The sequence below is a fragment of the Plantibacter sp. M259 genome (assembly GCF_006065115.1).
Taxonomy (GTDB): domain Bacteria; phylum Actinomycetota; class Actinomycetes; order Actinomycetales; family Microbacteriaceae; genus Plantibacter; species Plantibacter auratus.
Map to the genome: position 1 here is coordinate 340,992 of NZ_CP040750.1, position 113,989 is coordinate 454,980.

Genomic DNA, 113,989 nt, shown 5'->3' on the forward strand with positions numbered 1-113,989 from the left:
GCAGTGGCAGCGGTACGGCATGCTCTTCCCACTGATGTACGCGATCGCCGGTCGTGATCCGCTCCGGAACCGGTTCGAGATCGAAGCCGGTCTCGAAGCGGGAGGCTACCTGCCGAAACGCCGCTGACGAGCGTCGCGGCGTCTGTGCGATGCCGTGCCGGTGCGAGGTCGTGTCAGTGCGATGCGCGCTCGACCGAGCTCGAGCGCTGACGCGCGCCGATGCTCGCCAGGGTCATCCTGAGGTCGTTCCGGAGGCCCGTGAGGTGCTCCGTCTCGCCGCCGATCCACACGTGGTAGTCGGCCGCGTCGTGTCCGTCGACGTCGAGCATCTCGCTCGCCCAGGCCCGGGTCGCTCGCGCGACGGCCTGACCGCGTGCGCACCGGCTGCCCGTTCCTGGTTCCCCCGAACGCGCTGCGCGGACGAGCCACGTCACGACGACGCGTCCCGGCGAATCGAGCGTGGCGATGGATGCGGCGTCGTCGACCTCGACGAACACCTGGCCGCGGGCGCAGATGGGGAGCAGCGCGAGGACCTCGGCCAGCTCGCCGATCGACGACTCGTCGCCCGCGAGCAGCACATGGCGTGCGTCCGCGACGGCGAACTCCGCCGGATCCTCGAAATAGCTCACGCGATCAGTATAGGCGAGCCTAAGCTCACCTCGATCCCCTGCGCAGGGTCTTCCAAGGCGACGGAGCACATCACGATCCGATCACTCTGTGACGCCCCCTGACACCGTGGCTGGCACCACACACGTCGACTGGGTACGCTCGCTGGAGCCCCAGCGATGCGGCTTTCCGGACGCGGTCCAGTATTCACGCGGCCCAGGCGGGAATGCCCGCTGCCCGGAACCGGTTGTGCGTCTCCAGATGCCGGCCACTCCAGCATCCCCGAAAGGACCTCCATGCGTCATCGTCAGCTGCGTCGTCAACTCCTCACCGCCGCGATCGCGGTCACCGGCGCCGCCCTCGTCCTCACCGGCTGCGCAGGCCCGGCCGCGACGCCGACGCCCGACGCCGACGCGACCCTGCGGGTCGGTCTCGTCCTGGAGCCCTCCGACCTCAACATCCGCACCACCTCCGGCGCCGCGCTCGACCAGATCCTCATCGACAACGTCTACCAGGGCCTCGTGTCCCGTACCGAGGACAACCAGATCGTCGACACGCTCGCGAAGAGCCACGACATCAGCGCCGACGGTCTCACGTACACTTTCGTCCTCCGCGACGGCGTGACCTTCCACGACGGCGCCGCCCTGACCGCGGCCGACGTCGTCGACTCCATCACGCAGGTGCAGCAGGACCCGACCTTCGTCGACAACGTGGCCCTTCAGAAGGTCGCCTCGGTCACCGCCGTCGACGACTCGACCGTGCAGTTGCAGCTCACCTCCCCCGACTCCAACCTGTTGTGGACCCTGACCGGACGCGCAGGACTCGTGCTGGAGTCGGGCGCCACCAACGACCTGTCGACGACCGCCAACGGCACCGGGCCGTTCACCCTGAAGACCTGGAAGCAGGGCGACAGCATCACCTTCGACCGGAACGCGAAGTACTGGGGCGACGCTCCGAAGGTCAAGGAGGTCGTCTTCAGCTACATCCCCGACGCTTCCTCCGCCGTCAACGCCACCCTCGCAGGCGAACTCGACGTGCAGACGGCGCTCGACGCGAACCTCAAGGACCAGATCACCCGCGCCGACGGGTTCAGCATCACCGAAGGCAAGACGACCGACAAGTACACCCTCGCCTTCAACAACCAGCGCGCTCCCCTGAACGACCCCCTCGTCCGGCAGGCGCTCCGCTCCGCCATCGACCACGCCGCGATCGTCGAGGCCGTCGGCGGCGCCGCGGTCGAGCAGTACGGACCGATCCCCGAGCTCGACCCGGGCTACGAGAACCTCAGCGAGCTCGTGAAGTACGACCCGGACCAGGCGAAGGCGCTCCTCGCCCAGGCCGGCCAGGAGAACCTGTCCCTGACGCTCACGATCCCGAGCTTCTACGGCACCTCGGTGGCCAACGTCCTGGTGTCCGAGTTCAAGGCCATCGGCGTCACCCTCACGGTGAAGAGCGTCGAGTTCCCGACCTGGCTGAACGACGTCTACACGAACAAGGACTACGACCTCAGCTACGTGAACCACGTCGAGGCACGCGACTTCCAGAACTGGGCGAACCCGAACTACTACTTCGGCTACGACAACGCGCAGGTCCAGTCGCTCTATGCTGAATCCGTAGCGGCGACCGATCCGGCCGTCGCAGCCCAGAAGCTCAAGGAGGCGGCGTACCTCGTGTCGAAGGACAACGCCGCCGACTGGCTCTACACCGCGATCACCCTCACGGTGGTGCGCGACGGCGTGACCGGCTTCCCCGTGGACTCGGTCAACTCGCGCATCAACCTGGCGAAGGTCGCCGTGACCGGGTGACCCGGTTCATCCTGACGAGGCTGGTACTCCTCCTCGTCGGGCTCCTCGCCGCGAGCGCCCTGATCTTCTTCACCATCAGGGTGCTCCCGGGCGACGTCGCCCAGGTCATCGCAGGAACGGACGCGACGCCCGAAGCGGTCGCCGCGATCCGTGAACAATTGGGACTCGGCCAGCCCGTCCTCCTGCAGTACCTCGACTGGATCGGCGGGTTGCTCCGCGGCGATCTCGGGAACTCGCTCATCACGGGCACCCCCGTCGCCAGCGAACTCGCCCAGAAGGCGCAGGTGACCGTCCCGCTCGGCATCATGGCCCTCGTGATCGCCCTCGCGTTCAGTGTGCCGCTCGGGGTGCTGGCGGCCGTCCGGCGCACGCGCGCGACGGGCGTCGTCATCTCCTTCGCGTCGCAGGGGCTCGCGGCCGTCCCGGTCGTCTGGGCCGGCATGATGCTCGTGCTCCTCTTCGCCGTCGTGCTCGGTTGGCTCCCGGCGCAGGGCTTCCCGCGCGCGGGCTGGAACGATCCGCTGGCGGCGATCCGCGCCCTCCTCCTCCCCGCACTCACGATCGGTGTCGTCGAGGGCGCGGTCCTGCTGCGCTTCGTCCGTTCCGCCGCCCTCGACGCGATCGGCCAGGACTACGTCCGGACGGCGGCGGCGAAGGGGCTGACCCGTTCGCAGGCACTCATCCGCCATGGCCTGCCGAACGTGGCGCTCTCGGTCGTCACCGTGCTCGGGCTCCAGATCGCCGGGCTCATCGTCGGCAGCGTCATCATCGAACAGCTCTTCACGCTGCCCGGCATCGGGCGCATGCTCGTCGCCGACGTCGGCAACCGCGACCTCGTGAAGGTGCAGGGCGAGCTCCTCGTCCTGACCGGGGTGGTCCTCGTGATCGGTGCCATCGTGGACGTCGTCCACCGTCTCACAGACCCGCGACTCCGAGAACGGGAGCGGACCACATGACCGCCCGCCAGGATCACCCGCGTCGGCGCCCGGCATCAGGCGGACTCCGCACCCTCGTGTCCAGCCCGGCCGGCGTGTTCGGGCTCGTCGTCGTCGCCCTCCTCCTCCTGAGCGCCGGCGTCTCCTTCCTCTGGACGCCCTACGACCCCCAACTCACCGATCCGTTCGCGAAGTGGCTGGCTCCGTCGCCGGCCCATCTGCTCGGCACGGACGAGGTCGGACGCGACATCTTCAGTCTGCTGCTCGTCGGTGCGCGGGTGACCGTGGCCGTCGCGATCGGTTCCGCAGTCGTCTCGACGGTCATCGGGGTCGCCCTCGCCGCCCTCGGTTCACTCACGCGGCGCTGGGTCCGGGAGACGGTCGCGGTGCTGATCGACATCCTCATCGCGTTCCCGACCCTCCTCATCGCCATGATGATCGCCTCCGTCTTCGGCGGCTCGCTGTGGGTCGTCATCTGGGCGGTGGGCATCAGCTTCGGCGTGAACATCGCCCGGGTGACCCGCCCCGAGATCCGCCGGGTCTCGCACAGCGAGTACGTGCTCGCCGGCAAGGCCGCCGGTCTCGGACCGGTGAGGAACCTGACGCGGCATCTGCTGCCGAACGTCGCACCGGTGTTCATCGTCCAGCTGTCGTGGTCGATGGCGGTCGCGGTGCTCGCTGAGGCGGGACTGTCGTACCTCGGCTACGGCGCCCCCTCCAGTGTCCCGTCCTGGGGTCGGATGCTCAGTGAGCTGCAGACCTACCTCGCCGTGCACCCGCTGTCGGTGCTGTGGCCGGGGCTCGCCATCACCATCACCGTCCTCGCCCTGAACCTGCTGGGCGACGCCCTCCGGGACGCGACCGATCCGACCCTCGGTCGCCGAGGACCCACCTCGACCCCCACCTCGCCCCAGGGGGTGACCGCATGAGTCTCGACGTCCAGGACCTCGTCGTCACGCTCGGTGGCCGCCGGGTCGTCGACGGCGTGAGCTTCAGCGTGCCGGCGGGCGCACGGTTCGGCCTCATCGGCGAGTCCGGATCCGGGAAGTCGCTGACGGCGCTGGCGATCCTCGGACTGCTCCCGGACGGCGCCTCGGTGAGCGGCAGCATCCGCTGGCAGGGCGAGGAACTCCTCGGCCGCGACGACCGCGAACTCGCGCGGATCCGCGGGCGTGAAATCGGGATCGTGTTCCAGGAGCCTCGGACGGCGCTCAACCCGATCCGCACCATCGGACGTCAGATCGGCGAGCCACTGCGCATCCACGAGGGGCTGTCGAAACGGGAGGCGCTCGATCGGGCCGTCGAACTCGCCGCGCGGGTCCGTCTGCCCGACCCCGAGCGCATCGTCCGGCGGTACCCGCACCAGCTGTCGGGCGGGCAACGTCAGCGGGTCGCGGCCGCCATCGCCCTCGCCTGCGGCCCCTCCCTGCTCATCGCGGACGAGCCGACCACGGCGCTCGACGTCACCATCCAGTCGGAGATCCTCGGCCTCTTCGAGCGTCTCGTGAGCGAGACCGGAGCGTCCCTCGTCTTCATCACCCACGACCTCGCGGTCCTCTCCCGGATCGCCAGCGACGCCGTGGTGCTCGCGCAGGGGAAGGTCGTCGAGGCCGGGCCCGTCGCACAGTTGCTGTCGACGCCGGTGTCGCCCGTGACGCAGCGGCTGTTGGCCGCTGCGAAGACCATGAGCTGGAAGGGCGAGGACGATGACTGAGCCGCTGCTCCACGCCCAGGGGCTCGGACGGGTCTACACCAACCCGCGGGAGTCGCTCTTCCAGCGCCCGAGCCGCACCGTCGCGCTCCACCCGAGCGACCTCGTCGTCGCCCCCGGTGAGGCCGTCGGCATCATCGGTGAGTCGGGGTCGGGCAAGTCGACGCTCGTCCGCCTCCTGCTCGCGCTCGACACCCCGAGCTCCGGGTCCGTGGCGTTCGACGGCCGTCCCGTCAGCGCCGCGGCGAGCGCCAGGAGTCTGCACTGGTTCCGTCGACAGACGGGCGTGGTGTTCCAGGACCCGTACGCGTCGCTCGACCCGCGCATGAGCGTCGGTCGGATCGTCGCCGAGCCACTCTCGGCGCTCGGAATCGAGGGCGACCACCGTTCCAAGGTCCGCGCGGTCCTCCGGCTCGTCGGGCTCGACGCCGACGCGGCCGACCGCTTCCCGCACGAATTCTCGGGTGGTCAGCGCCAGCGCATCGCCCTCTCGCGCGCGATCGTCCACCGCCCGCGCCTCCTCGTCGGCGACGAACCGCTCAGCGCGCTCGACGTCACCGTCCGCGCACAGATCCTCGAGTTGCTCGGCGGGCTGCGGCAGGAGCTCGGGCTGGCGATCGTGCTCGTCTCGCACGACATCGGCGTGGTGCAGCATCTCTGCGACCGGGTCGTCGTCATGCGCGACGGGGCGATCGTCGAAGAGGGTCCGGTCGCCAAGGTCCTCAGTCGGCCCTCGCATCCGTACACGACCCAGTTGCTCGCCTCGGTCCCCCGCCTCTGACACCGTCCTGGTCTCTGCGCCCCGAACCGCTCCCTGACCCACTATCCGGTCCCTGAGCCTGTCGAAGGGCGAAGTACGGAACACGGAGCACAGCCCTTCGACAAGCTCAGGGACCGGGGACGACAAGCTCAGGGACCGGGGACGACAAGCTCAGGGGCCGGAGACGGCCGGCGGGTCCGCCAGGCGCCGGTGCCGGCGCAGCGCCGCGCGCTGGCTCGGTGACTCACCGCGCAGGACGAGCCCCACGATCCACAGGACGACCCGGGTCGCCGTCACGACCGGCAGCGGGATCGGTCCGAGATGGGCGGTGCGGAGCCCGAGGATGCGGCGGTACTCGGGTGGGATCGTCGCGACGGCTCCCGCGAAGAGGATCCCGTAGGCGGGGAGCAGCGAGCGGTCGAGCGGCGGTCGGCGGAGGAACGCCAGGGTCTCGTCCACCCGTGGGCCGCCGGTCAGCTCGCCGGCGTCGAGGTACCCGCGCAGCTGCCTGGCCAGTTCCGCCTCCGAGCGGGGCGGGTCGACGACGCCCATGAGCTCGCCCGCGAGCGCCCAGTCGGCCACATAGGCGTCCGCACCACCGGGGATCCGGCCACCCCAGGTCTGTCGCACGCTCAGGAAGGCGTCGGTGAACGCCAGGTGCACCCAGCGCAGGAGGTCCGGGTCGTTGGCCGCGTACGGACGCATGACGCCGTGGGCGTCGAGGTACTCCCCGACGACGCGTTCGTGGAGCTTGAGCACGTAGTCGCTCGTCCGACGGGCCGTGTCGCGGTCGCCGTAGGTGACGGTGAAGATCCAGCGGATGGTGCCGTCGAGCCGTCCGAGCGGGTCCTCCCGGTACCGGGACCAGTCGTGCACGCCGGCGAGCGCCCCGGGGTGGGCCGCCTGCAGGAGGAGCGCCCGGATGCCGGCGACCATGGTCTCGACACCGCCGTGCACCGTCCAGGCCGCGGAGTCGGGCGTGAAGAACCCCGCGTCGGTGCCGTCCTCGAGATCGAGCGTCCACTGCGGCGGGCGGTCCTGCTCCACCGCGAAGACCGCGAGGATACGTGAGCGGAGCCTGGCGAGCAGTCGGGTGCGCAGGCGGGAGACCGGTCGCCGTCCGGTGCCGACATCCACCACTCGATCGTCCTCCACTCGCCGTCACGACGAGCCTACGTCGGGATGCCGGTGGCCCCACCCGTAGGGGGATCATCTCCTCCATCCCGGTCCCTGAGCCTGTATCCCGGTCCCTGAGCCTGTCGAAGGGCGCCTCGGCCGGGCCCCGGTCACCGGGCGGGCTTGCGCGCTTCGATGAGGGTTCGCGACGAGTGCGCGACGAACGGGCCGTCCTCCTGCAGGGAACGGTGCAGCTCCTGCAGGCGGTCGAGGTACCGCGCGGAGGTGAATCCGGGGACCATCCAGATCACCTTGCGCAGGAACCAGACGATCGCACCGACGTCGTGGAACTCGATGCGCAGCCGTTCGGTCCGCAGCTCCGCGATCTCGAGTCCGGCGGCGCGGGCGCCATCGGCCTCGTCGTCAGGGTGACGTGCTCGACGGACGGCTTCGGGCTGCGGGCCGAGGAAGGCCTCGACGAGTTCGAACACGCTCGCCGGTCCGACGTGCTGGGCGAGGTAGCCTCCTCCCGGCGCGATCACCCGAGCCACGTCGGTCCAGTCCACGGCGACGGGATGCCGGCTCGACACGACCGCGAACGAGTCGTCCGCGAACGGCAGTGGAGCACCCTCCTCCGTGCGAACGACGACGACCCCGCGCGGGTGCAGGCGGGCGGCGGCTCGGGCGAGGTTCGGCGGCCAGGACTCGGTGGCGGCGGCGAGCGGTGGAAGCACCGGCGCCGTGTCGAGCACCTCTCCCCCGCCGGTCTCGAGGTCGAGCGACGACGGGACGTCGGCCAGACGTCTCCCGAGCAGCTCCGAGAACCGCCAGGAGGGGCGCTCCTCACTGGCCCGGCCGTCGAGCCAGGAGAAGTCCCATCCGTCGACCGAGGCGGCGTCGGCCTCGGCGACGAGGTCGTCGAACGATCGTGACATGGTCTCCTCCGTGCGTGGCTCCGTGGTCGGTGCGCTCATCCGACGGCCTCGAACCGGCTCGGATCGAGCCGCTCGACGTCGAACCGCGGCACCGCGTCGAGCAGCTCCCGAGTGTACGCGTGCTGCGGATGCCCGAGGACGGCCGAGGCCGGGCCCGACTCGACGACGCGCCCGGTCGACAGCACCGTCACCTCGTCGGCGATCTGCCGGACGAGACCGAGGTCGTGCGAGATGAACAGGTAGCTGAGCGCGTGCTCGTCCCGGAGGTCGAGGAGCAGTTCGACGATCTGCGCCTGCACCGAGACGTCGAGCGCCGAGGTGGGCTCGTCGAGGACGAGTACCGACGGCGCGAGGACGAGCGTCCTCGCGAGTGCGACCCGCTGGCGCTGACCGCCCGACACCTCCAGTGCACGACGCCCCAGCGCACTCGCGGGGAGGGCGACCTGGTCGAGGATGGTCGCGACGCGGCGCCGGCGTTCGTCGGCGCTCCGCACCCCATGGATCCGCAGGGGCTCCTCGATGATCTGTCCGACGGTGTACCGCGGATCGACCGCCGAGAGCGGGTTCTGGTAGACCAGCTGGAGGTCGCGCGCGAAGGGGTTGGCGACGGCCTTGTCCCGGGGAGTTCCCGGCCGGCGACCCGCACCGAGCCGTCGTCGAAGGAGGTGAGCCCGGCGACGATGCGCGCGAGCGTCGATTTGCCCGACCCGGACTCGCCGACGAGCGCGTGGATCGAACGCGGACGGAGGACGAGCGACGCCTCGTCGAGTGCGGGCGGCGTCTGGTGATCGCGCCCGTACCGTTTGGACACGTGCGACACCTCGACCACCGCGGGCGCCGCGTTCGTCTCGCCGCGCTGCTCCGCCTGCACCTGCTCGGCCGCAGCGCGGATGCGTTCCCGGTAGCGCAAGGGCGAGGACGCGGGCGAGTCCGAGAGCAGCCCCACCGTGTAGGGGTGCCGCGGCGCGAGCAACACCTTCTCGGCCGGGCCCGACTCGCGGACGTTCCCGTCCTGCAGGACCACGATCGCGTCACTGCGCTCCTGCGCCAGCGCCAGGTCGTGGGTGATGAAGAGGATCCCGAGCCCGAGCTCCTGCCGGAGGCCGTCGAGGAGGTCGAGGATGCGCCGCTGGACGGTCACGTCGAGCGCGGACGTCGGCTCGTCGGCGATGAGCAGCTTGGGCCTCGCCGCGATGGCGATCGCGATGAGCACCCGCTGCAACTGCCCGCCCGAGAGCTCGTGCGGGTAGGACCGCACCCGGGCCGAAGCCTGACGGATGCCCACGTGCTCGAGCAACTCGATCACGCGCGCGGGGACCTCCGAGCGCGGGGTGTCGCCCGCCACCTGGACCGCCTGGGCGATCTGCACGCCGATCCGCTGCAGCGGGTCGAGTGAACTCAGCGGATCCTGCGGGATGAAACCGAGCGTCGAGCCGCGCAGGGGGCTCCACTGCTTCCGGGAGAAGTCGGCCACCTCGTGTCCGGCGACCGCGACCCGACCGGCGGTGACCGAGCCGTTGCCCGGAAGGAGCCCCGCGACCGCCCGGGCGATCGTGCTCTTCCCCGAACCGGACTGACCCACGAGCGACACTGTCTCGCCGCGCCCGACCTGGAACGACACGTCGCGCACCGTGTCGGTCGGCCCCCTCGAACCGCGCGTCCGGTACCCGACGGCGAGTCCGTCGACGAGCAACGGCACCGGAGCCGCGTCGACGACGTGGAGTGCGCTGTGCTGCAGGGCTGCCTGGTTCATGCGGTGGTCCTTTCGCGGGTGAGTTGGCTGAGACGGCTGATGGCGAGCACGGTGACGGCGATCACGAGGCCCGGGACGACGACGAGCCACGGCGAGGACACGACGTACTGACGACCCTCGGAGACGAGCAGGCCCCACTCCGGGTCGGGCGGCGGAGCTCCGTACCCGAGGAAGCTGAGCGAGGAGATCCAGATGATCGCGAGGCCGAACTGGAGGGCCGTGAGCGACAGCACCGCGGAGTACGAGTTCGGGAAGACGTGCTTCGCGAGGACGTACGCCCGCGAACCGCCGAGATGGTGACTCGCCTCGACGAACGGCAGGTCCTTCACCGTCAGCACCTCGGAGCGCATGATCCTGGTGAACGCCGCGATCGAGGATATCCCCACGGCGACGGCCGCGTTCAGGGTGCCGAAGCCGAGCGCCACGACGACGACCATCGCGAGGAGCAGCCCGGGGATCGAGAGCAGCACGTCGACGATCCGGCTGATGACGGCGTCGACGAGACCGCCGAACGACGCGGCGACGAGCCCGAGGACCGTGCCGGCGCCGAGACCGATGAGGACGGCGACCGCCGAGCCGAGCAGGGTCCGACCGGTGCCGTGGATCACCCGCGACAGCAGGTCGCGACCGAGCGAGTCGGTCCCGAACCAGTGCGCGACCGATGGAGCGGCGAGCGCGTTGGCGTCGTCGGGCTCGAGCGGGTCGTACGGTGTGAGGAGGCCGGGCGCGACGACGGACACGAGGACGAGACCGACCACGATGATCGCCAGGACGTCAGCGACCCCGAGGCGGCCGAGGAGTCGACGGAACGCGTCAGGTCCGTCGTCGGCCGCGGTGACGTCGCGGCCGGGTTGGAGTCGGAGGCTCATGCGTCCACGCTCGCTTTCATCGGGATACCGTCGGGCACCGCCGTCCCCGTCCCCGTCGCCGCCGCTGTCGCTACAGCGGGCCTGGCGAGGCGGGAGCGTCGGGACCGCCCATGCCCCGGGCGGACGATGCGCGGGTCGAGGACGGGGTAGACGAGGTCGGTCACGAGATTGATGCCGACGTAGATGGAGGAGATGAGGATGACGACGGCCAGGATCACCGGGGTGTCCTGATCGCGCACGCTCTCGAAGGTGATGAACCCGAGGCCGGTGCGGGTGAACACGGCCTCGACGACGACGGCACCGGCCAGCAGCTCTCCGACGACGAGGGCGAGCATCGTGATCGACGGGATCGCACCGTTCTTCAGGACGTGGCCGAGGGCGATCCGGACCTCGCTCGTCCCCTTCGCGCGGAGCACGGTGACGAAGGGTTCGTCCGCAGCCTTCCGGAGTCCCTGGATCAACACCTGCGTCAACGGACCGTTGACGGCGAGCGCCAGCGTCAGCGCCGGAAGCAGGTAGGAGACGAAGCCCTGATCGCGCACCGACGACACCCAGCCGAGTTGGAAGGAGAAGACCGCGAGGAGCACGAAGCCGATGAGGAAGCTCGGTGCGGAGATCGAGGCGATGGGCGCCGAGGCCGCGATGCTCCTGATCGCCCGGACGGGGGCGTACACGGCGGTGAGCGCGATCGCGAGCGACAGCACGATCGTCATGACGAACGCCACGCCCGCGAGCACGATCGTGTCCGAGAAGCCCTGCGCGACGAGGTCCGACACGGCACGACCGCTCACGAGCGAGTAGCCGAGGTCACCGTGGAGGAGCCGACCGACCGTCAGCGTGAACTGTTCGAGCGGCGACAGGTCGAAGTGGTAGTACGCCCGCAGTGCTTCGCCGGCGGACGGGGGCAGTGGGTTGAGCGGGCTCGTCAGCTTGTTCTCGATGGGGTCGCCGGGCAGGACGAAGAGGGTGAAGAAGACGAGCGTGTAGACGAGGGCGATCACGAGGAGCGCCTGGGCGACGCGCCTGATCACGTACTCGCGGTACTGCCGGCGTCGCGTGTCCGCCGCGCTGGCGTTCGGATGCTGGTTGGACATGTGGGGCCTCCTCTCGGAAGGGACGGGACCGGACACGGGAGGGCCGGCCGATCGACCGCCCTCCCGCTCGCTCAGTCCTCGATCGAGGTGTTGTAGAACTCCGGCAGGGCGCCGTCGGTGAGGGAGAAGCCCTTCACCCGCTGCTGGGTGACGAACACCTGGCTGTCGTTGAGGATCGGGACGACGTAGGCCTGGTCGATCAGGTGGTCCTGGATCTGTCCGAGGATCGCCGCACGGGCGTCGTCGTCGGTCGCGGCGTTCTGCGCGTCGAGCAGCGACTGCAGGGTCGTGTCGGAGCCGGCGAGACCGAGGAGGTCTGAACCGTCCTTGCTGTAGTACTCGCTGAGGCCCTTCGAGGGGTCCGGGTGCGGCCAACCGACTCGGAGCGCCCCGACCTCCGGGTCCGCGAACGCGGTCGCCCAGTAGGTGGAGTAGTCGAGCTCGTTGAGCGACAGCTCGATCCCGACGTCTTTGAACTGGTTCTGGATCTGCTGGAACAGGCTCTTCGCCGTGTTGTCGTAGACGTCGATGTAGGTCTTCACCGTGAGCCGCTCGCCGCCCTTCGTGCGGTAGCCGTCCGCGTCGCGCTCGGTCCAGCCGGCTCCGTCGAGCAGGCTGTTCGCCGCATCCGGGTCGTAGGCGAACTTCGCCGATTCGTCGACGTAGCCGAAGGTCCCCGGCGACAGGACCGACGTCGCGGGCGTCCAGCTGTCGGTGTACTGCGTCTCGATGATCTGCTCACGGTCGATCGCGTGCAGCAGCGCCTTGCGGACGTCGACGTCGTCGAGGAACGGCGCCTGGCTGCGGAGGAACCACTGGTTGCTGAGACCGACACCCGTCTTGGACACGATGTCGTAGCCGGCGTCGACGAGCCCCTGCTCCTCGCTCGGCTGGACGTAGCGGATGACGTCCGCCTCACCCGACTTCAGGGTGCCGAGCCGGACGCTGTCCTCCTGAACCGGGATGACCGTGACCGAGGCGAGGTGCGCCTCGCCCTGGTTCGGGGAGGACGGCGGGGCCCACGCGTACCCCTCACGACGGTCGAGCACGATCTCCTTGCCGTAGGTCTCGGAGGCGACGACGAAAGGACCGGAGCCGATGAGGTTCACGAACTTCGACTGCTCCTCCTTGCTCGCGTCGATCGTGGCGTCGGCGACGAGCCCGGATCCCCACCCGGTGAGCACGTTGAGGAAGGGCGCGTAGGGTGCGGCGAGGACGACGGTGACGGTGCTGGTCGCGTCGTCCGGCGTCGCGACGAGACCGGGCGGGAACTGCGCGTTCGGGGTCGTGCCCTTCGCCTCGTCGCCGGTCGACTGCCAGTTCAGATTCTTCGCGACGCTCGTGGCGTCGACGGCGGTGCCGTCGCTGTAGGTGACGCCGTCGCGGATCACGAAGGTGTACGTGAGACCGTCGGGGCTGACGGTCCAGGAGTCGGCGATCCACGGTTCGAGTTCGCCCGTCTCCGCGTTGCGGTACAGCAGTCGGTCGGTGATGTTCTGCTGGAGCGCGCGGGTCTGCCACGTGCCCGCCTCCTGCACCTGCGCCGAGGTGGGGATCTCCGCGTCGAGGTAGGTGAGGCTGCCACCGTCCGCGTCGGACGAGGCCGACGCCGCCGAGCAGCCGGTCAGCGCGATGCTCACGGCGACGAGGGCTGCGGCGGCGAGTCGTGCTCGCCGTCTGGTGGTTCGGGTCATGACGGGTACTCCTGTGGGTCGGGGTGGTCCGGTGCTGTGCCGGTGTGGTTGCCCATCCTGGACGGCGCACCGGGCCACCCCGCCGCTCTGTTACGACAGGTTTCCCGCGGGTTCCCTCGATGACGCCGTGTGACCGTCGACGGTCCCCTCGTGCTGGTCGCCGAGGTTCCGTCCTCCGCGGTATCGTGCAGCCGGGTGGTCGTCGGGGAGCCGGGCCGCCCCGCCGGTCAGGCGCTCGCGGAGCGTCTCCCCCGGTCGATATGCGTCGCGCAGCCGCCCTCGGCGACGCAGCTCCGGCACGACGAGTTCGACGAAATCGGTGAGCGTGTCGAGGCTGTGGTACTGCCGCAGGTTGATGCCGTCGATACCGACCTCGTCCAACCATCGCTCGATCTCGTCGGCGACGACCTCGGGGTGCCGACGGCGAAGAAGTCCCGCTCGAGGTCGCTGCCGACCCGGCTGACGAAGTCGCCGACGGTGCCGGCCGTCACCTGGGGCGGGAGGGCGTCCACCGGGACCCCCTCTGCGGCGAGCGCCTCGGCGACGGTCCGGTCCTCCGGGTGCGCCAGCGGGTCGAACGGCAGCCCGGCGTGCACGAACCGGCCGACGATACTCGCGTGCTCCCGGTACTGCGCGGCCTTGGCCTCGGCCTCCTCCTGCGTCGGCGCGACGATGACGGCGGCCTGGACGACGATCTTCAGCGCGGCCCCGTCGCGTCCGTTGTCGGCCGCTGCCGCACGGAACCGCTCCAGGAGGGGCCCTGCACCACCAGGACCCCGCACGCCCGTGAACACGGCTTCGGCGTGCCGTCCGGCGAACGCGATGCCGGCCGGCGAGGCGGTCGCGGTGTAGAGCAGCGGTGTCCGCTGCGCGCTCGGCTCGGACAGGTGCGGTCCGGCGACCTGGAAGTAGCGTCCGACGTGATCGATGTACCGCACCTTGTCGGGGTCGGAGTAGACGCCGGCCTCCCGGTCGCGGATGACGGCGTCGTCGTCCCAGGAGCCCTCCCAGAGCTTGTAGAGGACGTCCAGGTACTCCTCGGCGATCGCGAACCGTTCGTCGTGCGGGATCTCCTCGGCGAGGCCGAAGTTCCGTGCGGCGTTGGGCAGGTAGGAGGTGACGATGTTCCACGCGACGCGGCCGTTCGTCAGGTGGTCGAGGGTGCTCATGCGACGGGCGAAGGCGAAGGGCGGCTCGTAGCTCGTCGAGAAGGTGATGCCGAAACCGAGGTGCTCGGTCACGGCGGCCATCGCGGGGACGACGAGCAGCGGGTCGTTGTTCGGGATCTGCAGCCCCTCGCGCAGGGCGTCGGCCGGGCCGCCACGGAACACGTCGTAGGTGCCGACCACGTCCGCGATGAAGATGGCGTCGAACCCGCCCACCTCCGCTGTCCGGGCAAGTGTCGTCCAGTACCGGATGTCGGTGTACTGGTCGCGTCGGTTGTCCGGCAGGCGCCAGAGGCCGTGGGTGATGTGGCTCACGCAGTTCATCTCGAACAGGTTGAGGATGAGCTGCTTGGGGCTGGACGGCGTTGGGCTGGACTGTGCGCTGATGATCGACTCCTCCGGTGGAGCGGCGATCGGTCCGTCCGGACCGGGCCGCCTGAGCACCCTAGGCGCAGCGGGAGGGGCGAGGTCCGGCCGCCGTGTCACATCCCGTCATACGCCAGCCGGCGATGCGAGGGAGACGATCGGTCAGCGGGCGACGGACGGGACGCGGTCCTGCCAGCGCAGTCGGCGCTCCAGTTGCGCACCGAGGGCGAGCAGGGTGGCCTCGCCTCCGGGACGTCCGATCAGCTGGACGCCCATCGGGAGGCCCTCGGACGTCTCGTGCACCGGGAGCGTGATGGCCGGCAAGCCGGTCGCGTTCACGAAGGAGGTGTGCGGCGCGTAGCGCACCTGCTGCTCGAAGTTCAGCTCGGGCGAGTCCTGGTCGTACCACCCGATCGGCCGTGGTGTCTGGGCGAGCGCCGGCGTGATGATCGCGTCGAACGGCGCGAACTGCGCGAGGACGCTGCGTTCGAACCGGTGGAGACTGGCGAGCGTCTCCATGAGCCGGGTCGCCGGCAGCGCCCGACCGCGCTCGACGAGGGACCTCGTGATGGGTTCGAGGAGCGCCAACTCCGCCTCCGAGGACGCCGGGACACCGGCCGCCGAGGCCTGCCAGATCGTCGTGAAGTCGGCCGGGTACCGTTCGGCGTCGCGGAGGGTGAGCTCCTCCAGGCCGTGCCCCATCGCGGTGAACGCCCTGGTGGCGACGTCGACGGCGGCGCGGGCCTCCGGGTCGACCGTCAGCTCGAAGGCGCTGTCCCAGGGTGAGCCGTCGAGGACCGCCAACTGGAACCGCCCCTCGCCGCGCACGGCGTGCCCGAGCAGTGGTCCGTCGTCGGCGTCGGGTGCTCGCAGCGTGAAGTGATGGTCGATGCGGCCATGGACGCGCTCGATCATCGCGTCGAGCAGGAGCGCCGCGTCGGCGACGGTCCGGGCGATCGGCCCGGGGACGACGAGGCCGGCGAGTCGGTCGACACCGGAGCGCGCGGGGACGAGGCCCCTCGTGGGCTTCAGGCCGACGAGCCCGCAGGCGGCCGCCGGGATACGGACGGAGCCGCCGCCGTCGGAGCCGGGGGCGAACGGGAGGAGCCGCGCGGCGACGGCGGCTGCGGCCCCGCCACTCGACCCGGCCGCCCCACGGTCGAGGGCCCACGGGTTCCGCGTCGGCACCCCGTCGAGCGGCTCCGTGTAGCCGTAGAGCCCGAACTCCGGGGTCGCGGTCTTCCCGAGGCTCACCGTACCGGCCCGGTCGAGGACGCCGACCAGCTCGTCGTCGGTCGTCGCCACGAGATCCGCGGTGAGCCGCGACCCGAAGCGGACGGGCTGACCGGCACGGGACACGAGGTCCTTGTCGCCGATCGGGAGTCCCCAGAGCGGTGCGGTCCGAGGAAGCGCCTCGACCGCTTCCACGCGTTCGGCGAGCGATCCGGCGGCGACCGAGGTGAAGGCGCCGATCGCGTCGTCGAGGCGCTCGATGCGGTCGAGGTAGTGCCGGGCGAGCTCCGTCGGTGAGACCTCGTCCCGCTGCAACGCCTGCCACTGCTCGAGCGCCGTCAGCTCGTGGAGTTCCGCCATGCGACCAGCCTAGAGGCGGCGCTCTCCGGTGGTCCCCGTTCCCTGTCCGTTCCGGTCCCTGTTCCCTGTCCGTTCCGGTCCCTGTTCCCTGTCCGTTCCGGTCCCTGAGCCTGTCGAAGGGCGTCGACCGGCTCAGCGCTTCAAAGACTTCTGCAGCAGGACCGTGCCGATCCAGCGGCCGAACTTGAACCCGACACGGCCCATGCGGCCCACCTCGGTGAACCCGAACTTCTCGTGCAGGGCGATCGACGACTCGGCGCCCTTGTCGGCGATGACGGCCAGCATCTCCTTGAGTCCGGCGGCCTTCGAGCGCTCGATGAGCTCACCGAGCAGATCGGTGCCGAGGCCCTTGCCGGTCGCCGCGGCTCCGAGGTAGATCGAGCTCTCCACCGTGAAGCGGTAGGCGCGCTTCTGCTTCCACGGCGCACACAGTGCGTACCCGAGGATCTGTCCGGTCGGGTTGACGGCGACGATGAACGGGAGCTGGAGCCGCTGCAAGTAGGCGAACTTGGAGCGCCACTCGGCGAGGGTCATCGCGTCCTCGTCGAAGGTGACCATGCTGTTGGCGACGTAGTGGTTGTAGATCGCCCGGATGTCGGGCAGGTCGGCCGCCGTGGCGTCGCGCATCGTGAAGGCGAACGGCGTCTCGGGCGTCGGCGGCTTGCGCAGGTGCGGCGGCAGCCGTCGCCTCGGCTCGTACTCCTCTTCCAGCATCCCCCAAGCCTAACGAGGGGGTGGGTCGGCGGACAGCCCTTGCGGCCGACGCCACGACCCGGTCGTCAGTCGAGGGACCAGTCGATCGGGTCCACGCCGCGGGAGACGAGGAAGTCGTTCGTGCGGCTGAACGGCTTCGACCCGAAGAAGCCCCGCGAGGCGGAGAGCGGGCTCGGGTGCGCCGAGACGATGACGTGGCGGTCGGGGTCGCTCGACGATTCGAGCAGCGGCGCCAGTCGTTCGGCGTCCTTGCCCCAGAGGATCGACACGAGCGGTGCGGGGCGTGCGGCGAGCGCGCGGATCGCCTGTTCCGTGACCGCCTCCCAGCCGTGTCGGCGGTGCGATCCGGCGGAACCCGCCTCGACCGTGAGGACACGGTTGAGGAGCAGCACGCCCTGTCGGGTCCACGAACTGAGATCGCCGTGCTCCGGCGTCGGGACGCCGAGGTCCTCGCGGAGTTCCCGGTGGATGTTCGCGAGGCTGCGTGGCAGCGGGCGCACCTCCCGGTCCGCGGCGAACGATAGACCGATCGGATGACCGGGGGTCGGGTACGGATCCTGCCCGACGATGAGGACCCGGACCGCGCTGAACGGCGTGCGGAAGGCCCGCAGGACGAGCTCGGGTGCCGGCAACCATCGGGCACCGGCCGCCGCTTGCGCCGCGAGCCAGTGGTCGATCGTCGCGAGGCGGTCGGCGACAGGCGCGAGCGCGTCGGCCCAGCCCGCGTCCATCGACCCCGCTGCGGCGAGCTGTGCCGGGCTGCCGCCGAGGATCCCGTCCGTCATGGACTACTGCTGCTGCGGCTGCTCGGCGCCGATCGTGCGGACGACGACCCCGTGCTCGGCGGTGAACACCTGCCAGACACTGCCGCCACCGAGGACGGAGAGCGCCCCCTGCCCGACGACGAGCGCCGTGTTCTCGTCGATCGCGACACCGCCGTCGATGACCCCGGCCTCCGTCGCGGCGACGAGCCGCCCGAGGGTGCCCCACTGTGCGGCATGCGCCTCGACCGCGATGTCGACGAGCCCGAGACCGTCGCCGATCGTGACCTCGTCGAGTTCCTCGGACGCCGCCTCGGGGCTCACGGGGACCTCGCCGACACGCCATCCGCCGATGATCGCGTGCTCGGCGGCGATCATCGCGCCGGCCGAGATGCCGAGGTAGGGCAGACCGGACGCGACGAGGCGTCGGATGTCGGTGGCGACCGGCGCGACCGCCTCCGCGTAGGCCGAGGGCAGCCCACCGCCGACGACGATCCCGTCGACCTCGGCCAGCTGAGCCTGCGCGACCACGCCGCCCTCGCGGACGACCACGCGGATCGCCTCGATCTCACCGGAGCGTGCCACGGCGCGTTCCAGGGCGGCGGACTGCTCGAGCCCGTCGCCGTCGTGCACGACGACGATCGCGATGCGCGGGGCCAACCGACCGGCGACGACCGCGAGCGCGGCCGCCTCGGCGATGAACGCTGCGTAGACGGTCGACTCGGTCTCTGGGGCGGCCGGACCGCCGAGGAGGAAAACACTCACCCTGAGACCCTACCCGGCACCCCGGATCAGGCGGGGACGATCAGGCCGTGATCGTCGGCAGCGTCGACCAGGGGAAGGAGATCCAGCGGTCGACGCGCTTCCACACGTAGTCGGGACGGAGCACCGTCTGCGGCTTCTCGTACAGCGTCACCGTGCGGACCTCCGCACCGCTCGCCTGCATGAGTTCCAGCACCATCGCGAGCGTACGGCCGGAGTCGGACACGTCGTCGACGAGCAGCACCCGGCTCCCCGGCAACCCGGCCACGTCGAGCAGCGGCGGGAGCACGACGGGCTCGGGGAGACGCGCGTCGACCCCGGTGTAGAACTCGACGTTCAGCGCGCCGCACGCCTTCACGTCGAGGGCGTAGGCGATGGCACCGGCGAGCAGGAGCCCGCCGCGCGCGATCGCGACGACGGAGTCGGGCCGGAACCCGCTCGCGACGATCGCACTGGACAGTTCGCGGGCCGCGTCGCCGAACGTGGGCCAGTCGAGGACCTCTCGCTCCGGGGACGCTGCGCTGGGGTTCTCGGTCGACATCCTCCAACGCTATCCTGCCGGCCGGGCCGCCTGTACCATCCCCACATGGCGCGAGACAGCACGACCACCGGTGGCGCTTCGGCGACCGGATGGCGCACGTCGATCCGTGGGTCGGCAGCGGGGATCACCGCTGGGCTCATCGGCTGGCTGTTCCTCGTCGAGATCACGAGCGGTGTCCTGCAGGGCTACTACGTCCCGCTCATCCCCGACCTCGTCGAGCACCTGGGCATCCACGACGCGGACTTCAACTGGTTCGAGGCCGCGCAGCTGCTGTTGTCGGCGCTCGTCGTCCCCATCCTCGCGAAGCTCGGCGACATGTTCGGGCACAAGCGGGTCCTCCTCGTCTCGACCGTGTTGACAGCCGGCGCCAGCTGGTGGCTCGTCGTCGCCGGGGACTTCTGGTCGTTCCTCGCGGCCTGGGCGCTGCAGGGCTTCTACGTCGTGTGGCTGCCGCTCGAGATCGCACTCATCTTCGAGCGGGGCCGTCGCTCCGGTACCGGGGCCTCGCAGACCCGCCGGGCCGCCGGACTCCTCGTCGTGGCGCTCGAGGCCGGCGCCATCATCGGTGCACTGTCGAGTGGACGCATCCTCACCGCCCTCGGCGGCGACATCCCACTCACGATGATGCTGCCGGCCGTCGCGGTGACCCTCGTCTTCTTCGCCATCCTGTTCGGCGTCCCCGAGTCCGAACCCCTGCCGGGCAGGACCCTGGACCTCACGGGCTTCGTACTCCTCAGCCTCGCGCTCCTCCTCATCACCTCTGGGCTCACCTTCCTGCGACTCAACGGTCCGCAGACGTGGTGGGTGTGGGGGCTCATCGCGATCGGCGTGCTCGCGTTCCTGCCGTTCGGGCGACATGAACTGCGGCAGCCCGACCCGGCGATCGACCTCCGGGTGCTCCGGCAACCCAACATGTGGCCGGTGCAACTGACCGCCGGGCTCATCGGGATCAGCCTGCTCGGCGCCCAGGCCCCGCTCAGCACCTATGCGGGGACACCCCGGGAGAACGGGTACGGACTCGGGCTCGACGCCGGCGACATCTCCACGCTCATCGGCGCCTACCTGATCTCGATGATCGTCGGTGCGCTCCTGTTCCCGCTCGTGTCGCGCTGGGCGACGCCTCGGATCGCGCTCATCATCGCCGCCTCACTCGTCGCGGTCGGATACCTGCTCTTCCTCCCGTTCCACCTCGAGACGTGGCAGGTCTTCCTGAACATGGCGATCGCGGGGCTCGGCTCCGGTGCGCTCGTCGGAGCCATGCCGGCCGCGGCCGCGGCCGCCGCACCTCGCGGGCAGACGGGTGTCGCGTCGGCGCTGACCAACACGACGAAGACGATCGGCGGCTCCTTCGCCTCGGCCGTCTTCGGCGTGGTGCTGTTCGCCGGCGCCGCGCAGGCCGTCACGGCCGGGGCGTCGAGCCTGTCCGGATACCTCACGGTCTGGGCGATCTGCGGGGCGGGGGCGCTCGTCGCCGCCGTCTTGCTCTGCTTCGTCCCGAAACTCGCCTTCGCGGATGCGGCCCCGGTCGACGTGGAACCCGAGCCACGCATCGATCCCGCTGCTGAACACCCGGCCGGCCCCTGAGCTCCCGACCCGTACCTGACTGCAACCGGTCCTTACGTTCCCAACCGGCCCCTGAGCTCCCAACCGGCCCCTGAGCTCCCAACCGGCCCCTGAGCTCCCAACCGGTCCCTGAGCTCCCAACCGGTCCCTGAGCTTGTCGAAGGGGGTCTACTCCGCGACGCGCAACGGTCCCTTCGCCAGGCGGTACGGGGCGGCCTGGGCGACCGGCTTGATCGTGATGAGGTCGAGGTTGACATGCGGTGGCAGCGAGGTCGCGTGGACGATGGCCTCGGCGACGTCGTCGGCCGAGAGCGGATCCGGTACGTCCTCGTAGACGGCGTCGGCGCGGTCCTGGTCGCCACCGAAGCGCACGAGCGAGAACTCCTCCGTGTGCACCATGCCCGGCGCCACCTCGATCACCCTGATGGGTTCGCCGTTGAGCTCGAGCCGCAGCACCTCGAACAGGGCGCGCTCGGCGAACTTCGCCGCGTTGTACCCGCCGCCACCCACGTAGGCGACGTGGCCCGCGATCGAGGTGACACCGACGATGGTGGCGGCACCACCCTCCGGGATGCTCCGACGGAGGATCGGCAGGAGCGCCTGGACCACGCGCTTCGTGCCGAGGACGTTGATGTCGAACATGCGCCGCCAGTCCTCCGCGTCGCCGTCCTCGACGGACGCGAGGCCGAAGGCACCGCCCGCGTTGTTGACGAGCGCCTGGGCGCCGCCGAGCTCCTCCACCCGGGCGGCGAGCGCGTCGACGTCCGCCTGCACGGTCAGGTCGGCGACGACCGCAGTGCCGCCGATGTCCGCGACGAGCGCATCGAGCCGCTCCGCACGGCGGGCCACCGCCACGACGTCCCAGCCGTCGGCGGCGAATCGCCTCGCGGTCGCCTCCCCGATCCCTGAACTCGCACCGGTCACCACCACACGTCTCGTCGTCATGCCTCCAGGGTAGCCACCGGGCCGAGGCGTTACGCCGTGTTTCCGCGTGGTTGGCGCGTGCAGGTGGGGCCGGTAGCCTCGGGGTCACGACGGAGCACCACCCGGAGCCACGCCCGGCGACATCGCTGTCGGACCGAGCGGCCACACCGGCGACACCCATTCACCCGAGCAGCACCGACCACCCGAGCAGAGGGGACCATCCACCATGAGCGATGCCACGAACGACTGGAAGTTCGAGACGAAGCAGATCCACTCCGGAGCTGCGCCCGACCCGGTCACGAAGGCTCGGGCCACGCCGATCTACCAGACGACGAGCTACGTGTTCGACAACGCCGACCACGCCAAGAACCTCTTCGCCCTCGCGGAGTTCGGCAACATCTACACGCGCATCCAGAACCCGACGCAGGCCGTCGTCGAGGAGCGCCTGACCGCGCTCGAGGGTGGCAGCGGCGCCCTCCTCCTCGCCTCCGGGCAGGCGGCGGAGGCCTCGGCGGTCCTCAACATCGCGCAGGCGGGCGACCACATCGTGTCGTCCTCGTCGATCTACGGCGGCACGTACAACCTCTTCAAGTACACGCTCGCGAAGCTCGGCATCGAGACCACCTTCGTGGAGAACCAGGACGACGCCGAGGAGTGGCGGCGTGCGGTCCGCCCGAACACGAAGCTGTTCTTCGCCGAGACCATCGGCAACCCGAAGATCAACATCCTCGACATCCGCCTCGTCGCCGACGTCGCGCACGAGGCCGGCGTCCCGCTGATCGTCGACAACACGATCGCCACGCCGTACCTCATCCGCCCGTTCGAGCACGGCGCCGACATCATCGTCCACTCGGCGACGAAGTTCCTCGGCGGCCACGGCACGGTCATCGGCGGGGTCATCGTCGACGGCGGCACCTTCTCCTGGACCGGGCACGCGGACAAGTTCCCGGGCCTCACGACGCCGGACCCCTCGTACCACGGCGCGGTCTACACGGACGCCGTGGGTGACGCGCTCGCCTACATCATCAAGGCGCGCGTGCAGCTCCTGCGCGACCTGGGTGCGGCCATCGCCCCGGCGAGCGCCTGGCAGCTCATCCAGGGCATCGAGACGCTCAGCCTCCGCATCGAGCGCCACGTGCAGAACGCCCAGCAGGTCGCCGAGTGGCTCGACGCCCACCCCGACATCGCGAGCGTCAACTACTCGGGTCTGCCGTCGAGCCCCTGGTACGCGGCGGCCAACCAGTACGCCCCGAAGGGCGTCGGAGCGGTCCTGTCGTTCGAGCTGAAGGGCGGGGTCGACGCGGGCCGCGCCTTCGTGAACTCGCTGCAGTTGTTCTCGCATCTCGCGAACATCGGCGACGTCCGTTCGCTCGTCATCCACCCGGCGTCGACGACGCACTCGCAGCTCACCCCGGAGCAGCAGCTCACGGCCGGCGTCACGCCCGGGCTCGTGCGGCTCTCGGTGGGACTCGAGAACATCGACGACATCACGGCCGACCTCCAGGCCGGTCTGACCGCCGCGAAGCAGGTCGTCGAGGCCGCCCGGGTCTGATTCCGTCCCGAGGCGCCTCCCTCCCGGTTGCGCCAGCGCGGTGCGCTGACGCGAGCGCACCCCGCAACCGCGAGCGCGGGTCTCCAGAGACCCGCGCTCGCGTCGTTCGTCGCGCGCTCGGGCCCGTTTCGCGTCACTCGAGCCCGTTCCCGTCGCTCGAGCCCGTTCCGGCGCGCTGAGGCCGACGGGAGCGTACTCGCGTCAGCGCACCGCGCCGACCTCGACCGATCGGGTGACGTAACACGGCCGGTCGACGCCTCAGGGCACGCCACAATGGAGACCTATGGACTGGCAGACCCCGGAAGACAGCGTGCCCTCCCGCTTCGTGACCGAAGCCGAGGTCGGCGCCCTCCTCGCGAACCCGCCCTCGAGCGGCGCCTGGCGCGACGGCGACCGGCCAGGCGACCGGCTCTTCGCCCCGCTCGGCCGACTCGACTTCGAGCACGGCGGAAGCATCCCGCACGCCAGACTCGCCTACGAGACCTGGGGCACGCTCGACGACGACGGCGGCAACGCGGTCCTCATCCTCCACGCGCTCACCGGCGACAGCCACGTCCTCGGTGGCGCCGGCAACGGGCACGCGACCGCCGGGTGGTGGGCCGGCATCGTCGGTCCGGGACTCGCCGTCGACACGGACCGCTGGTTCGTCGTCGCGCCGAACATGATCGGCGGCTGCCAGGGCAGCACCGGCCCCTCCTCCTTCGCGCCCGACGGCGTCGAGTGGGGTTCGCGGTTCCCGTACACCTCGATCCGCGACCAGGTCGAGGCCCAGTACCGATTGCTCGGGCACCTCGGACTCGACCGCTGGGCCGCGGTCATCGGCGGGTCGATGGGCGGCATGCACGCCCTCGAGTGGGCGGCCACCCACCCCGAACTCGTCGACCGATTGGCCGTGATCGCCGCGCCCCCGGTCACGACGGCCGACCAGATCTCACTGAACTTCGTGCAGCTCGAAGCGGTCCGCACGGACCCGCACTTCCAGGGCGGCGACTACTACGACGCCCCCGACGGTGAGGGCCCGCACCGCGGCCTCGCGCTCGCCCGCCGGATGGCCCTGCTCAACTACCGCAGCCCGGGTGAGTTGAACGCCCGGTTCGAGCGCAGCTGGCAGTCGAGCGTGAGCCCGCTCGGGCACGGCGGACGCTTCGCCGTCGAGTCCTACCTCGACTTCCACGGCAACAAGTTCACCCGACGCTTCGACGCCGGGAGCTACGTGACCCTCGTCGAGGCGATGAACTCGCACGACGTGGGACGCGATCGCGGTGGCGTCGGTGCGGCGCTGCGGGCCTACGCCGGTCCGTCGCTCGTGCTCGGGATCGACAGCGACCGGCTCTTCCCGGTCAGTGGGCAGGAGGAGATCGCACTCCATCTCCCCGGCAACCTCGACGGCACCCGACCGTCGGTCCTCCGGTCCGACTTCGGGCACGACGGCTTCCTCATCGAGAACGCGCTGGTCGCGCCGCATCTCGGCCGACTCCTCGCCGTCTGACGGCCGCGCCCCGTCTGTCCGACATCCGTTCCGCGGCGGTCGTGTCACCCGATAAGGTGACTCCTCAGAGGAGCGTGAGCATGGAACGGGTGGCGAGGACCCAGCGACGGCTGCTGCTGCGTACGACGCGTCTCTTCGGGCTCTCAGGGTGCGTCACGGCCGCGATGATCCTCAGCGTCCCGGGCGTCGTCTCGGGAGGTCGGTACACCGTCCTCCTCCTCCTCGTCGCCGTCCTCGCGCTCACGCACGTGGCCGCCGAGCAGTACGACGGCCGTCGGTGGGTGGTCCTGGTGTTCCTGGTCGGTGTCGGGGTCGTCGTCGTCATCGGGATGTCCGACGGGAACACCGGGCAGGTCGGCTCCGCGAGCGCGATCGCCGCGATCACCTCCCTCGGAATGGGAGCCGTCGCGGCCAGACTCGTGCCGCTCCGGCGCACCTGGCCGCTGCTCCTGACCGCGTTCGTCGTCACGACGGTCACGATCACTGTCGTCACCGGGCCGACCGCGCTCACGGTCCCGACCATCGGCCTGACCGCGGTCGTGTGGATCGCGATCGGCGCGTTCGGTGGCTGGCTCGACACGAGCATCCCCCGACTCATCCGTCGGGTCGACACCATCGGCAGCGCCTACAACGCCGAGCGACTCGCGAGTCAGGCTGAGTCGCAACGTCGGCAGGACGCACGATTGCTGCACGACACCGCGCTCGCGACCCTCACGATGCTCGCCCACTCCGGACGAGGCGTCGATGCCACCGCCCTCCGTTCGCAGGCGGGGAACGACGCGCACCTCCTCCGCAGCCTCCGCCTCGGCGAGGAGCTCAGCCCGGTCTCCTCCGGCTCGTACATCCTGCAGCGCGGCGCCGACTTCACCCTCGACGAGGGCATCGAGGCCGTGACCGACCGGTTCGCCGGGCTCGGCCTCACGGTCAACGTCTACGGCGGCGGACAGGCGAACCTCGACCCGCGCGTGCGTGAGGCGTTCCTCCTCGCCCTCGGGGAGTGTCTGGAGAACGTCCGTCGCCACTCCGGGGTCGACTCGGCCGACGTCACCGTCTCGATCGACGAGGTGACCGCCCGACTCCTCATCACCGACACCGGCACCGGGTTCGACCCGTCGGCGGTGCCGGACGGCCATCTCGGCGTCGCGGAGTCGGTCGTCGCGCGGATCCAGGAGGTCGGCGGCCAGGCACGCGTCTTCTCCGCCCCCGGGGCCGGGACGACCGTCATCCTGGAGGTCCCGCAAGCATGAGTGTCGACGCCCTCGAGGAGGCCACCGGGCCGACCCGACGCTACCGTCATCGGCGCGCCATCGACCGGCAGCGCTCATCACTCGGCACGACGCAGCTCGGTATCGGCCTCTCGGTCTCCGGCCTCGTCCTCGTCGTCTACGCCGCGATCCGCTTCGTCGAGTCGGTCCACCACTACCCGCGGCCGCTCCTCAGCGTCGTCGCCTGGCTGCTGCTCGCCGTGGCGATCGCGTCGACGTTCCTGCTGCTCCGCCGGTCCGCGTTCCACCTCTCCGACCGGCTGTTCGTCGCGCTCCTGATCCAGCTGGTGGTGGTCGCCGCGCTGGACCTGGCGAGCGTCTGGAGTCGCGACGCCGTGGGGGTCTATCCGACGGCGGCCGCGGCGGTCGGCGGCGTCCTGCTCGCGGTCGTCACCCTCCGGCCGGTCCGCGACACCGCCGCCGCGACGGTGGTGCTCGGGCTGATGCTCGTGGGGTCGATCCTCACCGTCACGCGCACCCAGAGCCCGACCCTCGGGGCGGAGCTGTTGTTCGCCGCGATCGCCGTGGTGCCGCCGCTCATCGCCTGCGCGATCGTCTCGCAGTACCGGCGGATCGTCCGGCTCGAACTCGACCGGGTGATGGTCGCCTCCACCGTGGCCAGTGTCCGCGACGCGCTCGGGTTCTTCGACTCGGAGGAGCTCGTGACCCTCGACCTCGAAGCGGAGGAGTTGTTCGTCGGTGTCGCCGACGGCTCGGTCGACCTCCCGCTCAGCCCTGAGCTGGCCGCGCGCGCCTCGCGCCTCGCCACCGAGCTCCGCCGTCATCTCATGTCCGACGGCAAGGAGTCCTGGCTCGAGCACGCGTTCCAGGAGTCGTCCGTGCTGTCGGACCGCGCGACCCTGCGCGACCCCGAGCGACTCGCGACGTATCTCGCAACGGATCAGCGGGATGGACTGCTCTCTGCAGTATGGTTGCTCCTCGGGGAAGCAGATGCGCAGAGTGCCAGAGCTGTGCTGACGCTCGGACCGGTCGACCGCTCCGAACGACCGGGCCGATCAGGTGCGCTCGTCATCCCGATTGTCCTCGAAGCGGCCGGAGTGCAACGCGCCAAGGTGGATCCCGCGGTGTGGGAAGCGCTCGGACGAGTGGGCAGCTCTACGGACACGTACCAGAAATCCCGGATCAGGATCGAGATCGACAGCACCGTCGACAATCCTGCTGCGGGCCAGCGGAAAGGGGAACGCCAATGACGTCACAGGAGTCTCGCATCAGGGTCGGCATCGTCGATGACCACCGCATGCTGCTCGGTGCGCTCACCGAATGGATCAGGAGCGTCGCCGACGACATCGAACTCGTCGTCGTCACCCCGTCCTGGCCGGAGCTGCTGACGCACCCCGCCTTCCCCGTCGACGTCCTACTGCTCGACGTCGACCTCAAGGACAACGTCCCGGTCGCCGTCAAGCTCGCGACGCTGAAGACCACCGGCGTCACGACCGTCCTCATGAGCACCTACAGCGACCCGGCGGTCGTCCGCGAGGCCCTGGCCGCCGGCGCCCTGGGGTACCTCGCGAAGAGCGAGGACGCCGAGACCATCGTGCACGCCCTCCGTGCGGCATCACGCGGTGAGTCGTACATCTCCCCCGAGCTCGACCTCGCCCTCGCGAGCGGCGCCTCCGGCACCGGTCCTCGCCTCAGCGCGCAGGAGCGTCGGGTCATGGCGTTGTACGCCGCCGGTGAGCCCGTGAAGATGGTCGCCGAGAGCCTCGGCATCTCCGACGAGACCGCGAAGAGCTACCTCAAGCGCATCCGCGAGAAGTACCGCAACGCCGGCATCGACGTCGGCACGAAGGTCGCGCTGCGCAAGCGGGCGATCCTCGACGGCATCATCGTCGACTAGCAGCGCGGTGCGCCGACGCGAGCGCGCGGGTATCGGTTCCAGCGCGGTGCGCTGACGCGAGACCGCATTGTTCGGCGTGAGCGCTACCCGGAGACGTCGGCGCGGGTCTCCGGAGACCCGCGCTCACGCGTGCGGGGCGCGCTCGCGCGAGCGCACCGCGCTGGCACCCCACCCCACGGGCCGGGACGGGCGCCGGGTATCGGTCAGACGGGGATCGGTCAGACGGGGATCGGCGCCGTCGGCGGGTTGCGGTCCGCGATCCTGCGCTCCTCGGCGTCGTTCGCCCGCAGGAGTTCGCGCCGGAGCTGCCGACGTTCGACCGTGAAGCTCGTGATGACGATCCCGAGACCGGTCACGGTCAGCGCCACACCGGTCCAGACCGGGGCGAGGTAGCCGAGTCCACCGGCGATGACCACACCGCCGAGGAACGCCCCGAGCGCGTTGCCGATGTTCAGCGCCGAGTGGTTGAGCGCGGCGGCGAGCGACTGGCTGTCACCCGCGACGTCCATGAGCCTCGTCTGGATCGCCGGACCGAGGCCCTGCGACGCGAAGCCGACCGCGAAGACGAAGAGGAACATGGTCGGGGTCCACGTCGCGGTGAGTGCCAGGGCGGTCAGGACCACGATCATGAGCGCGAAGAAGACGATCAGGGCTCGCTTCACCCCACGGTCCGCGAGATGCCCACCGACCAGGTTGCCGATCGTCATGCCGACCCCCATGGTCGCGAGCGCCCAGGGGACGAGCGTCGCCGACTCCCCCGCGACCTCGGTCACGAGGGGCGCGAGATAGCTGTAGACGGCGAAGAGGCCGCCGAACCCGATCGACCCGAACCCGAGCACGAACCACACCTGGCCTCGTCGGAAGACGCGGAGCTCCCGACGCATCGTCTGCTGCGGGTTGCCCGCCTGCACCGGCACGGCGAACCAGATGGTCACGGTCGCGAGCGCGAAGATGCCGGTGACGATGAGGTAGGCGGAGCGCCACCCGAACTCCTGACCCACCCAGGTCGCGAACGGGACGCCCACGACGTTGGCGATCGTCAGCCCGGTCATGACGAGCGCGACGCCCTTGCCGCGCTTCCCCGGGCCCATGAGACTCGCGGCCACGAGGGCGGCCATGCCGAAGTAGGCGCCGTGTGGCAGGGCCGCGACGAACCGGGCGAGGAGGACGAGGCCGAAGCTCGGCAGGACCGCAGACGCGAGCGTGCCGACGGTGAACGCGACGCCCAGCCAGAGCAGGACGGTCTTGCGCCGGTATCGCGCGACGAGCGCGGCGATCGTCGGCGCACCGACGACGACGCCGAGCGCGTACGCCGTGATCAACCAGGCGGCCTGCGCGTTCGCCTGCTCCTGGCTGCGCGCGGCCAGCTCGGGCAGGAGGTCGGTCGCGATGTTCGGCAGCAGACCCATCGCCACGAACTCGGTCGTGCCGATGCCGAAGGCCCCGACGGCGAGCGCGAGGATGGCAAGACGAACACGGGTCGGCGACAGCTGCGTCGACCCGTCCAGGATGGTGGGCATGGATCGAGTGTACGGGAATCCTCGAATCGATTCGAGTCCCCGACCGACGAAACCGGACGACCGCTGCCCGATGGGCTCAGCCGTCGTTCTCGAGCGCGGCGTCGAGGCGGTCGAGCTTGGCGGTCAGCTCACCCGTGTAGCCGGGACGGATGTCGGCCTTGAGGACGAGCGAGACCCGGCTGCCGTAGGCGCCGACCGCCTCGGTGGCGTCCTTGATGACCGCGAACACCTCGTCCCACTCCCCCTCGATGGTCGTGAACATGGAGTCGGTCCGGTTCGGCAGGCCGGACTCGCGGACGATCCGCACGGCCGCGGCGACCGCGTCGTGGACGGAACCGTCCGAGTTGCCGGAGCCGCTGGGGGCGACGGAGAAGGCGACGAGCATGGTCACTCCTTGTGGGTTCGAGCGGGGACGGGGATGGACGCCGAGGAGACGTCCTCGTCATGGTGAGACGGCGCGAACAGCGCGTGGACGGCCCAGCCGGCGAGGACCAGGTAGGCGAGGTTGCGGACCGTCAGCACGGTCACGAGGACCGGGTCGACGTTGAGCAACCACAGGTACAGGTAGGGGTAGACGAGCTGCGTGAGCGCGGCGACCATCAGCGCGAGCACGGCCGGCGCGAGGAAGCGCCGACGCTGCAGGACGATCCCGAGGATCACCGGTGCCGCCAACCACATCGCGAACTGCGGCGACCCGACCTTGTTGAAGATGATGAGCGTGAGGACGAAGAGGAGCGACAACGGCGCGAGCACCTGCACGAGTGGGCGTCCGGACCGCACCGCGAGCACCCCGAGGAGCACCGCACCGGCGACGGCGAGGCCGAGGAGCGGCGTCATGACGGCGATCGCCGTGTCGACGCCCGGGCCGGTCACCTGGAAGGTCAGGATGTCGCGGTCGTAGTAGACGAAGCTCTGCGGGACACCCAGGACGGCGAGCCACAGGTAGGCGTTGCCGATGGGCGACTCGATCTGGAGACCACGTCCGGTCTGCTCCGTCACGAAGCTGACCGCGTTCGCACCGCCGAGCACGAGGCCGACCCCGAGGACCACGACCGACGTCGCCGCCGCCGCGACCAGGACCTGTCCGCGATGGCGGTGCGCCAGGACGATCGCGCCGATCAGGGCCGCCGGCCAGATCTTCATCCAGGCGGCGAGCGTCAGGAGGATCGCAGCGACCCGCGGGCGGCCGGCGACCCAGAGGAGCCCGACGATCGCGATGGGGACGGTCACGGAGTCGATCCGGGCGAGCGCGATCGGTCCGAGCAGGAGGAGGAACGCGAGCCACCACCATGCCGCGATCAGCCGTGGACGCGAGTGGCCGTTGCCGAGGAGGACCGCGAAGGCGCCGGCGTTCATCGCGGTCACCAGCAGGAGCCAGCCGACGCCGTACCCGGCGCTGCCGAGGAGCAGCGGGATCAGCATGGGCACGATCGCGAGGATCGGGTAGACCCAGGGCTCGTCGATGGCGGGGATCGGGCCGCCGGACGTCGCCTGTTCGACCCACGGCCGGTACACGAGGACCACGTCGCCGAGCGGGAGGCCCTCCGCCACGAGGCACAGCCACCCGACGAGGAGGTGCACGAGGCCGAACCCGCACCAGAGGAGCCAACGCCGCATCACGTGGACCATCCTAGGCTCGCGCCGCCGGTGGAACCGGTCCGCCACTCGCTCCACGCCCGCGCGGGTCGGGTCCGCGAGCCCGCTGATCAATACCCGCTGAAGGCGTCGGTGCGGACGTGTCCGACGCCGATCCCGCGCAGGGCTGGCTTCAGGGCCTCGATCATCGCGGGCGGACCGGAGATGAAGACCTCACGCTCAGCAAGGTCGGGGACGGCCTCGGCGAGGCGCTCGTGGTCGAGGCGCCCAGGCCCGAGGCCACGCCAGCCGTCCGGCAGCCGGACGTCGTCCGTCGGTCCCACGACGAGCACCGGTGTCGCCCAGGTCTCGAGCTCGGCCGCGTAGGCGAGCTCCTGCGGGTCGGACACGACGTAGACGAGGACGACGTCGCGCTGGTCGGCACGGAGGTGCAGCCGGGAGAGCTGGCTGACGAACGGGGTGATCCCGATCCCGGCGGCGATGAGCAGGATCGGCTTGTTCGTGTCCTTCGGCAGGACGAAGTCGCCCCACACGCCGGTCGCCGAGAGGCTCGCACCGACCGGCAGCGCGCTCAGCGCCCGCTTGAAGCTGCTGGCCCGCTCGGGCACACGCATGGCCACGCGGATCGTACGGTCGTCGTCGGGAGGCGAGGAGATGCTGAAGACGCGCCTCGAACCGCGGACGTCGGCCCCGCGGTGCGGCAACGACAGCTCGAGGTACTGGCCGGCCGCGAACGAGATCGGCCGCTTCGAGCTGAACCGGTACTCGACCGCCGTCGGGGTGAGGGCGCGGGTGCCTTCGAGCGTCAGTCGCATCCCCCGACGACGGGCGACGGCGAACGCGAGCACGTTGCCCACGATCAGCGCGAGCTCGGGGGTCGACGCCACCTGGCCGAGCATGAACGGGATGGAGAACAGCACCGCGACGATCGCCGCCTCGGCGAACTGCTGCCAGCGCCGCGGTGGAAGCGTGAGCGGCTCGGTGAGCATGAACGCGGCGAGGAAGAGGATCGGGTACGACGTGAGTGGGGCCAGCAGTGCCGGTCCCAGCTCTTGACCACCGGTGACGAGCCGGACGGTGACGAGCGCCCAGGAGAGCACGATGAAGACGAGTGCCATCGTGAGTCGCTTCGTCCGGATGAGGACGAGGCCGCCGAGGATGACGACACCGGGCAGCAGCCACGGGTTGGCGACCCACCAGACCGACGGTGACACGCCGGGGAGGGTGACGTAGCTCGCCAGCACGCTCATCACGAGCGCGGCGATGGCCGCGGGGTTGAGGACGTGTCGGCCCCGGATCGCGAGCAGGTATTTCGACGCCGAGGCGACCGTGGCGGCGAGGGCGATCCAGGCCAGCGCGGTGGGCTCGCTCGTCGGCCACAGGATGAAGAACAGCAGGAGGGAGGTGATGACGGACGACTCGCTGTGCGGCTGCACCTGGAACAGCGCACCGAACAGGCGGTTCGTCAGGTAGCCGACGACGAGCAGCGTGGCCAGGGTGGCGAGGAGCTCGAGCGGCTTGTAGAACACCTGCCCGAACAGCGACAGCACGAAGGCGTAGATCGCGAGGGTGCCGAGTGACAGCGTCACGAGGCGGTACATGGTGACCCGCCCGAGGACGGTGCCGAAGAAGGAGCCGGTGCGGCCGTTCATGTGCGGTCTGCTTTCTGGGAGATGGTGCCGTCCGGGCTCAGGCCCTGTGGCGCGTGACTCAGGTGAAGAGTTCGCCGGGGAACCCGACGGACCGGTCGGTGAGACCGGTCGTGAACATACGGACGCTCTCGAAGGTGAACGCCTCTGCCAGGGTCTCGTGGTCGGTGAAGAACAGCGCGGTGGCCAGTCCGTCGGCGACCATCGCGTCCCGAGCGGTGACCCAGGTCGCCGCGACGGTCCTCGTCGGTTCGCCGGTCCGGCCGTCGATGACATGGTGGAGCCCGTCGCCCCAGGCACGACGATTGGTCGCGGAGGCGCACAGGGCTCCGTCGTCGATCGTCGCGACCCCGATGGCCTTGCTGGGATCGTACGGATGCTCGAGCGCGATGCGGAGCGGGTCCGCCGCGCGGGACCCGTGCTCGTGACGCAGGTCGCCCGAGGCGTCGACCGTGAAGGACTCGTGGCCGTGGCTGCGGAGGAGGTCCGCGACGAGGTCCACGAGCCGCCCCTTGCCGGCCGCACCGATGTCGATCACGAGCGGGAGGCTCGTCTCGAGCACCTCGCCGTCCCACCGGGCCACGTCGTCCCAGTGCGGGGCGGCGACCGCCGGGCCCCGAGGGACGAGCGAGTAGGAGGCGTCGTAGCCGAGCCGTTCGAGCGAGGTACCGATGAACGGCGTCACGGCCCCGGCGGTGGCATCGTGCAGACGCCGGTACGTGTCGAGCAGCGCGACCGCATCCTCGCGCGCGCCATCGGGGAAGGCGGTCGAGACCGGGCCGGCGGCGAACCGCGCGACGAACGCGTCGTCCCGGAACCTCGACCAGGTCCGGTCGAACCGGTCGATGCACGCGGCGACGGCCTCAGCGGTCTCGGGCTCGAGCGGCAGAGCCGTGTCGAGCTCCCATCCGGTGCCGATCGCCTCGAAGCGCAGTGTCGTCTCGCTCATCGTCGGTCCGGCCCCGCGGCTCAGCCCTTCGCTTCGGTCTTGATCGTGTCGATGGCCGCGTTGAAGCCGCCGCTCGTGAGCGAGGAACCGGCGACCTTGGAGACCTTGAGGCTGTCGATGTCCTTGCCGACGACCTCGGCTGCGATCCCGGAGATGAACTCCGCCTGGTAGCGCTTGCTGTTCGCGCTCTCGGCGTGCGAGACGACGTCGACCGCCGTGACCTTGTCCTCGGCGAGCGTGACGGTCACCGTGATCGACTCGGTGCCGTTCGGCGACTGGTAGCTGCCGTCCGCGGTGTAGGAACCGTCCTGGTAGTCGGTGGCGCCGGAGCCCGCCGCGGCGTCGGTCGACGTGGTCGCCTCCGGGGCCGCCGTGCTCTTCGTCTCGGGCGACGTGGTCGTGGTCGAACCGCCGGCGTCGGCCGCCGAGCAACCGGCCAGGCTGCCGACGAGGGTGAGGCCGGTCAGGGCCGCGAAGGTCGTCTTCTTCGCCGCCACGGACAGGCGTGGTGTGCGGACGGGAGGCTGGGTGGTGGTGGGGTTGCGCATCGTTCAATCTCCTCGGGCGATGTGTGGGCCGCGGTGCGGCGGCCGCCGCGGCGAGGTCTCTGCCGCGGTGGCACCAGTGTCCTGAGCTTCCCTATGGGCGAGCTATGAGCGTTCTGGGAGTTGTCCTTCGTCCGCCGATGAACGATCGTTCAGCGCAGGAGACCACCGACGACACCGCGCACCGCTTCGGCGACGTCGAGCGCGGCCAGCGGGCCCTCGGCTGCCGCGGCATCCCCTGCAGCCGCATGCAGGAGCACCCCGCTGGCGGCCACGCTCGCCAGGCAGCCGGGGTCGGCGAGCACGCGCTCGGCGTTCGTCGCGACGAGCGCGCCGATGATCCCGGCGAGGGCGTCACCGGTGCCGGCGGTCGCGAGCCACGGCGATCCGCCGGAGACCGTGATGGCGTCACCGTCCGGCGCGACCACGTGGGTCGTGCCGCCCTTCAGCACCACGACGATGCCGAGGCGGGCGGCGACGTCGGCCGCGTACGACACCGGGTCGGCACGGATGGCCCCGACCTCGGCCGGGCTCCCCAGGCCGCTCAACATGGTCGCCAGTTCACCGACGTGGGGTGTGGCCACGATGCGCCACGACTCGTCGACACCGAACGCCCGCTGGTGGGCACCCGCGGCGACGCGACGGAGCGACCCGGCATCGGCGACGACCGGCTCGCCTCCATGCAGAGCGGCGTCGAGCAGGGAGCTCTCCTCGCGGGTCAGCTTGCCGGGGTCCATGCCGGAGCCGATGAGCCAGGCCTGCACACGTCCCTCCGCCGTCACGATCTCGGGGCGGCGCTGCAGCACGAGGTTCGCCGGTCGGTCCGCGCCGAGGTAGCGGACCATGCCGACACCGGTGCGGATCGCCGCCTCGACACCGATGACGGCGGCACCCGGGTAGCGGTCGGACCCGGTCACGACCCCGAGGACGCCTCGGGAGTACTTGTCCGAGTCGGCGTCGGGCACGGCGATCCAGTCGCGTGCGTCGGCAGGGGTCCAGAGTCGCGGTTCGGCCATGCCATCACCCTAGGCCAGTCGTCGCGGCGGACTGACGCTGAGCCGTCGATCGTCGGTCATCCCGGGGGCGGGAATCCGAACGCATCCGGGGACGTTGGGCCGGGTGGCGACGACCGTCGCCCCGAGACCCGAGGAGTTCCGTGCCCCAGCTGTTCGATCCGATCACCATCCGCGACCTCACCATCCCCAACCGCCTGTGGATCGCCCCGATGTGCCAGTACAGCGTCGCCGCCCAGGACGGCGTCCCGACCGACTGGCATCTCATGCACCTGGGCCAGTTCGCGGCGGGCGGCTTCGGCCTCGTCATCTCCGAGGCGGCGGCGATCAGCCCCGAGGGCCGGATCTCGCCCCAGGACGCCGGCATCTGGAACGACGGACAGCGCGACGCCTGGCGACGGATCACCGCGTTCATCACCGAGCAGGGTTCCGTTCCCGGCATCCAGCTCGCGCACGCCGGCCGGAAGGCCTCCACGTTCGCCCCCTGGGGCGCCGTCGGAGACGGCAGCGTGCCGATCGAGGAGGGCGGCTGGTCGACCGTCGCTCCGTCGCCCGAGGCCTTCCCGGGCTACGCGGTTCCGGAGGCCCTCGACGACGAGGGCATCGACCGCGTCGTCGACGACTTCCGGGCGGCGGCCGTCCGGTCGGTCGACGCCGGCTTCCAGGTGATCGAACTCCACGCGGCGCACGGCTACCTGCTGCACCAGTTCCTCTCCCCGCTCGTCAACCACCGCGAGGACGGCTACGGTGGCTCCCTCGAGAACCGGGCCAAGCTCCTCCTGCGGGTCGTCGAGGCGGTGCGCGAGGTCCTCCCGGCCGGTCTCCCGTTGTTCGTCCGGTTCTCGGCCACGGACTGGGTGGACGACGGATGGGACGAACACCAGACCGCGACCGTCGCCGCCTGGTGCGCCGAGCGCGGGGCCGACTTCTTCGACATCTCCACCGGTGGAGCCGTCGGCGGCGTCCGCATCCCGCTCTCCCCCGGGTACCAGGTCCCGTTCGCGGCGCACATCGGTTCGACGGGTGTCGACACGAGCGCCGTCGGGCTCATCACCGACGCCCAGCAGGCCGCGGCCATCGTCGCCGACGGGCAGGCGGAGGCGGTCATGGTCGCCCGCGAGGCGCTCCGTGATCCGCACTTCGCGTTGCGCGCCGCCACCGAGCTCGGTGTGGAGGTGGCCTGGCCGGGCCAGTACGAGCGGGCCAAGCCGCGCGCCTGAGCGCGACCCCGACACGACGACGGCCCGCACGCGATCGCGTGCGGGCCGTCGTCGTGTCCGTGCTCCGGCGTCCGATCAGCGACGCCGGGTGGCGTCCTGGACCTCGCCGACGAGCTCCTCGATGATGTCCTCGAGGAAGAGGACCCCGGTGGTGGCGCCCGCTTCGTCGAACACCCGGGCGACGTGTGCTCCCGAGCGACGCATCGTGGTCAACGCGTCTTCGACGTCCGAATCCTCGAACACCGACACGAGCTGCCTGATGTGCTTCGCGGGCACCGGCCGCTCCTCGTCGCCACTGCCGTCGAGGTCGTCGTACCGCAGGACGTCCTTCAGGTGCAGGTAGCCGATCGGCACCGACTCGTCGTCGACGATCACGTAGCGGGAGTAGCCGTACTTGGCGACGGCGCGCTCCACGTCCGAGGGGTGGCCTCCTCCGTCAGCGTGATGAGGCTCCCGAGCGGCAGGGCCACGTCGTGGACCTTCTTCTCGGTGAACTCGAACGCCGCCACGAGCGCACCCGTCGAGTCGGTGAGCACACCCTCGCGGGTGGACTGGTCGACGATGGTCGCCACCTCGTCGAGCGTGAAGGCACTGGCAGCCTCGTTCTTCGGCTCCACCCGGAACAGACGGAGGACGGCGTTCGCGGTCGCGTTGAGGGACACGATGATCGGACGGAAGACGCGCGCCACGAAGACGAGCGGCGGAGCGAGCAGCAGGACCGCACGATCCGGGATCGAGAAGGAGAGGTTCTTCGGGACCATCTCGCCGAAGACCACGTGGAGGTAGGAGACGAGCAGCAGCGCGATGATGAACGCCACCGTACCGATGGTCTCCTCGGGCCAGCCGGTGAGTGCCAACGGCACCTCCAGCAGGTGGTGGATCGCCGGCTCGGAGACGTTCAGGATGAGTAGCGAGCAGACGGTGATGCCCAACTGACTCGTCGCCAACATGAGCGTGGCGTGTTCCATGGCCCACAGCGCGGTCTTCGCGCTCCGGCTCCCCTGTTCGGCGAGGGGTTCGATCTGCGACCGTCGCGCGGAGATGACCGCGAACTCGGCACCGACGAAGAAGGCGTTCGCGAGCAGCAGCACCACGAGCCAGGCGATTCCTGCCCAGTCGCTCATGCGTCACCACCGTCCTCCGACACGACCGGTCTCGGGGTGAATCGGATCCGGTCGATCCGTCGGCCGTCGAGTCGCTCGACGCGGAGCGTGCCGTCCTCGAGCTCGAGTTCGTCACCCGAGACCGCGAGTCGTCCGAGCTCGCTCATGACGTAGCCCGCGACCGTCTCGTACGGACCGTCCTCGGGGACGCGCACGCCGGCGCGCTCGAGGAGCTCGTCGGGACGGAGGCTGCCCGGGAAGGTCGTGGAGTCGCGTCCGCGGACCACCCCGGCACGCGAACGGTCGTGCTCGTCGGCGACCTCGCCCACGAGTTCCTCGACGAGGTCCTCGAGGGTGGTCACGCCGGCGGTGCCGCCGTACTCGTCGACCACGACGGCCATCTGGTATCCGCGTCCGCGCAGCTGCGAGAGCAGCACGTCCAGCTTCATCGTCTCGGGCACGCGCAGGGCCGGCGACTGCAGGGCCGAGACGGGCACCTCGCCGCGTCGGTCGCGCGGGACCGCGATGGCCTGCTTCACGTGCACGACACCGGTGATGTCGTCGACGTCGGCATCGGTGACCGGGAAGCGCGAGTGGCCGGTCGACCTCGCCAGGGCGAGCACCGCCTGGGCGGGTTCGCCACGCTGGATCGACGCGATGCGCGGCCGCGGCGTCATGACGTCCGACGCATCGTGGCTCGAGAAGCGGAGCGTGCGGTTGAGCAGGGTCGCGGTGTCGGCCTCGAGTGTGCCCTCGAGCGCCGATCGACGCACGAGCGACGACAGCTCCTCGGCCGTCCGGGCTCCCGACAGCTCCTCCTTGGGCTCGATGCCCATCGACCGCAGCAGGCCGTTGGCGCTGCCGTTGAGGACGACGATGGCGGGCTTGAACACCCAGGTGAAGGCCGTCTGGAACGGGACCACGAACTTGGCCGTCTGTCGGGGCAACGCGAGCGCGAAGTTCTTGGGGACGAGCTCACCGATGATCATGCTGAGCAGCGTGGCGAGGGTGATCGCGACGATCGTCGCCACGACGGCCACGACGCCCTCGGGGATCCCGATGGAGCCGAGCGGGCCGGCGAGCATCGACGACAGCGCCGGCTCCATGGTGTAACCGGTGAGGAGGGTGGTCAGGGTGATCCCGAGCTGCGCGCTCGACAGGTGCGTCGAGGTGATCTTGAGCGCTGCGATCGTCATCGTCAGGCGGCTCTCGCCACGGTCGCGGCGGGCCTCGAGGTCGGCGCGGTCGAGGTTCACGAGCGCAAACTCGGAGGCGACGAAGAACCCCGTCCCGATGGTCAGTACGAGCCCGACGCCGAGCATGATCCACTCAGACATGACGATCCCGTCCGTGCTGAGCGGGCGATGCCGGAGTGTGGGTTCCGTCGCCCGGGCGGGCGGTCGTCTCCCGTGATCGGGTCAGCACGGGGCTGGGATGGTGGCCGGGGATCTGTCTGAAGGAGGGTCGTCCATTGTGCGGACGAGTCTATCGGACATCCGCGGCTGTGGACCCCGGATTTCCGGGGTTCTTCTCAGCCTCTGCGAGACGCTGGCGCTGCTCGGCCGCGCGACGCTTCCGACGCCGCAGGAGGAGGAACCGCACGCCGATGCACGCCGCGGCGAGCGCCGGGACCCCGCCCGAGACGATCATGCCCACATGCGCCCCGGCGACCTCGACGAGCCAGCCCATGAGCGGACCGCCGATCGCCTGACCGCCGAGCAGCACGAGGATGTACAGCGACATCACCCGGCCGCGGATCGCCATGTTGGACGACAGTTGGACGAGGGAGTTCGCCGCCGTGATGAAGAGGAGGTTCGCGACCCCGCCCGCGACGAGTAGGAGGGCGAACGGGAGGAGCACGGGCATCGCCCCGGCGGCCGCCTGCAGGACGCCGACCGCCGCCGCCGCGACGATCACGATGCGCAGGTCCACACCCCCGCGCCTCGTCGACGCGAGCGCCCCGGTGAGCGCGCCGACGGCGACGAGGGCGTTGAGGAACCCGTAGCCGCTCGCGCCGATGTCGAAGACGTCCGAGGCGTAGGCGGCGAGCAGGACCGGCAGGTTGAAGGCGAACACCGACATGAACGCGACCATGATGACCGTCCAGCGGATGGCCGGCTTCCGCATGGCGTACCCGAGTCCCTCCTTGAGCTGGCCCTTCGCCTTCGCGACGACCGGGGTCGGGACGAGTTCCGAGACACGCATGAGCGCCAGGGTGAGCACGACGCCGGAGCAGGCGAGGGCGTTGATCGCGAAGGACCACCCGGAACCGACGGCGGTGATGAGGACACCGCCGACGGCCGGACCGACGAGCTGGCCGAGCTGGAAGACGGCGGAGTTGAGGCTGATGGCGTTCCGCAGTCTCGCCGGCCCCACCAGCTCGTTCACGAACACCTGTCTCGCGGGGTTGTCGACGACGGTGACGAGGCCGAGCACGAAGGCGATGACGTAGATGTGCCACACCTCGACCGCGCCGCTGAGTGTCAGGATCGACAGGGCGACCGCGAGGACGGCGGCGAGCGACTGGGTGATCATGAGCAGCACGCGCTTGGAGTAGCGGTCCGCGATCACGCCGCCGAGCAGTCCGAACAGCAGCATGGGCGCGAACTGCATCGCGACCGTGATCCCGACGGCGGCGACGCTGCCGGAGAGCTCGAGGACGAGCCAGTCCTGCGCGATGCGCTGCATCCCGATCGCGGTCGTCGCGACGATGTGTCCGATCGTGAAGAGTCGGAAGTTCGGGACGCGGAGCGAGGAGAAGGTGTCCCGCCAGGCGGGGCGCTCCCCCACGATCGGCATGGGGGCGGTGGGCGGCGGCGGAGCGACGGCGGTGTCGGATGGAGGGGTCACGGAGAGAGCCAGCGTTTCGTATGTCGAGTGCGTGTCGTATGGGTGGAGCCGCGGAGGCCGTCGGCTCCCGTCCACGCTATTGCCGACGCGGCCATTTCCGAGCAGGATGATCCCTATCAGTCCTATTCGATTCCCGAATGATCGGCTCACGCATGTTCGACCCCGCACTGCTGCGCACCTTCCTGGCCGTCGCCGAGACGAAGAACTTCACGCGCGCCGCCGCGCAGCTCGGGTTGAGCCAGCCGACGGTCAGTCAGCAGATCCGACGGCTCGAGGAGGCCGCCGGCCGGTGGCTCGTCGTCCGGGACACGAGGGCGGTCCGCCTGACCGACAACGGTGATGCGATGGCCGGGTTCGCGCGGACCATCCTCGCTGCACACGCCTCGGCGGAGAGCTACTTCACCGGGTCGGCGATGAGCGGTCGCCTCCGCTTCGGGGCCGCCGACGACCTCGCGATGACCCAGCTCCCCCGGATCCTGCGGCACTTCCGTCAGGGTCACCCGCAGCTGAACCTCGAACTCACCGTGAACCAGAGCGGGCCGCTCTACCGACGGCTGAAGGCGGGCGCCCTCGACCTCATCTTCATCAAGATGCACCCCGGTCAGAACGAGGGCAAGCTCGTGCGGACCGACTCGATGGTCTGGGTCGGTCTCGAGAAGACCACGATCGAACCGGGCCAGCCCGTCCCCTCATCGCCTACCAGGACCCGAGTCTCTCCCGGCAGCTGGCGATCGACGCCCTGGAAGCCGCCGGGCGCACCTGGCGGATCACCTGCAGTACGCGGGAGGTGAACGGCGTCCTCGCGGCGGTACGGGCCGGGCTCGGTGTCGCGGTATTCCCACGAAGCCTGATCCCGAGCGACCTCGTCATGCTGAGCAACCGGCTGGAACTCCCGCCCCTGGGCGGCGTCGACTTCACCCTGCTCGCGAACCCGCTGGCGGCGGCCGGCCCGGTGGAGGCGCTCTCCTCGGCCATCATGGACCGGTCGCTCGCCTGAGCGGGCACACGGCGGTCAGGCGTCGACGGACTCCGACTCCTCGGCGAACGGCGCCGGGATGAGGTAGGTCTCGCGGACCTCGGCCGATTCGTGCGGGCCGCTGCCGTCGGGCGCGGTGAAGGGTTCGTCGAACTCGACGATCCACGTCGTCAGCTGCTCGGTCCACACCGAGACGAACGCCGCGGCACGCTGGCGGCCGGGCGCGACGATGACCCCGGAGGCACGCTCCCCCGTCGAGGGATCGGATCCCGGGTCCACGAGCACGAGGACCTGCATGCCGACACCGAACCCGTGCGTCCCACCGTTCACCACCATGGGCCCATCATCCCACCGCGGTCGTGCGTGCCGCACCAGCACCCCGTCTCACCAGGAGACGGGCAGCGCCTTGCCCTCCTCGTACCCGGCGGCCGACTGGACGCCGACGATGGCGCGCTCGTGGAAGCCGGGGACCGAGTCGGCACCCGCATAGGTGAACGACGAGCGCACACCGGCGGTGATCATGTCGAGGAGGTCCTCGACCGAGGGCCGGAGCGGGTCGATCGTGATGCGGGAGGACGAGATGCCCTCGGCGAAGAGCGTCTTCCGCGCGAGTTCGAAGGGATCGAGTCGGCCGAAGCGCTCGTGCACGGCCTTGGTCGACGCCATGCCCCAGCTCTCCTTGTAGAGCGACCCGTCGGCGGCGCGCTGCAGCTCACCGGGGGCTTCGATCGTGCCGGCGAACCAGGAACCGATCATGACCGAGGACGCACCGGCCGCGAGGGCGAGGGCCACGTCGCGCGGGTAGCGGACGCCACCGTCCGCCCAGACCTTCGCGCCGAGTGCGCGGGCGGTCGCGGCCGTCTCGAGGACGGCCGAGAACTGCGGACGTCCGACCGCCGTCATCATCCGCGTGGTGCACATCGCACCGGGTCCGACACCGACCTTGAGGATGTCGGCACCGGCGTCGACGAGGTCCTGCACCGCGACGGCGGACACGACGTTGCCGGCGACGATCGGGAGGCCGAGACCGAGGGCACGGACGGCCGCGATCGCCCGGAGCATGCCCTCCTGGTGCCCGTGGGCGGTGTCGATCACGAGGACGTCCACCCCGGCGGCGGCGAGCGCCTGCGCCTTCACGGCGACGTCGCCGTTGATGCCGATCGCCGCGGCGACCCGCAGTCGGCCCGACGCGTCGAGCGCCGGCGTGTAGATGGTCGACCGGAGCGCGCTCGTCCGGCTGAGGGTGCCGACGACGGCGCCGTGGTGCAGCACGGGCGCGAACTCGAGGTCGGCGGCGACCATGAGGTCGAACGCGGCCCGGCCACCGGTCACGTCATCGGCGTCGATCGAGGCGAGCGACCCGTGAGCGAGGTCGCCGAGCCGTGCGTCGGGCAGCGCCGTGGCGAGACGTGCGGCCGGGATGCAGCCGGCGAAGGCGTCGCGCTCGTCGTGGAGCACGATGCCGTGACCGGCGACCGCGGGGATGAGGCGCAGGGCGTCCGCCGCGGTCTGATCGGCGCGCATGATCAGCGGGGTGTCGAAGGCGACCGGCTGCTCCTTGACCCAGCGGATCGCCGCGTCGAGCTCCTGGAGCGGCATGTCCTGCGGCAGGACGCCGAGTCCGCCGCGTCGTGCCAGTGCCGCCGCGAGGCGTGGCCCGGTGACGGAGTTCATGTTGGCGGAGACGATCGGGATCGTGGCGCCGGTGCCGTCGTCCGGAGCCAGGTCGACGTCGAGTCGACTCGTGATCCCGGAGCGGCTGGGGACGAGGAACACGTCCGAGTACGTCAGGTCGTGGCTGGGAATCTCACCGATGAACCGCATGAGAACACCGTATCCCGACGGGCGTCCGAGCCGCACCGACGACGGAATGGGTTTAGGCTTGATGACTGGATCGTGCGGGCATGTTCCCTGCCTGCAAACAGTGAGAATTCAACGGAGAGAGTGGGCGATCGACGGTGTCGAGCCAGATGACCGGAGTGGGCGCCGATGACGGCGCAACGAACGAATTCGGAGCCAATGAATGGCTCGTCGACGAGATGTACGAGCAGTACCTCGTCGACAAGGATTCCGTGGACCGCTCCTGGTGGCCGATCCTCGAGCACTACCGGCCGGTGAACGGCGCAGCCCAGGGAACGACGGGCGGCCAGTCGGACGACGGTGCGGCAACCGCCGGCACCACGGCGTCGGCCCCCGCCCCCGCGGCGGCGGACGAGGCGGCCCGGGTCAACCCGCCGACGGCCCCGATCCAGGTCATCGGCGCACAGCCGGTCGCCCGCACCACCTCGGTCCAGGCGAAGCCGGCCCCGATCCCGGCCGACGCCCCGATGACGAGCCCGAACCAGGTCCAGCAGCCGAAGAGCGACCAGACCGAACCCGCTCCGGAGGACGTCGACAAGGTCACCGTGCTGAAGGGCATGGCCAAGTCGCTCGCCACCAACATGGACGCGAGCCTGACGGTCCCGACCGCGACGAGCGTGCGCACCATCCCGGCGAAGCTGATGATCGACAACCGCATCGTCATCAACAACCACCTGAAGCGCGCCAGAGGCGGCAAGGTCAGCTTCACCCACCTCATCGGCTGGGCCCTCATCCAGGCGTTGAAGGACTTCCCGAGCCAGAACGTCTACTACGAGGAGACCGACGGCAAGCCCACGGTCGTCGCCCCGGCGCACATCAACCTCGGCATCGCCATCGACCTCCCGAAGCCCGACGGCTCCCGCGCCCTCATGGTGCCGGGCATCAAGCGCGCCGACACCCTCACCTTCAACGAGTACCTCTCGGCCTACGAGGACCTCGTGACCCGCGCCCGCAAGGGCAAGCTCACCGGCGCCGACTTCCAGGGCGTCACGATCTCGCTCACGAACCCCGGTGGCATCGGGACCGTGCACTCGGTCCCCCGCCTCATGAAGGGCCAGGGCTGCATCATCGGCGCCGGCGCCCTCGAGTACCCGGCCGAGTTCCAGGGCGCCTCCGAGCGCACGCTCAACGAGCTGGCTATCGGCAAGACGATCACGCTCACGAGCACCTACGACCACCGCGTCATCCAGGGTGCCGGCTCGGGCGAGTTCCTCAAGGTCGTCCACGAGCTGCTCATCGGCAGCCGCAGCTTCTACCAGGACATCTTCGCCGCGCTCCGCATCCCGTACGACCCGATCCACTGGTCGCCCGACATCAGCGTCGACCTCGCCGACGCCGTCGACAAGACCGCCCGCGTCCAGGAGCTCATCAACGCGTTCCGCGTCCGCGGCCACCTCATGGCCGACATCGACCCACTCGAGTACGTGCAGCGCTCGCACCCCGACCTCGAGATCGAGACCCACGGCCTGACCTTCTGGGACCTCGACCGCGAGTTCGTCACGGGCGCCTTCGGCTCGGCCCGCACGGCCAAGCTGCGCGACATCCTCGGCGTCCTCCGCGACTCGTACTGCCGCACCACGGGCATCGAGTACATGCACATCCAGGACCCCGCGCAGCGCAAGTGGATCCAGAGCAAGGTCGAGCGGAAGTACGAGAAGCCGACGCACGACGAGCAGATGCGCATCCTCGGCAAGCTCAACGAGGCCGAGGCCTTCGAGACCTTCCTGCAGACGAAGTACGTCGGCCAGAAGCGCTTCAGCCTCGAGGGCGGCGAGTCCACCATCGCCCTCCTCGACACCATCCTCCAGGGTGCGTCGCAGGCCCAGCTCGACGAGGTCGCGATCGGCATGGCCCACCGCGGCCGCCTCAACGTCCTCACGAACATCGCCGGCAAGACGTACGGTCAGATCTTCCGCGAGTTCGAGGGAACGCAGGACCCTGCGAGCCACGGTTCCGGCGACGTGAAGTACCACCTCGGCACCGAGGGCACCTTCAAGGCCGAGGACGGCCGCGAGATCCCGGTCTACCTGGCAGCGAACCCCTCGCACCTCGAGGCCGTCAACGGCGTGCTCGAGGGCATCGTCCGCGCGAAGCAGGACCGCGGGCCGATCGGCGCGTTCGGCACCCTCCCGATCCTCATCCACGGCGACGCGGCGATGGCCGGTCAGGGCGTCGTCCTCGAGACGATGCAGCTGTCCCAGCTGCGCGGCTACCGCACGGGCGGCACGGTCCACGTCGTCATCAACAACCAGGTCGGCTTCACCACGCCTCCTGGCGAGGGCCGCTCCTCCATCTACAACACCGACGTCGCGAAGACCATCCAGGCGCCGATCTTCCACGTGAACGGCGACGACCCCGAGGCCGTCGTGCGGGTCGCGGAGCTCGCCTTCGAGTACCGCCAGGAGTTCAAGCGCGACGTCGTCATCGACCTCGTGTGCTACCGCCGACGCGGCCACAACGAGGGCGACGACCCGTCGATGACGCAGCCGCTCATGTACAGCCTCATCGAGGCGAAGCGCTCCGTCCGCAAGCTCTACACCGAGGCGCTCGTCGGGCGTGGCGACATCACCGAGGAGGAGTACGAGGCCGCGCACCGCGACTTCCAGGACCGCCTCGAACGCGCCTTCATGGAGACGCACGCCGAGCAGACCTCGCCGACGCCGATCCCGACCGAGGTCCTCGACGAGGACGGCTACTCCGGCGAACTCGAGACGACCGGCGTCTCCGAGGGCGTCGTGCAGCTCATCGGCGACGCGTTCAACAACAAGCCCGCCGGGTTCACCGTGCACCCGAAGGTGCAGCAGCTCCTCGAGAAGCGACTCGACATGAGCCGCAACGGCAACATCGACTGGGGCTTCGGAGAACTGCTCGCGCTCGGCTCGGTGCTCATCGAGGGCACCCCGGTGCGGATGTCCGGACAGGACTCCCGCCGCGGCACCTTCGTGCAGCGCCACGCCGTCCTCCACGACCGGGTCAACGGCCAGGAGTGGTTGCCGCTCGCGAACCTCAGCGACAACCAGGCCCGCTTCTGGATCTACGACTCGCTCCTCAGCGAGTACGCGGTCATGGGCTTCGAGTACGGCTACTCGGTCGAACGCGCCGACGCGCTCGTGTTGTGGGAGGCGCAGTTCGGCGACTTCACCAACGGCGCGCAGACGATCATCGACGAGTTCATCTCCTCCGCCGAGCAGAAGTGGTCGCAGCGGTCGAGTGTCACGCTCCTCCTCCCCCACGGCTACGAGGGCCAGGGCCCCGACCACTCGTCCGCGCGGATCGAGCGGTTCCTGCAGCTCTGCGCCGAGGACAACATGACCGTCGCACGGCCGTCGACCCCCGCGTCGTACTTCCACCTGCTGCGTCGCCAGGCGTACGCCCGCCCGCGTCGGCCGCTCGTGGTCTTCACCCCGAAGGCGATGCTGCGTCTGCGTGGCGCGACCAGCCCGGTGGCTGACTTCACCTCCGGCCGCTTCGAGCCGGTGATCGACGACGCACGGATCACCGACAAGGCCGCGGTCAAGCGGGTGCTCCTGCACTCCGGGAAGATCCACTACGACCTCCTCAGCGAGCTGCAGAAGCAGCCGAACGACGAGATCGCCCTCGTCCGCGTCGAGCAGTTCTACCCGGTCCCGGTGGCAGAGCTGAACGCCGTGGTCGCGCAGTACCCGAACGCCGAACTGGTGTGGGTCCAGGACGAGCCGGAGAACCAGGGCGCGTGGCCGTTCATCTGCCTGGAGGCTGCCAAGCACCTCGAGGGTCGGACGATCCGCAACGTGTCGCGCACCGCGTCCGCATCCCCAGCCACGGGTTCGGCGAAGCGTCACGCCGCCGAGCAGGCGGAGCTCCTCCGCACCGCGCTGGCGCTCTGACCCCAGCAGCACGACCGACGACGACCGCCTGTTCCGACAGGCGGTCGTCGTCGTCTGCGTCGTCGTCCGGACGCGGGTGGTCAGCACGGCGACAGCGATCCGTGAGTGGGCGGTGAGCCACCGCCAATAGGCTGACGCCATGGACTTCGCATTCCTCGCCGTCGTCGCGGTGGTGACCATCGTCGCGGTGGCCCGCTTCGCGAACAAGCTGCGCGTGGCAGCCCCGCTCATCCTCGTCCTGGTCGGGCTCGCCCTCAGCTATCTGCCGTTCGTGCCGGACGTCGAGGTCAAGCCGGAGTGGATCCTCGCCGGCGTGCTGCCACCGCTCCTCTATTCGGCCGCCGTCAACGTGCCCCTGGTCGACTTCCGCCGCAACCTCAAAGCGATCTCCGGGCTCTCGGTCGTCCTCGTCGTCGTGTCGTCGGTCCTCATCGGCTGGATCCTGTCGACGATCCTCCCCGACCTGAGCCTGGCCGCCGGCATCGCCCTCGGCGCCGTCGTCAGCCCGACCGACGCGGTCGCCGCGACCTCCATCGGCAAGCGGCTGGGCATGCCGTCGCGCCTCGTGAGCGTCCTCGAGGGCGAGAGCCTCGTGAACGACGCCTCGGCCCTCGTCCTCCTGCGCTCCGCCATCGCCGCGACCGCCGGCACGGTCTCGTTGTGGGGCGTCCTGGGCGACTTCGCCTACGCCGTGGCGCTCGCGATCGCGATCGGGATCGTCGTCGGGTTCATCACGGTCCGGATCCGGTCCCGCTTGGGCGACCCCGTCCTGACGACGGTCATCTCCTTCGCCGTGCCGTTCATCGCGTATCTGCCCGCCGAGCACTTCCACGCATCGGGCGTCCTGTCGGTCGTCGTCGCCGGACTGTACACCGGGCATCAGAGCGCCAAGTACTTCACCGCCCAGGACCGCATCAGCGAGCGCATCAACTGGCGGACGACGCAGTTCCTCCTCGAGAACGGGGTGTTCCTGCTCATGGGGCTCGAGCTCGAGGCCATCGTCTCGCAGGTGGAGCAGGACGACCTCGGCATCTGGTCGTCGATCGGCCTCGGGTTGCTGACCGCCATCACCCTCATCGTCGTCCGCATCGTGTTCGTCGGCGTCCTCGTCTGGTCGTTGCGACGCGACGAACGGGAGGCCCTTGCCCGGCGGCCGAGACTGGAGCAGGTCTCCGCACGCCTCGAGGAGCATCCGACGGAGAACGCGCGTTCGGCCAAGCGCAAGGCCGCCTTCTCGAGGTCGATCGCCCGGCGGAGCGCCGACCTGGACTTCCTGCAACGCGAGGGACTCGGGTGGCGGGGTGGCGCGGTGCTCGCCTGGGCGGGGATGCGCGGCGTCGTCACGATCGCCGCCGCGCAGTCGCTCCCGCTCGACACCCCGTATCGGGCGGAGTTGGTGCTCATCGCGTTCACGGTCGCGATCGTCACCCTCCTGCTCCAGGGCGGTTCCCTCCCGCTCGTCATCCGGCTGACCCGGGTCGGCGGGACGGACGAGCAGGCGGCGATGGCGGAACTGGCCGGGCTCGTCGAGGAGATCTCGACCGTCGGTGTGGCCGCCCTCGACGACCCGCAGCTGCGAACGGACGGCGGGGAGCCGTTCGACTCCGCGGTCGTCGACCGGGTACGCACGAGCAGCCTCATCCGCGTCGAGTCGGCGGCGGAACGCACCGATGCCGGCGTGGGTCCGCACGAGCAGTTCCGACAGCTGCGACGCCGAGTGCTCGACGCCGAACGCGATGCGCTCCTCGATGCGCGGGCGACCGGCAGCTACTCCTCCGAGGTGCTGGCGAAGGCGCAGCGGATGCTGGACGTCGAGGAGTCACGCCTCGACGGCGCCGGCTGATGCGGTCGGTCCGTCGTCAGGCGCTCTCGTGGGTGGCCTGGGTGGCCCGCAGCGACGCCAGGACCTGGTTCTTCAGGTCTTCGGGTGCCGTCTCCTTGCACGCCCGCTGCACGGCCTCGGTCAGGGTCTGGGCGACGAGCGCCTCGTTCTGACACTCCGGGCAGTTCGCGAGGTGCTCGCGGATGTCGGCCGCTTCGGTCGTGCACACCTCGTGACGGAGGTACTCCTCGAGGTCCTTCTTGGCCTTGTCGCAGCCGCAGTCGCTCATTTCTTGCTCCCCTGCTTCGTCACGGTGAACCCCCGGGACTCGGCGTAGTCGGCCAACAGGTCGCGCAGGAGTCGTCGGCCACGGTGCAGACGACTCATCACGGTCCCGATGGGCGTTTTCATGATGTCGGCGATCTCCTGGTAGGCGAAGCCCTCCACGTCGGCGAGGTACACCGCGAGGCGGAAGTCCTCCGGGATGGCCTGCAACGCGTTCTTCACGTCGCTGTCCGGCAGGTGATCGATCGCTTCGGCCTCGGCGGAGCGGCTGGAGGTGGCGCTGATCGACTCGGCGCCGCCCAACTGCCAGTCCTCGAGGTCGTCGATGGTGCCCTGGTACGGCTCGCGCTGCTTCTTCCGATACGTGTTGATGTACGTGTTCGTGAGGATGCGGTAGAGCCACGCCTTGAGGTTGGTGCCCTGTTCGAACTGCGCGAACGCGGCGAAGGCCTTCACGAACGTCTCCTGGACGAGGTCCTGAGCGTCCGACGGGTTCTTCGTCATGCGCATGGCAGCGCCGTACAACTGATCGATGAACGGCAGTGCCTGTGCTTCGAACAGTGATCGGGGGTCCGGCTCGGCCGGAAGGGCTTCTGGGTCGACGGAGGTCATCACCGGCCAGTCTACGGCCAGCGCCAGACGGCCGTGATCGGCCTCCGTCACCGGTCGTTCCAGTACCGCTGTGGACATCCGCTCCTCCTTCTGCTCTCGACCCCGACTACTGTTGGAACCAATGTTGACCAATCCGTATTCCGCACCAGATTTCGACGTGTACGGCGATGCCGAGCCCGAGCACGACGACGCAGCCTGGCCGGCGCCCGTCGCGGGCGGTCCGGTCGATGCGACCGTCTCGCTCCCGGGCTCGAAGTCGCTCACGAACCGCGAGCTCGTCCTGGCCGCTCTGGCCGACGGGCCCTCCCTCCTGCGCGCCCCGCTCCACTCGATGGACAGCGCCAACATGGTCGAGGCGCTGCGCGCACTCGGGACCACCATCGTCGAGCGACCGGCGTCGGGCGCGTTCGGCAAGGACTGGCTCGTCACGCCGGGCGAGCTGTTCGGCAGCACGACCGTCGAGTGCGGGCTCGCCGGCACCGTCATGCGGTTCGTCCCGCCGCTGGCCGCCCTCGCGCTCGGGCCGACCGTGTTCGACGCCGACCCTTCGGCCAGGAACCGGCCGATGGCCACCATGATCGGCTCGCTCCAGGCGCTCGGCGTCGACATCAGCGACGACGGCCGGAAGGCGCTCCCCTTCACGGTGCACGGCACGGGCACGGTGACGGGTGGCAAGCTCACGATCGACGCGTCGTCGTCGAGCCAGTTCGTGTCCGGCCTCCTGCTGGCCGCAGCCCGCTTCGAGCAGGGCCTCCACCTCGTCCACGAGGGCGAGCGTCTGCCGAGCCTGCCGCACATCGAGATGACCATCGCAGCCCTCGCGGCCCGCGGGGTCACCGTGGAACAGCCCTCCGTCGGTGAGTGGGTCGTCGCCCCCGGCACGATCGCCGCGCTCGACGTCGACCTCGAGCCCGACCTCTCCAACGCCGCACCGTTCCTCGCAGCGGCGCTCGTCACCGGCGGAAGCGTCACGCTCCGCGGCTGGCCCACCTCCACCACCCAGGTCGGTGCCGACCTGGCGGACCTCCTGCCCCGCTTCGGCGCGACGGTCACCCTGGACGGCGATCGCCTCACCGTCACCGGCGGCGAGCGGATCACCGCGGTCGACCTCGACCTGACCACCGGCGGTGAGCTCGCGCCCGCCCTCACCGCGCTCGCGGCACTCGCGGACGGACCGTCGACCATCACAGGCATCGGGCACATCCGTCACCACGAGACCGACCGCCTCGCGGCCCTCGCGACGGAGATCAACAAGCTCGGTGGTGCTGTCACGGAGCTGCCGGACGGTCTCCGCATCGAGCCGCGCCCCCTCCACGGCGGCGAGTGGTCGAGCTACCACGACCACCGCATGGCGACCACGGGAGCGATCCTCGGTCTCGTCGTGCCCGGGGTCACCATCGAGAACGTCGCCACGACCGCGAAGACGCTCCCACAGTTCACCGAACTGTGGCACGCGATGCTCGGGGGCTGAGCCGATGAGCTGGTGGGACGACGGCGTCGACGACGACGAGCCGGAACTCGACGAGTCGAGCATCAGGATGCGGCCGAACCCGAAGGCGAACCGCCCACGGACGAAGACGCGGCCCGAGCACCTCGATGCGCTGACCGCCCGCGTCCTCGCGGTCGACCGCGGTCGCTACACCGTGCTCCTCGACGAAGGCACGCCCGAGGAGCGCGTCCTGACGTCGACACGCGCTCGTGAACTCCGCAAGCAGGCCATCGTGACAGGCGACCGGGTCGATGTCGTCGGCGACACCTCGGGTGCCGAGGGCACGCTGTCGCGCATCGTGCGGATCGTGCCGCGCACGACGCTGCTCCGCCGGAGTGGCGACGACACCGACGCCATGGAGCGCGTCGTCGTCGCCAACGCCGATCAGATGCTCATCGTCGTGGCTGCGGCGAACCCCGAACCACGGGCCCGCCTCGTCGACCGCTACCTCGTCGCCGCCTACGACGCGGGGATCACCCCGATCCTCTGCATCACGAAGACGGACCTCCAGGACCCCGACGAGTTCCTCGCGAACTTCGCCGGGCTCGGCCTGCGCGTGTTCCGCAGCCGGGAGGACGACGTCCCCTGGCCGAGATCACCGAGGCCCTCATCGGCCATGACACGGTCTTCGTCGGCCACTCGGGCGTCGGCAAGTCCACCCTCGTGAACGCCCTCGTCCCGACCGCTGAGCGCGCCACAGGGCATGTGAACGTCGTCACCGGGCGTGGCCGCCACACCTCCTCGTCGACCGTCTCGCTGCGCATCGAGGCGCCCGGAGGATCCGGGTGGGTCATCGACACCCCGGGCGTCCGCTCGTTCGGTCTCGGACACGTCGACACCGCCAACATCCTGAAGTCGTTCACCGACCTCGCCGAGATCGCGCTCGAGTGCCCACGCGGCTGCACCCATCTGCCCGACGCCCCCGACTGCGCGATCATCGAGGCCGTCGCCGAGGGACGGCTCGGAGAGAACGGCCCCGCACGCCTCGACTCGCTCCAGCGGCTGCTGGGGACCTTCGCGACGATCAAAGCCGACCAGTACTCCTGACTAGGCTTGGGGTATGCCTGAACCCCTCCGTCTGTCCGCCGGCGACCCGGCCCCCGCGTTCACCCTCACCGACCAGGACGGCACCAGCGTGTCCCTGTCCGACTTCGCCGGACGACGGGTGATCCTCTACTTCTACCCCGCCGCGATGACGCCCGGCTGCACCACCCAGGCGTGCGACTTCCGCGACAACCTCGCATCGCTCGGCGGTGCCGGGTACGTGGTGCTCGGCGTCTCGAAGGACTCCGTCGAGAAGCTCAAGGCCTTCCAGGAGGAGGACGGGCTCACGTTCCCGCTCCTCAGCGACCCGGAGCTGACGGTCCACCAGGCGTACGGAGCCTACGGTGAGAAGAACTCGTACGGACGCATCGTCACGGGGGTCCTCCGCTCGACGTTCGTCATCGACGAGACGGGCACCCTCACCCTCGCCCGGTACAACGTCAAGGCCACCGGCCACGTGAAGAGCCTCCGCAAGGCCCTCGGCCTCGACGCCTGACGCGTCGCTGCTGGACCATCACGACCGACGCGTCGCGCTCAGATCTCGCGTCGGGTCACGGCGGCGACCGCCGGCGTGAACAGGAGACCGAGGACGGCCAGCGACGGCAACAGCAGGAACCACCCGATCGCGGGTTGCGCGAAGGCCCCCTGGAACGCGCCGACGGCGACGGCGATCTGCACGAGCTGCCAGGTGACCGCTCCCCCGCGGATCCAGCTCCGTCCGCGGATCGCGCCGAGGGCGAGCGCCGTGACGAACGCCGTGGCGATGAGCAGGATGACGAAGATCGCCAGTGCGCTCGTGAACGAGGCCGGCGTCGCCGCGACCAGCTCGAAGAGGAACCACGCCGAGAGCCCGATCATGAGCAGCGCCTCTGCGACGAGCAGGACGATGAAGGCCAGCACCGCGGGCTGACGATGCCTCCCTGGGTTCGGAGCGGAGGCGGCGTTTCGATCGGTACTCACAGGGTTCACCCAAACTTGACTATTGATTTGCTCTTACCGATATGAAACCATGTTTGAGGCCGACATGAGGTCCACGAGGGTGTGGACAGATCCCGAATCCCGGACGATCATCCCCCTCGCATTTCGGCTTTCGCTTCCCGAGACCCCTCACTCGGTTGAAGAAATCTCACCATGCAATAAAAGGAGCTCCCCTATGGATTGGCGCGATAAAGCTGCCTGCCTGACCGTCGACCCGGAATTGTTCTTCCCGGTCGGGAACACCGGTCCGGCGGTCGATCAGATCGACAAGGCGAAGGCCGTGTGCGCCACCTGCAGTGTCACGGAGCTGTGCCTCCAGTACGCGCTCGAGACCGGCCAGGACTCCGGTGTGTGGGGCGGCCTCAGCGAAGACGAGCGTCGCGCCCTCAAGCGTCGCGCGGCTCGCGCACGCCGCGCCTCCTAGTCGCAGACGAGAACCCCGGGTGCCGAACGGCCCCGGGGTTCTCGCATGTCTGCGGCCGTTCGCGACGGCCCAGGACCTCAGCTCTTGGCGACCCAGCGCATCGGGATCGCGATCGTGACCTCGGTTCCGCTCCCCATGAGCGTGTGCCAGTCGATCGTCCCGCCCAGTTCACCCTGGATGAGCGTCCGCACGATCTGGGTGCCGAGACCTGACCCGACCTTCCCCTCCGGGAGCCCCACGCCGTTGTCGCGGACCTGCACGCTCAGCAGCTCGTCCGTGCGGTCGGCCGTGATCTCCACGTCGCCGTCGCGGCCATTGAGGCCGTGCTCCACCGCGTTGGTGACGAGTTCGGTGAGCGCGAGGGCGAGTGGCGTCGCGTACTCGCTCGGGAGCACGCCGAACGATCCGGAGGACTTCGGGCGGACCGTGGTGTTGTGCGAGCTCGCCACTTCGGCGATGAGCAGGAGCACGCGCTCGAAGACCTCGTCGAAGTCGACGTTCTGATTGAGCCCCTCGGACAGCGTGTCGTGTACGACCGCGATGGCGGCCACGCGTCGCATGGCCTGCGTGAGGGCGTCGTGGGCGTCCTCCGAGTGCGTCCGCCTGGCCTGGATCCGCAGGAGCGACGCGACCGTCTGGAGGTTGTTCTTCACCCGGTGGTGGATCTCGCGGATCGTCGCGTCCTTGGTGATGAGTTCCTGCTCCTGGTGACGCAGTTCGCTGACGTCGCGGCAGAGCACGATCGCGCCGACCCGCTCGCCGCGGCTCCGCAACGGGATCGCCCGGAGGGAGACCGTCACGCCCTTGTCCTCGATGTCGGTCCGCCACGGCGCCCGACCGGTGACGACGAGTGGCAGGGACTCGTCGACGGTGACGGTCCCCGTCCCGGAGAGCAGATGGGTCGTGACGTCCGCGAGCGACTCGCCCTCGAGTTCCTCGGCGAATCCGATCCGATTGAAGGCCGAGAGCGCGTTGGGGCTGGCGAAGGTGACGGTACCGTCGACATCGAGACGGATCAGGCCGTCGCTCGCGCGCGGCGCGCCCCGGCGCGGTCCGGTCGGCGCTCCGAGATCCGGGAAGTCGCCAACCGCGATCATCTCGAACAGGTCGCTCGCGCAGTCGTTGAAGGTGAGTTCCTGGCGGCTGGGCGTGCGAGCCTCACCGAGATTGGTGTGGCGGGTGATGACTGCGATCGGTCCGTCGGCATTGGTCGTCTCGGTCGGAGATATCCGGCGGGCGACGGGTACGGCCCGAACCCTGGTCGGGGTCTCCTCATACCAGTCCGGTGCGGACGACTCGATGATCCGTCCGCTCTCGAAACAGTCGGTGACCTGCTTGCGCCATTCCTGCTTGATGGATTGACCCACGAAGTCGCGATAGAAGAGTGTCGCGGCACTCGACGGACGTGAATGCGCGACCGCTATGAAACTGCCGGAATCGGTCGGTACCCAGATGACGATATCGGCGAACGCCAGATCCGCGAGGAGTTGGCTGTCCGCGAGCAGCATGTGCAGCCACTCCACGTCGGCCGCACTGGAGCGGCCCTGGGCGAGAACGAGATCACTGAGCGTCGACACGATTCCAGTCTAGGCTCGGCCGGCCGACACCGAGTGCGCCGGGCGTGCCCCGACGACCACTGGTAGGGCAGGCATGGAACGGCGACGGCGCTCAGCGGCCCGTGGGGGCCACTGAGCGCCGTCGCCGGACGCGATGCGTCAGTTGGCTGCGCGGTAGGCGTCCTGGACCGCCTGGGGGATGCGTCCGCGCGACGACACGGCGTGCCCGTTCTTCGCGGCCCACTCGCGGATCGCAGCGAGGTTCTCGGCGCTGTTGCGGGTGCTGGTGCTCGAGGTGCGGCGCCCACGCTTGACCGGGCGTCCGGCTCCGATGTAGGGCTTCAGCGACTCGCGGAGGTTCTTCGCATTGTCTGCACCGAGATCGATCTCGTATTCGGTTCCGTCGATCGCGAACCGGACGGTCTCTCCTGCACCGGAAGCGAGTTCACTGCCGTCGAGATCGTCGATGTATGTGGTGATGACTTTCTGAGCCATGGGGGGTCCTCCTGAAGATATCCGTGGTGAGTCCGACGGTTATCCGATCATATCGAAAACCACGAAGCGAATCTGAATACCGACACGATACCGGAGTAATTCATCACCCAACGGATAACGATGCGTCAGAGAAGAATGCAGATGCATATATCGGCGAGCAAATGCATATTCGGTTGATCACCCAATTGTATTGAGTGACTCCGTCGAGACTATTCCGCTCGGCGTGACCGACTCCGCGCACGACGCCCACGTGCTCCACCCGACGAGCGCCGCGAGCGGTCCCGCACCGGCGCCGGCTCCTGGTCGAGGACGGTGGACACGAACCGCCGCAACGCGACGGGAAGCGCCCCGCGCGGGGCCTGGTCGCGGAGGGTCCTCCCCGCGATCACCGCGGCGTCCACCACCCGTTGGTCCTCCGGCAGGAGCGCGGCCGCCTCGATCCCGCCGAAGCGGGAGAGCGTGGACGCCAGCTGACCGGCCGGGCCGGTACCGAGCGCGACGCCACGCAGCCGGTTCACCACCACCGAGATGCGCGACGGGTCGACGAGTTCGACGAGTTCCGCGTGCCCGCGGAGCAGCCTCGTGACCCCGACCGGGTCGGCCGCACCGACCTCCACCACCCGGTCCGCGGAGCCGAGGACGGCGAACGCCGCCCCGTTCCGTCTGGGCGCGAACAGGTCGCTCGAGATCTCCTCGTCCGCCTCCAGGCAGAACGCCGTGTCGATCACGATGTCGTCCATCCACGCCCGGCACCGTTCGATGGTTGTCGCGACGCGCTCCGTCGACAGTTCCGTCCAGCGTGCCGCACGGGAGATGCCGGTCAGGACCCGGAACGCGCCGGACGGCGACGGATGGACGACCGCGATCCGCTCGAGCTGCTCGATGTCGAGCGCCCCACTTCCGGCCAATCGGCAGGCCGCGGCGAACCCGGGCGCCTCGTCGAGAAGGCCGAGCATGGCCGCGACGGATGACCCGTAGGTGTCCGCGTCGATGAGGACGACCCGGCGTCCGCGCGCGGCGAGTTCGCTGGCGATGCCCGCGGCGACGGTGGTCGTGCCGGGCGACCCGGCCGCGCCCCACACCGCGATGACCCGCCCGGCGGCCTGGGCGGCCGGACGAGGGCTGTCGCCGCCGAGGTCGAGCGGCGCGATGCTCCGATCGAGCTCCTCGGGATCGACCGGCAGGAGGACGATGTCGACCAGACCGAGCCCAGCTGCATGGCGTCGTTCGGACTCGCCGGACGCGAGGGCCACGACCCTCGTGCCCACGCGGTCCGCGAGGTCGATGAGTTCGGCGCGTAGGCGGTCGGCCCCGGGTGACACGAGCAGCACGTCGACGGGCGTCCCGGCACCGATGCGCTCGTCGAGTTCGGCGCCGTCGTGACAGCGCCAGGCGACGCGGTGTCCGAGGTCGAGCATCGTCGCGAGGATCTCTCCCTCGACCCGCGGATCGAGGGCGAGTCCGACGCGCAGCATCAGCGTTCGCCGGGCTCGGTGGGGACCACGGACAGGAGGTGCGCCGCCGCCGTCGCCGAGAGCACCGTCGCGACGGCCGAGCGTGGGACCGCGAGCTCGAGCGCGACCGAGCCGCGGCCGGACAGGAGCCCTTCGTCCTCGCCGACCCGGACGACCGTCGCGGCCGAGACCAGCACCTCCGGCACTCCGTACCCGTCGCCGTCCGGCGCGGCCGCCCAGAGGTCGACGACGGTTCCCGGCACGATGTCGGCGCCGAGCCGTCCGGCCGGTTCGACGACGAGCGTGGTCACGCCGACGGCGCTCGCCTCGCCGAGCGCGTCGAGCGGCACGAGCTCCCCCGCAGCGATCGTCCGCGTGACGACGGTTCCCGACGGCGGTGCCGCTCCGGCTCCGAGGTATCCGCTTTCGACCGATCCCAAACGTGCGTCGATCACCTGGAGTGAGGAGCGGTCGAGCCGCGTTCCGGGCGTCAGCGTCTCGGAGGCCGCATACACCGGGGTCGTCCGGCTCGAGGTCGTGACGAGCCACCACACCCCCAGGATCGACGCGACCACCAGCATGAGGCCCACGAGAAAGCGTGGGTCCACCCAGATGCGCGACCGGGACACCTGCCGTCCGCCGACACCATGACGCAGTCCGGTGAGACGGTCGCTCATCCGCTCGCCGCCGTCGCTTCGCGCTCCTCCCGATTCCGATCCGTGTCCCCGCTCGCTTCCCCGCACCGTCTCCTCCTTCATGGGCACCCCGCGCGCCACCTCCGGTCCCATGCTGCCCGGGCTCCGGACATCGCGCCGAAGTTATCCACAGCCCGGCGGACGATGCTCGCGCGAGAGGATAATCGAGGAATGGAATCGCAGCGCGATGCGGCCCCGCTCGGTCGCTTCCTCACCGTCGCCGACACGGCCGAGGTCTTGAACGTCTCGGCCCAGCACGTGGCCGAGCTCATCTCGAGCGGTGAGCTGCCCGCCATCCGGATCGGGCGCAGCGGACCGTGGCGCATCGAGTTCCCGGCACTCGAAGCCTTCATCAGCGGTCAGTACGAAGAGGCACGTCGTGCAGGCCTCTGGCATCAGGCCCAGCTCACTGAACTCGCCGAGTTCTCCGGCGCGCCGATACTCCGGCCCGTGCCACCCCTCGGCTGAGCCCCGACCCTGGCAGGCGCCCGACTCCACGCCTCAGTCAGCCCGCTCGACGATGAGGACCTCCGAAAGCACGACGACGCGGATCTGCTCGACGCTCCGGCTGCGGCGCGGCGACCCCGGCTCGTGGACGGCCAGATCCAGATGGTCGCGGCCCACCCGGTCGATCGTGCCCGCCCAGCTCCCCGTCCGGGTCCGAACGACCACTGCAGCACGGCGCCGGCACAGATCACGGAGCAGGAACGAGACGGTCAGGCGGTCGAGCAGTTGCGGTTCGCGGACCACGACGTCGTCGAGACTCCAATCGATCTGGGTCTGGGTCATGGCGACCGCCGCGATGGCATCGAGCGGGACGACGACCTCCCGGCCGTCCTGGGTACCGGAATCGGCCTGCAACCAGTCCTTCCCGATGCTCCGGACCCGCAGCCGCCAGGTCGTCCCGTCGACGAGTTCGACGACGAGCGGTCCTGGTGCACTGGCATCGGCGCAGAGGGCGACCAGCCGCTCGCGAAGGGTGAGACGCCCACGCCGAAGCCGCTCGGCCTCGATGCGGACGGCGTCGTCGTCGACGGCGAGCTCATCGTCGAGCTGACCGGCGAGATCGTCGAACAGGCTGTCCCAGCGCATACGCCGACGGTAGTGCGCCGAGCGCGGCCGCGTCCTGCGTTCTCCACAGACCTCTGGTCCTCGACACGGGTGAACTGACATGATGAGTGTGACATGTCAGATTCTGGTCGCCCGACTCGCGGCGGCCTCGCACCCCTCGGAGGCCCTATGAGCACCGCTGCCCGGCACGACGACGACGAGCCCGAAGCACGCACGGCTCGCCTCCGGCCGGCGCCTCCGCTCCCCGAGCGACGCACGCCGGAGGTGCGGGCGGCCGCGCGCACCGGTGCGGACGACTACTTCGCGCCCCAACCGGCGCCCCGAGCCGAACTCCCTGATCCGCGACCGCTGCTCGAGAACCTCACACGGAGCGTGATCGAGGTGATCGCCGGAGCCCGGGACCTCACGCAGCTCGCGCGGTGGATCACCGCCGACGTGCACACCGTCCTGCTGAAGCGCGTGATCCTCGCCGAACGGGCACGGCGCGTCCGCGGCGTCCCGGGCACCGTCCCGGTCGTCTCCATCGGCACCGTGACCATCTCCGAGCCACGCGACGGCGTCGTCGAGTCCGTGGTCATCGTCCACGGACGAGCGCGGTCCCGAGCCGTGGCCATCCGCCTGGAGGGCTTGGACGGCCGCTGGCGGGCGACCTCGGTGAGCGTACTCTGACCGCCGCTGCACATCCGCCCGCACCCGACAGACGGGAGCCCTCCGAACCGATGTCACCATGGTCCGGAGGGCTCCCGTTCGTGCCGGCGTGGGCTTACTTCTTCTTGCCCTGCTTGCGACGGTCCGAACGGTTGCTCGGAGCAGCCGCAGGCGCCTCGGACTGCTGACCGAAGGCCCCACGCGACGCCTTCGCGGCCGGGGCGGCCTTCGTGGCGGGAGCCGCATCACCGGCGGGACGGTTCGTCTGCTGGAGACGCTGTGCGCGTTCGGTGGCCGCCTTCTCGATCTGCCCGCGCTGGTTGCGGACCTCGACCCCACCCTGCTCGCTCGGAGCGGAGTAGCTGAGCTTCTCGGTGTCGGGGGTCTCCTGTGTCAGGCCCTTGGCCGTGATCGCCGGTGCAGCGGTGCCCGCATCGACCTCGCCGGCGACCTCGACCTCAAGGTTGAAGAGGAAGCCGACGCTCTCCTCGCGGATCTGTCCCATCATCTGCTGGAACATCGCGTAGCCCTCACGCTGGTACTCGACCAGCGGGTCGCGCTGCGCCATGGCCCGGAGACCGATGCCGTCCTTCAGGTAGTCCATCTCGTACAGGTGGTCGCGCCAGCGGCGGTCGATCACCTGGAGGACGACGCGGCGCTCGAGCTCGCGCATCGCCGGGGCACCGAGCGACTCCTCGCGGTTGGTGTACGCGAGCTTGGCGTCGGAGAGGATCTCGCGGCGCATGAAGTCGCGGTTGATCCGCCCCTTCGTCCCGGCCTCCTGGACGACCTCGTCGATCGTCAGGCCGACGGGGTAGAGCGTCTTCAGTTCGGCCCAGAGTGCATCGAAGTCCCAGTCGTCGCCGTTGCCCTCGCCGGTGTGCTCGTCGAGGACGTCGTCGACCACGCTCTCCAGGAACTGCTGTGCACGATCGTGGAGGTCGTCGCCCTCGAGGATGTGGCGGCGGTCGGAGTAGATCGCCTCACGCTGCCGGTTGAGGACGTCGTCGTACTTGAGCACGTTCTTGCGGATCTCCGCGTTCCGCGCCTCGACCTGCGACTGGGCGCTGCGGATCGCGCGGCTCACGATCTTCGACTCGATCGCGAGGTCGTCCGGCACGTTCTGGCGCCCCATGAGACTCTCCGCGGCTCCGGCGTTGAAGAGGCGCATGAGGTCGTCGGTGAGGGACAGGTAGAACCGGCTCTCACCCGGGTCGCCCTGACGACCGGAGCGACCGCGCAGCTGGTTGTCGATGCGGCGCGACTCGTGGCGCTCGGTACCGAGGACGTAGAGTCCGCCGGCGTCGATGACCTTGTCGGCCTCCTCCTTGACCGCGGCCTTCACCTCGGTGAAGACCTCGTCCCACGCGGCCTCGTACTCCTCGGGGGTGTCGATCGGGCTGAGCCCCTTGGCGTTCATCTCGGCGACGGCGAGGAACTCGGCGTTGCCGCCGAGCATGATGTCGGTTCCACGACCGGCCATGTTGGTGGCGACGGTGACCGAGCCGAGTCGACCGGCCTGGGCGATGATCGCGGCCTCACGCGCGTGGTTCTTCGCGTTGAGGACCTCGTGCTTGACGCCCTTCTTGGCGAGGAGCCTCGAGAGGTACTCGCTCTTCTCGACGCTCGTCGTGCCCACGAGGACCGGCTGGCCCTGCTCGTGGCGCTCGACGATGTCCTCGACGACCTGCGCGAACTTCGCCTCCTCGTTCTTGTAGACGAGGTCGGACTGGTCGATGCGCTGCATCGGGCGGTTGGTCGGGATCGGGACGACGCCGAGCTTGTACGTCGACATGAACTCCGCCGCCTCGGTCTCGGCCGTACCGGTCATGCCGGACAGCTTCTCGTAGAGACGGAAGTAGTTCTGGAGCGTCACGGTCGCGAGGGTCTGGTTCTCGGCCTGGACGGCGACGCCCTCCTTGGCCTCGATCGCCTGGTGGATGCCCTCGTTGTAGCGACGTCCGACCAGGATGCGGCCGGTGTGCTCATCGACGATGAGCACCTCGCCGTTCATCACGACGTAGTCCTTGTCCTTCTTGAAGAGCGCGCGGGCCTTGATGGCGTTGTTCAAGAAGGAGATGAGCGGGGTGTTCGCCGACTCGTAGAGGTTGTCGATGCCGAGGTAGTCCTCGACCTTCTCGATGCCGGGCTCGAGCACGCCGACGGTGCGCTTCTTCTCGTCGACCTCGAAGTCCTCACCGGGCTCGAGTCGCACCGCGAGCCGGGCGAACTCCTGGAACCAGCGGTTCGCCTCGCCGGAGGCCTTCCCGGAGATGATGAGCGGGGTCCGTGCCTCGTCGATGAGGATGGAGTCGACCTCGTCGACCACGGCGAAGAAGTGACCGCGCTGGACCATGTCCTTGGCTTGCCACGCCATGTTGTCGCGGAGGTAGTCGAACCCGAACTGGTTGTTCGTGCCGTAGGTGATGTCAGCCGCGTACTGCTCGCGGCGCTGCTCCGGCGTCTGACCCTCGACGATCACGCCGGTCGTCATGCCGAGCGCACGGAACACACGCCCCATGATCTCCGACTGGTACGACGCGAGGTAGTCGTTCACCGTGACGATGTGCACGCCCTTGCCGGCGATGGCGTTGAGGTAGGCCGGGAGGGTCGCGACGAGCGTCTTGCCCTCACCGGTCTTCATCTCGGCGATGTTGCCGAGATGCAGCGCGGCACCACCCATGATCTGGACGTCGAAGTGGCGCATGCCGATCGTGCGGCGTGCAGCTTCGCGCACCGCGGCGAACGCTTCGGGGAGGAGGTCGTCGAGGGTCTCGCCGTTCTCGAAGCGCTCGCGCAGCTCGACGGTCTCGCTCTTCAGCTCCTCGTCGCTCAACTCCGTGAAGTCGTCCTCGAGGGCATTGACCGCCTTCGTGAGGCTGGTCAGCTTCCGGAGGATGCGACCTTCGCCGACGCGAAGGATCTTCTCAAGTGGTGAGGCCACGAATTGCTCTCCATTACGTGTTCCTGATCTCCGTCCTGGTCGACTGACCGGGACGGACGGGGTGCACCAGAACGGGGCAGTCCTCTGAACATGTTAGCGGGGAGTCCCTTGAGTGGACGCTGTGTATCGAGGGGCGGACGGATGTCGACGGAGCGCCGCCGCAGCGCGGGACGGACGGGTCACTAGGCTGGCGACACCTACGGCGTAGGTATTTCCTGGAGGTTCGATGTCGGTCAAGCACGGTCTGCTCGCGATCCTCGCGCTCGGTGACGACTACGGGTACCGTCTGCGCGGTGAGTTCGACCGGCGGACCACGCCCGACACCCCGCTCAACGTCGGCCAGGCCTATGCGACCCTCGATCGCCTCGAGCGGGACGGGCTCGTCGAGCGCGCCGCCGTGGATGCGCAGGGGCATGTCTTCTACCGCATCACCGCCGACGGACGCGACGTCCTCGAACGCTGGTGGGCGTCACCCGTCACGGCGAGCGCCTCGCGCGACGAGCTCCCGAACAAGGTCGCCCTCGCGGCGTCACTCGACGGCGTCGACGTGTTCGGGGTCATCGCCGTCCAACGCGCGTGGGCGCTTGATCTCGTGCAGCAGCTCGACGAGGCCCTGTCGGCGCTCCCCTCGACGCCGCAGGGTGACATCGCGTGGATCGGGCTCGAAGCCAGACGGCGACGCTCCCTGGCCGAGCTCGACTGGCTCGAGGCGACCTCGGCACGCCTGCGGGTGCACGACGCCGTCTTCGAGGTCGGCACCGACATGCCACGACGCGGCCGCCCGGCGAACCGGGCGACCGCGTCGGTCGGGGTGCAGGACGCTAGTTCGAGCCGTCCTCGAGGCTGATCACGCCGTAGTCCCAGCCTTTGCGGCGGTACACGACGCTCGCCCGCTCCGACGAGGCGTCGATGAACAGGAAGAAGTCGTGGCCGACGAGTTCCATGCGGTCGACGGCGTCCTCGACGCTCATCCACTCCGCTGGGAACTCCTTCGTGCGGATGACGACGGGTGAGTACGCCTCCTGCTCCTCGTCCTCGTGGGTCAGCGTCGCGACGCTGCCGGTCGCGACCTGCTCGAGCAGCTCCGGCGCGGCAGGCGTGATGTCGACGCCGCTGAACCCCTCGCTGCTGGCGGCATGCAGGGAGGTGCGGTGCTTGCCGCGGTGCTCCTTCTTGCGGTCCTTCGAGCGGCGGACGCGCTCCAGCATCCGCGCGATCGCGAGATCGAAGGCCACGTACTTGTCGGAGCCGGTCGACTCCGCACGGACCAACGGGCCGGGGCCGACGAGCGTCAGCTCGACGCGGTCCTCGCCCTTGCGTCCGTTGGCGTCGTGATGGCGGGACACCTTGATGTCGAGCGACTGCGCCTGCTCGACCAGATGGGCGACCTTCTCCGCCTTCTCGGTCGCGTACTCGCGGAACCGATCGGTGATGCCGAGTCCAAGTCCGACGATGTTGATATCCACGTTCGACCTCCTCATCCGGCTGACCACCCGGTCCCGGGCGGTCCTTTCACGCCGTTCTGCAACCGTAGTGCCCGAGCCTGCGGAAGTCATCAGCGGTGTTCAGGGAACGTTCATCTACCGGCTTCGTGACCCGTCGTCCGTTCACGGTCCGACCCTGGCGAGGGCAACGACACCGACCACGAGACCACCGCCGTCGTGCATCGCCCGGACCGCTTCCCCGACGGTGGCGCCCGTCGTGACGACGTCCTCCACAAGCAGGAAGCGGCGCCCGTCGAGCCGCCGTGGCGCGACCAGGGCCCCGGCGAGGTTCTCCAGACGCTCCGCCCGGCCGAAGTCCCGCTGGTCGGCGGGCTCCCGCGCCCACCGCAGCGGGCGCGACGGTCTGGCGCCGAGCCGGCGCACGAGCTGCTCCACCGGGTGGAAGCCCCGATCGCGGGCGGCGCGTCGCCTGGCAGGGATCGTCGCGATCTCCGGTGAGACGCCGCCCATCGCCCGGCTCGTCTCGAGCACGGCGGACCGGAACGCCGGTTCGAGCGCGGCGGCCAGCGGTCGGACGAGGCCGGTCCGGGCATCCTCCTTGTAGGCGAGGAGGACGGCGCCGACGAACTCGTCGTATCGACGGGCGGCGAGACCGGGGGTGCCGTCCGCACCGGTCCACCGCACGAGGTCGGCGTCGTCATCGGAGGCCGCCGGCCGGACCAGACGCCCGTGGCAGTCGTCGCACAGCCCGCGGTCCGGCGCACCGCACCCGGCGCACGTGACCGGGACCAGGAGGGCCCACGCATCCAGGCAGGCTTCACGGGCATGAGCGAGGGGCGCAGGTCGACTCGACGAGGATCGCATCATCCGATGGTCGCGCCCACGCAGCGCGTCCGTAGGTGCACCGTCCGAGACGCAGACGGCTCCGGCACTCCGGACGCGCTGTGGAGCGCGCTCACTCAGTCGGGCGACCCCAGCTGGGTCGCGATGAACCGGACGTCGCCACCCGCCTCCTGCCAGCTCGACCCACGGGGCAACAGCAGCCGACCGTCACTCGTGAGGGCCCGCAGTTGCGTCGGTCCGTTGCCCCCGACCAGGTTCGTGACGTCCGCCAGCTTCGGTACGGGCGCGGAGCGGCCGCCGATCTGCTGCGTGACGATCGTCGTCCCGTCACCGCCGCCCAGCAGGACGGCGACGGTGATGTCGTCGACCCAGGTGACGGTCGTCGCCTCCGTGGACATCACGCGGAGCTCGACGGGGTCGCCGAGTCGCAACGGCGCGTTCCGGTCACCGCGGATGATCGCGGCGGCCACGAGCCGCGACTGCGTCCCGTCCCGGAGCAGCGCGACGAGGCGCGTACCCTCCCGGGACACCTGGATCGAATCGATCGTGGACGCGCCGGTCCAACTCGTCGCGACCTGCACCGTGCCACCCGCGGCGTCGTGCGCGAGCAGCGCGGACGGCGCCGCCGCCGGCACGGTCCAGGTGAAGCCGAACGGGTCCATCGTCGGCGGGAGGAGCCCCTGGCGGTTGTCGACGAGCCGGATGTCGCCGTCGGCCTGGATCACCGTGACACCGGCGGCGGAACGGACCGCTGCCTGGTCATGGTCGGCGGACAACACGGCCGCGTCGGCCCCGGCCGCCACGACCGCCGTCGAGATCCCCGGCACGGCCTCGAGCCGGTTCCCCGACGCGAAGCCGAACTCGTCCCCGCGCTGGACGAGCGCCCGGGGGTCGACCCGCGGTGCGGCCAGCGACAGCGGCGAGACCGTCTGCGTGGAGTTGCCGACGACGGTGATCGCGACGTTCGAGACGGCAGCGACCCCGCCGACGCTGCCCGACAGCTGCACGAGGCTGCTGCTCAGCTGGAGCTGCATCCGCTGGAGGGTGACCGCGTCCGCTTGCAGGGCCGGTTTGGTCAGGTCCACGCGCGCAGTCCCGGCCTCGACCGGAACGGCGTCGCTCGTGAGCGAGGTCCCCTCGGGGAACGCCGTCGCCACCGCGCCCTTCAACCATTCCGCCGGTCCGTCGAGCAACGCCCCGACGATCCTCGTCGCGGTCGACGCCCGCGAGGGGAACCAGCGCTGGTCGGGGACGAGTCGGGTGAAACTCGGGTCGAAATAGCTCAGGGAGTAGGCCGCGAAGACGTCGGCGAACGTCGAGGACTCGAGGACGATGCCCGGCGGAGCGGCCGCGATCCGCCACTCCCCCCGCACCTGCTCGAAGGAGTAGGTCCAGCTCAGCGGCGACGAGTTCCCCGATTCGCGGTACTCACCGCGGTCGTCGACCGCCGCAACGGGACTGACGGTGAGTTGCACCGTGTCGGCGACCGGGGCGAACGTGCGGCCGCCCTGGTCGATGGTCACTCCGGCGTCGGGATCCCAATCGGACCGGAGCGCCGGTGCGAGGAACTCCCGCGCGATCTCGTAGTTGTTCTGCGGGCTCGCGGCGGCGTCGATGAAGCCCCGGAGGATCTGCTCCGGCGTCGCCCCCTCGGCGGGGCCCGGCGCGATGAAGTTCACGTCGACGTCGCCGCCGTCCCCTCGACCGTGCCGCCGTCCTGCACGGAACCGCCCCGCGGGATGCCCACGCAGGCGCTGAGCACCACCACGAGGAGCATCGGCAGTGCCGCCGCAGCGATCCGACGTACTGCGGACCGGCGTCTCGGCGATCGTGCGGGTGCGGGGACGTCAGCCACGAGCATCCTCCTTGTCGTCGTCGGCCGATCGCACGGTCGGGAGTGAGCGCGTCGTCGGCGCGGTGAGCTCGTCGACGATGGACTCGATCGCATCGTCGGGCGGCAGGCTGATGGGCGAGCGGACGATCTCCGTCCCGGGCTCGCGTGGGATGGTGAGGCGGAAGGACGAGCCCGCGGCGGGCTCCGACCAGACCTCCAGCCACCCCTCGTGCAGGACCGCGTCCTCGAGGGAGATCGCGAGTCCGAGCCCGGTGCCGCCGATGGTGCGCTTGCGGGACGGGTCCGCCCGCCAGAAGCGGTCGAACACGCGCTCGGTGGCCTCACGCGTCATGCCCTGGCCGTAGTCGCGCACCGCGATCGCGACCGAGGACTCGTTGCTGTCCACCGACACCACGATCGGTTTGCCCTCGCCGTGCTCGATGGCGTTGCCGACGAGGTTGCGCACGATCCGCCGGATGCGCCGCGGGTCCATCGGGACCGCCGAGTAGCCACCCGGTGCGACGATCCGGAGGTCCGAACCCGTCGGCTCCGCGAGCGGGCGGAGCTCCTCCACGACCTCCTCCGCGAGATGGACGAGACTCGTCGGTTCCAGTTCGAGTTCGATGCTCCCGGCGTCGTACCGGCTGATCTCCAGCAGATCGGCCAGCAGGATCTCGAACCGCCCGACCTGGTCATGGAGGAGCTCGGCTGTCCGCTCGGTGGCCGGTGGGAAGGAGTCGCGCTGGTCGTAGAGCACGTCGCCGGCCAGGCGGATGGTCGTCAGGGGCGTGCGCAGCTCGTGCGAGACGTCCGACACGAACCGCTGCTGCACGAGCGAGAGCTCCGCGAGTTCCTTGATCTGCTTCTGCATGCTGGCGGCCATCCCGTTGAAGGAGCGGGCGAGGATGGCGAGCTCGTCCTCGCCCTTCTCGGGCATCCGCACGTCCAGGTCGCCGCCGGCGAGGCGTTGACTCGTCTCTGCGGCGAACCGGATCGGTGTCGCGACGAAGCGGACGATGAACCACGCGGCACCACCGACGAGGATCATGAGGCCGACGCCCGCGACGAAGAGGGTCCGTTGGACGAAGCCGAGCGTCTGCTCCGATTCGCTCAGGTCGTAGCCGAGGTAGATCTCGTAGGAGCCGGCGGTCGGCATCGAGACCTCCGAGCCGACGACGATGCCGGCCGTCGACGAGCCGTCGGCCGCGGTGAGGGTGACCGACTGCCACTGGAGCGTGTCCGGGTCGGCCCGGACCGCCGCGGTCAGCGCGTCGGAGATGACGCCGCCACCGAGCCCCGGGGACTCGAAGCCCGGCGGTGTGACCTGACTGAAGTCCTGGCCCGGAGCCCGGTAGGCGGCGATGAGGCTGCTGCCGGAGGTCGTCTGGAGATCGGTCCGCACGGTCCCCATGAGCTGCTGCAGGGCGACGCGCTCGCTGGCGTCGGACGCGTCGAGGATGCTCTGCGCGGACGCGATGGCACGACCGGAGCCTCCGAGCGCCTGCTGCAGTCGGGATTGGAAGAGGTCGTTGCCGATGCTGAACGAGAGGTAGGCGCCGGTCAGGAGGATGGCGAGGCCGGAGAGGCCGACCGTGATGGCGACCGTCCGGAACTGCAGCGAGCGCCGCCACTGCGAGCGCACCTGCTGCGGCCATCTCCGCCACAGCCGCCAGTCGGCCGCCCAGCCGGCGAGTCGGGAGGCCATGTCGGATCAGCCGGTGACCGCGCCGGCGCGGTATCCGACGCCACGCACCGTCATGACGATCTTCGGGTTGTCGGGGTCTTCCTCGACCTTGGCGCGGAGCCGCTGCACGTGGACGTTCACGAGCCGGGTGTCGGCCTTGTAGTGGTATCCCCAGACCTGTTCGAGCAACATCTCGCGAGTGAAGACCTGTTGTGGTTTGCTCGCCAGTGCGAGGAGGAGGTCGAACTCCAGCGGCGTGAGCCCGATGACCCCGTCGGCGCGACGGACCTCGTGGCCCGCGACGTCCACGGTGAGGTCGCCGATGCGGAGGGTCTCCGCGAGGTCGGCGGCCGGCGCGCGCAGCCGCGTGCGGATCCGGGCGACGAGCTCCTTCGGGTTGAACGGCTTCACCATGTAGTCGTCGGCGCCGGACTCGAGCCCCTTCACCACGTCCGCGGTGTCGGACTTCGCGGTCAGCATGATGACCGGGACGCCCGACTCCTGCCGGATCAGGCGGCACACCTCGATCCCGTCGATCCCGGGGAGCATGAGGTCGAGGAGGACGAGGTCGGGCTTGGTGTCGCGGAACGCCTGGAGCGCGCCGCCGCCGTCCGCACAGAACGACGGCTCGAAGCCCTCGGTGCGCAGCACGATGCCGATCATCTCGGCGAGTGCGGTGTCGTCGTCGACGACGAGAATGCGTGCGTTCATAGCTCCGTCTCGGGTGTGACCGGCCGGCCGCGCTGCCTGACCGGTGTCCTTACGTCTCGCCTCAGCGTAGTCGAAGTGTCCAGGAGAACCGCCGAACCGCCGGTCGCGGGCAGGCTCGGTGTGACAACATGGAGGGGTTCGAGACGGCGAGGGGGTGTTGCTGATGGACACGGAACAGCGAGCCGGGGGCGAGATGGGCGATCAGGATCCGAACCCGTGGGCGACGCCGCAGGGGCCACAGCAGCCGGTGGCGCCGGAGCAGGCGACACCGCAGCCGCTGCCACCGCAGCAGGGGTATCCACAGCAGCCCGGGTATCCGCCGCTGCCGCCGCAGGGAGCCCCACAGCAACCCGCGTATCCGCAGCAGCAGGGGTACCCGCAGCAGGGATACCCGCAGCAGCCCGGGTATCCGCCTCAGGCGACGTACCCCCAGCCGGTGTACGGCCAGCAGCCGTACCCGCAGCAGGTCCCGCCCCAGTACACCCAGCCGTATCAGCCGTACCCCCAGGCTCAGCAGCCCGGGTACGGGATTCCCTCCTCGGCGCCGACCGCCGCCTACGACGCGAACCCGTACGCGACCGGTGCGACCTGGGCCCCGGGTCCCCAGCAGGGATGGGCACCACCGCCGAAGCCGGGGCTCATCCCGCTCCGGCCGCTGTCCTTCAGCGACCTGTTCGGCGCCCCCTTCCTCGTGCTGCGACGCAACCCGAAGGCGACGTTCGGGAGCGCCCTGCTCCTGCAAGGTCTCACCGCCGTCCTCTCCCTCGTCATCGTCGGCCTCGTCACCTGGCTCTCGTTGAGCCGGCTGTCGCAAGCGGCCCCTGGCGAGGAGGACGCCATCAGCGCGGGGGCCGTCACCGCCATCATCCTGTCCTTCCTCATCCCCGTGGCGGTCTCGATCGCCGGTAGCGCGATCCTGCAGGGCATCATCGCGCAAGAGGTCGCTCGCGGCACCCTCGGCGAGAAGCTGCCACTCGGTGTGCTCTGGCGTCGCACGAAGGCGCGGTTCCTGCCGCTCATCGGCTACACCTTCCTCCTGATCGGCGTCGTGACGGTGTTCATCGCCGTCGCGGTGGGTCTCGGATTCGTGCTGACCGGTCTCGGCGGGACCGCGGGTGTCGCCCTGACGGTGGTCATGGGCATCGGCGCGCTGCTCGTCCTGATCGCCGCTTCCGTGTGGCTCGGGACGAAGTTCTCCCTCACACCCAGCATCATCGTCCTCGAGAACGGCAAGGTCTTCCCCTCGCTCGCTCGCTCCTGGCGCCTGACCGACGGCTATTTCTGGCGGACCTTCGGCGTCCAGTTCCTCGTCTCCTCGGTCGTCAGCGTCGCGTCGCAGGTCGTCGCGACCCCGATCAGCCTGCTCGCGAGTCTCGTCCCCGTGCTGTTCGTCGGGGTGGACTCGGAGGCGACCATGATCGTCGCCACCATCGCCGCGCAGGGGCTGTCATTGCTCGTCTCCGTCATCATCGGTGCGATCACGGTCGTCGTCATCAGCGCCACGTCGGCGGTCATCTATGTGGACCTGCGGATGCGCAAGGAGGGTCTCGACCTCGACCTCGCGCGGTTCGTCGAGGCGCGCGCGGGCGGTCGCGAGACGGTCGACAACCCCTTCGACACCGCCGCCGCCGCCGGAGGCAAAGCGACCCGATGAGCCCGCTGTTCCTCGCGTCGCGCCTCGACGTCCCGCTCGTCCCGGATGCACCGGACGCCCGGGACCTCCTGCAGCGTGAGCTGTCGAAGCCCGAGTACCAGACAGCACAACCGTCGTTGTGGGACATCGTGTCGAAGGCGTTCTGGGACTGGGTGAACTCCCTCCGGGTGCCGGGCGACGGCCCATTCACCGGCCTGTTCCCGATCATCGCGATGACCGTGGTCGTCGTCGGGATCGTCATCGCGTTCATCGTGTGGGGCGTCCCCCGCCTCAACCGGCGGAGCGCCCGTCAGCTCGACCTCTTCGGCGAACGCGACGATCGGACCGCCGAGCGGTTGCGCCAGGACGCGAGAGCAGCCGCCGCGGCCGGCGACTGGACCCTCGCGATCCAGGAGCTGTATCGGGCGATCGCTCGCGGACTGTCCGAGCGGACGATCGTCGTGGTCACCCCCGGCACGACGGCGCACGGTTTCGCCGCCCAGGCGGCGACGGCGTTCCCGCAGGACGGACGCGCGCTCGCGGAGGCTGCGGACGTCTTCGACGCCGTCCGCTACCTCGAGGCGACGGGTACCGAGGCACAGTACCGGGAGCTCGAAGCGCTCGACGCCCGGCTCTCCGCCGCCGCGCCGCGGCTCCTCGCCGACCCCGAGGAGCTGGTCCGGTGACGCTCGCGACGAAGCCCACGATGCAGCGGGAGCCCGAGCCCGACGTCGCCACACCACGGCTGCGGACCCGGCTGCGGCGGAACCGGTTCTGGATCATCGCGGCGGTCTTCGCGGTCGGGATCGCCCTCGTGCTCATGTTCGCGACGCGAGGCGCGTCGATCGACGCGGCCCTGCTCAGCCCGGGCAACCAGACCCCGAACGGCGGACGCGCGCTCGCGCAGGTGCTCCGCCAGGAGGGCGTCACCGTGACGGAGACCACCACGCTCGACGCGACGCTCGAGGCGGTCGAGGACACCGACAGCACCGTCCTCCTGTTCGATCCCAGCGGACTGCTCGACGCCTCGCAGCTCGAGCGCTTGAGCGACGCCGACGCCGGACTCGTCGTCGTCACCCCCCGGGCCGCGGCGCTCCGCACCCTGTTCCCCGGCGTCTCGTTCGCGGGCAGCTCGGGCACCGCCGACGTCCTGTCGTCCGACTGCGGCGACCCCACCGCCGAGCGGGCCGGGACGGTCACCGGTGGCTGGACGCTGTACACGACCACCGACGCCGACGCCGAGGGCTGCTTCACGGCCGACAGCGGCGGGAGCGCGGTCGTGACGCAGACGGACGGCGCACGGGTACTGCTCGGCTCGGCCGACGCCCTGACGAACGACGTCGTCGACCGGGCGGGGAACGCCGCCCTGGCGCTCGGCCTGCTCGGCTCCTCCGAGCAGTTGGTCTGGTACCTGCCGAGCCTCGCCGACGTGCCCGTCACCGGTCCCCCGAGCCTCGACGAGCTGACGCCGAGCTGGGTCGCCGGCGTCACCGGTACCGTCGTCATCACGGCGATCCTGGCCATGTTCTGGCGCGGCCGACGCTTCGGCCCGCTCGTCATCGAGGACCTGCCCGTCGCGGTCCGCGCAAGCGAGACGATGGAGGGGCGCGCGCGCCTCTACCAGCGTTCCGGCAATCGCCAGCGGGCACTCGACGCGCTGCGGATCGGCACCGTGTCCCGCCTCGCGGTCGCCACAGGCCTCTCACGCCACGCCTCCGTCGTCGAGGTCGCCGACACGGTCGCCGGAATCGCCGGGCTCGACCCTCGGCACGTCCGGTCCGTCCTGCTCGACGCCGTACCCACGAGCGACGCCGACCTCGTCTCCCTGTCCGATCACCTGCTCGATCTCGAAGCCGCCGTCGCGCGCGCCACGGACCTCACCGGAAGGAACCATCCATGACCGACGCCCCCGTGCCAGGATCCACCGCACCGAACCCCGACGACCTCCGGCGAGCACTCGCCCAGGTCCGCGTCGAGGTCGGCAAGGCCGTCGTGGGTCAGGACGCCGCCGTCACCGGGCTCGTCATCGCGCTCCTCGCCAAGGGCCACGCGCTCCTCGAGGGCGTGCCCGGCGTCGCGAAGACGCTGCTCGTCCGATCGCTCAGCCATGCGCTCAGTCTGGACACGAAGCGCGTGCAGTTCACGCCCGACCTCATGCCCGGCGACGTCACCGGCTCGCTCGTCTACGACGCCAAGACCGGCGAGTTCGAGTTCCGCGAGGGCCCGGTGTTCACGAACATCCTGCTGGCCGACGAGATCAACCGCACACCCCCGAAGACCCAGTCCGCCCTGCTGGAGGCGATGGAGGAGCGCCAGGTCAGCGTCGACGGCCGTTCGCTCCCACTCCCGGACCCGTTCATCGTGGCCGCCACGCAGAACCCGATCGAGTACGAGGGCACCTACACGCTCCCCGAGGCGCAGCTCGACCGCTTCCTGCTGAAGCTCGTCCTCGACGTGCCCGAGCGCGATGTCGAGGTGGAGGTGCTCCGGCGGCATTCCGCCGGGTTCAGCCCGCGCGACCTCACGGCTGCGGGTGTCAGGCCGGTCATGGGCGCGGCCGATCTGCGGGCGGCGCAGCTCGAGGTCGGACGCGTGGGTGCCAGCGCCGACGTCCTCGCCTACATCGTCGACCTCGCGCGCGCCACTCGGCGGAGCCCGTCCGTCCGGCTCGGGGTCAGCCCCCGAGGGACGACCGCCCTCCTCGCGTCGGCGAAGGCCTGGGCCTGGCTGAGCGGCTACCAGTCGATCACCCCCGACCACGTGCAGACGATGGTCCTCCCGGTGTGGCGTCACCGCATGCAGCTGCGGCCCGAGGCCGAGCTCGAGGGTGTCTCGGTCGACGCGATCCTGCGCTCGATCATGCAGCAGGTGCAGGTGCCCATCTAGATGGCCGTCACCGGGAGGTTCGTCGCGCTCGTCGCGTTCGGCATCGTGGCGATCGTGGCGCTCGGCGTGCTCACGGGCGACGCCGCTCCGGCGTTCATCGCGTGGCTCGTCCTCGCAGCCGCGTTTGGAGCACTCGACCTCGTGGCCGCAGGTTCGCCTCGCGACATCGTCCTGCAGCGGCAGCTGCCGTCGCGCGTCAGGCTCGGTGACTCGGCGACGAGCATCCTCTTCCTCACGAACCGCGGACGTCGCCGTGTCCGGGCACTGGTGCGCGACGCCTGGCAGCCGTCCGCCGGTGCGCCCACCGAACGGCTCCGCGTCGACCTCCCGCCCGGTGAGCGGCGGAGCGTCAGCCTGGTGCTCACCCCGTTCCGTCGGGGCGAGCGTCGGGTGTCCCAGGTCACGGTGCGGTCGTTCGGCCCGCTCGGTCTCGTCGCACGACAGGCGACGCTGAACAGCGCCGGGCATCTCCGTGTCCTGCCGGCGTTCAACTCCCGGAAGCACCTCCCGAGCCGGATCGCGCGCCTCCGCGAACTCGACGGCGCGACGAGCGTCATGGTCCGCGGTCAGGGCACCGAGTTCGACTCCCTGCGCGAGTACGTGCGAGGCGACGACGTCCGTTCGATCGACTGGCGTGCCACGGCACGACGCGGCGACGTCATGATCCGCACCTGGCGGCCCGAGCGCGACCGCCGGGTCGTCATCGTCACCGACACCGGCCGTACCTCCGCCGCGCGCATCGCCGACGAGCCGCGCATCGACACGGCGTTCGAAGCCGCGCTCCTCCTGGCCGCGCTCGCCACGAGAGCCGGGGACCGCATCGACTATCTCGCCTACGACCGTCGGGTGCGTGGTCGGGTCCAGGGCGCGACCGGTGCCGAACTCCTCTCGAGGATGGTCGACGCGATGGCGCTCGTCGACCCGGAACTCATCGAGACCGACTGGGACGCCGTCCCCGGCCAGGTCAGACAGATCACGAACCAGCGCGCCCTCGTCGTCCTGCAGACCTCGATCGACGCCCCCGGGGCCGCGCGCGGGCTCCTCGCCGTCCTCCCCCAGCTCACGCAGCGCCACACGGTGGTCGTGACGAGCGTCGTCGATCCGGCGACCCTCGAGGCCACGCGCGACCGCGGCGACCGCGAGACCGTGTACCGCGCCGCTGCGGCCGAACGCGCCCTGCTGGACATCGAACGCGTGTCGGCGGCGATCAGACAGCTCGGGGCCGACGTCGTCACCGGTTCACCCGAGACCCTGCCCCCGGCGCTCGCCGACGCCTACATCGCGCTCAAGGCCTCCGGTCGGCTCTAACCCGATCCGTCGCCGATCGACGGGGTCCCTCCGCGCGCCGGCGGGACCCGGGAGGACGGATCAGCGGCCCTTGCGCTTCTTGCGGCGTTCCCGGGCGAGTTCCTCCTGCTTGGCCTTGCGCGCGGCGAGCTGGGCGCCCCGGCTCGTCCCGGCGGCGGTGCCCTGGGTCGAGCCGACCTTCGGCTTCTTCCGTCGTCTCGCGGCCTGCTGCGGTGCAGGAGCAGCGGCTTGCTCGGCCGGAGCGGCCCGTCGCGAGCTGTTGGCCGTGCGGCCGCGCACGATGCCGATGAACTCCTCCACGGCTTCGTCCCCGCGGTCCTGCGGCCAGGCCAGCACGACCGGGATCGGTGGAAGGTCGGCGATCGGACGGTACTCCACGTCCCTCCGCTGGTGCAGGCGTGCGACGGACTGCGGGACCACGACGATCCCGACCTCGGACGCGGCGAGTTCGACCGCGGCCTCCGGGTCGTCGGTCAGCGGGGTCGCCGGGGCGTCGAACCCGAGCGCGGCGGCACGTTCGGCCCACTCGAGGACGAGCGGCGTCATGATGAGCTGCTCGTCGGCGAGTGCGGCCATCCCGACCGTGTCCTCGGCTCCGAGGGCAGCGCCCTTTGCGAAGACGACGACGGGAAGCTCCTCGAACAGGGCGATCGTGTTCAGCCCCTCCTGGTCGATCGGGACCCGGGCGAGCACGACGTCCGCCGCACCGGTCACCAGGACCGCTCGCTGGTCGTCGAGGTCCACCCGGATCAGACGGAGTTCGTCGTCCGGACGGCGCTCGCTCCAGATGCGCGCCCACTTCCCCGGGTTCACGCCGCGCGCGTAGGCGACGGTCAGCGCCGGCGGGACGATCTCCGGCACCGTGTCGGCACCGATCCCGTCGTCGCCGACCTCGATCCCGTCGACCTGATCGTCCTGCCTGTCCATCGAAGCCTCCACTGCTCGGCTTGCCACACTACTGCAGCTCGGTCGACGGGTGATCCGGCCGGTTGGGCGAGGACACCGCAGCGAGGTACGCTGAGCGGATGGGTGCGAGCGAACAGATCATGAAACCGGCGACCGCGGCGAAGAAGCTCGGGGTCTACCTGCCGGCGACCCCGGCGTCGTTCCAGGAGGAGCCGATCACGCGGTCGGCGTTCCTCGAGCTGCAGGCGAACCCGGCGGACTGGCTCGTCGAGCTCCGCAAGAACGGACCGCACCCGCGCGACGTCGTCGCCCGCAAGTTGGGCGTGTCGACCTCCGGTCTGGCTCGCGCCGAGATCACCGAGGCGTTGACCACCGAACAGATCCAGGAGCTGCTCCGCACGCTGCCCGCCTGGCTCGTCCAGGAGCGTGCCGTCCACGCTGAGGTGAACGCCGAGAACGCCCGGGTCAACGCCCGGAACGCCGAGCGCCGCGCACGATCCGAAGCCGGCGAATAGCCGTCAGCCGGCGACGATCCGCTTCGCGCCGGCCTCGAACTCGGCCAGGTCGCCACGCTCGCCCGAGCGGTACGCGCGTCCGCCCCACCAGCACATGTAGGCCAGGAACGCGGCGAGCGCTCCCCCGCCGATGAGCATCTTGACCGCCCACGGCCACGGTGCCGGCGTCACGAAGCCTTCGACGAGCCCCGAGACGAAGAGCACGATCACCAGCCCGATGGCGATCGTGAACAGTGCTCGGCCTTCTTCCGCGAGCGCCTGGCCCCTCGTCCGTGGCCCCGGTGCCACCCAGGCCCAGAAGATGCGCAGACCCGCCGCTGCCGCGACGAACACCGCCGTGAGCTCGAGCATGCCGTGCGGGAGGATGTACTCGAAGAACACGTCTCCCTTGCCGTAGGCGAACATGACCCCTGCGGCCTGCCCGACCCCCTGGGCGTTCGTGACGATGATGTACGGGACCCAGACGCCGCTGATGCCGAACGCCACGCACTGGGCGGCGATCCACGCGTTGTTCGTCCAGACCTGACCGGCGAAGCTCGCGGCCGGGTTGTCGGAGTAGTAGGCGACGAAGTCGTCCTCGACGTACTGCTTGAGCTGGGTGTCGGTACCGAGGTTCGCGAGGACCTGCGGGTTGCCGGCGATCCACACGGCGTACAGGGTCGCGATGACGACGGTCGCGACCGCGACGGCGAGGGTCACCCACCGGACCCGGTAGAGCGCGGCCGGCAGCGCCAGGACGAAGAACCGCGGGACACTCGACAACACGTTCGCGCTGGCGCCGGTGAACCGGAGGCGCGCCCGCGACAGCGACACCGAGAGGCGGTCGCCGACGAGGGTCGATCCGGCCGTCGTCTTGATCGCGGAGAGCTGGGTCGCTCCGGCCTGGTAGCGGTCGATCAGCTCATCGGCCTCCGGCCCGCTGAAGAACCGCTGCTTGCCGAGCGCGTCGAGGCGGTCCCATTCCTGGCGGTGGGCTGCGGAGTAGGCGTCGAGGTCCATCGCAGCCATGCTACGCGGTGGTGGCGCTCCATGGCCGGTCCCCCGCACATCTGCTTGAATGGAGCACATGTCCGAACCGGCCCGGGTCCCGCTGCACGAGACGACGCTGGACGACGGCACCGAGCTGATCACCGGCGAGGCGGTCGCCCTCGACGTGCGGCCCACCGGATTCATCCTGCGCGCGGCGGGCGCCATCATCGACTACGTGGTGTCGATCCTCGTGTTCGTCGGCCTCATGCTCGCGATGTTCTCCTGGATCCTGTCCGGGGTCGCCATGGACACCGCGATGTTCACCGCCATCGTGCTCGGCCTGACGGTGCTCTGCCTCGTCGTCCTGCCGGCAGCGGTCGAGATCGCCACCCGCGGACGGTCGCTCGGCAGACTCGTGGTCGGTGCCCGCATCGTCCGGGACGACGGGGGTGCACCCGGCTTCCGGCACGCGTTCATCCGTGCCCTCACCGGGTACTTCGAGATCTACGCCACAGCTGGTGGCATCGCCGCACTCACCGGCCTACTCAGTGCTCGCTCGAAGCGCCTGGGCGACGTGCTCGCCGGGACCTACAGTCAACGTGAGCGTCTGCCGCGGGTGGTGGAGCCCGTCGCGATGATCCCACCGCAGCTCGCGGCCTGGGCCGGCGGTGCCGACGTGGCCCGACTGCCCGACCCGCTGGCGCGGCGCGTCACCCAGTTCCTCAAGCAGGCCGGCTCGCTCACCCCGGCCACGAGGACCCGATTGGCGGCCGAACTCGCGGCAGAGGTGTCCCGATTCGTGTCGCCGCTGCCGATCGCTCCGCCGGAGGCGTTCCTCGTCGGGGTCTCCGTCATCCGCCGGGAGCGCGAGTATCAGGCCCAGCTCGCGGCCCGTCAGCGCCTGTCGCTCCTCCAGCCGGTGCTGAGCGGTCAGCCGCACCGGTTCCCCGACCGCTGAGGCGGGGAACCGGCGGCACCGCCTAGTAGCGGTAGTGGTCGACCTTGTACGGGCCCTCGACCGGCACGCCGATGTAGTCGGCCTGCTCGCCCGTGAGCGTCGTCAGCTGCACGCCGAGCGCGTCGAGGTGCAGGCGTGCGACCTTCTCGTCGAGGTGCTTCGGCAGCACGTACACGCCGATCGGGTACTCCTCGATCCGCGTCCAGAGCTCGAGCTGAGCGAGCACCTGGTTCGTGAAGGAGTTGCTCATCACGAACGAGGGGTGCCCCGTCGCGTTCCCGAGGTTCATGAGTCGTCCCTCGCTGAGCACGAGGACGCTGCGCCCGGTGGGGAGGCGCCACTCGTGGACCTGGGGCTTGATCTCGATCTTCTCGGCGCCCTCGAGCGCCTCGAGCGAGGCCATGTCGATCTCGTTGTCGAAGTGCCCGACGTTCGAGACGATCGCGAGGTGCTTGAGCGCGAGGATGTGGTCGAGGGTGACGACGTTGAAGTTGCCGGTGCACGTCACGATGATGTCGACCTGGTCGGCGACGCTCTCGAGGGTCGCGACCTGGAAGCCGTCCATCGACGCCTGGAGGGCGCAGATCGGGTCGACCTCGGAGACGATGACCCGAGCGCCCTGCCCGCGGAGGGCCTCGGCCGCACCCTTGCCGACGTCGCCGTAGCCCGCGACGAAGACGACCTTGCCACCGATGAGCACGTCGGTCGCGCGGTTGAGGCCGTCCGGCAGCGAGTGCCGGATGCCGTACTTGTTGTCGAACTTGCTCTTCGTGACCGAGTCGTTCACGTTGATCGCGGGGAACAGCAGCTCACCCTGCTTCGCCAGCTCGTAGAGGCGGTGGACACCGGTGGTGGTCTCCTCGGTCACGCCGAGGATGTCGGCGGCGACCTTCGTCCAACGGTCGCTGCTGCCGGCGAGCGAACGGCGGAGCACGTCGAGGACGATGCTGTACTCGTGGCTGTCGGCGTCGGTCGTGTCGGGGACCGCTCCGGCCAGCTCGAACCGACGGCCCTGGTGGACGAGCATGCTCGCGTCGCCACCGTCGTCGAGGATGAGGTTGGGGCCGGTCCACTCGGCGCCGGCCGTGGCCGCTTCGGTCGACCAGTCGAAGATCTGCTCGGTGCACCACCAGTACTCTTCGAGCGTCTCGCCCTTCCAGGCGAAGACCGGCACACCGGCCGGTGCCTCGACGGTCCCGTGCGGACCGACGGCGACGGCTGCCGCCGCCTCGTCCTGGGTCGAGAAGATGTTGCAGCTCGCCCAGCGCACCTGGGCACCGAGCGCGACGAGCGTCTCGATGAGCACCGCGGTCTGCACCGTCATGTGCAGCGAACCGGCGATACGGGCGCCGGCGAGGGGCTGGCTCGCGCCGAACTCCTCGCGGAGGGCCATCAGGCCGGGCATCTCGTTCTCGGCGAGGCGGAGCTGGTGTCGGCCGGCCTCGGCGAGCGACAGGTCGGCCACCTTGTAGGGCAGGGTGGTCGTGGGGGCAGACGGTGCGGAAGAACTCATGACGCCATTCTCGCAGACCGTCACGCGTCGTGGACCTTCATGTCGGCCCCGAGACCGGCACGGCGCGGTGGGATGCCGCTGGTCAGGAGCCGTAGCCGACGTCGCCGAGGACGCTGTGCTTCACGACGCTCCAGCCTTGCGGCACGCTCAGCCGTACGGCGTGGATGGAGCACAGGTCGTAGCTGTGCGGGCTCTTCTCGATGCTCAGCGGGCCGAGGACGGCCATCGAGTCACGGTAGTCGTAGGTCAGCGTCGCCACGGGCTCGCGCGAGCAGCCGACCTTCGAACACATCCTGTCAACCATTTGCTCCAGCGTAGCCCGGCGGCGCCGGCGGCACCGTCCGGCTCGCCGGTCGAGCGGGTCTGAACCGGGCCGCCGACGACACCTAGACTGGACGCATGGCGCAGGCTGACGAGGAGACGCGAGGCGCCCTCTCGCGCCGCCGATCACGGCACGGTCGGAACGGTCGGTCGAGCGTCGTCGGACCGGACGTGCCACCGATCGACACCCGGATCGACCAGTTCGACCTGACGGTCGCCACCACCGCCGACTACCTCCGCGGAGCCTGGCCCGCCGAACTCGCCGACGTCCGGTTCGAGGTCGGCGCGATGCCGGCGCAGAACTCCGGGACGGACGGCGTCGACCGTTGGTTCGTCGACCGAGCACGCCGACGGATCATCCTGTACCGGTTGCCCATCCAGCGGATGAGCAAGCTCCACCGGAACGACGAGCTGCATCAGCGCATGATGGTGGAGAGCTGCGTGTTCCGCGCCGTCGCCGAGCTCCTCGGCAAGGACCCCTGGGACCTCGGGCCGGAACGCTACCGGTTCCTCTGACCCGAGGCCACCGCGGTCAGCGCGGGTAGACGCTGATCGGCGCTGCCAGCGGGTTCGGCGGTGTGACCGGTAGCGACGTGAGCCGCCCCGCCGCAGCGAGACTGATCGAGGCGTGGAGGCCGTCGGCCCCGGCGAGGACGTAGCTCTGACCGGCGCCGACGCCGATCGTCACCGCCGCTCCGGCTCCGACCTTCGTCGTGGTCTCCTTGCCGTCAGCCCCCGTCAACGTGAGTTCGGCGTCGGAGCCAGACGGGTTGAAGACGTGGAGCTTCTGCCCCGGCCCGGTGGGGACCGTGAAGGCTGCGGTGTCGTCGAGTGCGGGCGTCGCTCCGAACCAGGCGAAGTCCTCGAGCGCTCCGCCGCGCGAGTTCGTCCTGGCCGCCGCGACCACCGGTCGGGTCGACGTGACCTCCAGCGAGAACTCACCGGCCGGGAGTTCGGCCAGGGCGATCTCACCGGGAACGCCCGGCTGGATGGTCGCGTCGATGACGATCGGCTCGTCTTTCGCGTTCTCTCGGGTGGCGGTGATGACGACGTCGGCGGGCTCGGATCCCGGCGCGAACAGTCGGAGGGCCGTCGCCCGGTCATCGACGGATGCGACGTCGGAGCTCGCGCCCGCGGCCGCCGCGGCGGGTACGACGACCCCCGGGATCACGAGGTCGGTCGAGGGCGACGCGGTCGGCCCCTGGACCTCGACACCACCGGGGGTCAGGACGCGGACCGTGCTCTGTTGGAGCGCGGCCACCACCTGGCCGCCCTCGCTCGTCACGTGCACGACCGGGGTCGGCTCGTTGGGTGCGAGGCCGGTGAGGGCGATCACCCGCTGCGTGCCGGTGACGACGACGATCCCGGCGGCACCCGGAGCGTCGATCCGCCCGGCGGCGCCGAAGACCTCGAGGGTCACGTTCGCATCGACGGCCGACGGATTGCTCAGCAGGACCAGCGTGGTGCGACCGATGTCACTCGATCCGCCGACGAGCCAGCTCTCGGCCGATGCCGGCGTGCAGGCGGCGGCGGCCAGGCCGGCGACCTCGGCTTCCGCGGCGATCTGCGACTGCGCGCCACTCAGGGGCGTCACCGTCCCGTCGGTCGCGCCGGGGACGGTGATCACCGTGGGTCCGCCGTCCGCCGCGCCACTCGTGTTGTCGGGTGCGGCGAGCTCACTCGTCGTGGGCGTCACCCCGTTCGCTCCGAAGTCCACGGTCGCCGGACCGAAGGAGCCCGCTGCCGTGGCGGCCGTCGCATCCTGGGCGAGGGCGAGCAGCGGCCCCGGGCACACGATCGACTGGTCGCCGGCCACCGGGGTGACTCGGATGTCCTGAGGGGCGATCTCCACCGTCGGCAGGGGCAACTGCCCGGCCGCTGCGATCGTGATAGCGGCGATCCCGATGCCGACTAGGCCGGTGACGATCCGACCGGAGGTGATGGCGACTCCGCGCTTACTGGGCATGCGGCTGCTCCGTTCCCGGGGTGTCCCGGCGGGTGGTGTCGGGATCCGGCGACGTCTCGGTCGGGTCACTCGGATCCGGATCGGACACGGCGGCATCGCCCGTGGCGACCGCCGGTTCGTCGGGGACCTGGTCGGCTGTGGTGTTCGTGTCGGCGTCGGCGTCTGGAGTCGACCCGGTCACGTCGCGGTCCGTGTCGACGGTGTCGTCCGTGACCGGCACGGTTCCATCGCGAGCGACGGTGTCGTCGGCCGACCCGGTGTCGACGATCGATGCACGGTCGTCGACGGACTCGGCGTCATCGGCTGGTTCGGCCTTCACCGCCGCGGGCGCGGGCGCCTCGGCGGAGGCCTGACCCCGACGCCACCAGCGCGGCTTGGACGGGCGGGTCGACGCGTCGACGGTGTCGGCCGACTCGGATCCCTCCGCCTCGTCGTCGAGATCGGCGGTCGGTTCCTCGTCGTCGTAGGTGCCGGTCGCGTCGTCGTCGGTCACCGCGACCGTCGCCCCGGACGCGGCCGCCTTGCGAGCGGCACGGCCCTTCAGCTTCACCGGCTTCCTGGATCCCGCGCGGTACCCGTCGCGGGACGCACCGTTGGGGATGCTCAGGAGCAGGGTGATGAGGAACACGACGCCCAGGCCGACACCGATGAGGGTGCCGAGCACGTTGGACCTGGGGAGCTCGGGGCCGGTGCCGACGTCCGCGACGGTGCGCCAGAGCGTCCCGCTCGTCGTGTCGCCGACGGCGACCAGCGCTGCGTTGGCGTCGAGCGCACTCGCCGCGCGGCCGGCGGTCTGACCGGCCACCGTCTGCTCCTCGCCGTCTGCGACCGGCGACAGCAGCACGAAGGCGATGCCGTGCTCGACGAGGGTCTCCGTCGGGTCCAGTCCGCTCTGCGATGCGAGGTTGCCAGCGAGCTCGGCGACGATGCGGTCGTCCGAGGACACGCCGGGGGCCGTCTGGGCGATGGTGGACTGGCCGTCGAGCGTCTCTCCCTGTCCACGGATGACGACTGCGGTGATGGTCCCGTCGTCGCCGGGCGTGATGACGAGGGTGCCGAGCCGAGGATCGGTCTGCGTCGCGGCCGTCACGTAGGCGGGCAGCTGGCGACCGGAGCTCTCACGGACCACCGAGGTGCCGAGAGGCTGGGCGAGCGCGAGCGGGAGGGCGATCACCGCGGCGGCGAGGACCATGACGAGCGCCGGAACCGCCCGGAACCGTGGGATGCGGTCGAGGCCGAGGGTCGCAGCACCCACGATCCCGAGCCAGTACAGGCTGATCGCCGCGCCGGCCCAGACGGGGACGGCCGTTCCGGCGGCCGAGGCGAGGAGGAGATGGGTGGCGAACACGGCCGACACGAGTCCGAGGAAAGCCGCGATGAGCAACGGGACGGCCCGTCGGGAGCCCGGGAGGAACAGGGCCAGCAGAGCGACGATCGCGAGCGGCGCGAGCAGCGCGGGCACCACGATCGCGGGAGCCGCACCCGGCAGCCCGAGCGCTGCACCGAGCTGGCTCCATCCACCCAGGCTGCCGCCGGGGAAGCCGAGGGACAGTTGCCAGCCGGACGCCGCGGTCGCAGGCGTCGCGACACCGGGGTCGGCGAGGATTCCGAGCCAGTTGTTCCGGTGGAGCCCCTGCTGCCAGATGAGCGGAGCGAACAGCGCGATGGCGGGGATCGGGACAAGGCCGACCCTGGCGACACCCCGACCGGCGAAGACCATCGCGACGACCCAGATGACGAGCAACGCCGGGGCGAGGGACGGCGAGCTCGCGACGATCGCGGCGAACAGGAAGGCGCTCGTGCCGGCTGCGGCCCACGACCGGGACGCGACCACACCCGCGTAGAAGAGCCAGGGCAGCAGGACGTGGACGATGACGGCCGCGGGACGGCCATCGGCGAGCGCGGTCAGGAGCGTCGGGGCGAGCGCCCAGAGCAGCGCCGCCACCGCACGCGGACCGCTGCGCTCCGTGAGCCGGGTGGCGGCGAACCAGGCGCCGAGCGCCGAGAGCGGCATCGCGAGCAGGAAGAGCAGGACCAGGGAGAACGAGGGCTGCCAGAAGGTGATGGTCCCGAGCACCGCGAGGACGGCGCTGAACGGGTCGGCGGCCCCGATGAAGCCGAGACCGACGTCGCGCCACCCGAAGCCGATGTGCTGCCAGAGGTCACCGACCGTCGCCGACAGCGGGAGGAGCCCCCCGCCGGTGAGGTACGTGGCTCCGAGGAGCGGAGCGAGGATCGCCGCTCCGATGACCGCCGTCGCGAGGACGACCCAGGCACCTCCGCCGGAGAAGAAGCGGAGGTCGCGTTCCTCACCGATGAAGCCGATCTGCGTCGCCTCCCGCGCCAGCGCGCGTTTGCGTCGGACCTCGTCGAGTCGCATCCGCAAGCCGGCGATGCTCGACCAGCCCAAGGTCCGGTTCTTCGCGAGCTGGCGGCGGGCACTCCCGACCTTCGTCCCGGAGAACGCGACGGCGAACGCCGCCGAGAGTTCGCCCAGCACGAGCTCGGGTTGCTTCTTCACGAAGTGGCCGATGACCCGCAGGATGGCCAGGGGCACGAGGCTGAGCCAGTGCACCGGGACCATGATCCCGGGCGCGTAGACGAGACGGCGGTGGAGCTGTGCGGCGCGGGCTTGACGGTGGCGGCGGCGACGCGCGCCGAGCCGGTTCGACCAGGAGGGCCCGGCGATGCCTTCGCCGGCGGAGGCGACCCGCGCCGTCGGCACGACCGCGACCAGGTAGCCCGCGAGGCGGGTCCTGATGCAGAAGTCGAGGGCGTCGTCCGCCACGAGGGCCTGGTCGAAGCCACCCAACTGGTCCCACAGCTGATGGCGCACGAGCATGCCGGCCGGACCGACCGCCATCACGTCGTTCATCGTGTCGTGCTGCGCCTGGTCGAGCTCGTCCTCGACCACCGGGACCGCCGCACCGAGGGTGGTGATCGTCTCGCCGTAGCGACGGAGGAACGACGCGTCGTCCCAGTCGAGGATCTTCGGGCCGGCCACACCGACGGACGGCGAGACCTCGAGGGCGCCCAACAGGGCGGCGAGCGCCGTCGGCTCGGGAGCCGTGTCCTCGGAGAGCAACCAGAGCATCTGCTCGGCGTCCTCGGGCTGATCGGTGACGCGGACGCCAGCGGCTACGGCCTGGGCGAAGCTGAGGTCCTCGGTCGAGGTCACGAGCTTCATGCCGGGGACGCGACCGAGTTCCTCGATCGTCGCCTCACTCCCGCGCGTGGCGACGGCGATGATCCCGTCCGCCGGACGGGTCTGGGCACGGAGGGCGTCGAGCGTGCGTGCGAGCGGCTCTGAGCCGTCGCGCACCACGAGAATCGCCGTTACTCGGGGAGACATCGGATTCAGACTAAGCGGGTCCGGCCGGAAGATCGGGAACCGAGCGGGCGCGCCCCGAATCGGGGGCGTCCGGGTGAGCCGGGAGCGGTTCGGTCAGCGTTCGGCGGAGCGTCAGACGGCGCGCTTGCGCAGTTTGCGGCGCTCGCGCTCGGAGAGGCCGCCCCAGATGCCGAAGCGCTCATCGTTCGCGAGCGCGTACTCGAGGCACTGCGACTTGACGTCGCAGCTGGTGCAGATCCGCTTCGCGTCGCGCGTGGATCCACCCTTCTCGGGGAAGAACGCCTCGGGGTCGGTCTGCGCGCACAGGGCATCGGTCTGCCAGGAGAGCTGGGTGTCGTCCTCGCCCTCCGCAGCGGGCTGGCGGACGCCGGGGACTCCGAGATTGACCGGATCGACGAACCAGTCGTCGGGTACTCCGGCACGATACTCAGGAATCGCCATACCGTCTCCCCACCTAGTCGTACCCTGCGCCACGCGGCGCGATACATAATTACACCCTTGTAGTTATGGTCGAGTCAAGTCGCACATCGTAAAGCCTCAATCACGAGGTGAGGGTTCGCGACGCGCCGGGTGTGACCCGAACTGGGTGTCGGGGCCGGTCGGGGCGGATCGTGCGGCCCGCGCGAGGTCAGTCGGCGGCGCGCCTGGCCCGCCACGCGCTCTCCACCATCTGGCGCAGATCGTGTCGCATCCGCCAATCGAGATCGCGAGCTGCGAGCGCGCCGGACGCGACGATCCGTGCGGGGTCGCCCGCCCTCCGCGGCATGATCTCAGGGGTGAAGTCGATCCCGGTCACCTCCGCCATCGCGGTCATGATCTCGCCGACGCTCGACCCGTCGCCGCTCCCGAGGTTGTAGGCCGCCTCGAGGGGTTCGCCCGCATCGAGCCGCTTGGCTGCGGCGACGTGCGCGGCGGCGAGATCCGCTACGTGCAGGTAGTCGCGGACGCAGGTGCCGTCCGGCGTCGGGTAGTCGTCGCCGTTGATCCGGGGGGCGCGTCCGGCGAGGAGCGCGTCGAAGACGAGCGGGAAGAGGTTGTGCGGGCTCGTGTCGTAGACCTCGTCCGTCCCGGAGCCGACGACGTTGAAGTACCGCAGCGAGGTGTGGCGCAGCCCGGTCGCGACGCCCTGGTCGCGGAGCAGCCACTCGCCGATGAGCTTGGACTCGCCGTAGGGCGATTCAGGGGCCTTCGGGGTGTCCTCGGTGACGAGATCGACGTCCGTGGTCCCGTACACCGCGGCGCTCGACGAGAAGACGATGCGCTCCACCCGGTGCTCCTCCATCGCGGCGAGCAGCATCGCGGTGGCCGTGACGTTCTGGGCGTAGGTGTGGAGCGGGCGCTGCACGGAGACACCCGCGTACTTGTAGCCGGCGACGTGGACGACGCCGCTCAGCTCGAACTCGGAGAAGGTGCGCTCGAGGACCGAGCCGTCGAGCAGGGTTCCGCGGACGAACGGCACACCCGCAGGGACGAAGCGCTCGTGCCCGCTCGACAGGTCGTCGAGGACGACGACGTCGATCCCCTCCGCCTGGAAGGCCCGAACCACATGGGCTCCGATGTATCCGGCTCCGCCCGTCACCAGCCACGCCACGATGCTTCCTCCAGGGAGTCCTCCACCTGCCGTGCTGCAGACGGAGTGACCAGACTACTGGAGGCGCGTGCGTCGTGCGCCGGCGCGGCTGGGGACACGGCGATAGCCGTCGGTCAGGACGGCACGGAGGGTCGCGGCGGAAGCGACGACCGCGGTGAGGACGATGATGATGCCGACGACGAGTGCGATGATGGACATGTCTGAAACTTTAGGAATGGCGAAAAACTGCCACCAGTGGCAGGATGGACGCAAAGCAGCACATTCCTGCCAAATCGATCATCCGGAGGTCCCATGCTGTCGAAGGTCGCTCTGCTCGCCATCCCGGGGCTGCAACCGTTCGAGTTCAGCGTCGTCTGCGAGGTCTTCGGCATCGACCGGTCGGACCAGGGCGGTCCCGCCTTCGACCTCCGCATCGTCACGAAGGACCCCGGACCGGTACGGATGAACCTGAGCGACGACGGTGCGCGGGGCTTCGACATGATCGTCGACGACGACCTGTCCTTCGCGGCCGAGGCGGACCTCGTGGTGATCACCGGTCGTGGTGGATCGCGTGGCGGAGCGGTCGACGAGGCCTACCTCGAGGTTCTCCGAGCGGCTGAGGCGCGGGGCGCCTGGGTCCTCAGCGTGTGCAGCGGGTCGTTCGTCCTCGGCCAGGCGGGGCTGCTCGACGGTCGGCGCAGCACGACCCACTGGATGTACACGAGCGAGCAGCAGACGATGTTCCCGGGCACCATCGTCGACCCGGACGTGCTGTTCGTCGAGGACCGCAAGGTCATCACGGGCGCGGGGACCGCTGCCGGCATCGACGCGTGTCTGCACCTGGTACGACAGGAGTACGGCGCGGCGAGCGCCAACGTCATCGCCCGCCGGATGGTCGTCCCGCCACAGCGCGACGGCGGTCAGGCCCAGTACGTCCTCTCCCCCGTCGCGGCGCAGCAGTGCGAGTCGCTCGCCCCGGTCGTCGACTGGATGCTCGACCACCTCGCCGAGGACCTGCCCATCGGGCGTCTCGCGCGGCAGGCGCACATGTCCGAGCGGACCTTCGCACGCCGCTTCCGCTCGGAACTCGGCAGCACGCCGGCCGCCTGGCTGAACCGGCAACGCCTGTTCCGAGCGCAGGAGATGCTCGAACGCACCGACCACGGTGTCGAGCGGATCGCGGCCGACACCGGGTTCGGCACCGCCGCGGTCCTCCGTCACCACTTCGACCGCGTCCTCGGCACCACGCCCGCCGCCTACCGGCGGAGTTTCGGGGTGCGGGAGAGCGCCTGAGCCGCGTGGACCGGACCAGTCGGCCGGGCGGTCAGCCCTGGGTGGTCGCGAGGAAGAGGGTCCCGGTCCCGGAGAAGCGCAGCTCCGCCTCGTCGGGCGTGATGAAGGCGTAGCCACCTCGATCGAGCTCCACCGAGGAGGTGGCTCCGGTGATCCGCACCGAACCGTCGGTCACGATCGCGATACCGGGTCCGGGGAGGTGGAACGAGGGATCCTGCTCCGACGGCTCACGGGACAGGTCCACTCGCAACAGCTCGAAGTCCGGCACGTCCGGGACGAAGAGGCTGAGCCCCCCACCCAGGTCCGTCGGGGTCAGCCACGGCACCGGCCGCGGCTCGAACTCCAGGACGTCGAGCAGCTCGGGCACGTCGACGTGCTTCGGGGTGAGCCCCCCGCGCAGGACGTTGTCGCTCGCGGCCATGAGCTCGACGCCGATCCCGCGGAGGTAGGCGTGGATGTTGCCTGCGGGGAGGTAGAGCGCCTCCCCCGCTCGCAACGTGACGAGGTTGAGGAGGAGTGCGACCGCGATGCCGGGATCGCCCGGATACTCCTCCGCGAGCCGTCCGACCAGGGCCCGCTCGGCGTCGAATGCACCCGAACCGGGAGCCGCAGCGGACACGACGAGGGCGTCCAACAGCCCGCCGGGGCGGTGTTCGAGCAGGATCCGCACGGTGTCGCGGAGCCCGTCAGGAGCGGCGACCATCCCCCGGAGCATGTTGATGTGCGCCGCAGCAGCCGGATCGGGTGCAGAGGCCCCCAGCTCGATGAGCAGGGTGTCAGTCGCGTGGAGCTCGCGGAAGCCGCAGAGCGCCTCGAAGCCGTCCCGAAGCGCGACGATGAGTTCCGGCTTGTGGAGCGCGTCCTTGTAGTTGCGGTGCGGGGCGTTGAGCGGCACACCTCGCGCGTTCTCGGCGGCGAAGCCCGCGGCGGCCCGGTGCAGGTCGGGGTGGGCCTGCAGCGAGAGCGGATGGGCCGCTGCGAGGACCTTCAGCAGGAACGGCAGCGAGCCGTGCCCGCCGAGCGCGGTGGGATCGGCGGCGAGCCAGCGCTCGAGGTCGGCGTGTCCCCCCACCGTCGACGGATCCGCGATCGGCGTCGGCGCCCCGGGGTGTGCGCCGAGCCAGAGTTCCGCCTCCGGACGTCCTGAGGGCTCGGACCCGAGCACCTCCGCGATCGCCGTCGACGACCCCCACGCGTAGTCACGAGGAGTGGCACGGAGCGGCACGAACATGGTGGGTCCCTTTCGACGGACGAGGGTGACGCGCCAGCCGGACCCTGGAGCCGCTTGGCGTCGTCCTACAAGCCGTGCGACACGGTCGCCCGGCACCGTGCACCAAACTACCAAGCCGTTGTCCGCGCCGAGCACACCTGCTTAGGCTGGCCGGGACGCCGATCCGGCGCCAGCGGACGCAATGGAGCAACGGACCATGATCTTCGAACCCCTCGCCAGCGACTTCTACGGCTTCGAGAGCCTCCTGACGGCTCCCGAGCAGGAGGCCATCGCCCGCCTTCGAGCCTGGGCCGAGACCGATGCGAAGCCGATCGTGAACGAGTACTGGGAGCGGGCCGAGTTCCCGAAGCACCTCATCACCCCGCTCCTCGAGCTCGACGTCGCCCGGTGGGCCTGGCCGGAGACGACGCCGTTCGAGAACAGCGCCGTGTTCCGCGGCCTCGCCTCGATGGAGCTCTCCCGGATCGACGCGTCGATCTCCACCTTCGTCGGGGTGCAGGACGGTCTCACCATGGGCTCGATCAGCGAGTGCGGCTCCCAGGAGCAGCAGGACGAGTGGCTTCCGAAGCTCGCCTCGGGCGAGGTCCTCGGGGCCTTCGGCCTCACCGAGCCGCAGTCGGGGTCGGACAGCGCCCAGGGGCTCCGCACCACGGCCACCAGGGACGGCGACGACTGGATCCTGTCCGGCTCGAAACGGTGGATCGGCAACGCGACCTTCAGCGACATCACGATCATCTGGGCGAAGGACACGGCCGACGGTCAGGTGAAGGGCTTCATCGTGCCGACCGACTCCCCCGGCTACTCCGCGACCAAGATCGAGGGCAAGATCAGCCTGCGCATGGTGCAGAACGCCGACATCACCCTCGAAAACGTCCGGGTCCCCGAGCGCCTCCGGCTGCAGCACGCGAACTCCTTCCGCGACACGGCGAAGGTCCTGCGGCTCACGCGCGCCGGCGTCGCCTGGTCGAGTGTCGGCGTCGCTGTCGGCGCGTACGAGGCGGCGGTCGCCTACGCCAAGGAGCGCGTGCAGTTCGGCAAGCCGATCGCGGGCCACCAGCTGATCCAGGACCTCCTCTCGAAGTGCCTCGGGAACATCACGGCATCGATGGCGATGTGCGTCCGGGTCTCGCAGATGCTCGACGAGGGCACCCAGCGCGACGAGCACTCCGCGCTCGCCAAGGCGTTCTGCACCGCGCGGATGCGGGAGACGGTCGCCTGGGCACGGGAGATCATGGGCGGGAACGGCATCGTGCTGGACTACCACGCCGCCCGGTTCTTCGCGGATGCCGAAGCCCTCTACAGCTACGAGGGCACGCGGGAGATGAACGCGCTCATCGTCGGGCGGGCCATCACCGGCACTGCGGCGTTCGTCTGACCACCGCGCTCGACGAGGGCCTCGGTGGCGGCCGCAGCCGCTACCCTGGGGGCACGATGCTGTCCACCGAACCCGCCCCGCCCCGCCCGCCGGCAGCGCTGACGACACGCGCGCTCGTCGTCAGGCACGTCGCCGTGTTCGCGACGTTCGCGGTCCTCGCCGGGACGTTCTGGACGAACCTCTTCACCATCTGGGGCTACACGGCGGTGGCACTCGTCTCAGGTGGTGCCGCGCTCGCGTGCCTGATGGTCGTCCGACCGAACTGGCGGCGCACCCGGGTGCCGTGGTCGCTCGTCGGCTACGGGGTGCTGTCGATCGTCTCGCTCGCCTGGTCCGCCTACCCGAGCGGCACGGCCGCGACCCTGCTCGGTGCGGCGCTCTGCACCATCCTCGGCGTGACCCTCGCCGGCTGCTTCACCTGGCCCGAGGTCATCCGGGTCCTCGGCCGTGCCGTGACGTGGGTGCTGTCACTCTCCCTCCTCTTCGAGTTCGTCGTCGCAGCGATCATCCGGCACCCGGTGCTCCCCAACTTCTACGCCGGGGACTCGGCGGACCCGCCCCTGCTCGACTACTGGTCGCGGGACCTCCTGTTCTCCGGAGGACGCATCCAGGGCATCTCGGGGAACGCCAACCTCCTCGCCGTGGTGGCGCTGCTCGGGATCATCGTCTTCGGGCTCAGGCTGGCGGCGCGACGCGACGAGCCCGGCGCAGCCAGGCTGACCGGCCCGGAACGTCGCTGGACCCTGCTCATCCGCCTCGGTCTCTCCGTCGTGATGTTCCTCCTGAGCTTCTCGACCACCATCCTGCTCGCCGCCGTGGTGACGGCGGTGGTGCTCGCCGCTGCACTCGCGATCCGTCGGGCACCTCGCCCGGAGGCGAGGACACCGGTGTACCTCGGCTTCCTCGGCATCGGGGTCGTCGGCGCGGTGGGAGCGGTCGTCTTCCGGACGCAACTCCTCGGCCTCCTCGGGAAGAGTCCTGACCTCACCGGTCGACTCGACATCTGGGCGACCGTGTGGCGCCTCATCGAACAGCGACCGGTCTTCGGTTGGGGCTTCTCGAGCCCGTGGGCACCGTGGGAGCCGCTCTTCACCGACCTCGTCATCCGACGCGGCGTCCAACAACTCCAGGCGCACAACGCCTGGCTCGACGTCTGGTTCCAACTCGGCGTCGTCGGCCTCGTGCTCTTCGCCGCGGTCGTCCTGTCCATGTTGACCCGCACCTGGTTCCTGGCCGTCGACCGTCCACGCGTCGACCTCGACGCACATCGGCCGTACACCGCCCTCTCGCTCGCCCCCGTCCTCATCGCGGTCTCCCTCGTCGTGCAGTCCGTCGCGGAGAGCCGGCTGCTCATCGAGTCCGGGTGGGTGCTCCTCGTGCTCCTCGTCGTGAAGACGAAGCAGGAACCGGCCTGGCCGATCCCCACCGCCGCAGCCTCGTCCGACCTCGCTCCCGCGCACCGGCGCGACGTCGTCGGCGGATGAGCCCGGCGTGAGACCGGCGGACTTCGACGCGTTCTCCGTCGCCGCGCGCATTTTATCGTCAGCGCCGCTGGCCGCCGCGTTCGCCACCATCGCCGTCGCGACCGCCTTCGGTGAGCACCTCGTCACGAGCCTGATCGGTGTCGCCGGGTTCAGCGCGATGCTCGTCGGCCTCACGACGATCGGCACGGGCATCCTCCTCGCACGGCTCCCCATCATCGAGTGGCGTGGCCTCCTGCCGATCTCGGTCCTGCTGTTCCTCGCCTGGAGCGCGCTGTCGGTCGTGTGGAGCGCCACGCCGCTCGCGACCGTACCCGCCATCGGCGGACAGCTCGCGTGGGCCTTCATCGCCATCGTGATCGCGCTGACCCGCGACACCATCCAGATCGTCCGGGCGACGGGCACCGCCTTCCGCGCGCTCCTCGGCACCTCGCTGGCCCTCGAGGTCGTGAGCGGCGTCCTCATCGACACCCCACTGCCGTTCCTCGGGATCAGCGGGAACCTCGCCTTCGGCGGCCCGTTGGAGGGGGTCTTCGGAACCCGGAGCGCCCTCGGCATCGCGGCCCTGCTCGGTCTCGTCACCTTCGTCGTCGAATGGCGGACCCGTTCCGTGGGTCACGGGGTGACGATCGGGTCCATCGCCCTCGCCATCGGGCTCATCCTCGGCACGCGCTCGCCGAGCGTCGCGCTCCTCGCCGCAGCCCTCGGCATCGCGACCGCCGTGCTCTACGTCTTCCGGCAACTCCGACCGGAACCGCGCCGCACCTGGCAGTTCGTCCTCCTCACCGTCCTCGCGCTCGTCGGCCTCGTCGGGTACCTGTTCCGATCCGAGGTGTTCCGCGTCCTCGGTCTCGGGCTCGAGATCGAGCAGCGCTACGCGCTCTGGCAGGAGACCCTGCGACGCCTGGCCCCGAGCGAGCTCAACGGCTGGGGATGGACGGGCGGCTGGGTCTCAGATGCGGTCCCGTACCGGTTCATCGACGCGAACCTCGGCCGCACGAACGACTCGGCGCTGAACGCCTACCTGGACGTGTACCTGCAGCTCGGACTGATCGGGCTCGCCCTGTTCCTCCTCCTCGGCGGTCTGGCGCTCGTGCGGACCTGGCTGATCGCGACCAATCGGCGCAGCGTCGTGCACGTCTGGGCTGCGCTCATCGTCGTGACCCTGCTCGCATCGGGTGCTGCCGAGAGCAGCCTCCTGCTGAGCGGCGGCTGGCTGCTCCTCGTCGTCTGCGCGGTCATCGGTGCCGGCGGGCTGAGCTGGCGGCACAAGCTCCCGGAACGCTGAACCCGGCCCGAGCGTCGCCGGATCACCGTGCATCGGTTCCCGGGGCGACGACCGCCCGCACCGTCTGCGCGAGGATCTTCAGGTCGATCGCGGCCGACCGGTTCTCCACGTAGTACAGGTCGAGATCGACCGAGTCGTCCCAGGAGAGGTTGGACCGCCCGCTGACCTGCCACAGTCCACTCATACCGGGCTTGACCAGGAGGCGTCGCTGGGCGAGCAGATCGTAGCGTTCGACCTCCCACCCACGGTGCGGCCGCGGGCCGACGAGGCTCATCGAACCGCCCAGGACGTTCAACAACTGCGGGAGCTCGTCGAGCGAATACTTCCGGAGGATCCGTCCGATCGGGGTCACGAGCGGGTTGTCCGGAGTCTTCGTCAGCAGTTCGCCCGCATGCTGCTGGACCGAGAGGGCTGCTCCGGTGTCGGCGTCGGCGGTCATCGAGCGGAACTTCAGGATCTGGAAGGGGCGGCCGCGCAGGCCGACGCGCTCCTGCCGGTACAGCACGGTCCCCCGACTCGTCGTCTTCACCGCGAGCGCGACCGCGAGCATGACCGGGGCGAGCAGCAGGAGCAGCGTCGCGGAACCGATGACGTCGAACGCCCGCTTCGCCGCCGCCTCCAGCCGGGACAGCTCCAGGTGGTCGACATGGATGAGCGGGATGCCGGCCACCGCCTGGAGGTACAGGCGGGTCGAGGCCACCCCCGTGAGCGTCGGCGCGATGATGAACTTCACCCCGCGCTCGCTGAGGTCCCAACCCAGGCGCCGGAGCTCCACGGGGGTCAGTTCGACGGGGCCGACGAGGATTACGGTGTCCGCTTGGACCTCCATCGCGGCATCGAGGATCGACGGCCGTCCGGCGAGGACCGGGGCGTCCGCGATGCGTGCGTCGTCGTCGACGCCCGGGGTCGCGACGCCCACCACCCGATGCCCCGCCCAGTCGCCCCGGCGCATGCGCTCGGCGACATGCACCGCGTGGTCACGGTCTCCCACGAGCAGCGTGCGGTAGACGAGTGCGCTCCCGCGTCGCCGCGCGCGGAGGTGCCGACGGGCACCCCAGCGGACCGCCAGGAGGAGGGCGACCCCGAACGGCATGGCCGTGAGCAGGAACCCGCGTCCGATCTCGAGCTTGAGGAGGTAGGACGCCATCGCCACCGCGCCGAAGACCGTCGTCGTCACGACCACGACCCGTCGGTAGGGCGTCCAACCGTCAGCCAGGACCCGCGGGTGGCGCGATCGGGCCGCGCCCAGGGGCGACCACCACGCGACGGCGAGCGCGAGGGTGACCGCCGGGTAGCCGAGGTCGAGGCGTCCGAACGGCCCCACGACCTCCACGGTCCCGCGCCAGTACGCGTCCCACCACAGGAGCTGGGTCACGGCGAGCGCCAGGGTGATGGCCAGGAGGTCGAGGACGAGGACCATGCGCGAGCACCGTCGCTCCCAGCAGCGGCGGGCTTCGACGAAGGGCATGACGGTGGCCTCCCTGGGGATGTTCTGGTGTGCATCGGATCGAGCCTCGGCGGGCACAGGTCGCGACGGGCGAGGTCGATCGCCGGAGCGCGAGACGACCCGGCGACAATCGAGCATAATGTATTCGACCAACTGAAGTATCCGATTCCAGCACCATGCTCGGTGTCGATCCGGACGGAGCATCCATGCCCTACCTCGAGACCATGCGACAGCGCACCGAAGCCTCCTTCGTCGAGCTGCATCGCGGTGTCACCGACCTCCACTACACGCAGTTCCCCGATCACCGGAACTCGGGCGACTCGGCCATCGCGCTCGGTCAGGCCCGGTTCTGGCGCGCACACGACATCGCCGTCCGCACGACCTCGAGCGCCGGCAGCATGCCGGAGCGGGTCCGGGACTCGTCGATCCCGGTCCTCATCCAGGGCGGCGGCAACCTCGGAGGCCTCTACCCGGTGCTGAGCGAGGCTCGCTACGCACTCGCGGAGCGCCTCCCAGACGACACCTTGCTCATCCAAGCACCGCAGTCGGTCGTCTTCCCCACGGACGCAGACCGCCGGGAGTTCTCCCGACGGTTCGCCGCCCGGCCCAACCTGCGGGTCGCCGTCCGCGACCAGACCTCCTACGACCTCCTCCGCGACGAGGTCGACGACCTCAGCCTCTCGCCGGACGCGGTGCACCTCCTCGGCCCGATCAGCGCCCCCGAACCGACGCAGCGACGCATCGTCATCGCCCGGGCGGACGACGAGACCGCGGGTGGGCTCGCGGGCTCCGAGAGCGCCGACTGGCCGGCCGACCCCCTGGACCTCCGAGCGCATGAGTGGCTCGGCTGGCGGGCGGCGAAGCACCCGGCGCTGAAACCCCTCATGGAGCGCGACCATGCCGCGTGGATGCGGCGAGCCGAACGTCGCTTCGACGCCGCCGTCCGGCTGATCGCCCGCGGCGAGGTGGTCGTCACCGATCGCCTCCACGCCATGCTCATCGGGCTGCAGATGGGCCGCCGGGTCGTCGCGCTCGACAACAACAACCGCAAGCTGTCCAACTACGCGGAGACCTGGTTCGGCGACCTCCAGCCGAGGTTGCGCTTCGAGCACACGCTGCGTCCGTGACCTCCAGGCAGCCTTCAGCGCACCTGACCCGTCGGGACGCGGCCAGGGCCCGCGCGGAGGCCAGCGCCCACCGTGCCGCGTGCCGTCGGCAGCTGACGCGACGGACGCCCCGTGTCGGCGGGCGGGAACGTGACCGCCCGCTCGTCGGCGGTTCGCTCGTCCTGATCGCCTCGCTCCTCGCTCTCGCCTGGGTGGCAGCCGACCAACCAGGACTGCCCGGGCACTTCGCGAACGACGAGGGCACGATCATCAGCGTGAGCCGGGGGACGTTCACCGAGGCCGACTCGTCATTCCAGCTCATCGCCGCGGTCTACCGCTGGATGGGCCTGGCCGAGCTGCCGACGCTCGCTGCCCTCGTCGGTGTCGCGAGCTACCTGCTCGTCCTGACGGTGGCGATCTCACACACCCGGACGACGACGGCCGAGTGGGTGGACTGGGCCATCATCATCAGCTGCGTCGCGCTCGCCGCCGTCTACCACGGCGCGTACACGAAGGACCTGCTGACCGTGGGCGCGGCACTCGCCCTCATCGCCCATCGCGGACGAGGTCTGTCGGCCGAGCTGGTGCCGGTGGCCGCGATGCTGCTGTACGCCCAGGGCTTCCGCACGTACTGGTTCCTCGTGGCCGGCCTCTATCTGGCGCTCCGCCTCGCGCTGCGGGCGCGGCGCGACTGGACAGCCACCCTGGCGATCGTCCTCGTGCTCTACGCCGGGCTCTCCGTCGTCTTCCCGCTGGTCGTCGGTGTCGACCTCGACCACTACCGCATGACGGTGAACGAGCACCGCACCGCGGAATCGGTCAACACTCTGATCGAGCAGTTCTTCCCCGGTGCCGGCCCCGTGTCCGGGTTCGTCAACAGTGTCCTCACCTTCGCCTCGTTCATCATCCCGATCCCGCTGATGCTCCGCGGCGGGGCGATCTACCTCGTCGTGGCGCTCGTCCTGCTCGTCATCTGGGGATCACTCATCGCCGCGATCCGGTCGGCGAGGCTCCGAACGCCCCGCGGCTCGTCGGTCCTCACAGCGTTCCAGAACCGGTTGTTCGCGGCGATCCTCGCGTTCCTGATCGTGCAGTCGATCTTCGAGCCGGACTACGGCTCGTTCCTCCGGCATCTCACACCGATGCTGATCGTCGCCGTGTGCCTCCTCCTGAGCCTGCGGCCCGGAGCGGTGTCCTCGGCCCAGCGGAGGCCGACATCCGCTGTATCCCGCGCGGCTCAGCGACGTGCGGGCACGACTGATGCTGCCGCGACGCGCACGTCGGCCGCGACACGCGCCCAGGAGAACGGACCTGCCGCGGCGAGCACCCCCGCCGCGGAGAGCGCCTGGTAACGACCGGCGTCGGTGAGGATCTGCTCCAGCGCGTCGGCGAGCGCGGTCGGCGTCACCGCCGTGGCCACGATGCCCGATCCTGACGCGATCGCCTGCTCGGCGAGGCCGCCGACCGGCGTCACGACGGAGGGCACCCCGAGCGCCATCGCGTAGGCGAGCACACCGGACTGACTGGCCTCGGTGTACGGCAGCAGGGCGATGTCGAACCGGCCGACCACCTGTGCGATCTCCTCCTGGCCGACCCAGCGGTTCTCGAGTTCGTCGTCCTCGTGTCGCAGGAGTCCGAGGGCGTCGTCGGTCCCGGACCCGACGACCCGCAACCGGACCCGGACCCCGCGACGGCGCAGTTCGGTGATCGCCGCCACCCCGAGACCGAGCCCCTTGTACGCCGACAGCCGACCGAAGCATCCGACGACCGGAACACCCTCCCGGTACGTCGACCGGACCACGGCACGGCCCGCTTCGACACGGTACGCGGCATGGACGGTCTCGTGGACGCGGTCCGCGCGGAACTCACCACGGGACGTGAGTGCATCGGCGACCGGCGCGGAGAACACGATCGCTCCGTCCGCCGCCCGACGCTCGGCACGACGCAGGAGGTGCTCGAGCCGCGAGAAGTCCCCGGGGTGCATCGTCGCGTCATGGACGCAGAGCAGACTCCGACGATCGCCGAAGCGGAACACGGGCGCGACCGCCCCCTGCCAGAGCTGCTCCATGGCGATGACGACGACGTCGATGCGATGTCGCCGCAGGAAGCGGTCGAGCCGGAGCGCCGCCCAGAGGAGGCGTGGGAGGCCGAGCACCGCGCCGCGCTTGTCGCGATACGTGCGGATCGTGAAGGACGGCACACCGAGGGCGACGAACCGCTCCGCCACCTCGGCGTCGAGGGAGTAGGACACGACGACATCGCAGCCGTCCTCCTGCAGCGCCTGAGCCAGTTCCTGGGCGAAGAGCGGGCCCGCACCGGTGCGGCCCCACTGCACGACAGCGACCCGCATCAGGCCACCTGCGGTATCCGGTAGGCCTCGGCGAGCGCCGTCCGCTGCTGGGCGGGAGTGTGGCCTCGAAGGCGATCCGACCAGCGGGCGATGTTCGTCTCGGCCCACGCGGCGAACGCGCGGGGTCCGGCCAGTCTGCTGGCGATCAGCGCCTCGAGACCACCGTCGAGTGTGAGGGCGTCCGGGAGCGTCCCGAACGCGGCGATCGGCCGGACGAGCGTCGGGACACCGGCCTGCACCGCCTCCAGGACGGCGAGCGGGAACCCCTCCCAGGCGGCGGTATGGAGGTAGACGTCGCTCTGCGCGAGCCGCCTGCCCACCTCGGCGTGCGGGATCCAACCGGTGACGTGCACACCGGAGGCTTCCAACCGGCCGACGTCGTCGTCCGCGCCACCTCCCATCCAGACCGGGACCACCTCGATACCTCGCGCACTGATCGACGCCGCGACGTCGGCGAACCGCATCGGATCCTTCTGCGGAGCGATCCGTCCGAGACTCGCGACCCGCAGCGGCCGGTGCAGCTCCACCTCGTTCTCGCGAGCGCCGGGAGGCGGAACCGCGACCACGTTCGGTACGTGGACGACGCGCGGCTGGAGGGGGCCACGCCGTTCCGCGGCTGCGGCCTCGCCCTCGGAACACGCGGCGATGGTCTCGACGTTGAAGGAGAGCAACCATTCGACGGCCCGGAACAGACGGCGGCTCCAGACGGAGAGGTCCGCGCGCTCGAACGCGTAGCAGTGCGGGGTGTAGACGATGCGGGTCCGCGGCGAGCTGCGCAGGGCGACCCGCGCGTACGCACCGGCGAAGCTCGAGTGGGCGTGCACGATGTCGGCGCCGGTACGACGGCGAACCCGCCGGATCGCCCGCACGGCAGCGAGCGGTCGCCGCCCGAGCGCGGTCACGGAGGCGAAGCAGTCGGACAGCGTCTCGTCGACCGGGGCGCCGTCCGGAATCTGCGCGAGCAGGTGATGTTCGACACCCGGCGGTGAATTCCGCACGTAGGCCTCGATCGCCACGGGGATCCCACCCGCATAGCAGTCGGTGACGTGGAGCACGGTCGTCATGTCCGCCGCTCGTCGAACGGGAGGAGCGGTTGGACGACGGTCATCAGTCTCGTATCTCACATGTTGTATGTTAGACGGCGGCAACGTTGGTCACCCCGCCCATGCCAGATCCGGAGGCCCGTGTACTCGATCGTCATCCCCTGCCGAAACGGCTCGGGGACTCTCGCCACGCAACTCGAAGCCCTCCTCGCCCAACGCTCGCCCGGCGACATCGAGATCATCGTCGCCGACAACGGTTCCGTCGACGGCACCGCGGCACTCGTCCGGCGGTTCAGCGAGGTGGACGGACGTGTCCGCCTCGTCGACGCAAGCGGCAGGCCAGGAATCAACCACGCTCGCAACACCGGCATCCGGGCATCGCGGGGTTCAGCGGTGCTCCTCTGCGACGCTGACGACGTCGTCCAGGTCGGCTGGGTCGAGGCTCACCGGCGCGCGCTCGAAGCCGGCGCGGATTGCGTCGGCGGCGTGCTCGAACGGACCCTCCCGGACGGCACACCTCTGGGCAGACAGGAGGCTGTCAGCACCGTGCACGGTTTCCATCCATGGCCGCCGGGAGCGAACTGCGGTTTCCAACGACGGGTGTTCGACCGGCTCGGTGGGTTCGACGAGACCCTGCTCGGCGGCGGCGATGAGACTGACTTCTTCTGGCGGGCGGCAGAGGCCGGTCACCCGACCACCGCGGTCCCTGAGGCCGTGGTCGAGTACCGCCTCCGCGGTGACCTTCGAGCCGTGGCCCGGCAGTTCTTCGGGTACGGCCGAGGAACGGTGCGGTTGTTCCGACGACACCGCGGGTTGGGCATGCCGAGGTCCTTCGGGTGGGAGCTCCCCTTCGTCATCGTGGTCGGAGTGCTGCAGGTCATCCTCCCGAGCCGCAACAGTACGCGCCGGCGATGTGGTGTCGAGCGACTCTCGTCGAGAGCAGGGCGCGTGGTCGAGAGCGTGCGATCGAGGACGTGGTACCTGTGATCACGACGATCGAGGCCGACGACGGCGACGAGGACCCCGCCGACGCCACGACCGCGCTCGTCGACCGACCCGCGGGTCGCCCGTCGTGCCTGTGACCGGGCGATGATCCATCTCGCCTGGGCGATCCTCGAGCGGATCCTTCCCCGGGTGGCGTCGGCGCTCATCATGCTCGTCCTGGCCGCCCGGCTCACGCCGTCCCTCGTCGGCATGTACGCGTGGATGATCCTCGCCCTCACGCTGGTCCAGACCGTCGGTGACACGGCCGCCCGGCAGACCGCCGTCGTCCACGGAGACACCGAGGCCGGGGACCGGTTCGTCCGCCGGTTCCGGGTCTGGTCCGCGCTGATCGGAGGCGCCGCGCTCGCCGTGACCGTCGGAGCCCTGCTCCTGACGCATCACGCGGAGGACCGTTGGCAGGCGATCGCCCTCGCGCCGTTCGTCCTCGTCCCGGCGGCCTCGGCCGTGGGCATCGACGCCCTGGTCCGCCTGCAGCGAGCCGGGAGATGGAAGGAGATCGCATCGCATCAGGCGTGGTCGTCGACAGCCTCCCTGCTCTGCAGCGTGCCGACTTTGCTCGCGACGGGATCACTGCTCGCCAGCGCCCTGCAGGCGATGCTCGCGGAGGCGGGGTTCGCCCTGCTCAACCGGCGACGTGCTGCGCGACTCCCCCGCGCGTCCGCCACTGGCTCGCGTTCCCGCGAACCGACCGTGAACGTCCTGGGCGACTACCTGCACACGGCGCTGTTCTCGCTCCTGGGATGGGGACAGGGGCAGACCGACCGCCTCTCGATCGGCGCTCTCGCTGGCGGGGTGCGCCTCGGCCAGTACGCGTTCGCCATGTCACTGTCGCGGAGCATCGGCGACGCGGCGGCGCTGGCTGCGATCAACGTCCTCCGGCCGGTCCTCGCCGAAGCGGCACGTGACGGCCGAGGATCCGAGATCGTCTCGGTCACGGAGGCTTCGCTCCGACGGTCGCTGGTCCTGGCGGTCGTTGCCGCCGTTGCGACGAGTATCGGGGCTGAGCTGGTCGTGGACCCCTTCCTCGCGGGCGACTGGGACCCCGCCCTCGCACTCGTCCCCGTCCTCGCCCTGTCGGTCGCTCCCTCGGTCGTCGCCTGGTCGGTGACGGCGGTCCTCCAGGCCGAGCGCCGGATGAGCTGGGCGAGTCCGATCAAGGCGGTCGGCGTGCTGCTGTCCCTCCCGGTCGGCGTCGTCGCCCTCCACGACCTGCAGCTCGCGGCCTGGCTCGTGAACGCCCGGGAGCTCGTCGTGATGGCACTGCTCCTCCTCGCCGCGCGTCATCGGGCGCCCTGGCGGGGTGGCCTCCTCGCGCTCGGCGTCGTCCTGGTCGGCGCGGCCGTGTGGCATCTGACCCGAGGCTAGGCCGGCTGCAGCAGATCCCTCACGATGTCCAGCGCCCCCTGGCTTGCATACCGCTGGTACTCGCCGCGGGGGGCACGCAGCACGACAGGGAGGATCCGCCGCCACCGGGCCGGAGCGAGATCGGCCCGGAACCGCTCGAAGGCCGCTTTGGCGACGACGGCCGAGCGATCGGCGAGCGGTGCGGGCTCACGGGTATCGTCGAGCCAGGAAGCGAGCCCGGCGACGCGGTCCGCGATGTCGCGGTTGCGCTGGCGCCCCGGCTGCATCAGTCTCGAGATCTTGTAGGCCAGCGTCGGCTCGACGATCCCGATCTGGTTCGCGCCGTGCTGCCGGTAGTCGACGAGGGGTTCGTCCAGCAGCTCGATCGGGCCACGCGATGCGGCCACGATCGCCAACCACTCGTCGTGCACCCACGGCGAGGGGAACGGTACGGCTGCGTCGAAGACCTCGCGCCGGAGCATCGCGGTCGCACCGGTGACCAGATTGCGTCGCAGCAACACGCCGAAAGCATCACCAGCCCGGATCCCGTCGCGTTCGTGCGGGCCGATCGACAGCGACGCGAACAGCGTGGTGCCGAGGGACACCCCATCGGCTCCGACAAGACGGGCGTCCGAGCACACCATCTGCAGCTCCGGACGCGCGTCGAAGGCGGCCAGGGCACGTTCGACGCGGTCGGGCCGCCACACGTCGTCCTGATCGGAGAGGACGATCAGGCTCCCCGTGGTCGCGCGGATCGCCCCTCGAAGTTCCTCGTGACGCCGAGTGGACTCGGATTCCGCAGGACGCGCACCGGGACGGACGACTCAGCGGCGAAGCGCTCGACGATGGCGGATGTCCCGTCAGTCGAACCGTCGTCGCTGACCACGATCTCGCCCGGGAGCACGGTCTGCGCGAGCATGCTGGCCAGCTGCTCTTCGAGGAACACGGCGCCGTTGTAGGTGCACAGGGCGACGGAGACGCGTCCGTCGACTGCTGCTGTTGCTGGCATGGACCCGCCCCTCACCGCTCATCGGACCGCGGACCAGCCTATCCCGACCGCCCCACTGGTATCCTCGTGCCTTATGCCCCGCGTAGCCGTCGACCTCCTCTCGTACACCGGAACGAAAGGCGGTATGGAGACCTACGCGCGCGAGCTGTACCGCGAGATCGGCCGACTCGGCAGTGAATTCGAGTTCGTCGGACTCGCCAGCAAAGAGGGATACCAGCTCGACCGTTCTTGGTTCCCCGGGGACATGATCGACACCGGTATCAGCGGCGAGAACCGCTTCCGGTGGGCGATCGGCGAGCTCTGGTCGATCGGTCGCATCGCGAAGCGTCACGGTGCGGATCTGTTGCACTGCCCGGCTCTGCTCGGTCCTGCCCGGAGCAGCATGCCCACCGTGATCTCCATGCACGACATGCTCTACTGGAGTCAGCCCCAGATGATGAGCACCCCGGCGTTCACGGAACCCGTGAAGTTCATGGAGCGCCTGGGTGCACGGAACGCCAGCCGGATGATCACCATCAGTGAGGTGTCCCGACGCGAGATCATCACCTACCTCGGCTTCCCGGCAGACCGCATCGACCTCATCCCCCTCGCCGGCACCGCCCTGCCGATGGGCGAACGACGACCGGACAAGGAGCACCCCTTCATCCTGGCGACGGGCAACCGGCGCCCGCACAAGAACTGGGCTGGTCTCATCAGGGCGTTGCCGCTCGTCGACGAGGCGATCCGCCCTCGGGTGGTCATCACCGGCAGCCACGGCGAGGACCCTCTGCGCGCCGTCGTCGACGAGGTCGGCATGCACGACTGGGTCGAGCTGCGATCCTGGTTGACCAGCGAGGAACTCGGTCACCTCTACGAGACCGCGACCGCGCTCGCCATGCCGTCGTTCCACGACGGCTTCAGCCTGCCCGCCCTCGAGGCCATGATGGCGGGGCTCCCCGTGCTCATCTCCGACATCCCCGTATACCGGGAGGTCGCCGGCGATGCGGCCGAGTACTTCGATCCCCATTCGCTCGAGTCGATCGCCACTGCCATGACGACGGCGGTCAGTGACCCCGCACGGATGGCCGAACTCGCCGATCAGGGCAGGGAACGCGCCAAGCAGTTCTCCTGGGAACGCGTGGCGACACGCACGCTCGAGACCTTCCGGACAACACTCGCCTGACACGGCCGCGGCTGGACGACGGGCCACCGCCATCCAGCCGCGTCGCCTCACTCCGACTGCGGCTGGATGACCGGGATCGACTCGGTGTCGGCCGGGCCGAGCGCGATGGTCGGCATCGACACGGTGATGAGCGAACCGTCGGCACGACGGCTGCCCTCGATGTCGCTCGCGCTCGGCTCGCCGACGAGGTGCGGACCCTGGTTGTCGAGTGGAACGGTGACCGTGGTTCCGGCCTCCACCAGGACGTTGCCGCCGCCGACGACGAACGACGCGGAATCGCCCTCCTCGACGGTGAACCGCATCTCGGTGCGCCGGACGGAGATGCGCACCCGCGTGCCCTTGACCGTGAGCCGGAAGGTGATGCCCTGCCAGTCGACCGGCAGGCGCGGCGAGAAGGAGATCACACCGCCGTGGTCACGCATCCCGGCGAAGCCGAGCACGAGCGCGCTCCACACCCCACCGGTGGAGGCGACGTGCACACCGTCCGGGGTGTTGCGGTGCAGGTTCGCGAGGTCGACGAACAGCGCCGACCAGAAGTACTTGAGCGCGAGCCGCTGGTACCCGACCTCGGCGGCGATGATCGACTGCACGACCGCCGACAGGGTCGAGTCGCCCGTCGTCAGCGGATCGTAGTAGTCGAAGTCGGCGAGCTTCTCCTCGTCGGTGAAGTGGTCGCCCTGCAGGAGCAGCGCCAGCACGACGTCCGCCTGTTTGAGCACCTGGAACCGGTAGATGACGAGCGGGTGGAAGTGCAGGAGCAGCGGGAGGTGCTCGGGCGGGGTGTGGTCGAGGTCCCACAGCTCCTTCTCGAGGAACTGGGCGTCCTGCGGGTGGATGCCGAGCCGCTTGTCGAAGGGGATGTGCATGTGCTCGGCGGCGCGCTGCCACTCGCGGACCTCGGCATCGTCGAGCGAGAGCCGCGTGACCAGGCGCTCGAAGGAGGCCGGATCGTCCTCGCGGAGGCGCTCCACGGCCTCGACGGCCGACAGCAGGTTCGACCGCGCCATGACGTTGGTGTAGAGGTTGTCGTTCACGACGGTCGTGTACTCATCGGGCCCAGTCACCCCGTAGATGTGGAACGAGTCCTTGCCGTTCGCGCGCCAGAAGCCCAGGTCGGCCCACATGCGCGCCGTCTCGACGAAGATGTCGACGGCTCCGCGGGCGAGGAAGTCCTCATCCCCCGTCGCCGCGACGTACTGCCGCAGCGCATAGGAGATGTCGGCGTCGATGTGGTACTGCGCCGTGCCGGCCGCGTAGTACGCGGACGACTCGAGCCCGTTGATCGTGCGCCACGGGAACAGGGCGCCGTGCTGGTTCAGCTCGGTCGCGCGGGAGCGGGCGGCGTCGAGCATGTTCTGACGGAACCGGAGGGCGTTCCGCGCGACGAGCGGTGCCGTGTAGCTGAGGAACGGGAGGACGTAGACCTCGGTGTCCCAGAAGTAGTGGCCGCCGTATCCGGAGCCGGACACGCCCTTCGCCGCGACACCGCCGCCGTCCGTGCGTGCGGACGCCTGCGCGAGCTGGAAGAGGTTCCAGCGCGTCGCCTGCTGGATGGCCGGCTGACCATGGACCTCGACGTCGGAGCGCGCCCAGAAGTCCTCGAGCCACAGCTCCTGGTTGCGGATCGCCGATTCGATGCCGTTCTCAGCGGAACGGTCGAGCGTGCGGGCACAGCGGTCGGCGAGCTCCTTCGGCGGGACGGCGTTGGAGGTGTGGTAGCTGATGATCTTGGTGAGCTTCGTGGGCACGCCCGCGCGACCGCGGATCGTGTACACGTGCTTCGCGAGGTCGGCCTCGATGTGCGTCGAGACCTCGTACTCGTTCTCGGTCTCGATCGCGTGGTCGGCGCCGGCCACGATCGTCATGCCGGAGTTCGTCGTCTGGTACCCGAGCATCGCGCGCGGACCGTCGATGAGCTTGTAGCGCGGCTGCAGCACCCGCTCGGTGAGGGACTCCGCCTTGCGTGGATCACCCATCCCCGGCTCGGGTGCGTTCGTCAGGTAGTCGTCCTGACGATCCTGGCGGTTGATGATCTGGCTGGAGAGCACGAGTGACGCGTCCGCGTCGAGCAACGTGACCTCGTAGTCGAGGACCGCGAGGTGGCGGTCGGTGAAGGACACCATGCGACGGGAGCGGATGTGGACGCGCTTCCCGGAGGGCGTCCGCCATTCGAGTTCACGGCTGAGGACACCGGTCTTGAAGTCGAGGCGACGCTCGAAGCTCAGGAGGTCGGCGTCGTTGAGGATCAAGGGCTCGTCGTCGACGTAGAGGCGGACGACCTTGGTGTCGGGCGCGTTGACGATCGTCTGGCCGACGCGGGCGAAGCCGAACGCCTCCTCGGCGTGACGGATCGGCCAGGTCTCGTGGAACCCGTTGATGAACGTGCCGTGGACGTGGCCGTCGCGGCCCTCCTCGACATTGCCACGGAAACCGAGGTAGCCGTTGCCGAGCGCGAACAGGGTCTCGGTCGTGCCCTCGTCGTCCGCGTCGACATGGGTCTCGACGAGCGCCCAGTCGTCGAGCGGGAACCGGTGACGGTCGAGCGGGTCGCTGGTGATGTGGTTCATGCCTGGTCCTCGGAGGAGTCGTGGGGTGCCGCGGGGGTCTGGGAGTCGGCCGGATCGTCCGGCCCGGCTGTTCGCGAGGTCGACCGCAGCGGTTCGACGAGGTCGGCGAGGTCGTCGACCACGATGTCGGCACCCGCATCGATGAGCGCCTGGTGCCCGATGCCGCGGTCGACGCCGAGCACGAGACCGAAGTCGCCACGTCGACCGGCCTCGACCCCGGAGTGCGCGTCCTCGACGACGACGCATTCAGACGGCGCGTAACCGAGCAGACGACCGGCCTCGACGTAGGTGTCCGGCGCGGGCTTGCCGGCGATCCCCTCGCGCGCGGCGACGACGCCGTCCATCACGACCGGGAACCGCTCACGGAGCCCTGCCGCTCGGAGGACGACCTCGGCGTTCTTGGAACTCGACACCACGGCGACCTCGAGCCCTGCCTGCTCGACCGTGTCGAGGAAGGTCGACGATCCCGGGTACGCGGCGATGCCGTCCGCTTCCAGGACCGCCGTGAACACCGAGTTCTTCCGGTTGCCGAGACCGCACACGGTCTCCAGCTCGGGCGCATCGGTCGGCGAACCCTCGGGGAGCGTGATGCCGCGTGACGCGAGCATCGCGCGCACCCCGTCGTACCGAGGTTTGCCGTCGATGTACTGGAAGTAGTCGGCGTCGGTGTACGGCTCGGTGATCCCGTGGGCGAGGAGCTCGTCGGTGAAGAGCTTCGCCCAGGCGTGCATGTGGATCTCGGCGGTCGGGGTGATGACGCCGTCGAGGTCGAACAGCACCGCCCGGCAGCCGAGGAGCCGCGCGGCCGCCTCGTCGAGGGTCAGGACGTCGTTCGATGGCGCGTTGATCGGCTGAGTCACGGTGCACGGTCCTCGTCGGTTTGGGGGAAGAGGTGGACAGTGGAACGGAAGCTGCTGCGGACCGGTGGGGCGGCCGCGCAGACCCAGCCTAGGAGAGTTTGGCCACGACGTCGTACACGCGGTCGATACCGGCGTGGACCGGGAAGTGGTGGTTGCCGACGAACAGCCCGTCCTCGTGGATCTTGTCGGCGGCGGGGAGTTCGGCCGGGACCTTCGCGTCGAGGTACTTCATGACCGGGTTCTTCGTGAAGTTGCCCGCCACGATGGGCCGTGACTCGATCCCCGCGGCAGCGAACGCCTGCACGACCTCCTTGCGTCGGCCGGCGAGCGCGCCCTCGAGCACGAGGGAGAAGCCGAACCAGCTGCTCTCGCCCTGCTCGCGCTGGATCCGTACGGAGTCGAGGTCGGCGAAGCGTTCCGTCCAGTACACGGCGTTCTCCCGGCGACCCGCGATGAGCGACGGGACCTTCTGGATCTGCTCGATGCCGATCGCGCCGGACATCTCGAGCGGACGGACGTTGTAACCGGGAAGGACGAAGCGGAAGAGGTCGTCCCATTCGTCGCCCGACTTGTCGTGCACGGCGTTCTGCTCGGGGAGTCCACGGGTCCAGCCGTGGGCCCGCAGCGAGATGAGCATCTGCGCCGTGGCCTCGTCGTCCGTCAGGATCATCCCGCCCTCCATCGTCGAGATGTGGTGGGAGAAGAAGGCGCTGAACGTGCCCATCGCTCCGACCGTTCCGGCGAACCGACCGTCGTCCTTCGCGCCGAGCGACTCGCAGTTGTCCTCCAGCAGGAGGAGACCGTGACGTTCGGCGAGTGCCGTGAGCGCCGCGAAGTCGTTCGGGTTGCCGAGGAGGTTGACCGCGAAGATCGCCTTGGTGCGCGGGGTGATGGCGGCCTCGGCGAGCGTCAGGTCCAGGTTGAGGGTGTCGACGTCGATGTCGACGAAGCTCGGGATGAGGCCGTACTGCTGGAGCGGGTAGTAGGTGGTCGCCCACGACACGGCGGGCACCAGGACCTCGTCGCCCGCCTGCAGGTCGACCCGGTCATCGAGGACCGCAGCGGCGATCGCGAGGAGGTTCGCGCTCGAGCCGGAGTTGACCATGACGCCGAAGCCGGCGCCGAACGCACTGGCGAAGTCGCGCTCGAACTGCGCGACGAGCGGACCCATGGTGAAGCGGCCGCTGTCGACGACGCGCTGGATGGCGGCGTACTCCGCAGCATCCCAGGAGGAGGTGGCGAGGGGGAAACCGGAGTCGAAGGTGTCGTCGGTCATGCTGTCTGTGGCTCCTGAGCTGCGAGATAGGCGTGGTAGCTCGCGGCGACGCCGGCCGCGAGCGGGGTGGTGGGGTTCCAGCCGAGCGCACGGGCGGCGGCTGAGTCGAGCAAGCGCTGGTGCACACCGGAAGGCTTGGTGGCGTCGTACCGGAAGTGACCGGTGAAGCCGGCGGCGCGACCGGCTGCTTCGTAGTACTCGGTGATGCTGTGGTCGACACCCGGCCCGAGGTTGAGCGTGACGGGCCATGCGTCGAGTGAGCCGAGCTGCGTGACGAGCCACGCCGCGAGGTCGGGCGTGTAGGTGAATTCGCGTCGGGCGGTGCCGTCGCCCCAGACCTCGACCTCGTCGGAGCCGCTCGTCACGGCGGCGTGCACCTTGCCGAGAGCGGCGGCGATGAGGTGCGCCTGACCGTGGGTGTAGTCGTCGCCCGGGCCGTAGAGGTTCGACGGCACTGCTGCGCGATAGGCGAAACCGTACTGCCGACTCGCGTACTCGCAGAGCTTCGTCCCGGCGATCTTCGCGAGCGCATATCCCTCGTTCGCGCCCTCCAGTGTGCCGCTGAGGAGCGCGCCCTCACCGATCGGCTGTGGGAGCCCCTCGGGGTAGATCGCCGCGCTCGACACATAGAGCAGCTCGGGGACACCGGCGTCGATCGCGCCTCGGATCACCGAGGTGTCGATCAGGAGGTTGTCGAGCAGGAAGTCGGTGGGGCGCTGCAGCTTCGCCTGGATGCCGGCGACCTTCGCTGCGGTGTGCACGATCGCGTCCGGCGCCGTGCGCCCGATGAGGGCGGCGACGGCGGCGCGATCGGTGAGGTCGGCGTCCGCGCGCGTCGCCACGATCAGTTCGTCGGCGGCGCGGAGCGTGGGCCAGACCTCGGCGATGCTCGAACCGAGCATGCCGGCACCACCCGTGAGGAGGACGCGCACCGCGCCTAGACCTCCGCGGTGTCGATGTAGGGCTTGCCCGACGCCTCGAGCTCGGCGACGTCGGAGTCGACCATGATCTGCGCGAGGCGCGGTGGCAGCACCTTCGGGGTCCAGCCGAGGACCGACTCGGCCTTCGCGTAGTCGCCGATCAGCGCGTCGACCTCGGTGGGACGGAGGTAGCGCTCATCGAACTTGACGTACTTCTCCCAGTCGAGGTCGAGCCGCTCGAAGGAGAACTGGAGGAAGTCCTTGACGGTGTACGCGGTGTTGGTGGCGAGGACGAAGTCGGTCGGTTCGTCGGCCTGCAGCATCCGCCACATGCCCTCGACGTAGTCGGGCGCGTAGCCCCAGTCGCGGACGGCGTCGAGGTTGCCCATGTACAGGAAGTCCTGCTGGCCGGCGGCGATGCGCGCGGCGGCACGGGTGATCTTGCGGGTCACGAAGGTGCCACCACGTCGCGGCGACTCGTGGTTGAAGAGGATGCCGTTGACCGCGAACATGCCGTAGGCCTCACGGTAGTTCCGGGTGATCCAGTAGGAGTAGACCTTCGCGACGCCGTAGGGCGAACGCGGGTAGAACGGGGTCTCCTCGTTCTGCGGCGGCGGCGTCGCACCGAACATCTCGGAGCTCGAGGCCTGGTAGAAGCGGCAGTGGAGACCGATCTGGCGGATGGCCTCGAGGAGTCGGACCGTCCCGATGCCGGTCGTGTCGCCCGTGTACTCCGGCTCGTCGAAGCTGACCCGCACGTGCGACTGGGCGGCGAGGTTGTAGACCTCGTCGGGCTGGATCTCGGCGAGCAGCGTCGCCAGGCGCGAGCCGTCGGCCAGGTCGGCGAAGTGCAACTGGAGCCTGGGCGAACCGTCGTGGGTCGCCTCGGGGTCGTAGATGTGGTCGATCCGGCCGGTGTTGAAGGTCGACGCGCGACGCACGAAACCGTGCACCTCGTACCCCTTCGACAGCAGGAGTTCTGCGAGGTAGCTGCCGTCCTGGCCGGTGATACCGGTGATGACGGCCTTCTTGGTGGTGACGCCTGTCGTGGCCGGGGCCGCCGGGGCTGATGTCTCAGTCATGGAAGACCACTCTACCCGGGCCGTGGTCCCGTTCGGGCGGCCGTCCCCGTCCGGAAGCTTGCTACCGTACCGGGGTGACGCTCGACATCATGATGCCTTTCTACGGCCGCTTCGACCACTTCCGCACGGCGGTGCTCAGCGTGCTCGCGCAGACCGATCCGGACTGGCGGTTGGTCGTGGTCGACGACGTCTATCCGGACACGGCACCGGGCGAGTGGCTGCAGTCGCTCGGCGACGATCGCATCGTGTACCTCCGCAATGAACGCAACCTCGGGGTGAGCGGCAACTTCGACCGCTGCATCGAACTCGTGACGGCGGAACGGTGTGTCCTCATGGGGTGCGACGACGAGCTCCTCCCGGAGTACGTGGCGCGGATGGCGACCATCGCGGCGCGATTCCCCGACGTCGACCTCATCCAGCCCGGTGTCGAAGTGATCGACGAGACCGGACAGGTCGTCCGACCACTGGGCGACCGGATCAAGGCGCTCCTCCGACCCGCCGCACCCGAGCCGGTCCAGCTCGCCGGGGAGCGACTCACGGCCAGCCTGCTCCGCGGCAACTGGGCGTACTTCCCGTCCGTGTGCTGGCGGGTCGAGTCGGTTCGGCGCTTCGGGTTCCGGGCCGATCTGCACGTGGTCCAGGATCTCGCCCTGATGATGGAGATCTTCCGCGCCGGCGGCACCCTCGTGCTCGACGACACCACGGTCTTCCGGTATCGCCGACACAGCGGGAGTGTGTCCTCCTACACCGCCGTGGACGGCAAGCGCTTCCAACAGGAGCGCACGGTGTTCGCGGAGGAGGCCGCCCGACAGGCGGCACTCGGCTGGAACCGGGCATCTCGAGTCGCCCGGGCGCACATCACCTCACGGCTCAACGCGGCCCTGCAACTCCCCAAGGCAGCGCTCGCCCGGGACACAGCGGGACTGCGCATCCTGCTCCGGCACACCTTCGCCTGATCAGCCCGTCGCACGGATCGACCGAGCTCTCCCTGAGTAGGATTGCCTCATGCCGCACCAGCTCGAACGCACGCTCATCGTCATGCCGGCGCTCAACGAGGAAGCGTCCGTCGCCGCCGTGGTGCGCGAGGTCCAGGACAAGCTGCCGGGTGTCGCGATCCTCGTCGTGAACGACGGCTCGACCGATGACACCACCGTCCAGGCGAGGTCCGCGGGCGCCGTCGTGGCCGAGCTCCCGTTCAACCTCGGGGTCGGCGGCGCGATGCGGGTCGGCTTCAAGTACGCCCTCGAGCATGGGTACCGCAACGTCGTGCAGGTCGATTCGGACGGGCAGCACGACCCGGCAGGCGTCCTGCAGCTCCTCGATGAACTGACGACCGCCGACCTCGTCCTCGGCGCACGGTTCGCGGGTGCAGGCAACTACGAGGTGCGAGGCCCTCGCAAGTGGGCGATGGTCGTGCTCTCCGGCGTCCTCAGCCGCGTCGCGCGGACGAGGCTCACCGACACGACGAGCGGCTTCCGCGCGACGGGACCTCGGGCGGTCCGGCTCTTCGCCGAGCACTACCCGGCCGAATACCTCGGTGACACGATCGAATCGCTCGTGATCGCCGCGCGCGCCGGGTGCGTCATCCGCCAGGTGCCCGTGGCCATGCGGCCCCGCGCTGGCGGCACTCCGTCGCACAACCCGTTCAAGGCCGCGACCTACCTGGCCCGTGCCGGTCTCGCGCTCGTGTTCGCGCTCATCCGACCGCCGGTCGCGCTGCAAGGAGAGGTGGTGACCGCATGATGCCCCTCGGCACCTACATCCTGGGCATCGTCGCCGCCCTGTTCACGCTCGGGGTCGTCATCGAGATGCTCCGACGCCGCAGGATGCGTGAGCGCCACGCCGTGTGGTGGCTCGTCGCCGGCTCCCTCGCGCTCATCATCGGTGTCTTCCCCCAGGTGCTCGCCGGTGTCGCCGTCGCAATCGGCGTGGAGATCCCGACCAACCTCGTGTTCTTCGTGAGCATCCTGGTCCTCTTCCTCGTGAGCATCCAACACAGTTCGGAACTCACCACGCTCGAGCAGCGGAGTCGCACGCTCGCCGAGGAGAGCGCCCTGCAGGATCTGCGGATCACCGATCTGGAACGCCGACTCGCCGACGGCGCACAGGGCGAGGGCCACGGCACCGCCTGACCACTGCAGCGCCTGACACCGGCAGCGTCTGGGCGCTCCTCAGGAAGCGACAGGGCGTCCGCGCAGGAGTCCGGCCACGTGCACGACGAGCCCGGCGGCCGGTCCGACCGTGAGCGCCAGGAGCGTCCGCTCGTGGAGGCCGAGCGGAAGCAGGAGCGTGGCGACCATCGCGAGCGCGGCGACGATCCATCCCGCCGCGAAGGCGGTGTGCTGCGACCGTGAGAGCGTCGCAGACCCGGTCACGCACAGCGCGCCGACGAGCCCGGCCGTTGCGACGAGCAGCCCGATCGTCCCGCCCGCGAGGACGTCGGAGCGCCCGAACACGATGGAGAGCGCCCACGGACCGATCCACCACGCGAGCAGGCCCAGCACCCCCGCCGCCACGATGACGAGGACGACCATCCGGAGGACCCACCCGAGCACGGCGTCCGCGTGCGAACGGAACACGATGACGAGGTAACTCTGCAGCGCCAGGACGACGATGACGATGGGTGCCCGGGTCAGCGTGATGGCGTAGGTGAGCGATCCGAAGGCGTTCGCCGAGACGGTGTCGCCCGTGGCCTGGATGACGAGGGGAAGCCCGCTCACCATCACGCCCGTCGCGGCGGAGGCGACCACCGTCCGCAGCACGTTCCAGCTGAGGGCCGTCGGACCGACGTCGATGCCGAACCGGCCGACCACCCCGCGACGGACGAACGGCCAGAGGATGAGCGGTGTCAGCACGAACGGCGCGGTGACACCCCAGGCGAGCAGCGTCGTGTCGTCGGTCACCAGGAGGAGTCCACCGACGATCGCGAACCGCAGGAGCCCGTCGACGATCGTCAGCGCTGCAACCGAGGTCCAGAGCGAGAGGCCGTACAGCACGCCGGCCGTCGCAGCCACGATCACGTAGGCGGCGAGTCCGATGACCAGCTGCGGGACCAGCGCCCACCCCGCGTCGGGGAAGACCGCCCCGACCCACAGCCACGCGGTCGCGGCGACGAGTGCGGCGGCGACTGCGGATGCAGCGAGGGCGAAGTTCCGAACGACCGGCGCGCGGGGCGACGTCTCGACCGTGCCCGAGACCGGATGTGTCGCCCGGGCCACCTCCTGCTGCACCCCGGAGAGG

102 protein-coding genes and 5 pseudogenes (2 of these 107 only partly in view) are annotated in these 113,989 nt (G+C 70.1%); 43 read left to right on the plus strand and 64 right to left on the minus strand.

Annotated features, from left to right (window positions below; translation table 11 throughout):
- A protein-coding gene (locus FGL15_RS01575) for a hypothetical protein (protein ID WP_064295281.1) crosses the window boundary here: on the plus strand, positions 1-127 show its 3' end. It extends 284 nt beyond the left edge of the window; the window shows 127 of its 411 coding nt (coding positions 285-411); its start codon lies beyond the left edge, outside the window; the stop codon is at positions 125-127.
- A 46-nt stretch (positions 128-173) separates the two neighbouring features.
- Here the strand turns inward: FGL15_RS01575 and FGL15_RS01580 are convergent, their stop codons facing one another.
- Positions 174-629: an SIP domain-containing protein gene (locus tag FGL15_RS01580; protein ID WP_168223272.1), complete on the minus strand. Its 456-nt coding sequence runs from the start codon at positions 627-629 to the stop codon at positions 174-176.
- Between the two features lie 273 nt (positions 630-902).
- Between FGL15_RS01580 and FGL15_RS01585 the strand changes: the two genes are divergently transcribed.
- The 5 genes from FGL15_RS01585 to FGL15_RS01605 are packed head-to-tail and all read left to right on the plus strand — an operon-like array spanning position 903 to position 5,838.
- On the plus strand, positions 903-2,411 hold the full coding sequence (locus tag FGL15_RS01585) for an ABC transporter substrate-binding protein (protein WP_138944697.1): 1,509 nt from the start codon (positions 903-905) through the stop codon (positions 2,409-2,411).
- Entirely contained in the window at positions 2,408-3,367 is a 960-nt protein-coding gene (locus FGL15_RS01590) for an ABC transporter permease (RefSeq protein WP_138944698.1), read from the plus strand. Before FGL15_RS01585 ends, FGL15_RS01590 begins: the two co-directional genes overlap by 4 nt.
- Positions 3,364-4,275, plus strand: coding sequence for an ABC transporter permease (locus FGL15_RS01595; RefSeq protein WP_138944699.1), 912 nt, complete (start codon positions 3,364-3,366; stop codon positions 4,273-4,275). The genes FGL15_RS01590 and FGL15_RS01595 overlap by 4 nt, the downstream gene beginning before the upstream one ends.
- A complete protein-coding gene (locus tag FGL15_RS01600) occupies positions 4,272-5,060 on the plus strand; it encodes an ABC transporter ATP-binding protein (RefSeq protein WP_086473981.1) in 789 nt (262 codons plus the stop codon). Before FGL15_RS01595 ends, FGL15_RS01600 begins: the two co-directional genes overlap by 4 nt.
- Positions 5,053-5,838, plus strand: coding sequence for an ABC transporter ATP-binding protein (locus FGL15_RS01605; protein ID WP_086473982.1), 786 nt, complete (start codon positions 5,053-5,055; stop codon positions 5,836-5,838). Before FGL15_RS01600 ends, FGL15_RS01605 begins: the two co-directional genes overlap by 8 nt.
- Positions 5,839-5,988: 150 nt before the next feature.
- Here the strand turns inward: FGL15_RS01605 and FGL15_RS01610 are convergent, their stop codons facing one another.
- The 14 genes and pseudogenes from FGL15_RS01610 to FGL15_RS01665 form a co-directional block, all read right to left on the minus strand.
- Positions 5,989-6,954: an oxygenase MpaB family protein gene (locus FGL15_RS01610; RefSeq protein ID WP_240773726.1), complete on the minus strand. Its 966-nt coding sequence runs from the start codon at positions 6,952-6,954 to the stop codon at positions 5,989-5,991.
- Between the two features lie 149 nt (positions 6,955-7,103).
- Positions 7,104-7,868, minus strand: coding sequence for a class I SAM-dependent methyltransferase (locus tag FGL15_RS01615; RefSeq protein ID WP_138944700.1), 765 nt, complete (start codon positions 7,866-7,868; stop codon positions 7,104-7,106).
- Between the two features lie 35 nt (positions 7,869-7,903).
- Positions 7,904-8,053, minus strand: coding sequence for a hypothetical protein (locus tag FGL15_RS20685; protein ID WP_240773904.1), 150 nt, complete (start codon positions 8,051-8,053; stop codon positions 7,904-7,906).
- A 189-nt stretch (positions 8,054-8,242) separates the two neighbouring features.
- A pseudogene (locus FGL15_RS21390) lies at positions 8,243-8,566 on the minus strand (hypothetical protein); the annotation flags it as partial.
- A pseudogene (locus FGL15_RS01620) lies at positions 8,545-9,621 on the minus strand (ATP-binding cassette domain-containing protein); the annotation flags it as partial. The pseudogenes FGL15_RS21390 and FGL15_RS01620, both read right to left, overlap by 22 nt.
- Positions 9,618-10,490 (minus strand): ABC transporter permease, encoded by an 873-nt coding sequence (locus tag FGL15_RS01625; RefSeq protein WP_138944701.1) that lies wholly within the window; start codon positions 10,488-10,490, stop codon positions 9,618-9,620. The pseudogene FGL15_RS01620 and the gene FGL15_RS01625, both read right to left, overlap by 4 nt.
- Positions 10,487-11,584: an ABC transporter permease gene (locus FGL15_RS01630; RefSeq protein ID WP_205858666.1), complete on the minus strand. Its 1,098-nt coding sequence runs from the start codon at positions 11,582-11,584 to the stop codon at positions 10,487-10,489. The genes FGL15_RS01625 and FGL15_RS01630 overlap by 4 nt, the downstream gene beginning before the upstream one ends.
- A 71-nt stretch (positions 11,585-11,655) precedes the next feature.
- Positions 11,656-13,278 carry an ABC transporter substrate-binding protein gene (locus tag FGL15_RS01635; protein ID WP_138944702.1) on the minus strand — a complete coding sequence of 541 codons (1,623 nt, stop codon included), beginning with the start codon at positions 13,276-13,278 and terminating at the stop codon, positions 11,656-11,658.
- A gap of 227 nt (positions 13,279-13,505) precedes the next feature.
- The gene (locus FGL15_RS01640) at positions 13,506-14,759 is read right to left on the minus strand and encodes an NtaA/DmoA family FMN-dependent monooxygenase (protein WP_370281987.1); all 1,254 of its coding nucleotides are present in this window, start codon (positions 14,757-14,759) and stop codon (positions 13,506-13,508) included.
- 213 nt (positions 14,760-14,972) lie between these two features.
- Positions 14,973-16,403, minus strand: a complete 1,431-nt coding sequence (locus tag FGL15_RS01645; RefSeq protein ID WP_138944703.1) for an amidase — start codon at positions 16,401-16,403, stop codon at positions 14,973-14,975.
- Between the two features lie 132 nt (positions 16,404-16,535).
- A complete protein-coding gene (locus FGL15_RS01650; RefSeq protein ID WP_079707223.1) occupies positions 16,536-17,117 on the minus strand; it encodes a GNAT family N-acetyltransferase in 582 nt (193 codons plus the stop codon).
- Positions 17,118-17,182: 65 nt separating this feature from the next.
- A complete protein-coding gene (locus tag FGL15_RS01655; protein ID WP_138944704.1) occupies positions 17,183-17,902 on the minus strand; it encodes a uracil-DNA glycosylase in 720 nt (239 codons plus the stop codon).
- A 3-nt stretch (positions 17,903-17,905) separates the two neighbouring features.
- Complete coding sequence (locus tag FGL15_RS01660; protein ID WP_138944705.1) at positions 17,906-18,643, minus strand: Type 1 glutamine amidotransferase-like domain-containing protein; 738 nt, start codon at positions 18,641-18,643, stop codon at positions 17,906-17,908.
- Positions 18,644-18,683: 40 nt separating this feature from the next.
- On the minus strand, positions 18,684-19,181 hold the full coding sequence (locus FGL15_RS01665; protein ID WP_071262460.1) for a phosphoribosyltransferase: 498 nt from the start codon (positions 19,179-19,181) through the stop codon (positions 18,684-18,686).
- 45 nt (positions 19,182-19,226) lie between these two features.
- Here FGL15_RS01665 and FGL15_RS01670 point away from each other — a divergent pair, with 45 nt between their 5' ends.
- A complete protein-coding gene (locus tag FGL15_RS01670) occupies positions 19,227-20,765 on the plus strand; it encodes an MFS transporter (protein ID WP_138944706.1) in 1,539 nt (512 codons plus the stop codon).
- A 147-nt stretch (positions 20,766-20,912) separates the two neighbouring features.
- Here the strand turns inward: FGL15_RS01670 and FGL15_RS01675 are convergent, their stop codons facing one another.
- A complete protein-coding gene (locus FGL15_RS01675; RefSeq protein WP_205858667.1) occupies positions 20,913-21,689 on the minus strand; it encodes an SDR family oxidoreductase in 777 nt (258 codons plus the stop codon).
- Between the two features lie 205 nt (positions 21,690-21,894).
- On the opposite strand from FGL15_RS01675, the gene FGL15_RS01680 reads away from it, so the two are divergent.
- The 5 genes from FGL15_RS01680 (at position 21,895) to FGL15_RS01700 (ending at position 27,832) form a co-directional block, all read left to right on the plus strand.
- Complete coding sequence (locus tag FGL15_RS01680; RefSeq protein WP_086473990.1) at positions 21,895-23,220, plus strand: bifunctional o-acetylhomoserine/o-acetylserine sulfhydrylase; 1,326 nt, start codon at positions 21,895-21,897, stop codon at positions 23,218-23,220.
- A 283-nt stretch (positions 23,221-23,503) separates the two neighbouring features.
- Positions 23,504-24,709: a homoserine O-acetyltransferase gene (locus FGL15_RS01685; protein ID WP_138944707.1), complete on the plus strand. Its 1,206-nt coding sequence runs from the start codon at positions 23,504-23,506 to the stop codon at positions 24,707-24,709.
- 80 nt (positions 24,710-24,789) lie between these two features.
- Positions 24,790-25,956 (plus strand): sensor histidine kinase, encoded by a 1,167-nt coding sequence (locus FGL15_RS01690; RefSeq protein WP_138944708.1) that lies wholly within the window; start codon positions 24,790-24,792, stop codon positions 25,954-25,956.
- Complete coding sequence (locus FGL15_RS01695; RefSeq protein ID WP_138944709.1) at positions 25,953-27,185, plus strand: hypothetical protein; 1,233 nt, start codon at positions 25,953-25,955, stop codon at positions 27,183-27,185. The genes FGL15_RS01690 and FGL15_RS01695 overlap by 4 nt, the downstream gene beginning before the upstream one ends.
- Positions 27,182-27,832 (plus strand): response regulator transcription factor, encoded by a 651-nt coding sequence (locus FGL15_RS01700; protein ID WP_056012577.1) that lies wholly within the window; start codon positions 27,182-27,184, stop codon positions 27,830-27,832. Before FGL15_RS01695 ends, FGL15_RS01700 begins: the two co-directional genes overlap by 4 nt.
- 218 nt (positions 27,833-28,050) lie before the next feature.
- On the opposite strand, the gene FGL15_RS01705 is transcribed toward FGL15_RS01700, so the two are convergent.
- From FGL15_RS01705 to FGL15_RS01735, 7 genes are all read right to left on the minus strand, one after another.
- Positions 28,051-29,352 carry an MFS transporter gene (locus FGL15_RS01705; protein ID WP_138944710.1) on the minus strand — a complete coding sequence of 434 codons (1,302 nt, stop codon included), beginning with the start codon at positions 29,350-29,352 and terminating at the stop codon, positions 28,051-28,053.
- 76 nt (positions 29,353-29,428) lie between these two features.
- Positions 29,429-29,737 (minus strand): thiamine-binding protein, encoded by a 309-nt coding sequence (locus FGL15_RS01710; RefSeq protein ID WP_079707231.1) that lies wholly within the window; start codon positions 29,735-29,737, stop codon positions 29,429-29,431.
- 2 nt (positions 29,738-29,739) lie between these two features.
- Positions 29,740-30,969, minus strand: coding sequence for a glycosyltransferase 87 family protein (locus tag FGL15_RS01715; RefSeq protein ID WP_240773905.1), 1,230 nt, complete (start codon positions 30,967-30,969; stop codon positions 29,740-29,742).
- An 89-nt stretch (positions 30,970-31,058) separates the two neighbouring features.
- Positions 31,059-32,600: an FAD-dependent oxidoreductase gene (locus tag FGL15_RS01720; protein ID WP_138944712.1), complete on the minus strand. Its 1,542-nt coding sequence runs from the start codon at positions 32,598-32,600 to the stop codon at positions 31,059-31,061.
- Between the two features lie 58 nt (positions 32,601-32,658).
- Entirely contained in the window at positions 32,659-33,546 is an 888-nt protein-coding gene (locus FGL15_RS01725) for an FAD:protein FMN transferase (protein WP_138944713.1), read from the minus strand.
- 20 nt (positions 33,547-33,566) lie between these two features.
- Complete coding sequence (locus tag FGL15_RS01730) at positions 33,567-34,094, minus strand: FMN-binding protein (protein WP_138944714.1); 528 nt, start codon at positions 34,092-34,094, stop codon at positions 33,567-33,569.
- A gap of 149 nt (positions 34,095-34,243) precedes the next feature.
- Positions 34,244-35,107, minus strand: a complete 864-nt coding sequence (locus tag FGL15_RS01735; RefSeq protein ID WP_138944715.1) for an ADP/ATP-dependent (S)-NAD(P)H-hydrate dehydratase — start codon at positions 35,105-35,107, stop codon at positions 34,244-34,246.
- Between the two features lie 140 nt (positions 35,108-35,247).
- Here FGL15_RS01735 and FGL15_RS01740 point away from each other — a divergent pair, with 140 nt between their 5' ends.
- Positions 35,248-36,324 (plus strand): NADH:flavin oxidoreductase/NADH oxidase, encoded by a 1,077-nt coding sequence (locus FGL15_RS01740; protein ID WP_138944716.1) that lies wholly within the window; start codon positions 35,248-35,250, stop codon positions 36,322-36,324.
- Between the two features lie 75 nt (positions 36,325-36,399).
- Here the strand turns inward: FGL15_RS01740 and FGL15_RS01745 are convergent.
- From FGL15_RS01745 to FGL15_RS01755, 3 genes and pseudogenes are all read right to left on the minus strand, one after another.
- Positions 36,400-37,448, minus strand: a pseudogene (locus tag FGL15_RS01745) (hemolysin family protein).
- Positions 37,445-38,764: a hemolysin family protein gene (locus tag FGL15_RS01750; protein WP_138944717.1), complete on the minus strand. Its 1,320-nt coding sequence runs from the start codon at positions 38,762-38,764 to the stop codon at positions 37,445-37,447. The pseudogene FGL15_RS01745 and the gene FGL15_RS01750 overlap by 4 nt, the downstream one beginning before the upstream one ends.
- A gap of 148 nt (positions 38,765-38,912) precedes the next feature.
- Positions 38,913-40,226 carry an MFS transporter gene (locus tag FGL15_RS01755; RefSeq protein WP_138947167.1) on the minus strand — a complete coding sequence of 438 codons (1,314 nt, stop codon included), beginning with the start codon at positions 40,224-40,226 and terminating at the stop codon, positions 38,913-38,915.
- 203 nt (positions 40,227-40,429) lie between these two features.
- On the opposite strand from FGL15_RS01755, the pseudogene FGL15_RS21185 reads away from it, so the two are divergent.
- Positions 40,430-41,274 (plus strand): annotated as a pseudogene (locus FGL15_RS21185) (LysR substrate-binding domain-containing protein).
- Positions 41,275-41,289: 15 nt separating this feature from the next.
- Here the strand turns inward: FGL15_RS21185 and FGL15_RS01765 are convergent.
- Both FGL15_RS01765 and FGL15_RS01770 read right to left on the minus strand, forming a co-directional pair.
- Positions 41,290-41,589 (minus strand): hypothetical protein, encoded by a 300-nt coding sequence (locus FGL15_RS01765; protein ID WP_138944718.1) that lies wholly within the window; start codon positions 41,587-41,589, stop codon positions 41,290-41,292.
- Between the two features lie 48 nt (positions 41,590-41,637).
- Positions 41,638-43,077, minus strand: a complete 1,440-nt coding sequence (locus FGL15_RS01770) for a GuaB1 family IMP dehydrogenase-related protein (RefSeq protein WP_138944719.1) — start codon at positions 43,075-43,077, stop codon at positions 41,638-41,640.
- Between the two features lie 134 nt (positions 43,078-43,211).
- On the opposite strand from FGL15_RS01770, the gene FGL15_RS01775 reads away from it, so the two are divergent.
- Both FGL15_RS01775 and FGL15_RS01780 read left to right on the plus strand, forming a co-directional pair.
- Positions 43,212-46,979, plus strand: a complete 3,768-nt coding sequence (locus FGL15_RS01775; RefSeq protein ID WP_205858668.1) for a multifunctional oxoglutarate decarboxylase/oxoglutarate dehydrogenase thiamine pyrophosphate-binding subunit/dihydrolipoyllysine-residue succinyltransferase subunit — start codon at positions 43,212-43,214, stop codon at positions 46,977-46,979.
- A gap of 139 nt (positions 46,980-47,118) precedes the next feature.
- Positions 47,119-48,822, plus strand: coding sequence for a sodium:proton antiporter (locus FGL15_RS01780; protein WP_085513347.1), 1,704 nt, complete (start codon positions 47,119-47,121; stop codon positions 48,820-48,822).
- A 16-nt stretch (positions 48,823-48,838) separates the two neighbouring features.
- Here FGL15_RS01780 and FGL15_RS01785 read toward each other — a convergent pair whose 3' ends face one another.
- The gene (locus tag FGL15_RS01785) at positions 48,839-49,090 is read right to left on the minus strand and encodes a zf-HC2 domain-containing protein (protein WP_079707242.1); all 252 of its coding nucleotides are present in this window, start codon (positions 49,088-49,090) and stop codon (positions 48,839-48,841) included.
- On the minus strand, positions 49,087-49,776 hold the full coding sequence (locus FGL15_RS01790) for a sigma-70 family RNA polymerase sigma factor (RefSeq protein ID WP_079707243.1): 690 nt from the start codon (positions 49,774-49,776) through the stop codon (positions 49,087-49,089). Before FGL15_RS01790 ends, FGL15_RS01785 begins: the two co-directional genes overlap by 4 nt.
- Positions 49,777-49,819: 43 nt before the next feature.
- On the opposite strand from FGL15_RS01790, the gene aroA reads away from it, so the two are divergent.
- The 3 genes and pseudogenes from aroA (at position 49,820) to bcp (ending at position 52,727) form a co-directional block, all read left to right on the plus strand.
- Complete coding sequence (aroA, locus tag FGL15_RS01795) at positions 49,820-51,169, plus strand: 3-phosphoshikimate 1-carboxyvinyltransferase (RefSeq protein WP_138944721.1); 1,350 nt, start codon at positions 49,820-49,822, stop codon at positions 51,167-51,169.
- A gap of 4 nt (positions 51,170-51,173) precedes the next feature.
- Positions 51,174-52,234: pseudogene (gene rsgA / locus FGL15_RS01800) on the plus strand (ribosome small subunit-dependent GTPase A).
- Positions 52,235-52,247: 13 nt separating this feature from the next.
- Positions 52,248-52,727, plus strand: a complete 480-nt coding sequence (bcp, locus tag FGL15_RS01805; protein ID WP_064295245.1) for a thioredoxin-dependent thiol peroxidase — start codon at positions 52,248-52,250, stop codon at positions 52,725-52,727.
- 38 nt (positions 52,728-52,765) lie between these two features.
- Here bcp and FGL15_RS01810 read toward each other — a convergent pair whose 3' ends face one another.
- Complete coding sequence (locus tag FGL15_RS01810) at positions 52,766-53,191, minus strand: hypothetical protein (RefSeq protein ID WP_138944722.1); 426 nt, start codon at positions 53,189-53,191, stop codon at positions 52,766-52,768.
- Between the two features lie 193 nt (positions 53,192-53,384).
- Here FGL15_RS01810 and FGL15_RS01815 point away from each other — a divergent pair, with 193 nt between their 5' ends.
- Positions 53,385-53,633 carry a WhiB family transcriptional regulator gene (locus FGL15_RS01815; protein ID WP_056012627.1) on the plus strand — a complete coding sequence of 83 codons (249 nt, stop codon included), beginning with the start codon at positions 53,385-53,387 and terminating at the stop codon, positions 53,631-53,633.
- Between the two features lie 77 nt (positions 53,634-53,710).
- Here the strand turns inward: FGL15_RS01815 and FGL15_RS01820 are convergent, their stop codons facing one another.
- From FGL15_RS01820 to FGL15_RS01835, 4 genes are all read right to left on the minus strand, one after another.
- The gene (locus tag FGL15_RS01820) at positions 53,711-55,210 is read right to left on the minus strand and encodes a sensor histidine kinase (RefSeq protein ID WP_079002802.1); all 1,500 of its coding nucleotides are present in this window, start codon (positions 55,208-55,210) and stop codon (positions 53,711-53,713) included.
- A gap of 138 nt (positions 55,211-55,348) precedes the next feature.
- Positions 55,349-55,684, minus strand: a complete 336-nt coding sequence (locus FGL15_RS01825) for an Lsr2 family protein (protein WP_085513359.1) — start codon at positions 55,682-55,684, stop codon at positions 55,349-55,351.
- Between the two features lie 209 nt (positions 55,685-55,893).
- Positions 55,894-57,159, minus strand: a complete 1,266-nt coding sequence (locus FGL15_RS01830; RefSeq protein ID WP_138944723.1) for a P-loop NTPase — start codon at positions 57,157-57,159, stop codon at positions 55,894-55,896.
- The gene (locus FGL15_RS01835; protein WP_138944724.1) at positions 57,159-57,815 is read right to left on the minus strand and encodes an SAF domain-containing protein; all 657 of its coding nucleotides are present in this window, start codon (positions 57,813-57,815) and stop codon (positions 57,159-57,161) included. Before FGL15_RS01835 ends, FGL15_RS01830 begins: the two co-directional genes overlap by 1 nt.
- 189 nt (positions 57,816-58,004) lie before the next feature.
- Here FGL15_RS01835 and FGL15_RS01840 point away from each other — a divergent pair, with 189 nt between their 5' ends.
- Positions 58,005-58,301, plus strand: a complete 297-nt coding sequence (locus tag FGL15_RS01840; protein ID WP_138944725.1) for a helix-turn-helix domain-containing protein — start codon at positions 58,005-58,007, stop codon at positions 58,299-58,301.
- A gap of 33 nt (positions 58,302-58,334) precedes the next feature.
- On the opposite strand, the gene FGL15_RS01845 is transcribed toward FGL15_RS01840, so the two are convergent.
- Positions 58,335-58,925, minus strand: coding sequence for a hypothetical protein (locus FGL15_RS01845; protein WP_138944726.1), 591 nt, complete (start codon positions 58,923-58,925; stop codon positions 58,335-58,337).
- Between the two features lie 147 nt (positions 58,926-59,072).
- Between FGL15_RS01845 and FGL15_RS01850 the strand changes: the two genes are divergently transcribed.
- A complete protein-coding gene (locus FGL15_RS01850; protein WP_240773728.1) occupies positions 59,073-59,573 on the plus strand; it encodes an Rv3235 family protein in 501 nt (166 codons plus the stop codon).
- 94 nt (positions 59,574-59,667) lie between these two features.
- Here FGL15_RS01850 and secA read toward each other — a convergent pair whose 3' ends face one another.
- Positions 59,668-62,496: a preprotein translocase subunit SecA gene (secA, locus tag FGL15_RS01855; protein WP_079707252.1), complete on the minus strand. Its 2,829-nt coding sequence runs from the start codon at positions 62,494-62,496 to the stop codon at positions 59,668-59,670.
- A 226-nt stretch (positions 62,497-62,722) separates the two neighbouring features.
- Between secA and FGL15_RS01860 the strand changes: the two genes are divergently transcribed.
- The gene (locus FGL15_RS01860; RefSeq protein WP_138944727.1) at positions 62,723-63,343 is read left to right on the plus strand and encodes a PadR family transcriptional regulator; all 621 of its coding nucleotides are present in this window, start codon (positions 62,723-62,725) and stop codon (positions 63,341-63,343) included.
- Here FGL15_RS01860 and hpf read toward each other — a convergent pair.
- The 6 genes from hpf to mtrA all read right to left on the minus strand — a co-directional run bounded on the left by hpf (position 63,318) and on the right by mtrA (position 69,013).
- Entirely contained in the window at positions 63,318-63,962 is a 645-nt protein-coding gene (gene hpf / locus FGL15_RS01865) for a ribosome hibernation-promoting factor, HPF/YfiA family (protein ID WP_064295235.1), read from the minus strand. The two genes, FGL15_RS01860 and hpf, sit on opposite strands and share 26 nt — an antisense overlap.
- A gap of 141 nt (positions 63,963-64,103) precedes the next feature.
- Positions 64,104-64,805, minus strand: coding sequence for a ComF family protein (locus FGL15_RS01870; RefSeq protein ID WP_168223273.1), 702 nt, complete (start codon positions 64,803-64,805; stop codon positions 64,104-64,106).
- Positions 64,806-64,900: 95 nt separating this feature from the next.
- Positions 64,901-66,463: an LpqB family beta-propeller domain-containing protein gene (locus tag FGL15_RS01875; protein WP_138944729.1), complete on the minus strand. Its 1,563-nt coding sequence runs from the start codon at positions 66,461-66,463 to the stop codon at positions 64,901-64,903.
- Positions 66,460-66,639 (minus strand): hypothetical protein, encoded by a 180-nt coding sequence (locus FGL15_RS01880; RefSeq protein ID WP_138944730.1) that lies wholly within the window; start codon positions 66,637-66,639, stop codon positions 66,460-66,462. Before FGL15_RS01880 ends, FGL15_RS01875 begins: the two co-directional genes overlap by 4 nt.
- Complete coding sequence (mtrB, locus tag FGL15_RS01885) at positions 66,632-68,323, minus strand: MtrAB system histidine kinase MtrB (protein WP_138944731.1); 1,692 nt, start codon at positions 68,321-68,323, stop codon at positions 66,632-66,634. The genes FGL15_RS01880 and mtrB overlap by 8 nt, the downstream gene beginning before the upstream one ends.
- A gap of 6 nt (positions 68,324-68,329) precedes the next feature.
- Complete coding sequence (gene mtrA, locus FGL15_RS01890) at positions 68,330-69,013, minus strand: MtrAB system response regulator MtrA (protein ID WP_064295232.1); 684 nt, start codon at positions 69,011-69,013, stop codon at positions 68,330-68,332.
- A 163-nt stretch (positions 69,014-69,176) separates the two neighbouring features.
- Here mtrA and FGL15_RS01895 point away from each other — a divergent pair, with 163 nt between their 5' ends.
- Genes FGL15_RS01895 through FGL15_RS01915 form a run of 5 tightly spaced genes read left to right on the plus strand, consistent with a single transcriptional unit; the run spans position 69,177 to position 74,840 of the window.
- On the plus strand, positions 69,177-70,667 hold the full coding sequence (locus FGL15_RS01895; RefSeq protein WP_138944732.1) for a hypothetical protein: 1,491 nt from the start codon (positions 69,177-69,179) through the stop codon (positions 70,665-70,667).
- Positions 70,664-71,332: a DUF4129 domain-containing protein gene (locus FGL15_RS01900; RefSeq protein WP_138944733.1), complete on the plus strand. Its 669-nt coding sequence runs from the start codon at positions 70,664-70,666 to the stop codon at positions 71,330-71,332. The genes FGL15_RS01895 and FGL15_RS01900 overlap by 4 nt, the downstream gene beginning before the upstream one ends.
- Positions 71,329-72,546: a DUF4350 domain-containing protein gene (locus tag FGL15_RS01905; protein WP_138944734.1), complete on the plus strand. Its 1,218-nt coding sequence runs from the start codon at positions 71,329-71,331 to the stop codon at positions 72,544-72,546. The genes FGL15_RS01900 and FGL15_RS01905 overlap by 4 nt, the downstream gene beginning before the upstream one ends.
- On the plus strand, positions 72,543-73,532 hold the full coding sequence (locus FGL15_RS01910; RefSeq protein WP_079707257.1) for a MoxR family ATPase: 990 nt from the start codon (positions 72,543-72,545) through the stop codon (positions 73,530-73,532). Before FGL15_RS01905 ends, FGL15_RS01910 begins: the two co-directional genes overlap by 4 nt.
- Entirely contained in the window at positions 73,533-74,840 is a 1,308-nt protein-coding gene (locus tag FGL15_RS01915; RefSeq protein ID WP_138944735.1) for a DUF58 domain-containing protein, read from the plus strand.
- Positions 74,841-74,900: 60 nt separating this feature from the next.
- Here the strand turns inward: FGL15_RS01915 and FGL15_RS01920 are convergent, their stop codons facing one another.
- The gene (locus FGL15_RS01920; protein ID WP_138944736.1) at positions 74,901-75,767 is read right to left on the minus strand and encodes a LysR family substrate-binding domain-containing protein; all 867 of its coding nucleotides are present in this window, start codon (positions 75,765-75,767) and stop codon (positions 74,901-74,903) included.
- A gap of 98 nt (positions 75,768-75,865) precedes the next feature.
- Here FGL15_RS01920 and FGL15_RS01925 point away from each other — a divergent pair, with 98 nt between their 5' ends.
- Entirely contained in the window at positions 75,866-76,261 is a 396-nt protein-coding gene (locus tag FGL15_RS01925; protein WP_056012681.1) for a DUF5997 family protein, read from the plus strand.
- A gap of 3 nt (positions 76,262-76,264) precedes the next feature.
- Here FGL15_RS01925 and FGL15_RS01930 read toward each other — a convergent pair whose 3' ends face one another.
- On the minus strand, positions 76,265-77,260 hold the full coding sequence (locus tag FGL15_RS01930) for a stage II sporulation protein M (protein ID WP_138944737.1): 996 nt from the start codon (positions 77,258-77,260) through the stop codon (positions 76,265-76,267).
- Between the two features lie 67 nt (positions 77,261-77,327).
- Here FGL15_RS01930 and FGL15_RS01935 point away from each other — a divergent pair, with 67 nt between their 5' ends.
- The gene (locus FGL15_RS01935) at positions 77,328-78,188 is read left to right on the plus strand and encodes an RDD family protein (protein WP_085513390.1); all 861 of its coding nucleotides are present in this window, start codon (positions 77,328-77,330) and stop codon (positions 78,186-78,188) included.
- 22 nt (positions 78,189-78,210) lie between these two features.
- Here the strand turns inward: FGL15_RS01935 and ahcY are convergent, their stop codons facing one another.
- Positions 78,211-79,701, minus strand: a complete 1,491-nt coding sequence (gene ahcY / locus FGL15_RS01940) for an adenosylhomocysteinase (RefSeq protein ID WP_121292048.1) — start codon at positions 79,699-79,701, stop codon at positions 78,211-78,213.
- A gap of 82 nt (positions 79,702-79,783) precedes the next feature.
- A complete protein-coding gene (locus tag FGL15_RS01945) occupies positions 79,784-79,993 on the minus strand; it encodes a DUF3499 family protein (RefSeq protein WP_369808449.1) in 210 nt (69 codons plus the stop codon).
- A 107-nt stretch (positions 79,994-80,100) separates the two neighbouring features.
- Between FGL15_RS01945 and FGL15_RS01950 the strand changes: the two genes are divergently transcribed.
- The gene (locus tag FGL15_RS01950) at positions 80,101-80,538 is read left to right on the plus strand and encodes a metallopeptidase family protein (RefSeq protein WP_064295223.1); all 438 of its coding nucleotides are present in this window, start codon (positions 80,101-80,103) and stop codon (positions 80,536-80,538) included.
- A 16-nt stretch (positions 80,539-80,554) separates the two neighbouring features.
- Here the strand turns inward: FGL15_RS01950 and FGL15_RS01955 are convergent, their stop codons facing one another.
- From FGL15_RS01955 to FGL15_RS20160, 5 genes are all read right to left on the minus strand, one after another.
- The gene (locus tag FGL15_RS01955) at positions 80,555-81,988 is read right to left on the minus strand and encodes a DUF5719 family protein (RefSeq protein ID WP_138944738.1); all 1,434 of its coding nucleotides are present in this window, start codon (positions 81,986-81,988) and stop codon (positions 80,555-80,557) included.
- Positions 81,978-85,340, minus strand: a complete 3,363-nt coding sequence (locus FGL15_RS01960) for a glycosyltransferase (protein ID WP_138944739.1) — start codon at positions 85,338-85,340, stop codon at positions 81,978-81,980. Before FGL15_RS01960 ends, FGL15_RS01955 begins: the two co-directional genes overlap by 11 nt.
- Before the next feature lie 111 nt (positions 85,341-85,451).
- Complete coding sequence (locus tag FGL15_RS01965) at positions 85,452-85,781, minus strand: WhiB family transcriptional regulator (protein ID WP_079002812.1); 330 nt, start codon at positions 85,779-85,781, stop codon at positions 85,452-85,454.
- A 187-nt stretch (positions 85,782-85,968) separates the two neighbouring features.
- Positions 85,969-86,931: a UDP-glucose 4-epimerase GalE gene (gene galE / locus FGL15_RS01970; protein WP_138944740.1), complete on the minus strand. Its 963-nt coding sequence runs from the start codon at positions 86,929-86,931 to the stop codon at positions 85,969-85,971.
- A gap of 54 nt (positions 86,932-86,985) precedes the next feature.
- Positions 86,986-87,129 carry a hypothetical protein gene (locus tag FGL15_RS20160; RefSeq protein WP_168223274.1) on the minus strand — a complete coding sequence of 48 codons (144 nt, stop codon included), beginning with the start codon at positions 87,127-87,129 and terminating at the stop codon, positions 86,986-86,988.
- A 93-nt stretch (positions 87,130-87,222) separates the two neighbouring features.
- Here FGL15_RS20160 and FGL15_RS01975 point away from each other — a divergent pair, with 93 nt between their 5' ends.
- Positions 87,223-88,203, plus strand: coding sequence for a GlxA family transcriptional regulator (locus FGL15_RS01975; protein WP_138944741.1), 981 nt, complete (start codon positions 87,223-87,225; stop codon positions 88,201-88,203).
- A 31-nt stretch (positions 88,204-88,234) separates the two neighbouring features.
- Here the strand turns inward: FGL15_RS01975 and manA are convergent, their stop codons facing one another.
- Positions 88,235-89,434: a mannose-6-phosphate isomerase, class I gene (gene manA / locus FGL15_RS01980; protein WP_138944742.1), complete on the minus strand. Its 1,200-nt coding sequence runs from the start codon at positions 89,432-89,434 to the stop codon at positions 88,235-88,237.
- A gap of 196 nt (positions 89,435-89,630) precedes the next feature.
- Here manA and FGL15_RS01985 point away from each other — a divergent pair, with 196 nt between their 5' ends.
- From FGL15_RS01985 to FGL15_RS01995, 3 genes are read left to right on the plus strand one after another with little or no spacing between them, the layout of a single operon-like run.
- Complete coding sequence (locus tag FGL15_RS01985) at positions 89,631-90,809, plus strand: acyl-CoA dehydrogenase family protein (protein WP_138944743.1); 1,179 nt, start codon at positions 89,631-89,633, stop codon at positions 90,807-90,809.
- Positions 90,810-90,865: 56 nt separating this feature from the next.
- Positions 90,866-92,293 (plus strand): O-antigen ligase, encoded by a 1,428-nt coding sequence (locus FGL15_RS01990; protein ID WP_138944744.1) that lies wholly within the window; start codon positions 90,866-90,868, stop codon positions 92,291-92,293.
- A 7-nt stretch (positions 92,294-92,300) separates the two neighbouring features.
- The gene (locus FGL15_RS01995; RefSeq protein WP_138944745.1) at positions 92,301-93,578 is read left to right on the plus strand and encodes an O-antigen ligase family protein; all 1,278 of its coding nucleotides are present in this window, start codon (positions 92,301-92,303) and stop codon (positions 93,576-93,578) included.
- Positions 93,579-93,600: 22 nt separating this feature from the next.
- Here FGL15_RS01995 and FGL15_RS02000 read toward each other — a convergent pair whose 3' ends face one another.
- Positions 93,601-95,046, minus strand: coding sequence for a sugar transferase (locus FGL15_RS02000; protein ID WP_168223275.1), 1,446 nt, complete (start codon positions 95,044-95,046; stop codon positions 93,601-93,603).
- Between the two features lie 185 nt (positions 95,047-95,231).
- Here FGL15_RS02000 and FGL15_RS02005 point away from each other — a divergent pair, with 185 nt between their 5' ends.
- Positions 95,232-96,152 (plus strand): polysaccharide pyruvyl transferase family protein, encoded by a 921-nt coding sequence (locus FGL15_RS02005; protein WP_168223276.1) that lies wholly within the window; start codon positions 95,232-95,234, stop codon positions 96,150-96,152.
- Positions 96,149-97,483: a hypothetical protein gene (locus FGL15_RS02010; protein WP_138944748.1), complete on the plus strand. Its 1,335-nt coding sequence runs from the start codon at positions 96,149-96,151 to the stop codon at positions 97,481-97,483. Before FGL15_RS02005 ends, FGL15_RS02010 begins: the two co-directional genes overlap by 4 nt.
- On the opposite strand, the gene FGL15_RS02015 is transcribed toward FGL15_RS02010, so the two are convergent.
- Positions 97,369-98,481, minus strand: coding sequence for a glycosyltransferase family 4 protein (locus FGL15_RS02015; RefSeq protein ID WP_138944749.1), 1,113 nt, complete (start codon positions 98,479-98,481; stop codon positions 97,369-97,371). The two genes, FGL15_RS02010 and FGL15_RS02015, sit on opposite strands and share 115 nt — an antisense overlap.
- Complete coding sequence (locus tag FGL15_RS02020; protein ID WP_138944750.1) at positions 98,481-99,545, minus strand: glycosyltransferase family 4 protein; 1,065 nt, start codon at positions 99,543-99,545, stop codon at positions 98,481-98,483. Before FGL15_RS02020 ends, FGL15_RS02015 begins: the two co-directional genes overlap by 1 nt.
- Before the next feature lie 120 nt (positions 99,546-99,665).
- On the opposite strand from FGL15_RS02020, the gene FGL15_RS02025 reads away from it, so the two are divergent.
- Together FGL15_RS02025 and FGL15_RS02030 are read left to right on the plus strand one after the other, a co-directional pair.
- Entirely contained in the window at positions 99,666-100,511 is an 846-nt protein-coding gene (locus tag FGL15_RS02025; RefSeq protein WP_168223277.1) for a glycosyltransferase, read from the plus strand.
- 102 nt (positions 100,512-100,613) lie between these two features.
- Positions 100,614-101,894 (plus strand): lipopolysaccharide biosynthesis protein, encoded by a 1,281-nt coding sequence (locus FGL15_RS02030; protein ID WP_138944752.1) that lies wholly within the window; start codon positions 100,614-100,616, stop codon positions 101,892-101,894.
- Here the strand turns inward: FGL15_RS02030 and FGL15_RS02035 are convergent.
- Positions 101,891-102,580 (minus strand): glycosyltransferase family 2 protein, encoded by a 690-nt coding sequence (locus FGL15_RS02035; protein WP_370281995.1) that lies wholly within the window; start codon positions 102,578-102,580, stop codon positions 101,891-101,893. The two genes, FGL15_RS02030 and FGL15_RS02035, sit on opposite strands and share 4 nt — an antisense overlap.
- A gap of 23 nt (positions 102,581-102,603) precedes the next feature.
- The gene (locus FGL15_RS21395; RefSeq protein WP_370281997.1) at positions 102,604-102,882 is read right to left on the minus strand and encodes a glycosyltransferase; all 279 of its coding nucleotides are present in this window, start codon (positions 102,880-102,882) and stop codon (positions 102,604-102,606) included.
- A gap of 73 nt (positions 102,883-102,955) precedes the next feature.
- On the opposite strand from FGL15_RS21395, the gene FGL15_RS02040 reads away from it, so the two are divergent.
- Entirely contained in the window at positions 102,956-104,044 is a 1,089-nt protein-coding gene (locus tag FGL15_RS02040) for a glycosyltransferase family 1 protein (RefSeq protein ID WP_168223278.1), read from the plus strand.
- Positions 104,045-104,091: 47 nt separating this feature from the next.
- Here the strand turns inward: FGL15_RS02040 and FGL15_RS02045 are convergent, their stop codons facing one another.
- From FGL15_RS02045 to gmd, 5 genes are all read right to left on the minus strand, one after another.
- Positions 104,092-106,611, minus strand: a complete 2,520-nt coding sequence (locus FGL15_RS02045) for a glycoside hydrolase family 65 protein (RefSeq protein ID WP_138944754.1) — start codon at positions 106,609-106,611, stop codon at positions 104,092-104,094.
- Positions 106,608-107,435 carry an HAD family phosphatase gene (locus FGL15_RS02050; protein WP_138947169.1) on the minus strand — a complete coding sequence of 276 codons (828 nt, stop codon included), beginning with the start codon at positions 107,433-107,435 and terminating at the stop codon, positions 106,608-106,610. Before FGL15_RS02050 ends, FGL15_RS02045 begins: the two co-directional genes overlap by 4 nt.
- Positions 107,436-107,559: 124 nt before the next feature.
- The gene (locus FGL15_RS02055; RefSeq protein ID WP_138944755.1) at positions 107,560-108,747 is read right to left on the minus strand and encodes a DegT/DnrJ/EryC1/StrS aminotransferase family protein; all 1,188 of its coding nucleotides are present in this window, start codon (positions 108,745-108,747) and stop codon (positions 107,560-107,562) included.
- Positions 108,744-109,679: an NAD-dependent epimerase/dehydratase family protein gene (locus FGL15_RS02060; protein ID WP_138944756.1), complete on the minus strand. Its 936-nt coding sequence runs from the start codon at positions 109,677-109,679 to the stop codon at positions 108,744-108,746. The genes FGL15_RS02055 and FGL15_RS02060 overlap by 4 nt, the downstream gene beginning before the upstream one ends.
- 5 nt (positions 109,680-109,684) lie before the next feature.
- Positions 109,685-110,749 carry a GDP-mannose 4,6-dehydratase gene (gene gmd, locus FGL15_RS02065; RefSeq protein ID WP_064295204.1) on the minus strand — a complete coding sequence of 355 codons (1,065 nt, stop codon included), beginning with the start codon at positions 110,747-110,749 and terminating at the stop codon, positions 109,685-109,687.
- Positions 110,750-110,823: 74 nt separating this feature from the next.
- Between gmd and FGL15_RS02070 the strand changes: the two genes are divergently transcribed.
- Genes FGL15_RS02070 through FGL15_RS02080 form a run of 3 tightly spaced genes read left to right on the plus strand, consistent with a single transcriptional unit; the run spans position 110,824 to position 112,881 of the window.
- Positions 110,824-111,705: a glycosyltransferase gene (locus tag FGL15_RS02070; RefSeq protein ID WP_138944757.1), complete on the plus strand. Its 882-nt coding sequence runs from the start codon at positions 110,824-110,826 to the stop codon at positions 111,703-111,705.
- 49 nt (positions 111,706-111,754) lie between these two features.
- On the plus strand, positions 111,755-112,492 hold the full coding sequence (locus FGL15_RS02075) for a glycosyltransferase family 2 protein (RefSeq protein ID WP_138944758.1): 738 nt from the start codon (positions 111,755-111,757) through the stop codon (positions 112,490-112,492).
- Positions 112,489-112,881 (plus strand): DUF2304 domain-containing protein, encoded by a 393-nt coding sequence (locus FGL15_RS02080; protein ID WP_228498768.1) that lies wholly within the window; start codon positions 112,489-112,491, stop codon positions 112,879-112,881. The genes FGL15_RS02075 and FGL15_RS02080 overlap by 4 nt, the downstream gene beginning before the upstream one ends.
- A gap of 39 nt (positions 112,882-112,920) precedes the next feature.
- Here FGL15_RS02080 and FGL15_RS02085 read toward each other — a convergent pair whose 3' ends face one another.
- Positions 112,921-113,989: the 3' portion of a hypothetical protein gene (locus FGL15_RS02085; RefSeq protein ID WP_138944759.1), read on the minus strand. It continues 197 nt past the right edge of the window; the window shows 1,069 of its 1,266 coding nt (coding positions 198-1,266); its start codon lies beyond the right edge, outside the window; it ends in the stop codon at positions 112,921-112,923.

Excerpts from the sequence above, each read along its gene's own strand:
- FGL15_RS01585 (WP_138944697.1), top strand. The coding sequence starts at position 903 with ATGCGTCATCGTCAGCTGCGTCGTCAACTCCTCACCGCCGCGATCGCG.
- FGL15_RS01595 (WP_138944699.1), top strand. The coding sequence starts at position 3,364 with ATGACCGCCCGCCAGGATCACCCGCGTCGGCGCCCGGCATCAGGCGGA.
- FGL15_RS01600 (WP_086473981.1), top strand. The coding sequence starts at position 4,272 with ATGAGTCTCGACGTCCAGGACCTCGTCGTCACGCTCGGTGGCCGCCGG.
- FGL15_RS01605 (WP_086473982.1), top strand. The coding sequence starts at position 5,053 with ATGACTGAGCCGCTGCTCCACGCCCAGGGGCTCGGACGGGTCTACACC.
- FGL15_RS01615 (WP_138944700.1), bottom strand. The coding sequence starts at position 7,868 with ATGTCACGATCGTTCGACGACCTCGTCGCCGAGGCCGACGCCGCCTCG.
- FGL15_RS01625 (WP_138944701.1), bottom strand. The coding sequence starts at position 10,490 with ATGAGCCTCCGACTCCAACCCGGCCGCGACGTCACCGCGGCCGACGAC.
- FGL15_RS01630 (WP_205858666.1), bottom strand. The coding sequence starts at position 11,584 with ATGTCCAACCAGCATCCGAACGCCAGCGCGGCGGACACGCGACGCCGG.
- FGL15_RS01635 (WP_138944702.1), bottom strand. The coding sequence starts at position 13,278 with ATGACCCGAACCACCAGACGGCGAGCACGACTCGCCGCCGCAGCCCTC.
- FGL15_RS01645 (WP_138944703.1), bottom strand. The coding sequence starts at position 16,403 with ATGGCGGAACTCCACGAGCTGACGGCGCTCGAGCAGTGGCAGGCGTTG.
- FGL15_RS01650 (WP_079707223.1), bottom strand. The coding sequence starts at position 17,117 with ATGCTGGAAGAGGAGTACGAGCCGAGGCGACGGCTGCCGCCGCACCTG.
- FGL15_RS01655 (WP_138944704.1), bottom strand. The coding sequence starts at position 17,902 with ATGACGGACGGGATCCTCGGCGGCAGCCCGGCACAGCTCGCCGCAGCG.
- FGL15_RS01665 (WP_071262460.1), bottom strand. The coding sequence starts at position 19,181 with ATGTCGACCGAGAACCCCAGCGCAGCGTCCCCGGAGCGAGAGGTCCTC.
- FGL15_RS01670 (WP_138944706.1), top strand. The coding sequence starts at position 19,227 with ATGGCGCGAGACAGCACGACCACCGGTGGCGCTTCGGCGACCGGATGG.
- FGL15_RS01675 (WP_205858667.1), bottom strand. The coding sequence starts at position 21,689 with ATGACGACGAGACGTGTGGTGGTGACCGGTGCGAGTTCAGGGATCGGG.
- FGL15_RS01680 (WP_086473990.1), top strand. The coding sequence starts at position 21,895 with ATGAGCGATGCCACGAACGACTGGAAGTTCGAGACGAAGCAGATCCAC.
- FGL15_RS01685 (WP_138944707.1), top strand. The coding sequence starts at position 23,504 with ATGGACTGGCAGACCCCGGAAGACAGCGTGCCCTCCCGCTTCGTGACC.
- FGL15_RS01690 (WP_138944708.1), top strand. The coding sequence starts at position 24,790 with ATGGAACGGGTGGCGAGGACCCAGCGACGGCTGCTGCTGCGTACGACG.
- FGL15_RS01695 (WP_138944709.1), top strand. The coding sequence starts at position 25,953 with ATGAGTGTCGACGCCCTCGAGGAGGCCACCGGGCCGACCCGACGCTAC.
- FGL15_RS01700 (WP_056012577.1), top strand. The coding sequence starts at position 27,182 with ATGACGTCACAGGAGTCTCGCATCAGGGTCGGCATCGTCGATGACCAC.
- FGL15_RS01705 (WP_138944710.1), bottom strand. The coding sequence starts at position 29,352 with ATGCCCACCATCCTGGACGGGTCGACGCAGCTGTCGCCGACCCGTGTT.
- FGL15_RS01710 (WP_079707231.1), bottom strand. The coding sequence starts at position 29,737 with ATGCTCGTCGCCTTCTCCGTCGCCCCCAGCGGCTCCGGCAACTCGGAC.
- FGL15_RS01715 (WP_240773905.1), bottom strand. The coding sequence starts at position 30,969 with ATGCGGCGTTGGCTCCTCTGGTGCGGGTTCGGCCTCGTGCACCTCCTC.
- FGL15_RS01720 (WP_138944712.1), bottom strand. The coding sequence starts at position 32,600 with ATGAACGGCCGCACCGGCTCCTTCTTCGGCACCGTCCTCGGGCGGGTC.
- FGL15_RS01725 (WP_138944713.1), bottom strand. The coding sequence starts at position 33,546 with ATGAGCGAGACGACACTGCGCTTCGAGGCGATCGGCACCGGATGGGAG.
- FGL15_RS01730 (WP_138944714.1), bottom strand. The coding sequence starts at position 34,094 with ATGCGCAACCCCACCACCACCCAGCCTCCCGTCCGCACACCACGCCTG.
- FGL15_RS01735 (WP_138944715.1), bottom strand. The coding sequence starts at position 35,107 with ATGGCCGAACCGCGACTCTGGACCCCTGCCGACGCACGCGACTGGATC.
- FGL15_RS01750 (WP_138944717.1), bottom strand. The coding sequence starts at position 38,764 with ATGTCTGAGTGGATCATGCTCGGCGTCGGGCTCGTACTGACCATCGGG.
- FGL15_RS01755 (WP_138947167.1), bottom strand. The coding sequence starts at position 40,226 with ATGCCGATCGTGGGGGAGCGCCCCGCCTGGCGGGACACCTTCTCCTCG.
- FGL15_RS01765 (WP_138944718.1), bottom strand. The coding sequence starts at position 41,589 with ATGGTGGTGAACGGTGGGACGCACGGGTTCGGTGTCGGCATGCAGGTC.
- FGL15_RS01770 (WP_138944719.1), bottom strand. The coding sequence starts at position 43,077 with ATGCGGTTCATCGGTGAGATTCCCAGCCACGACCTGACGTACTCGGAC.
- FGL15_RS01780 (WP_085513347.1), top strand. The coding sequence starts at position 47,119 with ATGGACTTCGCATTCCTCGCCGTCGTCGCGGTGGTGACCATCGTCGCG.
- FGL15_RS01785 (WP_079707242.1), bottom strand. The coding sequence starts at position 49,090 with ATGAGCGACTGCGGCTGCGACAAGGCCAAGAAGGACCTCGAGGAGTAC.
- FGL15_RS01790 (WP_079707243.1), bottom strand. The coding sequence starts at position 49,776 with ATGTCCACAGCGGTACTGGAACGACCGGTGACGGAGGCCGATCACGGC.
- aroA (WP_138944721.1), top strand. The coding sequence starts at position 49,820 with ATGTTGACCAATCCGTATTCCGCACCAGATTTCGACGTGTACGGCGAT.
- bcp (WP_064295245.1), top strand. The coding sequence starts at position 52,248 with ATGCCTGAACCCCTCCGTCTGTCCGCCGGCGACCCGGCCCCCGCGTTC.
- FGL15_RS01815 (WP_056012627.1), top strand. The coding sequence starts at position 53,385 with ATGGATTGGCGCGATAAAGCTGCCTGCCTGACCGTCGACCCGGAATTG.
- FGL15_RS01825 (WP_085513359.1), bottom strand. The coding sequence starts at position 55,684 with ATGGCTCAGAAAGTCATCACCACATACATCGACGATCTCGACGGCAGT.
- FGL15_RS01830 (WP_138944723.1), bottom strand. The coding sequence starts at position 57,159 with ATGCTGCGCGTCGGACTCGCCCTCGATCCGCGGGTCGAGGGAGAGATC.
- FGL15_RS01835 (WP_138944724.1), bottom strand. The coding sequence starts at position 57,815 with ATGAGCGACCGTCTCACCGGACTGCGTCATGGTGTCGGCGGACGGCAG.
- FGL15_RS01840 (WP_138944725.1), top strand. The coding sequence starts at position 58,005 with ATGGAATCGCAGCGCGATGCGGCCCCGCTCGGTCGCTTCCTCACCGTC.
- FGL15_RS01845 (WP_138944726.1), bottom strand. The coding sequence starts at position 58,925 with ATGCGCTGGGACAGCCTGTTCGACGATCTCGCCGGTCAGCTCGACGAT.
- FGL15_RS01850 (WP_240773728.1), top strand. The coding sequence starts at position 59,073 with ATGAGCACCGCTGCCCGGCACGACGACGACGAGCCCGAAGCACGCACG.
- FGL15_RS01860 (WP_138944727.1), top strand. The coding sequence starts at position 62,723 with ATGTCGGTCAAGCACGGTCTGCTCGCGATCCTCGCGCTCGGTGACGAC.
- FGL15_RS01870 (WP_168223273.1), bottom strand. The coding sequence starts at position 64,805 with ATGCGATCCTCGTCGAGTCGACCTGCGCCCCTCGCTCATGCCCGTGAA.
- mtrB (WP_138944731.1), bottom strand. The coding sequence starts at position 68,323 with ATGGCCTCCCGACTCGCCGGCTGGGCGGCCGACTGGCGGCTGTGGCGG.
- mtrA (WP_064295232.1), bottom strand. The coding sequence starts at position 69,013 with ATGAACGCACGCATTCTCGTCGTCGACGACGACACCGCACTCGCCGAG.
- FGL15_RS01895 (WP_138944732.1), top strand. The coding sequence starts at position 69,177 with ATGGACACGGAACAGCGAGCCGGGGGCGAGATGGGCGATCAGGATCCG.
- FGL15_RS01900 (WP_138944733.1), top strand. The coding sequence starts at position 70,664 with ATGAGCCCGCTGTTCCTCGCGTCGCGCCTCGACGTCCCGCTCGTCCCG.
- FGL15_RS01910 (WP_079707257.1), top strand. The coding sequence starts at position 72,543 with ATGACCGACGCCCCCGTGCCAGGATCCACCGCACCGAACCCCGACGAC.
- FGL15_RS01915 (WP_138944735.1), top strand. The coding sequence starts at position 73,533 with ATGGCCGTCACCGGGAGGTTCGTCGCGCTCGTCGCGTTCGGCATCGTG.
- FGL15_RS01920 (WP_138944736.1), bottom strand. The coding sequence starts at position 75,767 with ATGGACAGGCAGGACGATCAGGTCGACGGGATCGAGGTCGGCGACGAC.
- FGL15_RS01925 (WP_056012681.1), top strand. The coding sequence starts at position 75,866 with ATGGGTGCGAGCGAACAGATCATGAAACCGGCGACCGCGGCGAAGAAG.
- FGL15_RS01930 (WP_138944737.1), bottom strand. The coding sequence starts at position 77,260 with ATGGACCTCGACGCCTACTCCGCAGCCCACCGCCAGGAATGGGACCGC.
- FGL15_RS01935 (WP_085513390.1), top strand. The coding sequence starts at position 77,328 with ATGTCCGAACCGGCCCGGGTCCCGCTGCACGAGACGACGCTGGACGAC.
- ahcY (WP_121292048.1), bottom strand. The coding sequence starts at position 79,701 with ATGAGTTCTTCCGCACCGTCTGCCCCCACGACCACCCTGCCCTACAAG.
- FGL15_RS01945 (WP_369808449.1), bottom strand. The coding sequence starts at position 79,993 with ATGTGTTCGAAGGTCGGCTGCTCGCGCGAGCCCGTGGCGACGCTGACC.
- FGL15_RS01950 (WP_064295223.1), top strand. The coding sequence starts at position 80,101 with ATGGCGCAGGCTGACGAGGAGACGCGAGGCGCCCTCTCGCGCCGCCGA.
- FGL15_RS01955 (WP_138944738.1), bottom strand. The coding sequence starts at position 81,988 with ATGCCCAGTAAGCGCGGAGTCGCCATCACCTCCGGTCGGATCGTCACC.
- FGL15_RS01960 (WP_138944739.1), bottom strand. The coding sequence starts at position 85,340 with ATGTCTCCCCGAGTAACGGCGATTCTCGTGGTGCGCGACGGCTCAGAG.
- FGL15_RS01965 (WP_079002812.1), bottom strand. The coding sequence starts at position 85,781 with ATGGCGATTCCTGAGTATCGTGCCGGAGTACCCGACGACTGGTTCGTC.
- FGL15_RS20160 (WP_168223274.1), bottom strand. The coding sequence starts at position 87,129 with ATGTCCATCATCGCACTCGTCGTCGGCATCATCATCGTCCTCACCGCG.
- FGL15_RS01975 (WP_138944741.1), top strand. The coding sequence starts at position 87,223 with ATGCTGTCGAAGGTCGCTCTGCTCGCCATCCCGGGGCTGCAACCGTTC.
- manA (WP_138944742.1), bottom strand. The coding sequence starts at position 89,434 with ATGTTCGTGCCGCTCCGTGCCACTCCTCGTGACTACGCGTGGGGGTCG.
- FGL15_RS01985 (WP_138944743.1), top strand. The coding sequence starts at position 89,631 with ATGATCTTCGAACCCCTCGCCAGCGACTTCTACGGCTTCGAGAGCCTC.
- FGL15_RS01990 (WP_138944744.1), top strand. The coding sequence starts at position 90,866 with ATGCTGTCCACCGAACCCGCCCCGCCCCGCCCGCCGGCAGCGCTGACG.
- FGL15_RS02000 (WP_168223275.1), bottom strand. The coding sequence starts at position 95,046 with ATGCCCTTCGTCGAAGCCCGCCGCTGCTGGGAGCGACGGTGCTCGCGC.
- FGL15_RS02005 (WP_168223276.1), top strand. The coding sequence starts at position 95,232 with ATGCCCTACCTCGAGACCATGCGACAGCGCACCGAAGCCTCCTTCGTC.
- FGL15_RS02015 (WP_138944749.1), bottom strand. The coding sequence starts at position 98,481 with ATGCGGGTCGCTGTCGTGCAGTGGGGCCGCACCGGTGCGGGCCCGCTC.
- FGL15_RS02020 (WP_138944750.1), bottom strand. The coding sequence starts at position 99,545 with ATGACGACCGTGCTCCACGTCACCGACTGCTATGCGGGTGGGATCCCC.
- FGL15_RS02030 (WP_138944752.1), top strand. The coding sequence starts at position 100,614 with ATGATCCATCTCGCCTGGGCGATCCTCGAGCGGATCCTTCCCCGGGTG.
- FGL15_RS21395 (WP_370281997.1), bottom strand. The coding sequence starts at position 102,882 with ATGCCAGCAACAGCAGCAGTCGACGGACGCGTCTCCGTCGCCCTGTGC.
- FGL15_RS02040 (WP_168223278.1), top strand. The coding sequence starts at position 102,956 with ATGCCCCGCGTAGCCGTCGACCTCCTCTCGTACACCGGAACGAAAGGC.
- FGL15_RS02045 (WP_138944754.1), bottom strand. The coding sequence starts at position 106,611 with ATGAACCACATCACCAGCGACCCGCTCGACCGTCACCGGTTCCCGCTC.
- FGL15_RS02055 (WP_138944755.1), bottom strand. The coding sequence starts at position 108,747 with ATGACCGACGACACCTTCGACTCCGGTTTCCCCCTCGCCACCTCCTCC.
- gmd (WP_064295204.1), bottom strand. The coding sequence starts at position 110,749 with ATGACTGAGACATCAGCCCCGGCGGCCCCGGCCACGACAGGCGTCACC.
- FGL15_RS02075 (WP_138944758.1), top strand. The coding sequence starts at position 111,755 with ATGCCGCACCAGCTCGAACGCACGCTCATCGTCATGCCGGCGCTCAAC.
- FGL15_RS02080 (WP_228498768.1), top strand. The coding sequence starts at position 112,489 with ATGATGCCCCTCGGCACCTACATCCTGGGCATCGTCGCCGCCCTGTTC.